Genomic DNA, 115,343 nt, shown 5'->3' with positions numbered 1-115,343 from the left:
ACCTGCCGAAGGAACGGGAACGACGGATACTTCATCGAGATGATAGGCTTCGAGTGTTTCTTTTTCCATAACTAAAGCCCTGTTCAAATGCTCACAGCACTGAAAGACGAGATGAACATCTTTTTTCAGTTGCAGCTTTTTTAATGCATTAAAAATGATGGCAGCAACATCCATACTGCCGGAGGTTCCGATGTTTTCCCCAGCAACCTCACTAGTAGAACAACCTAGTACAAAGAGATCGCCTTTTTTTAAAAAATCATTCGTGACCCATTCTGTTACGACAGCTTCCATATCCTGTTGTACTTTCTCCTTAAAGTCTACCATAAAACATTCACCTGCCATAATAGAATCTAAGGCAGACTCGTTTATAATTGCCTGCCCTGCTGCTTGTTACTGATCTTCATATGAAGTAATTTTCCCTATACGGTTCGCATGACGGCCTCCATCAAATTCTGTTTCCAGCCATACTTTTGCTACTTCACGAGCCAATCCTGGACCAACAACCCGCTCTCCCATAGCCAGTACATTTGAATCGTTATGCTGTCTTGTCAGTTTTGCACTGTATACATCATGTGTTAAGGCACAACGGATTCCTTTTACTTTATTCGCAGCAATTGACATACCAATGCCCGTCCCGCAAATAAATATTCCACGGTCAAATTCACCGCTCGCAATACGCTTAGCAGCTGGCAGTGCGTAATCCGGATAATCCACGGATGTCTCGCAGCTGCACCCCGCGTCTTCGTGTTCAATGCCCATTTCTTCTAATAAATTCTTTACTTCATTTCGGACAGTCATGCCCGCATGGTCTCCTGTAATTAAAACTCTCATCATGTATTGCTCCTTTCTAAGATGGTTTTATGAAACATTAAATTGATTGATTTGTTTATTTAAGCTTTTTGCTTGTTCCTCCAGCCCGTGTGCCAGAATATCGACTCTTTCAATTGTAGCTGCCTGTTCTTGGATTGAGGCGTTAACCTCTTCTGAACCAGCAGATGTTTCCTCTGCAATGGCTGCAACCTCTTGTGATTGTCTCACCGTATCCTGGATCGATTTCAACTGCTTATTAACTAAGTTCTCTATCGTACCAATTCCAGCAGCAACCTCCATTACTGTACCCGACATTTGCTCAATTGCAATATTCGTATTGGCGCCATGTTCTGCTTCCTTTTTGGCATAGACAACATTTTCATTTATTTTCTCAACAACTCGTGCTACATCCTCTTGAATTGCTGTGATTAAACCAGAGATTCGCTGAACTGCCTGAGCACTCTGATCAGCCAATTTACGGATTTCCTCTGCAACCACGGCGAACCCTCTGCCATGTTCTCCAGCACGAGCTGCTTCAATGGATGCATTTAGTGCAAGCAGATTTGTCTGTTCAGCAATATCCCCAACCATAGAAATAATTGTCTCGACCTGCTGTGCGTTCTGCTTTAAATGATCGACATCCTTTAAGGATATCTCTTGTTCATCTGCCAGCTTTTGAATACCCTTTACTAATTGGTTTACCACATTCTTGCTGTTCGTTAACGTAACGAGCATCTTTGTGGACATCTCTTTTGATTGCACTGCTTTTTCCTGCACTTCACCAGCAAGCCCTGTTGCTATTTCAACAGATTCAGCGGTATGCTGCACTGCCTCTGACGAGCTTTCTGCGCCTTTTGAGATTTCATCGATTGACGCACCGATTAAGACGGAATGCTGGGCAGCCTGGCTTGATGCTTCTTTCATTTGAATGACCGAGTTATTTGTATTATCGAAGTGCTTGTCTATATTATGCACCATATTCGTTAAATTTTTAAGCATGGTATCGAACCCAATGGATAAAGAACGAATTTCATCATCGGATTTAGGGATTTCAATGGTTTGATTTAAATTACCATTCGCTGCTTGTGAAGCAACATATTCTAACTTCTCCAGTGGTTTGGTAATCATACGTGCTGCAAAAAAAGCCAACGCTCCAGTCCAGGAAATTCCCAGAAATAATGTGACAATCGTAAAGGCTTGCTCGGAAACCTGCCAAAAAGACTGAATATAATTAAAAATAAAGTAGAGAAAAAACGCACTAACAGAATATGTAATTATTGCTAAAATTGTAACAAATAGCACTAACTTTACCCGCAGACTAAAACGGTACTTCTTCTTCCCCATTCCCTTTCCTCCGATTATTCATTTATTTTACTTTGTAATAAATCAACGTACTTTTCCATTTCATCAAGCGTTTCCTTGTATATTCTCAGGTCACCACCAAATGGATCTGATATATCATAGTTAATCAGATTTGCCTCCAGTCGCTTAATCTTTTCCAGGTCCTCCTTCATATATTCTTTGAGTTCCTTGTCCAGACGGTTACTATCAAGCTTGTGTTGGTTCTCCTGGATAAATAGTGATCTTTTTTCTTCATAATTGGCATAGGTCTGTTTTAATTCATCCCATACCTTTTTATCAGCGTCGGAAACATATTCCTTCAGCGTGAAGTATTTCTCCTGAAAATTCGGGTATTCCATAATCAGCGATTGTTTATGCTGTGTAGTCATGGTTAAAACGATATCTGCCCAATGCAACAATGTATCAGTCACCGGCTGAGACTTGTGATTCATTCGAATCTGGCGCTGCTTTAATACCTCTATAGTATGTTTATTAGCCCGCTGATTTTCTCCAGCAAATATCCCTGCGGACTTCACCTCCACATCAGGTATTTTATTTACAACTAATGCTTCAGCCATTGGGCTTCGACACGTATTTCCCGTACAGATAAACAAAATCTTCATCGGTGTACCTCCAATATTAATCTCTACTCAAATATATCATATAATGCAGAACATTGTCAGATTAATTAGTCTGATTTAACGGCACTCTTCTCTAACAAAAGTGCGGGGCGCCTGTTTATCACCGTATGCACTGCCCTCACACATCGCGGGTGGGTCGACGTTGCCACTTTGTAGCGGCGTAGTTTGTAGTTCTTCCACTGTGACATGAGAATCTTATCTTTTATAAAATACTTCGAGTCTTCTCGTTCCCCTGAATAAAGGTTGTTTTCGAAATAAAATAAGGCTGCCTTCCAGCATAAAAAAAAGTGATTTTCTCTGTGAAAGGGAAATCACTTTTCATGTGAAGCTGCCTTATCATCCAAATACAATTGTCAGACCAAAGGCTATTAAAATGCTGCCACCCAGAATTTCACTGTATGCCCCTAATAAGCCATGTACTTTTCTTCCGATAAACATACCAGCCCATGCCAGAAGGGTACTTACTACAGCAAACAAAAATAAAGCAAGGGCTGTTTTTACCCCGGAGATTCCTAATCCCAAGCCAACAGAGAACCCATCGATACTTACACTGAAAGCCAATAAGAATAACCCGGCTCCGATTGGCTGAATTATTTTCATGGATTTGTAATTAAACGAGGAAAAGAGCATTTGGGATCCAATTCCAATTAATAGCATGCCACCTACTAATGTTGTGAGATGACCAATCTTGCCTGAAATGACCTGTCCTAAAACTATCCCAATAAACGGCATAATTAAATGAAATAAGCCAATGGTAAGACCGATAATCGCAACGCGCTTCAAGCGCATTCGTTGCATCCCTAACCCAAGACTTACAGAAAAGGCATCCAGCCCAAGAGCAATTGCCAAAAATAATAATGATATAAATTCACCAACATAACCAGACATCCATCACCCTCCCCGGACATGCTTATAGAATATATGCCTGTCCGGGAATGAATATGAATACCTGTTTTCAGCTTTATTAAATTAAAGTGTCAAATGGGTGCTTGCAGCTTTTTTCAGTCGATTCATTACAGCTTGTCCGATACCTTCTTCTGGGAATGCTTCACATATAATAATATCTACTTCACCTTGCTTGAAGGTTCGTAATGCTTCGTACAGATTGGCAGCTATTTCCCTCATTGTTTCTCCAAGCGGTATGATTTCATCTGCTTTAAGAACCCGCGCTGTTTTCACACTTGCCAGGATACCAATACGGAGGCCGCGCTTCTGTTCTTGATTAATCATTTCCTGAATTCCTTGAGCTGAACCGTCCACCAACCACAAGGGTACTTCCGGTGAATAATGTGTATATTTCATCCCTGGGGATTTCGGTTGTTCCTTCTGGTCGGCCAAGGCTGGATCCATCATTACAGTTCCAACCACCTCTTCCAACTGTTCTTTGGTTACACCGCCCGGGCGGAGAATAACTGGGATTTCCTGTGTACAATCTATTACAGTTGATTCCAGTCCAACACCAGTAGGACCGCCGTCCAATATGCCCGCAATTCTTCCATTTAAATCATTCCATACGTGACCTGCTACTGTTGGGCTTGGTTTTCCAGAGATATTAGCGCTCGGTGCAGCTATCGGAATAGCACAATTTGTTAATAACTGCTGCGCAACTGGATGATCAGGGATTCTAACTGCTATAGTTGATAATCCAGCTGTAACATTTCGTGCACAAGTTCCATTACTTGGAAGGACGAATGTTAATGGTCCTGGTGTAAAGGCATCAATTAAGTTTTCCACATATGGGGATAACTCCATTACCAGCTGTATCAGCTGCTGTTTATTGGCTACATGGGCGATTAGTGGATTATCCTGTGGACGACCTTTTGCTTGAAAAATTCCAGCAACTGCTGCTTCATTTGTTGCATCAGCTCCCAAACCGTAAACAGTTTCTGTTGGGAAGGCTACAGTATACCCATTCTTTAACAGCTCTGCTGCTTCTTGCATTGCCTGCTTACTATATGTCTTATCCGTATTCGTTAGATTCCAGTGTTTTGTATCCATCATTGCAGTACCTCTTTTCTACCTTATATAATTATAGTAGTAGAATGGTGCGTATTTCGCAAAAATTGCGTACAAGAACAAAGGCGCAAGTGCCCGTTTAGGGACGTACGGACTGCGCCCACGCATCGCGGGTGAATTCAGCCAAAAAATTTCTTTTCTCTGCACAAAGTCCCTGTGGATAACCTTATCCACAGGGACTTATTGATTTAACGTAATTAACAAGACAGAACAAAAGACTTACACACAGGAAAATTATTTTATTAACAATTCCCCAACAAGTTACTAACAATCGATTGTGGATAATGTGCATATCTACTATGAAACGCTGTAAGACCACCAACTACCTTCGTTCACATCGTACTTATCCACGAAAACTCTTTCTTTCTGTGGATGAAATTGCAGCGCTTCCAATAAAATATCCACTACGGGTTGATGACTGTGCACATAGATTAGTTTAGCTTGCTGCTGTTTGGCTAAGGTCAGTATTGATTCTAATAAAATTGGCAGCTTAGCCGCTTCTGATTTTGTGATATAAAGCTGCTTTAACCAGTACACTCCTTCTTCCATTGCTTCTAAAATAAAACAACCCTCTATCTTTTGATTAATTTCAACTACGTATCCTTTTTCAATCAGGCTATGTTTATTAACATTATCGTTGTTCTTTAAGAAAGAATTGATCTGTTCTTCTGTAGCTTGGATTGCCGGAATCAGCTTCATTTTATTCACCTCTATTATTATTTTAGTAGGTTACCTTCTATTACTTTATTCTATGCATTTATTTAAGAGTTTATGACCAACCAAACCATTCAAAAAGAAAAAACTTCACCTCTGCTGATTCCTCTTCTTCAACTTCTTCTGTATCTACAGCAGCTACACTTGTTCCGTTGGAGAAATCCAGGAAACATAAAGGCGGGAACAATACACACCACCAATTGGCGCCTTTGCCTTCACCAATTGTAATTAAGACTGCCTCGTACTCTCCAGCCGGGTATAAAAATGAGCCATACAGCTTGGTTGGAAATGCGACATTACGGTCATATTCAATTCCAACCTCATTATCATTTCCTTCTTCTTTAATCACAGCTTCCACAATAGCTTCGATCTCTGGTATACGTAACTCTATTAATCTACGAGCCTCTTCAATATCAGTAATGTGCTCGACCCAGTCTGTTATTTCCTCGTTCACACGATCCCGGACCAAGCGCTTAAGGTCCTGATCAGCCTCATTGTCACTGTTTGCAAGGATTCGCAATCGAATCGCATCATCCGGTATTACCTGATATTCTTCAAAAGAATCAGTCGTCTGACTAATTCCCTGTTTAGGAAATGTAATAAAAATAATTATAAATATAAATGCAAAAAATACTAGTTTCTTCATCATGACTTCCCCCTCAAACTGATTTATCAACAGTATAGTCAGGCGGTTCTGATTTTAAACTAGTATTCTATAAAAATAGTTTTAAGTTAGCCACAATTAATTGGATGGGTTACATTATAGTCCAATACGTTAGAACTTTTACGGGGGAAAAAACGCAAGGCTTTTCCAGCCCGATAGCTCAAGAAATCGGTTATTCCTTTAAAGCTCTGCTGCTACAATTCGGTCTTTACCGTTAATATCCTGAATTGTTTTCACCCTGCTGTTTGGAAAGGCAGTCTTGATTAATGAAGTGACTGACTCACTTTGCTGATGACCAATTTCAAAAGCTAAGATGGTGTTCGGTTTTACTACTTTTTGTGATTGGATTATGATTTTCTTATATGCTGCTAATCCATCATCATCGGCAAAAAGGGCAAGCTCCGGATCGAAATTTTTCACTGTATCTGATAACGCTATTTCTTCTGTTCTTGGAATATATGGAGGGTTTGAGACAACGACATCTGCTTGAATATTTTTGTCGATCAATGGCTGTAAAAAATCCCCTTGGTGAAAATTGATATCGGCTTGAAGGTCTGCTGCATTATTTTTAGCGACACTCAATGCCTGCACGGAGATGTCAGTAGCATAAACCGTGGCGTTCGGCAGTTCAAGTGCCAGACTTATGGCTATCACACCGCTTCCTGTACCAATATCCACCAGGCTCACAGGTTCGCTTGGCTTTGATTGCTGGACAGCCTGGATAACATACTGAACAAGTTCTTCGGTTTCCGGTCTTGGGACAAGTACATGTTCATTGACGGAAAATTCACGGCCGTAAAACGATTCCTTCCCAATGAGATGTTGTACTGGCACCCCTGTCTCCGCATGTTTTCTAATTGCTTCTTTATACGGAATAATAATCCTTTCCGGGATCACCTCCCGCATTCCCATGTAATAGTTAGTACGGGACACCCCCAAAAAGTGCTGAAGGAGAATTTCAGCTACTCGTGCTTCCCGATTATGTTTTTCTAAAAAAAGAGAAGCCCATTGAAGGACTTCGTATTGTTTTGTAGTTGTCATATTATTCACCTATTTGTTCAAGCTTCTTCGTTTGTTCTTCTATACTCAGGGCATCCACAAAATCATCCATTTTCCCCTGAAGAATTTGATCCAGCTTCTGAATCGTTAACCCAATACGGTGATCTGTTACCCGGTTTTGCGGGAAATTATAAGTGCGGATCCGTTCTGAACGGTCCCCTGTACCAACTGCAGACTTTCTATCTGCATCAATTTCAGCTTGTGTCTCCTGCTGGATTTTATCATAAATACGCGCACGGAGAATCTTCATCGCTTTTTCCTTGTTTTTAATTTGAGATTTTTCATCCTGAATAGATACAACAACACCTGTTGGTTCATGCGTTAGGCGAACCGCCGACATAGTTGTATTAACACTTTGTCCACCAGGACCACTGGATGCAAAAGTATCTACACGGATATCTTTTTCATGAATATCGATTTCTACCTCTTCTGCTTCGGCCAGTACTGCCACTGTAGCGGTAGACGTATGGATTCTACCACCTGATTCTGTTTCAGGTACACGCTGCACACGATGGGCCCCATTTTCATATTTCAATTTCGAATAGGCTCCATTCCCATTTATCATAAAAATGATTTCTTTATAACCACCAACTCCAGTAGAGTGTGCTTCCATTACCTCCGTTTTCCAGCCATGCGCTTCAGCAAAACGGGTGTACATACGGTATAAATCACCAGCAAATAATGCTGCCTCATCACCACCAGCAGCTCCACGGATCTCCATAAATACGTTCTTATCATCATTCGGATCTTTTGGAAGAAGAAGAACCTTCATTTTCTCTTCCAGATCAGTCTTGTTTCCTACAAGCTCAGCAATTTCTGCTTTTACCATCTCATGCATCTCATCATCCAGACTATCTTCAAGCATTTCTTTAGCATCTTTCAACTGAGAACTTACTTCTTTATATTCACGGTAAGCCTGCACAACATCTTCCAGGCCAGACTGTTCCTTTGAATAATCACGTAATTTAGTTGTATCATTTATAATTTCAGGGTCACTGAGCATTTCATTCAATTTATTATATCGATTTTCCAATGATTGTAAACGATCTAACATCACGGCCACCTCTTTCTGATTAACAGTATAATTATAATATACTCACGGGGTGAGGTCAAAGTTATTTCGGTTGTGTGGGATTGAGGGGCGCCGCGGGGGAGCGCCATCTTGCGAAGATGTCGCCACCTTTCAAGGGGAGCACGGCCTCTTCGATTTCAGCAGTCAGCCTCATTTATTCCGCGTCCGATAGATTAATTCAGCGTTTGGGATTGTTCAACCTACGGTAACCGGTGCTCATTCAGCGCTTTAGCTCGTTTATTCCGCGTTCACCTGGTAATTGCTGAAATGCAGCTTATACAACTTGCCTTTTGTGTTACCAACGGATTGGAACTTTTCCATTTTTAATAGTCTTCGCGCAACATCTGGGGAGTTTACCTGCAAAAATTCTCGAGTTTCCCGATTGGATATCATATCTCCTACAAGCAATTTATATTCATTTAGAGCCCCTGCGTGTGCAGTTACTGACGTGTAATTACATGTTTTACATAGCCACTTCCTCTTCTCTCTTACCATACGAGTTGAAGAGCATTTCGGACAAATAACACCTTTAATTAGGTCACTTTTACTTATACTATACTTTTTCAATATATCTGCTTTAGGGGGTGTATGTGAGTCAATTAAGTTTTTAGCTAAATTCATCAGTACTGTCTTTTTTAAAATTGATTGTGTATATATTTGATCTAAATCCTGAATTCTAAAGAACAAATGATTGTTATGAATAACTTCTTTGGGGATTTTATTGTTTGGATTGAGGGGTTTAATAATAGTACTGGGGAAGCTGATTACTACGAAGAAATCAATGGGGACGATGGGTATATCGCATTTTCTTAACCACTTTTGGAGACGATATTGTTGTATTCTTGCCTGAACGACGGGGTCTGGAAAACCTTCTTCCTTTTGATCGTCACCAATGCGAATCACTTGTCCATCCTCAGAAAACAACAGTGTACCGTACCAATTTTTAACCTCCAGGATCAGTATGAAATTTTTTGTGAGGATCAATGTATCTATTTGAAAATATCCACTTTCGTCGGTCAGCCTTAAGTTATGAAGAATGATATAGTGCTGATCATCTAAAAAATGAAGGGGATAATCTACCTCTTTCTCACCTCTAACTTCCGTCTTTTTTATTTTAAAAGCATGTTGCACAAGTTCCTTTTTGGGATGGAAGATCTCTAATCTATTATCCAGAGCTTCCAATTGTAATACTTCTAACAATTTGTCATGTTGTTTAAGAATCATAGTACCTATCACAACCTTCATTTTATTTTATACGTATAGTAATTCAACAGAAATGGCAGTTTCCCCTTTATTTTATATTATTTATTTAAGTTTGCTGTGGGCGGATTCAGCGTTGGAAGAGGTTTTTCCAGCATTGAGGAGGTTATTTCAGCGTTCCCATACGTTTATCCCGCGTTCACCCTCGGGATTCAGCGATAATTGCAATTTATTCCGCGTTCAGCTATTTTCAAGCGGGTTATCCCCTCGCGTCACAACTCAACCACGCAAAAAGTTCGACATCAGTGTTACTGGTACTAGCCTAGGTAGCTTCCCAATGATGATTTTTCAATATTTATATACCTTTGCTGTGGAAGGATTCAGCGATGGAAGAGGTTTTTCCAGCGTTGGGGAAGATTATTTCAGCGTTCCCATACGTTTATCCCGCGTTCAACCATCGGGATTCAGCGATAATTGCAGTTTATTCCGCGTTCAGCTATTTACAAGCGGTTTCACCCCTCGCGTTCCAACACGATCACGCAAAAAGTTCGGCATCTGCTCTGGTACTACGCCTAGGTAGCTTCCCAATGATGATATACCTTTGCTGTGGAAGGATTCAGCGATGGGAGAGGTTTATCCAGCGTTGAGGAGGTTATTTCAGCGTTCCCATACGTTTATCCCGCGTTCAACCCTCGGGATTCAGCGATAATTGCAGTTTATTCCGCGTTCAGCTATTTACAAGCGGTTTCACCCCTCGCGCCACAACTCGATCACAACTCAACCACACAAAAAAGAGCACCATAGGCGCTCTTTTTAAATGCTATTGGATAACCCTTTAACTGATTGGCTGTTGGGTTTGTTTGGTACCTCATGGTGATGCCGGCATCTTGGTTCATAGGACTCGGAGGCACCGACAAGTATGATGGGATCATCATAGGATGCTGGCTTGCCGTTAATCAGACGTTGTGTTCTGCTGGCTGGCGAGCCGCAGACGGGACAGATAGCGTTGAGTTTGGTTACAGATTCACTGAGCGCCATCAGCTCAGGAACTGGTCCGAATGGCTCCCCGCGGAAGTCTGTATCCAGACCAGCTGCAATTACACGGATTCCCTGATTTGCCAAATCGTCCGCAACATCAACAATATTTCCATCGAAAAATTGCACTTCATCTATTCCGATGATATCTATATTTTTTTCGATATGTTCGAGGATTTCATTTGAACTTGCTACAGGGCGGGCAATTGTTGAACTCCCGTTATGGGATACAACGGATTCTTTATCATATCTATTATCGATTGCCGGTTTAAAAACACGTACAGATAAATTGCCATAGGTTGCTCTGCGAACACGGCGGATCAGTTCTTCTGATTTCCCGGAGAACATGCTGCCGCAAATCACTTCTACCCAACCACTTTGCTTCATTACATACATGAACAGGGTGCTCCCTTCCACATTGTTTTCTATGTATATAGGTTAGTTTACCACTAAAACTACAATTATTAACCTGATTTATTACTATTTTAAAAATAAAAAAACAGGCAAAGTATAGACAATTTGCCTGTTTTTTCTAATAGGTTTATTCGACTACTTCAAGCAGTCGCTTCAGCCTTTTATAATCCAGCTTCAGCTCCTAAAAGCTGCCGTCATAAGCAATTGACACTTCAAACGCCAAAAACAGGCGTTCTGCGGTCCCTTGCTTATGCGTCCGCTTCTTAACAGTCGCTTCAGCCTTTTATTTCATATCGTATTTTTTCTTGAATCGGTCTACACGTCCGCCAACTTTGTCAGCTTTTTGTTTACCTGTGTAGAAAGGGTGAGAATCTGAGCTGATCTCAACACGGATTAATGGGTACGAGTTACCATCTTTCCACTCAATTGTTTCTTCTGAGTTTTGTGTTGAACCACTCAAGAATTTAAAGTCTGAGCTTGTATCAAGAAATACTACTTTTCTGTAACTTGGATGAATATCCTTTTTCATGTTCTTTCCACTCCTTTTTGCCCTGAGTCCTTTAGAAACAGAGTTTATTACAAGAGCCGTCATAGGTGCAATACCTTATTAAAACTCACATAGAAAGATTATAACAGTCTCATGTTTCGAATGCAATAGCCTCGATTTAAAAAATATTGCTATGAATTAACTCTTTGTACCACGGCGCTTCATTTCCTCATCCATTAATTGGAAAAACTCACTGTTATTTTTGGATGCCTTCAAGCGTTTCATAAAGCGCTCAAGGAAATTATTGGAATCCTGCATTGTTTTACGAATGGCCCAAATTTTATCAAGATGATTTTTTTCCACCAACAATTCTTCTTTACGAGTCCCGGAGCGTAAAATATCAATTGCCGGGAAGATTCGACGTTCTGCCAGATTACGATCCAGATGCAGTTCCATGTTACCAGTACCTTTGAATTCCTCATAAATAACATCATCCATGCGGGATCCTGTATCAACAAGTGCAGTGGCCAAAATTGTAAAACTGCCACCTTCCTCGATGTTTCTAGCTGCACCAAAGAAACGTTTTGGCCGATGGAATGCTGCTGGGTCAATACCACCTGATAATGTACGGCCACTTGGAGGTATAACCAAGTTATAGGCACGTGCTAACCTTGTAATACTGTCCATCAGAATGATGACATCCCGTTTATGTTCAACTAAACGCATCGCTCTTTCCAGTACTAACTCTGAAACTTTAATATGGCTTTCCGGTACCTCGTCGAACGTTGAACTTACAACGTCAACATCGGGATGTACAGATCGTTCAATATCTGTAACTTCCTCTGGACGTTCATCAACCAGCAGAATGATTAATTTTGCTTCTGGATGGTTTTTCGAAATACTGTTAGCAATATCTTTTAACAGCATTGTTTTACCAGCCTTGGGCGGGGCAACAATTAATCCACGCTGCCCAAAGCCAACTGGTGTCATCAAATCTATAATTCTTGTTGATAATGTATTTGTTTCACTTTCGTCTTCTAGCTTCATTAGTCTGTCTGGATATAGTGCTGTTAATGCTGGAAAATGAACACGCTCTTTAGCGGTCTCCGGGTCATCCCCATTGACTGCATCTACGTGCAGCAGACCATAATATCGTTCATTTTCTTTAGGCGGACGAACTTTTCCAGACACCTTGTCTCCATTTCGCAGATCAAATCGGCGAATTTGGGATGCGGAAATATAAATATCTTCCGCGCTTGGGGAGTAGTTAATCGGACGTAAAAAACCAAAACCTTCCGAAGGGATTATTTCTAAGACTCCATCCATGAATAAATAGCCATCTTTTTCTGCTTGTGCTTTTAAAATTGAAAAAATAAGTTCTCTTTTTGTCAGTTTTGCATAATAAGAAACTTTGTACTCTCTCGCTAAAGTATAGATTTCCTTCAATGTTAATGTTTCCAAATGAGAGATTGTTAATGCTGCCAATAGAATCACCACGCTTATTTGTTTTTACATCTTAAAGATCAGCTAGCTTATCGCTAATATGATCATTATTATGATAAGTTATTTCACTTCTTAATGGAAGGTCTGTCCTTGTAGAAATGAAGATATGTTAGAAGCTAGAATAGAAGTTGTGTTAATCATTCTGTGTTAAGCATATACCATATTACTCTTTTGATTAGTAATATTCAACTCTATTTTTACTTTTTATATACTTTTATATAAATGTTTAATAGAAAAGGAAGCCAAGTTTGTAAATGGCTTCCCTTCTTCTTTTCTTTAGGAAAGTAAGTATATATTTTATACTGTTTATTTATAAGCTACACTGTCAGCTGCGCCCAGCCCCGACGGACAGGACAGGGAAAGCTACATCAACAGATACATCGCAGGAAGAAAAAGCTGATCTCCCTTTTCAATAATGTGATGTTTCCATCGACCAGCGACCAACGACTAGTGGACTTCCTTCTGCTCTTACGATAAATCAACATCGAATCGCTTTTGTTTTTTAGGAAAGCAATTATTTTCATCTTTAACCAATTATGACCTTTTCATACGCTGTTATGGTTTAAATACGAGGTTTGGCTTTAACTTGAGACTGTGCTCTCCATCGATAAAACGGACGGTGCCGCTTTTAGCACGCATAACTACAGTTTGGGTTGTCGCCTTATGACCTTTAAACTGAACCCCTTTGAGAAGTTCACCATCAGTTACGCCGGATGCAGCAAATATCGCATCATCGCCACTGCAAAAGTCATCCATGTAAAATACCTTATTCATATCAGCTATACCCATTTTTTTACAACGTTTTATTTCTTCGTCATTTGATGGAATCAGCTTGCCTTGGATTTCTCCGCCCAGGCATTTTAGAGCAACCGCTGAGATAACTCCCTCAGGAGCGCCCCCGATGCCAAACAATATGTCCACACCTGTATCATCAAATGCAGTATTAATTGCACCAGCTACGTCGCCATCAGGAATCAATTTAATACGTGCACCGGCTTCACGGATTTCTTCAATTAATGTTGTGTGACGTGGACGATCCAGTACAACTGCCACTACGTCTTCTATCGCTTTATTTTTTGCTTTTGCTACAGCCTGCAAATTCTCAAGTGTTGTAGCATTGATATCAATCTTACCTACCGCTTCAGGTCCAACAGCAATTTTCTGCATATACATATCTGGTGCATGCAAAAGGGTCTTTTCATCAGCAATGGCAATAACGGCTAATGCATTCCATGTGCCTTGAGCAACGATGCTGGTACCTTCCAGCGGATCAACGGCTACGTCTACCCCTGGTCCATTACCTGTACCAAGCTTCTCACCTATGTATAACATGGGTGCTTCGTCCATTTCACCTTCGCCAATAACTACTGTTCCTTGCATTGGAATTGTATCAAAAACATCACGCATTGCTGATGTTGCAGCTTCATCTGCTTCTTCTTTATTCCCTCTACCCATCCAGCGGGCTGATGATAATGCTGCTGCCTCAGTTACGCGAACTAATTCCATTGTTAGACTTCTTTCCATGTAAATCTCTCCCTTTTTTTATAAAATATCCTCATCCCAAAAGGAGTATTTATTTTTTGAAAGGAGGAGCGGGATATAGAGCCAACCCGCTCATGGACTAAGAATTCTGAAATTGACTTATTTCGTTCTCTGTCATCTCTTCTCGCCAGACGTTCGCACCGAGGTTGGTTAATTTCTCTGTAATTTTTTCATAACCTCTGTCGATATGTTCAAGTCCAGTTATTTCTGTAATTCCTTTAGCCATTAAACCAGCTATAATAAGTGATGCTCCTGCTCGAAGGTCGCTTGCCTTTACTCGTGCTCCCTCCAGTTGAACAGGGCCGGATACAATTACTGATCCGCCTTCCACTTTTATTATAGCATTCATACGCCTTAGTTCGTCAATATGCTTTAATCTAGCAGCATAAATTGTATCTGATACCACTCCTGTATTTACAGCTTTTGTTAAAAGAGTAGTGAAAGGCTGTTGGAGATCTGTTGGAAAGCCTGGATATACCAGTGTCTTAATATCTACACTTTTCAACGGATTTTTAGGTATGATCAGTAACTGTTCATCGCTTTCCTCAATAAAAACACCCATTTCACGCATTTTGGCCAGTAGTGACTCCAGATGCTGTGAAATCACATTATCAATTATTACTTCTTTTCCTTGTGCGGCAGCTGCAATTGCATACGTACCAGCCTCAATTCGATCCGGAATAATTGTGTGTGTACAGCCATGCAGGGAAGTGACTCCTTCAATTCGGATAACATCTGTCCCCACGCCTTTTATTTTAGCGCCCATATTTGTAAGTAATGTTGCTACATCAATGATCTCTGGCTCTTTAGCAGCATTTTCAATGACAGTTTTCCCTTTGGCCTTTACTGCTGCGAGCATAATATTAATGGTTGCACCTACACTCACAACATCTAAATAGATCCTTGCACCTCTAAGCTCTTTGGCCCGCAGATAAATCGCACCTTGTTCGTTCGTAACCTCGGCACCAAGTGCTTCAAAACCTTTAATATGCTGATCAATTGGGCGAGGACCCAGAAAACAACCTCCAGGAAGGCCGATAACAGCTTTGTTGAACTTTCCTAACATTGCACCCATAAAGTAATAAGATGCACGAAGCTTCTTCACTTTTCCATTAGGTAATGGCATGGAGATCATTTCTTCTGGGTTAATATGGACTGTTTGCCCATCCCAGGAAACATTTCCGCCAATTTCTTCCAGCAGGTCACCCAGTGTATATACATCCGAAATTTCTGGAAGCCCCTCAATCGTTACTTCAGAATCAGCCAATATTGCCGCTGGTAATAAGGCTACAGCGCTGTTTTTGGCTCCACTGATCCGTACTTTACCTTGTAATAAATGACCGCCTTCAACTAACATTTTTTGCATTTGGAAAACCCCACTTTTTAACGTACTGGTCGTACTAATGCCGGCGCCTGTGAAAAGCATGTCCTCATCTGTTTCCCCTGCCTATGCTTCTCGTTGCTGAATAGCCCTATCGCCTTTGGCTTAGTTTATACATTTCTTCCAAATTCATGTAATTATTTTTGTTTATTCCAGTCAGCCAGGAACTTTTCAATTCCTTGATCAGTTAATGGATGCTTCACAAGCTGCTCAATTACCTTCATTGGAATTGTTGCAATGTGAGCACCATTTAATGCTGCATCAATTACATGCAAAGGATGTCTGATAGATGCAGCTATAATTTCTGAGTGGATATCATGACGGTCGAAGATTTCTGCAATGGTAGCAATTAAATTCATTCCGTCGTGCCCAATATCATCCAACCTGCCTAAGAACGGCGATACATAGGATGCACCCGCACGCGCTGCAAGCAATGCTTGGTTAGCATTAAAAATTAACGTAACATTTGTTTTAATGTTAAGATCACTTAATTCTTTTACTGCCTTTAAACCTTCCAGTGTCATGGGAACTTTTACTGTAATGTTAGGAGCTATTGCAGCAAGTTCTTTTCCTTCACTGATCATACCTTCTGCATCTTCAGCAATAACCTCAGCACTCACAGAACCTGATACTTCTTCTGTTATTTCACGCAGGCGGTCATGAAAAGATACGCCTTCTTTTGCAACTAAGCTTGGATTTGTGGTTACTCCAGCTAATATTCCAAGTGCATTAGCCGTACGAATCTCTTCAATGTTTGCAGTATCAATAAAAAACTTCATTAATGTAAACTTCCTTTCTTTGTTAAAATATCCATATTGAATTACGCTTGTTGGGAAGAACCAAATTCTTTCATTTTCCCCTTGACAGTAGCCTTAATTGCCTCTGTACCAGGTCCTAAGTATTTACGTGGATCATAAATGTCCGGTTTTTCATTGAGCACTTCCCGAACTGCTTTTGCCTGTGCAATTTGACTCTCTGTATTCACATTGATTTTGGAAGTACCCAAAGAGATCGCACGTTGAATATCCTTTGTAGGAATCCCTGTACCACCATGCAATACTAAAGGAACATCAACAAGGTTCATTACTTCTTCCATACGATCAAAACCAAGATTTGGTTCACCTTTATATGGACCGTGAACAGATCCTAGTGCAGGTGCAAAACAATCCACATTTGTTTCATTAACCAGCTTTTCACATTCAGATGGGATAGCATATGCTGCTTCTGCATCGTCAACAATTAAATCATCCTCTTGCCCACCGATGCGGCCCAGTTCTGCTTCAACAGAAACACCGTGAAGATGTGCCAGTTCCACTACTTTTTGAGTAAGGGATATGTTTTGCTCCAGAGGGAAATGTGATCCATCAATCATAACTGATGTAAATCCAGCATGAATTGCTTCTGCACACTTCGCAAAGCTTGAACCATGATCTAAATGAATCGCTACGGGTACCGTAGTTCCGTATTCTTCCATCAATGCTTTAACCATTGCCACGACTACTTTAAAGCCGCCCATATATTTTCCTGCACCTTCAGAAACACCAAGAATAACCGGAGACTTTTCCTCTTCCGCTGCCTGGAGAATAGCCTGTGCATATTCCATATTGTTTAAATTGAATTGACCAACTGCATAACCATTTTCTTTTCCTTTTTCGAGCATTTCCTTCATAGATACTAATGGCATTCGATATCCTCCTCTAGATGAAACGTTCATCTGTTTAAAAAATTTAACTACAGTATAAGAATACCAACTACAGCTTAAAGTCGCAACAATGGTGTTAGTTAAGTAAAGATTTGACACTTATACAAATGTCCTGAATATTAAATGGCTTAGCTAGTACCTCTTTTACCATAGTATACTCTTCTGCTTCGGTAATAATATCTTCTGCCAAACCGCTCATTAGTATTGCAGGAGTTCGTATATTATCTGTTTCCATTTGTTGTAAAACTTGGATGCCATTAATTATCGGTAAATTATAATCAATTATTAATAAATCAAAAGATCTAGAATATATTTTATCTAATGCTTCTTTTCCTGTATTTGCTGTAGAAACCTGAAAACCCTCACTTATAAGTATGTCTGTCAGCAGTAGACGGATGCCCGGTTGATCATCGACTACCAGTATTTTCTTTTTTCCCATAAACTGAGCTCTACCCCCTTCATACAACCACACGTTTCTACCCTATTACCTATATTAATTCTCTATTCATCCACTAAAGTCCTTCTATCTCTGCCAAAAATATCGCTTTTAGGATGAAAAAAGCCAAATAAAGAACCTCCGTTCTTCATTTGGACAATTTTTTTTAATCAAACGTTTATTTACTTGTAGATTGATTCTCGACTGATGCCCCGATAAAACCAAGGAAAAGGGATTGGGCATTTGTAGGGCGCGACGTAAATTCTGGGTGAAATTGGCAGGCAACAAACCATGGATGATCTTCAAGTTCGATCGTTTCCACTAATCGTCCATCAGGACTTGTTCCTGAGAAAATAAAACCACTAGCTGCCATTTGTTCACGATATTCATTGTTAAACTCATACCTGTGACGGTGTCTTTCTTGAATTAAATCAGCACCGTTATAGGCTGCCTTTGCTTTCGTATTATCCTGCAGTTTACAAGGATATAAGCCTAATCGCAGTGTACCGCCCAAATCTGAGATATGTTTTTGTTCTGGTAAAAGATCAATGATAGGATGCGGTGTATCAGGATCTATCTCTGCTGAATGCGCACCTTCCAGACCTAGAACATTACGTGCATACTCAACGGTTGCCAGCTGCATACCTAAACAAATTCCAAAGAAAGGGATGTTATTTTCCCGGGCGTAGCGAATCGCCTCAATCTTCCCTTCAATTCCTCGATCACCAAATCCACCAGGTACGATAACACCGTCAACATGGGAAAGTTCTTCTTGAATCGTATCTTTATCTAATTTTTCGGAGTTAATCCAGTGAACTGTAATGTCTGTATCATACGTAAATCCTGCATGCTTCAAGGATTCTACTACGGATATATAGGCATCAGGCAACTCCACATACTTCCCGACGAGTCCAATATCGATTTTTTTAGAAAGATTGCGCACTTTGTTTACAAGTGATTTCCACTCATCCATATCTGCCACATTACAATCCAGCCCAAAATGATCACATGTTAATTGATCCAGGTTTTGTTCTTGTAATGAAATCGGCACCTGGTAAAGGGTATCTGCATCTCGCATTTCTATAACTGCTTTTTCATTAATATCACAAAACAATCCAATCTTCTCTTTCATTTCTTTACTGATTGGATGCTCTGTACGTAAAACAATAACATCAGGCTGAATGCCCAGTGAACGTAATTCCTTTACACTATGCTGGGTAGGCTTTGTTTTCATTTCACCAGCAGCTTTTATATATGGAACAAGTGTGCAGTGTAGATACATAACACGGTCTCTTCCAACATCGTTCTTAATTTGACGGATTGCTTCCAGGAACGGCAATGATTCGATGTCACCGACAGTACCACCAATCTCAGTAATAACCACATCTGCGTTGGTTGCTTCTCCTGCACGGAATACCTGTTCTTTTATTTCATTTGTAATGTGGGGAATAACCTGAACCGTCCCACCTAAATAATCTCCCCGTCGTTCTTTTCTAATAACACTTGAGTACACTTTACCTGTTGTAATATTACTGTATTTATTTAAATTAATATCAATGAATCGTTCATAATGCCCTAAATCCAGATCAGTTTCTGCGCCATCCTCTGTTACAAAAACTTCCCCGTGCTGATAGGGACTCATCGTCCCGGGATCAACATTAATGTAAGGGTCGAACTTTTGAATCGTTACTTTTAAACCACGATTTTTTAATAAACGCCCTAACGAAGCAGCCGTTATTCCTTTACCTAATGATGATACTACCCCACCTGTAACAAAAATATAATTGGTCATTATACATCCTTCTTTCTTCAATAATTCTATCTTTCTTTCGATAGCTTCGACTAACGCACAGGACAAGGGATTCTTCTCTAAGAAACACCTTACACGAGCACGATATTTTCTCTTAAGACTATCCGGATCTTACCGGATTCCCCTGTATCCAGCCTTACAGCCTATGTTTCGTTTATTGTGTACCAATTTGCTGAAAAAATAATAAAAGCGCTTCCCCATGGTATAGGGGAAACGCTTTGATAGTCTAAATTTAAAGAGCCCAATAAGAATTGTACTCATTCAACTTAAAAAAGTCAAGCCAGCTTTATTTCTTCTTTTTTCCTTTGCTTTCTTCTTCCTCTTCATCTTCGTCTTCATCTTCTTCTAAGTCTTCGTCCAAGTCCTCATCCAGGTCTTCATCCAGATCGTCTTCGAACTCGTCTTCATCACTTTCATCGAAAAGCTCTTCAATATCCTCATCCACGATATCAAGCTCTTCTTTTTTCTTTTTCTTCGCTTTCTTTACAGGCTTCTTCTTTTTTGGTGGCGCTTTTACTTCGTCATCCATCGTTTCAACAGGGTACCAGCGTTTTAACCCCCACATATTAGAACCAATAGTTATGAAACGGCCATCCATGTTCAAATCCGTGTAACATTGAGAGATATTTTCCCTCTTGTCTTTAGCTGTAAATTCTTTCAGCTTAGCAATTGTTTCAAAGATATCTTTGAAATTAATAGCTTTTTTTTCATCCAGTAAGATTAAATGAGCCAATTCAATCATTGACATTTTTTTTGTATCTTCGTGGCTGTAATTCTTCAAGCTCACGTAACGCACTCCCTTTACTTATATAATAAGGCTTGAGTGTATAGTTTCTGTTTGTTAGTCAAGCCAGCCTCTTAAGTTACTGTCTATATTATACCTTTTTCCTGCAGGTTAAACCATACCATACATTATAAACAAATAGATATCGATTATGCTAGAGATAATATAAAAAAGTTGAGAAAAGCCTTTTAATTTCTCAACTTTTTTATTATCCAACCCTTTAAGTTCGCCGCTGATCAGTCGCCTACGCTTTTCTTCCTGGCTAGCTTCAGTGCCTAGCCCCTCGAGGTCTTAAGTCAAGCCCTTTTTGTAGCACAAATCACTACAACAGGGCTTGGCTTAAGCTTGTCGGGGCTGAGCAGGCACTTCAGCCTTTCTCTCTGGCTAGCTCCGGCTCCTAGCGGCTAGTGGACTTCCTTCTCCTCCTTACGATAAGTCAACATCTTTATCTCATGCGGAGAAGTCCACTCCATACGCCGCTGAACAGTCGCCTATGCTTTTCTTACTGGCTAGCTTCAGTGCCTAGCCCCTCGAGGTCTTAAGTCAATCCCTTTTTGTAGCACAAATCGCTACAACAGGGCTTGCTTAAGCTTGTCGGGGCTGAGCAGGCACTTCAGCCTTTCGTCACTACATATTTCTTCTGTATTGGCCGCCTACTTCGTAAAGGGCGTTTGTTATTTGACCTAAGCTTGCTACTTTTACCGTTTCGATCAGTTCTTCAAAAATATTTCCGCCGGAGGATGCTACTTCTTTTAATCGGGTGAGTGCAGCATCGGCATAGTCTTCATTAGCATTCTGAAATTGATTCATTTCATTAATTTGATGTTCTTTTTCTTCTGTTGTTGCACGTGCCAATTCCATAGAGTCAATATCATCCTCAGATGGTGGATTCGGGTTTAAGTACGTATTCACCCCAACCAGCGGTAATTCTCCGGAATGTTTCTTTCCTTCATAGTAGAGTGATTCCTCTTGTATTTTACCTCGTTGATACTGGCGCTCCATTGCTCCAAGTACGCCACCACGATCATTCATTTTTTCAAATTCCTTAAGTACTGCTTCCTCCACTAAATCGGTTAATTCCTCGATTATAAATGAACCTTGCATGGAGTTTTCATTTTTAGTTAATCCGAATTCCTTGTTAATAATCATCTGGATTGCCATGGCCCGACGAACGGAGTCCTCTGTCGGCGTCGTAATTGCCTCATCATACGCATTCGTGTGCAGGGAGTTCGTATTATCCTGAATGGCCAGCAACGCCTGCAGTGTTGTACGGATATCGTTAAAGTCAATTTCCTGTGCATGCAGAGAGCGTCCGGATGTTTGAATGTGATACTTCAGTTTCTGACTGCGTTCATTGGCACCATACTTATCCCGCATGGTAATTGCCCATATACGTCTAGCTACACGACCGATAACCGCATATTCAGGATCTAATCCATTGGAGAAAAAGAACGATAGATTTGGTGCAAATTTATTAATATCCATTCCTCTGCTCAAATAATACTCTACATACGTAAACCCATTGGCTAATGTAAACGCAAGCTGTGTTATCGGATTTGCGCCAGCTTCAGCGATATGATAACCAGAAATCGACACCGAATAGTAATTACGTACATTTTTATCAATAAAATATTGTTGAATATCACCCATCATGCGCAAGGCGAATTCTGTCGAGAAGATACAAGTATTTTGTCCTTGGTCTTCTTTTAAAATATCTGCTTGAACAGTACCACGAACAACAGCTAGTGTGGCTGTTTTAATCTCGTCATACTCCTCCTCGTTTGGCTCACGTTGGTTTTCTTCTTTAAACTTAGTAATTTGCTGGTCAATGGCCGTATTGAAAAACATAGCCAATATTATTGGTGCAGGCCCATTTATCGTCATCGACACGGAAGTTAATGGGTTGGTTAAATCGAAACCAGCATACAACTTCTTCATATCTTCTACGGTACAGATGTTTACTCCACTCTCTCCAACCTTTCCGTATATATCCGGACGATGTGCAGGGTCTTCCCCGTACAGTGTCACGGAATCGAAAGCGGTTGATAATCGTTTGGCTTCATCATTTTTTGATAAATAGTGAAAACGACGATTCGTGCGTTCTGGTGTACCTTCTCCCGCAAATTGCCTGGTTGGGTCCTCCCCTTTTCGTTTGAATGGAAATACGCCGGCTGTAAATGGAAATGCACCAGGTACGTTTTCCTTTAGAATCCAGGTGAGACGCTCTCCCCAATCCTTAAATTTAGGAAATGCTACTTTAGGGATTTTTAATCCTGCAAGTGATTCTGTGACGATATCCATCTTAATCTCTTTATCCCGTACAGAGAAGGTTAAGGTTCCCTGATTATAACTTTCCTTTGTCTCATCCCACGCTGCAAGTAGTTTTCCTGCCTTTGGATCAAGCTGCTCTTCGTATTGTTCAATCGTTTGATTAATAACCGCAGTCGATTCTTTATCTTGAATTATTTCTTTCGTGCCCTCCAGCTGATAAAGTCTACGGGCAATCTCGCTCTGTTTTTCCGTGTGCTGATGATAGTTCCGGATATGTGTCGCAATTTCAAGTAAATAATGGCGACGATCATTCGTAATAATCATGTTTTGCTTCTCAGCAATAATATTGCGTTCAAAATCAATTTTCTCATCCCACTTGTATCTTTCATTCAGCGTATCAATTAGTGAGGCGAATAGTGCGTTCGTTCCTGCATCATTAAATTGACTTGCAATTGTCCCGAATACAGGAAATTTTGATTTATCCTGATGGAAAAGCATATGACTGCGCTCATATTGTTTACGGACCTGGTTTAACGCATCCTCTGAGCCCTTTTGTTCGAATTTATTTATAACTATAAAATCCGCATAGTCGATCATATCAATTTTTTCCAGCTGGGATGGAGCACCGAACTCTGCTGTCATAACATACATGGATAAGTCTGTTATATCAGTAACCGCTGCATCTCCCTGACCGATTCCGCTTGTTTCAATAATAATAAAATCGAATCCAGATGCCCGAACAACATCGATCACATCCTGGATGGATTTTGACAGCTCGCTTCTGGAGTCCCTTGTCGCCAGGGAACGCATATAGACACGTTCCGTGAAAATGGCATTCATACGAATTCGGTCTCCAAGTAGTGCTCCACCTGTTTTCTTTTTCGTTGGATCAATGGAAATTATCGCTATTTTCTTGTCAGGAATTTCATTTATGAATCGACGAATCAACTCATCTGTCAGTGAACTCTTCCCGGCTCCGCCAGTTCCGGTTATACCAAGTACCGGCGTATTTTCATTTCCCTTTTCACGTAAAGAAGTTAGAACGTTTTGCTTTTCAGTTTCGTCGACTTCATTATTTTCCATATATGTTATGAAGCGTGCTATAGCCTGCCTGTCACCTTTAACGAGTTGATCCTGATCTTTCACTACATCTACCGGCGGAATAAAATCACATTCTTCCAGCATCAGGTTTATCATTCCCTGAAGCCCTAACTCCCGTCCGTTCTCTGGTGAAAAAATATGCGAAACCCCATAATTATGAAGTTCTTTTATTTCACGCGGTATAATAACACCGCCGCCACCACCATATACTTTAATATGGTCTGCACCGTGCTCTTTCAATAAATCTACCATATATTTAAAATACTCAACATGCCCTCCTTGGTAAGAGGATATTGCAATTCCCTGTACGTCCTCCTGGATTGCAGCATGCACCACATCTTCTACAGCACGGTTATGGCCTAAGTGAATAACTTCCGCTCCACTTGCCTGCAGGATTCTTCTCATAATATTAATTGACGCATCATGACCATCAAATAAACTCGATGCTGTCACAAAACGAACCGGGTTTGTCGGTTTATAAAGCTGTGCTTGTTCCATCCTGTAACCTCCCAACATTATAAAACATTTTCACTTTTCACTTCTCCTATCAGTTTTTATCTGATGTAGTTTCTATTGCTAATCCCCGCAAAAGGAAGTGAATTTGTCTGTTTACATATTCTTCCAGCGTAAATTGCTTTTGAAGCATCCAGCGCCTGAATCCCCACATTTGTCCTTGGATAAAAATATTATTTGCTAAAAGCTCCGCATCCTGTTTTGTTATTTCTCCTGGCAAACAGGTAACAATCAAACGTTCCAGCATGCCAACCATGTCTCTTTCCTTTTGGAGAACGTAGTCCTGTGTATCCTTGTTCAGGGATTTAACCTCCTGATACATAATGAGAACTTCTTCTTGCATTTCATCCATCAAAAAGAAATAAGACCGAACAACTTCTGTAAAGTTATCGATCGATGGATTTCTCAGATCAATCTTGGCTTCCAAGCGATCGCGAACTTGATGGTAGATGGAATCACATACAAGAAACAGGACGTCCTCCTTTGTGCGGATATATTCATAAAGGGTACCAATACTAAAGCCGGACTCCTTAGCTATCTCTCGTGTTGTAGTCCGATGAAAGCCCTTTTCCTTGAAAAGGGTGATTGCACCCTTAATCATTTGATTGCGTCTTTTTTCAATTAGTTCACGGTCTTTTACGGAAGAAAGGATCTGGTCTTGTTCCATTTAGCATCCCCCTTCTTTTTTCCACTTTTCAAGCCAGTTACTTGCTAATTCGTATGGATCGCTGTCAGCTTGAATTGGCTGCAGTGTATCATTCGTTTCAATGAAATCTCTTACATCACGCCATATCTCTTCGCGGATCAGCTCATATACTTCAAGTTCCTGCTGTGCCTCTCGGCGTTTCATACCTTCCTTGGTGCTGTATAAGTAGTCGTGATGTTGCTTAATCTTTTCCCAGAGCTTATCGATTCCTTTGTTTTCCGTTGTAATCGTTTTGACAATAGATGTTTCGTATTCATCGGTTGCGGACATCATAACGAGCTCTTTCAATAATGCTTTAAGCTTACCTACCCCATGCAGATCAGCTTTATTAATAATAAATAAATCGGCAATCTCCATAATTCCCGCTTTAAATATCTGTAGCACATCTCCACTGTTTGGTGTTAATACAACTGCGGTGGTGTCGACAATTTTCATAATATCGAGTTCGGATTGTCCCACACCGACGGTTTCGACAATAATCACATCAAATCCGTATGCGTCACATATTCGGATGGCATCTTTCGTAGCTCTTGCCAGACCACCGAGACTGCCCCGTGTTGCCATACTGCGGATGTAAACACCATCATCGGTAAAATGCTGATTCATTCGCACACGATCACCCAACAGTGCACCTCCGCTGAACGGGCTAGTCGGATCAACAGCTATAACCGCAACCGTTTTACCTTCATCACGTATGTATGTGATTAGACGGTTTACAAGCGAGCTTTTCCCCGCTCCTGGGGATCCTGTTATTCCGACATAAAGCGCATGCTTTTTAAGTGAGAACACATCACTCATCAGATCGAGTTTCTCCGGGTGGTCGTTCTCCACCATCGTGATCGCTCTGGCCAGTGCGCGTACGTCCTTTTTTTTCATCCGTTCAACCATTTCGTGCATGTGGGTACATCCTTTCTTGTGATGCTGTCTCCCGGCTTGGCGGTGCGCTCTCCCGTTTGAGGGATGCTGTCTCCTGATTTCCTGGGTCATCTGTCTTTAGTTTCTATTTCGTCAACATACGTCCGATAACAAGCCGCTGTATTTCGTTTGTTCCTTCGTAAATTTGCGTTATTTTTGCATCACGCATGTAGCGTTCTACTGGATAATCCTTCGTATACCCATACCCACCGAATACCTGAACTGCTTCTACTGTAATTCGCATTGCTGCGTCCCCAGCGAACAGTTTTGACATAGCGGATGCTTTTCCATATGGAAGACCTTCTGATTCCAGCCAAGCAGCTTGATAGGTTAATAGACGGGCTGCTTCAATATCTGTTGCCATGTCTGCCAGTTTAAAAGAGATACCCTGGTTATTTGCGATTGGCTTACCGAATTGCTCGCGGCTTTTTGCATAGTCTACAGATGTATCCAATGCACCTTGCGCAATACCTAATGCCTGAGCTGCAATACCATTACGGCCGCCATCCAGTGTAGACATGGCAATTTTAAAGCCTTCACCTTCTGCACCCAGCATGTTTGCTTTTGGTATACGGCAGTTTTCAAAAATCAACTCGGTTGTAGGTGAAGAACGGATGCCGAGCTTCCTTTCTTTTTTACCAAATGTGAAGCCTTCCGTTCCTTTTTCAACAATAAATGCACTGATTCCTTTATGTTTTGCATCTGCATCCGTTTTAGCAAACACAATATAAATGTCTCCTACGCCGCCATTTGTAATCCATACTTTACTGCCATTCAATACGTAGTAGTCTCCAACTTCTTTGGCTGTAGTTTTCATTGACACGACATCACTGCCTGCCCCTGGTTCAGACAATGCGTAGGCACCTAATGCTTCCCCAGTTGCCAAGCGGTAAAGAAATGTCTTCTTCTGTTCTTCATTACCATAGGTGTAAATAGGCCAGCTCGCTAATGAAAGATGTGCTGACAGCGTAACTCCTGTAGAGGCACAAACACGTGAAAGCTCTTCAACTGCAATAACATAGCTTACATAATCCGATCCAATTCCGCCATATTCTTCTGGCCATGGAATACCAGTCAAACCGAGTTCTGCCATTTTATCAAAAATTTCACGGTCAAAGCGTTCTTCCTCATCCCGTTCTGCTGCTGTCGGTTCTACATCTTTTTTTGCGAAATCCCGCACCATTTTACGCAGCATTTCCTGTTCGTCTGTTAATTGAAAATCCATTTGTGTTTTCCCCCTTAGGCGTTCAGTAGCTGTTTAGCAATTACAATATGCTGTATCTCATTCGAACCTTCATAGATCTCAGTAATTTTTGCATCCCGGAAAAATCGTTCTACTGGATAATCTTCTGTGTAGCCATAACCACCATATATTTGTACTGCTTCAATAGCATTATTCATTGCTGTTTTTGATGCAAACATTTTTGCAATTGATGCCTCTTTAACACATGGAATACCACGTTCTACAAGTGAGGCTGCGTGATACACAAGCAGTCGCGCTGACTCTGAAGCTGTTGCCATATCGGCGAGCTTGAAAGAAATTCCCTGGTTTACTGCAATCGGCTTGCCAAACTGCTCACGCTCTTTCGCATAAGCTACGGCATGCTCCATAGCCGCTTCGCCAATACCGAGTGCCTGTGCTGCAATACCGATTCGTCCAACATTCAGGTTAGCCATCGCTATTTTAAATCCATCGCCTTCTTTTCCTAATAACTGCTCCTTGGGCACAATACACTGGTCAAATGTTAAAGGAACTGTATTTGATCCGTGAAGCCCCATCTTCTTTTCTTTCTTTCCAACAATGAAACCTGGCGCATCTTTTTCAATGATGAAAGCGCTCAGACCTTCAGTGCCTTCCCCAGTCCGTGCAAACGTAATGTATGTGTCTGCAGCGCCACCGTTTGTAATAAACACTTTGGAACCATTTAAAATATAATTGTCTCCATCTTTAGTAGCTCTTGTTTTTAAACTTGCAACATCTGATCCTGCACCTGGCTCAGTTAAGGCAAATGCACCGAGATATTCCCCACTTGCAAGTTTGGGCAGGTAGCGCTTCTTCTGTTCTTCATTTCCAAAATAGAGAATTGGATTTGTACCCACAGAAGTGTGCACAGACAGAATAACACCTACTGTTGCGCTTACCTTTGAGATTTCATGAATTGCGCTAATATAGGACGGGTAATCCATCCCACTCCCACCATATTCCTCCGGGATTGGGATTCCCATTAATCCAAGCTCCCCCATTTTTTTAATAATCTCTTGTGGAAAGCGGTCTTCTTTTTCCATTCGCTCGATATCCTTCGTGATTTCCTTCTGAGCAAAGTCACGAACCATCTTACGCATCATGTTCTGTTCTTCCGTAAAATGCATGTTCATCTTTTTACCCCCTCTCTGCTGATTCATGATGTCTTAAATTAACTGTATTGGTAAAACCCACGGCCTGACTTCTTACCTAACCAGCCTGCTTTGACATATTTACGAAGCAGTGGGCATGGTCGGTATTTACTGTCTGCAAACCCTTCATGAAGGACTTCCATAATGGAAAGACATGTGTCCAGGCCAATAAAATCAGCTAATTGCAGAGGCCCCATAGGGTGATTCATACCTAGTTTCATTACTGTGTCGATATCTTCAGGTGATGCTACACCTTCATAAACAGTATAGATTGCTTCGTTAATCATAGGCATGAGTATACGATTGGATACAAAACCAGGGAAGTCATTTACTTCTACAGGTGTTTTGCTTAATTCCTCCGTCATCGTTTTAATAGCTTGATAGGTTTCATCACTTGTCTGCAAGCCACGAATTATTTCCACAAGCTTCATTACTGGTACCGGGTTCATAAAATGCATCCCAATAACCTGTTCCGGGCGTTTTGTTACAGCAGCAATTTCTGTAATTGGAAGTGATGATGTATTTGACGCCAAGATCGCATGTTTTGGTGCAAAGGCATCCAAATCACTAAATACTTTTGTTTTTACTTCCATATTTTCTACAACAGCCTCAATGATAAGATCACAAGACTGCGCATCCTGTAAATGAGTTGATGGAGATAGTCTGTTTAATGTATCTTTTTTATCTTTTTCTGATATTCTTTCTTTTTCTACTGCTCGCGTGAGCAATTTCTCAATATTTTTCAGACCTTTTTCGATCGCTTCTTCATTCATGTCGTTCAATAGAACCTCGAAACCGGATTGGGCACAGCTCTGAGCAATTCCAGCCCCCATTTGACCTGCTCCGATTACCATAACTTTTTTTATTGACATTGATGGGTCCTCCTTTGAATTGCGTTTTCGATCGCTCGTGTGGTGGCGCTGATCGCTCGGAACGTTTTGTCGATCGCTTTGAACGTGTTCTCGATCGCTCGTGCGGTGTTGCCGATCGCTCGCATGCTGGCGATGATCGTTCATGCTATGTTGCTGATCGCTCGGAACGTGTTCTCGATCGCTCATGCGGTGGCGCTGATCGCTCGTGTGGTGTTGTCGATCGCTCACGCTGTGGTGCTGATTGGTTAGCCTTTTGGAACTTCGATCAATACGGCGTCACCTTGGCCGCCACCACTGCAGATTGCAGCAATCCCCAGTCCTCCACCACGTCGTTTTAATTCGTGAATTAATGTAAGAATGATACGAGCACCACTGGCACCTATAGGATGACCTAATGCAACTGCTCCACCGTTTACATTTACTTTTTCATTATCAATTCCAGCAATTTTTCCACTTGCCAATGATACGGCTGCAAATGCTTCGTTTATCTCAAATAAATCAATATCATCTTTCGAATGGCCTGTTTTCTCCAGTAATTTATTGATTACCAGTCCAGGAGTTTCCGGGAAATCTTTTGCTTCTACCGCAACTTCCGCATGACCTAAGACAGTAGCTAAAGGTGTTTTACCCAATGCTTCCGCTTTTTCATCTGACATTACTACAAATGCACATGCCCCATCATTGATTCCAGGAGCATTACCTGCCGTAATTGTTCCATCTTTTCCAAAAGCAGGGCGGAGTTTAGCAAGCTTTTCTACACTTGTGTCCATGCGCGGTGCCTCATCGGTATCAACTACTACCGGATCCCCTTTGCGTTGGGGTACTTCTACTGCTACAATTTCTTCTTTGAATTTGCCTTCTTGGATGGCCTGGCCAGCACGCTGATGGCTGCGGTACGACCATTCATCCTGTGCCTCTCTGGTCAACTCATGCTTTTCTGCAGTGGAGTTGCCATACGTCCCCATGTGTACACCTTCAAAGGAACAGGTTAATCCATCATGAACCATCATATCCTTTACACTTTTATCACCCATACGGTTACCCCAACGCGCATCAGGCAGGAAATACGGTGCATTGCTCATACTTTCCATTCCACCCGCAATGATTACCTCTTCCTCTCCCAGACGAATAAGCTCATCTGCTAGTGTTACACTGCGTAAGCCGGAAGCACAGACTTTGTTAATTGTTTCCGTTTTTACGGCCCATGGAAGTCCCGCTTCTCTGGCTGCCTGCCGGGAAGGAAGCTGTCCTTGCCCACCCTGTAAAACAGTACCCATAATCACTTCATCAATTTGCGATCCTTCTAGTCCAGCACGTTCCAGTGCTGCTCCAATTGCTCTTCCTCCTAGCTGTGATGCAGTGAATGGCTTTAAAGCTCCTCCAAATTTACCAAATGGTGTTCTTGCTCCTGAAACAATAACAGTTTTCCTCATACGTAAAACATCCCTTCTTTTTTATGTGTATTTATTTAATAATGCTCTTTTCCTGCAAATTGGTGCTATTAATTGTCGCAGTTGATATAAAGTGCGACGTAACTTGTTACCGGAATAGCTAAACGCTCAGGAAATATACTTCGCTTTCCGCGGGCTCGCGCTGAGCCTCCTCACTCGCAAAGAACGCTCACTGTGGGGTCTCATCGTCATCGCTATTCCCGCAGGAGTCTTCATTTATTTCCTGGGCTGATATTGTGTTTTGCAACAATACTATATAGCTGCTTTCACTATTACGATGGTTTTTTGGAGCTACGACTGTTGACTCCTGCTCAGAATAGCACGTGTCTGAAGACCCCACTGAGTGGGTTTCTTGAGGAGACTGAAGCCGTGCTCTGCAAAGAAAACACCGCAAAGCAAACTAAGTAAAGGCTGAACAGATGTGCACTTGTACCCGGAGTAGTGAAAGCGACTGCCCGAAGTAGTAACCAATATTGCATTTTAAGTCATCTTTTATAGATATTGTGTCAAATACAACAATAAATTTCGGTGGGGACGAGTAGTCGCAGTTTCATTCTATTAGAAAAAAGTCGTCATTAACAATTGAATTAGAACTTCCAATTTCCCCTGTGTCTCCTTTTTCAAGTTCTGCGTATTGGACAACCACAAATTGACAGCGCTTTCTTTATAACGATTGAACGCTCGCTCAATATCACTTTAGAATAAGAGGGGTACATGTGTACATGAATACCCCTCTATTATTCTACCATATTTTTCCGTTTTTTCTAACTTTATTTTATTTTAGGCTGTCTTTGCTTCTTCTTCTGTAAATACAGATAATGCCAGAATTTCCGCTACATCCAATGTGCTGATATCTTCTTCGACTTCTTTCGCTTTTGTCCCATCACTTAACATGGTTAGACAATATGGACAAGCACTTGATATCATCGTTGGTTTTACTTCCATTGCCTGCTCTGTACGGGCAACGTTAATGCGGTTACCTGTTGTTTCTTCGGACCACATTAGTCCACCACCAGCACCACAGCACATGCCATTTTCTTTGCTGCGTGTCATTTCAACTAACTCAATTCCTGGGATAGAAGTAAGAATCTCTCTTGGCGGATCATAAACGCCATTATATCTTCCCAGATAACAAGAATCGTGATAGGTCAAGCGCTGATTAATTTCACCCTGTGGTTTCAGTTTTCCATTCATCACGAGGTCATAGAGCATCTGTGTATGATGATAAACTTCTGCCTCATAACCGAAGTCAGGGTATTCATTTTTGAAAATATTGTATGCATGCGGATCAATAGTGACGATCTTTGTTACATTATTTTTCTCAAATTCTTTTATATTTTTTTCAGCGATTTCCTGGAATAAAAATTCATTTCCGATTCGGCGTGCTGTATCTCCAGAGTTCGCTTCCTTATTTCCAAGAATCGCAAAGCTGATACCTGCTTGATTCATAAGCTTTGCAAAAGCTATAGCGATTTTTTGACTGCGGCTGTCATAAGCACCCATTGAACTTACCCAGAACAGATACTCAAATTCTTTATCTTCCTTTTTCAGTTCCTTAATTGTTGGGATAGATACCGACTCGTCAACCTCACGCCATTTAATGCGATCTTTTTTAGATAGACCCCAAGGGTTACCCTGACGCTCAATGTTCATTACCGCACGCTGAGCATCCGGATCCATCTTACCTTCTGTCATTACTAAGTAACGGCGCATATCAATAATTGTTCCAACATGCTCGTTATTTACTGGACATGCATCTTCACAATTACGGCACGTTGTACAGCCTGCAAGTTCCTCTTGGGTAATAACATCCCCGATCAGACTTGCTGTTTGGATAGTTGCTGCAGCCTCATTTCCAGCACTTGCCTGGTTTCCTTGTGTTCCTGAGAATGCATAGGAAGGTACCCATGGTGATTTTCCAGTTATAGCTGCACCTCTTTCCGTAAGATGATCCCGAACTTTGATCATAATATCCATTGGTGACAGCATTTTACCAGTGCCCGAAGCTGGGCAGACATCTGTACAGCGACCGCATTCCACACATGCGTAGAAATCGATCATCTGATGCTGCTCAAAGTCTTCTACTTTTCCGACACCAAACGATATATCTTCCTCATTTTCTTCCGCATCTTCATCTATATCAAAATCTATCTTTTTTAATTTACCAGGTACACGTTTACTTAAGAAAACGTTAATTGGTGCTGCAATTAAGTGAGCATGTTTGGATTGCGGAACATAGACCAGAAAAGTGAAAAGCGTAATGGTATGTATCCACCATGCGATAAAGAATGTAACCATAGCAGCAGTTGGTGACATCCACCCAAATCCACCAGCTATAAAACTGGCAACAGGCTCTGTCCATGTTGCTGTATGACCGTGCCATATTTGTGCCATTCCATTACCAACTAATACGGAAACCATCAAGGTTCCAATGAATATAAGTACTAATCCTGCTTTGAAGCCGCGCTTTAAGCGTACAAGCTTTTCCATATAACGGCGATAGAACGCCCAAACCACTGCAACAAGGATCATCAGTGTTACTAGTTCCTGGAAAAACACAAAGCCTGGATAGAAAATACCAAAAGGCAAATGATGATCCGGTGCTAATCCCTTTACAATGAAGTCAATAGCCCCGAATTGGACAAGGATAAAACCGTAAAACATCATCACATGGATAATTCCTGATTTTTTATCCTTTAAGAGCTTTGATTGGCCAAAGACAATCGTTCCAACCCGACGGAATCTTTCTTTAAATTCTCCGTCAAATTCAGACTTTTTCCCAAGTCTGATATATGCTATTCGGGTTGCCACTACTTTAGCGAATAAGTATAGTGCATATAGTGTGATTGCTATAAATGCTAGTAAGTTAATTAGCAAAAATGTTTCCATTATCTGCTCTCCTCCTCTTGATTGTGTGATTAACAGCTCTTAAACATTTAAACTAGTATACCAGTTTAATAGTGTACATTTAAATGATAACGATTTCATTTTTCCGAAAAGTAAGTTATCAAAGAGTGTAGAATCTTCATAAAATTACTTACGTTTACTTTAAATGATGAATGATCGTTCAGTCAACATGTAATTTGCGAAAGTGGTAATTGATAACCATCGCATTCCCTCTGATAAAAGCTATCCCCCCACCACTATGGTAAGGGGAATACTTCATTTTATTACATTTTTTCCGGTGCATTAACTGCGATCAATGATAAGGCATTGGCCAGTGTAATGCGTACAGCTTTCATTAGCGCAAGACGAGCATAAGTTTGTTCCTTATTTTCAGTATCAAGTACTTTTTCTGCGTTATAGAAACTATGCAGCAGTGTCGCTAAATCAAATACATATTGTGTCACCTTATGCGGTGTATGCTTTTCCGCAGCTTCTGCGACCGTTTGTGGGAATTCACCCAGCTTCTTGAGAAGATCGACTTCCTTTTCAGCTGTTAACAGCGCTGCATCATATTCGTCAACTGCAGTAAATCCTTTGGTTTCAGCTTGTTGCAGCATCGTGCATATTCTAGCATGCGCATATTGTACGTAGAAAACAGGATTGTCGTTTGACTGTGATCGAGCCAAGTCCATATCAAAGTCAAGCTGCGAATCATTGGAGCGTGTAACGAAGTAATAACGTACTGCGTCTACGCCCACCTCTTCCATCAGTTCACGTAATGCGACGGCTTTCCCTGTACGCTTGCTCATCTTTACTTTTTCGCCATGCTCGAACAGGTTAACCATTTGGATAATTTTCACACCCAGCTTCTCTTTTTCATAGCCAAGCGCCTGAATTGCAGCTCCCATTCGTGCAATATAGCCATGGTGGTCGGCTCCCCACACATTAATGATTTTATCAAAACCACGTTCAAGCTTATTCTGATGATAGGCAATATCCGGTGTTAAATAGGTATAGCTGCCGTCCTGTTTAATTAACACGCGGTCTTTATCATCCCCGAAGTCAGTCGTGCGGAACCACGTCGCGCCGTCCTTTTCATAGGTGTGGCCGCCAGCTTCCAATGTTTTAAGTGCGTTCGTTATCTTATCACTTGTATAGAGAGAACGTTCAGAGAACCAGTGGTCAAACTGCACGCGGAACGCTCTTAAATCCTCTTCGATCTTACCTAGTTCATATTTAAGTCCATATTCTTTAAAAAATGCAAGGCGTTCGTCGCGTTCTTTAACCGCCCACGTATCCCCGTACTCGACGCCTAATGTTTTGCCTATTTCAATGATATCCTCGCCATGGTAGCCATCTTCCGGCATTTCTGCATCGTTGCCTAGTGCTTGCAGATAACGCGCTTCAACAGATATAGCCAGCTTATCTATTTGATTTCCGGCATCATTAATATAATACTCCCGCTCTACCTCGTAGCCGGCAGCTGCGAGCACATTGCATAGCACATCACCAAAAGCAGCTCCTCGAGCGTGTCCCAGATGCAAATCACCAGTCGGGTTTACAGATACAAATTCTACTTGAACCTTTTCGCCTTGACCTGCGTTTGTTTCACCGTATGTCTGGCCAGCTTCTAAGATGGTTGGAATAATCCCGCCCAGGAAATCGTTTTTCATAAAAAAGTTGATAAAGCCTGGTCCTGCGATCTCAACCTTTTTAATCGATGCCTTTGATTGATCCAGATTTCCGACAATGTCCTCTGCAATTTGGCGAGGTGATTTTTTTGCTATACGTGCAAGCTGCATGGCAATATTCGTCGCAAAATCCCCATGTGATTTATCCTTGGGCTTTTCTAAAATTATACCAGGCAGCTCTTCGTTGGTTGCAAGCTTGGCCTGTATAACTGATGTGGCAATTTCCTGTTTCAATATCTCTTCCGTTTGTGCCAAGACGTTCATTGAGAAACCTCCTCTTTATATACAAGCTCCATATCGTGTCTCCGTGCTTCTTGTCCGTTCAATTTCACTGTGTATGAAATGGTTAAGCGTCCTTCTTTTGTTTTACTGACCGATTGGTAATTTATTAAATCTGTGAAGGTTTCCATATGTATAATTCCATGCGGGTGCTGGAGTACATTTTCAGTCTTATGATTTGCGCGGAACTGTTGATTCATTGTAACATTACCCGACCGTTTAATGCTCACCTTATCTGGCTGGATCGTGATTAAATTCTTAACAATTGATTTATCTTCCGCCTCTTCTTCAAATGTTAATACATCCAAGTTATTTTTCTTGTAGAAATTTCCTGAATGCTTCATATTGTTGTACTCCATCTGACCATTGTCATCAATCGTCGTAGAGAGTTCAATTCTGATTTTTATTTGTTCTGAACCCATGACATCGCCTCAACTTTTTATTTATATCTATAGTATATTATAGCGATAAATGAGGGGGTTTATCAATATAAATCTGTAAATGATAGTCTATTGGTGCACCTATTGTTATAACGCAGGGGAATTTCGTCCTTATCCAGACACTGCTTTGAAAAATCTGTTAGGTGGCTTCTTAAAAATACATCTATTTTCCGATATTTTGTTTAGTACTCTCTTTCTTTTCCCATAATGTGAGTAAGTACACATATTGGAGCTACTAATTATGAAGCCTATACGTATAAAGAACCGTTTTATTATAAAAGTTATAATTGCCGCCTCTGGGATGATGATCGCCCTTTTAATAGGGGTTTATTTGATCAGTTTTCTTTTGGGCCCTCCTACATTACTAAATGACCAAAATACGATTTACTATAGCAGCTCTGGGGAGGTCATTGGGAATGAACGCGGGTTGCAAAACCGCTACTGGAAAAATTTAAAGGACATGTCCCCCCATATTGTTAATGCCACGTTAATAATTGAGGACCAGAACTTCTTTGATCATAATGGATTTGACTTCAAACGAATTGCCGGTGCTGTTATAAAAGATCTAAGGAGTCTTTCTTTAAAAGAAGGGGCAAGTACATTAACCCAGCAATATGCCAGGAACCTATACTTAAACCATGAAAAAACATGGAGCCGAAAAATAAAGGAAGCATTTTACACGGTACGGTTAGAAATGTTCTACACAAAAGAAGAGATTCTCGAGGGTTATTTAAATACGATCTATTATGGCCATGGTGCTTATGGCATTGAAGCTGCCAGCAACTATTTTTTCTCAAATTCTTCTGCTGAATTGACGTTGGCTGAAGCCTCCATGCTCGCAGGGGTTCCAAAGGGTCCTACCTACTATTCTCCTGTGAATGATTTGGAAAGAAGCAGATTAAGGCAAAGCCAGATTCTCAGCATCATGTTAACTAACGATGTAATAACAGAGCAAGAACAATTCCTGGCAACAAGAGAGCATTTGATTTATTCGGCAGAGAACGATTCGGAAAAAGGAAATACCGGTCCACATTTTCAATACATTGCTTTGAAGGAAGCGTCTGAAATTCTTGAACTAGAAATGGAAGAGATACGTGCCGGCGGATTTGAAATTTATACTACATTGAATAAAACCTATCAGCAACAGCTGGAAGAAAAAATAAATCAGGTGATAAATCCAACAAGCGATATTGAAGTTGGCGCCTTATCCATCGACCCTCATACAGGGGGAATCCTTGCTATGGTCGGCGGGAGAGATTATCACACGAGCCCATTTAACCGGACTACTTCTGCAAAGAGAATGGCTGGGTCGGCCTTTAAGCCTTTTCTATATTACGCTGCGTTAGATAATGGATATAATGCCGGAACGATGCTAATGAGCAAGCCGACCGTGTTTGAGCTAGATGAGGGAGAATTATATCAGCCCAGTAATTTCAATGGGTACTATGCGCATGATACCATCACCCTTGCACAGGCAATTGCCTTATCTGACAACATCTATGCAGTGAAGACAAATCTGTTTCTCGGCTCAGAAACGCTTGTAGAAACAGCAGGCGAGTTTGGTATAGGCAGTAAACTGCCGGCCGTACCTTCTCTTGCGTTAGGGACAGCTTCTGTATCCGTTGTAGAGATGGTACGAGGTTATGCGATGCTAGCAAACGGCGGTCATGAACTCACCAGTTATACTATTGAGAAAATTATTGATCGTAACGGAAAGAACGTGTTTGAAAAAGAAAATAAAAAAAGCAAACCCGTTTTAGATCCCAAGAAAGCATTTATTTTAACCCATATGATGACAGGTATGTTTGACCGCGAGTTGGATGGCTATATGGCTGTGACCGGGTCAACCATTGCGAATGAGCTCACGCGGCTCTATGCTGGCAAATCCGGTACAACGAAGTCCGATAGCTGGATGATCGGGTACAGTCCCAGTCTTGTCACAGGGATCTGGACAGGGTATGACGACAACCGCAATATGGAGATTGTCGCAGAATCAGCCTATGCAAAACAAATATGGGCCCGCTTTATGGAGGAGGCACATAAAGGCTCCCCGCAGGAAAGTTTTCCTGTGCCGGCCGGCGTAGTCGGGGTACCTATTGACCCCTCAACTGGTGATCGTGCCACACCCTATTGCAATACAAGTCGTGTGATGTATTTTGAAAAGGGTACAGAACCTCAAGCCTATTGTACGGATCATTTTCACGATACGGATGATGAAAATGAAAAAAGTATGGTGGAGAAGCTATTTGATTTGTTTAATTGAATGGATGGTGGTCTTAAGGGAAGAACAAAGGCGCAGGGCGCTCGTTTATCACCGTATGCGCTGGACGGAATCGTATAAGATAAAGGAAACACAATGAGTGTAACGAATTGGTTTATGTTGAGTTAGATTAAGAAGAGTCCGGAAGGGCACTAGGTGATGGGCGCCCTGCGCTGGACGTGGCTAGATAGCTTAGTTTGCTATCCACAGGCCTCAAATTTTATATTTTTCTAGACAATAAAAAAGCCGACTCCAGCAGGTTACTGCCTGCTTTAGAGTCGGCTTCTTTTTTGTCCTAGTAATACATGAGTGCCCATGTATTCATATTTTACAAACTTCTATTACAAAGTACAAGACATTCGGTAACTTTCATGATGAAGTCACAAAATGTTCATAATTTGCTTTTCCCTTTTTTAATCAGAAAGTGCGTTTTTTAGCTCTTCGGTGGAATTGTTCCACATTTCCTCATTAAATTCCTCAAGAAACTCTTTTAATAATTTTTTGGACTGGTCATCCATATTATCGACAATAATTTTCCCTTTTAGTGACTTTTCCATATGTGTAACATGTTCCGCCATGGACTTGTAAGCACGTTTAATGGAACGGTCGACACGAATTTCACTTCCTGCTACGCCTGCGTAGTATGGCCCATTCTCCCCGCGTTCCACATTTACCCACACAATCCAATACAACAGCCCGTTTGGAACCTCATCGCGGTTTGGCAGGAACTTCACACGACGTTCAATTTCACTGCGTGCATGCATCGCGCCCATATCGACATACGCTTTATTTCCATTGGGGTCCACAATGACCGGTGACATATTTTCCAAGCTGATCGTACCTGCCCCGTAACCGCCATGTCCATCTGTAGAATCATCTTTTATTATTGTAAATGCATTATTCTTCTTTTTATTTGAAGATTGATCTGAACTCATTATGATCCTCCTTCTTTCTCAGTTGGTTCTTATTGTAGCATAGGTGGTTGTCTGTTTTCATGCATCTGATTCGGCTTCATTTTTTCTATAAAATCAACAGCTTCCCGAATTTCTTCCATCGTGTAATTTTGTTTTGGTTTTAGTAAATGAACCTTTTCAACCACTTCTTGAAGTCGCAAGTCTTCAAAGAACAGCATTGTTGCCACCAGCTCCAGAAATCGGGAGTTTTTCCCTTTCATTAATTCAACCTGCTGAGAAAAATCGGGCAGATTTAGTGGGAATTGATTTAAAAATTCCTGTCCATCTGCTGTAATTGTATAATTATATTGATAATAATTGCTTTTTTCTTCTTTCATTTCTTCAATGAAACCTAGATTACACAGCTCTTCCACCCGTAGTGTCAACTCTTCTGAGTATGGTCCATAAAAATGAAATTGATACTTTTCTTCAAATGGAACACGGCATTTTTGCAATATATAAATCATCTTTTGCAGCTTCTTGCGACCAGTAACTTCCTTCGCTACTGAAAAAAACTGCATCAATTTAGCATGATTAGTTAACATCCTTTACCTCTCCTTGACCATATAGTATCTCTTTAATCCGCTGTTTTACCTGTGTGTCGGGGAGCTCTTCCAACAGATCCTTTGGAAAATATAATTTATGATCTGTTCGTTTTTTACCAGAGATAGCTTCCACAATGTCCGAATGTCTGGAAAGCTCTTTTAATTCACCATTCGGCATCAGAAGATGGATCGGGAGCCGCTCTTCCTCTTCCCCAGGGCGATAGAAATCATAGGGTAGGTCGGAAGACGAATCGACAACAAGATAATATTCCGGATCAATGTCTGCCTCCTGAAACAATCGGTGAAGCTCCATCCACTCTTTCATCTGCTGGTTTGGGTTGAATTCGATATATTTAAACAGACGGCGATTCGTGAACCGTTCACAGAGGTCGCTTAGAATCTCGTCATCTTCATCCTGCCACAATTGAAAATAATAGGAAACGATTCCTTCATCAAGCTTTAAATAGTCTTCCAGCTTTACATCCCCTGAGAAAAATGAAAGAAAGTGTGTAGGCTCAAGTTTAAAGGTATAGTCCCCTGCTTGGTATAAATGCTTGGCACGATGAAGAATCTTGGATAATATCACCTCTGCACTTCTAGTCACTGGATGGAAGTATACCTGCCAGTACATTTGGTAGCGGCTCATAATATAATCCTCGACCGCATGCATACCCGTAGATTTAATAACTACCTGATCCTCAATTGGGCGCATTACACGTAAAATACGTTCCATATCAAAATGTCCATAACTGACACCTGTAAAATAGGCATCGCGCTGCAGGTAGTCCATACGATCCGCATCAATCTGGCTTGAGATCAAGCTGACTACGAGTTTATCTTCGTAGGTTTTTGCTATTACGTCAGCCACCTTTTGAGCAAATCCCTCTTCAACGCGCTCCAATATTTTATTAATAAAGGTGTCTCCTAATATGATTTGCTGGGTAAAATATTCATGATCCAGCTTAAATACTTTCTCAAAGGAATGCGAAAATGGGCCGTGTCCCAGGTCATGCAACAACGCAGCACATAGACACAGCAGGCGTTCATCATCATTCCAATGAGGCCTTCCCTGGAAATTGTAAATAATTCTTCGGACTATTTCATATACCCCAAGCGAGTGATTAAATCGGCTGTGTTCTGCTCCATGAAACGTATAATTTGTTGTACCAAGCTGTTTTATTCTGCGCAGCCGCTGAAATTCCGGTGCTGCTATCAAATCCCAAATAACCTGATCTTTTACATGAACATACCTATGCACTGGATCTTTGAATACCTTCTCCTCAGATAATTGCTCATCCTTATATCCCATTGATTTCACATCTCGTTTCTTTTCGACGATTTTCATTTATTATATAATAGATAGTAGAAGTAAAAAAGGGATACAAAGGAGTTACTTATGAAAAACTGGAAAGAAATCATCCGTCATACGACTTTTCGATATATCGATCATTCAACACACACACATATTAATGGTGAAATGAATACGGCATTAACCTCATTCGCTATAGATGACGCACTTGCCATATCGGTGAGTGACGAGGTCTCCCCACCCGTAGTCCGTTTATGGGTACATGCAGATACAATAGTTCTCGGAATACCCGATGCCAAACTCCCCTACATTGAAGAGGGTGTTCAGCTTCTGAGTTCGCAGGGCTATCGTGCAATTGTCCGTAATTCTGGTGGACTTGCTGTAGCGCTGGATGAAGGGGTGTTAAACCTTTCCCTTATACTGCCTGGCGTCAAACGGATATCTATCCATGATTGCTATGAAGCGATGGTTAGTCTTGTGCAATATATGCTCCGTGATTTAACAGATGATATTAAAGCCTATGAAATCGTAAATTCCTATTGCCCAGGCGATTATGATTTAAGCATTAATGGGAGAAAGTTTGCCGGGATATCGCAGCGACGTGTAAAGGATGGTGCTGCGATTCAGATATACTTGGATGTGGAAGGAAATAGTTTGGAACGCGCTTCTTTAATCCGACGTTTTTATGAGGTCAGTAAAAAAGATGAGGAAACAAAATTTAACTTCCCTGTCGTCGATCCAGCTGTTATGGGATCACTGTCTGAGCTGCTGAATACATCATTAACGGTAACGGATATGAAAAAGCGTGTTCAGTCAGCTTTGAGCGATTTTAGCAATGATGTCGTCTTCCATGACTTTTCCAAGCGTGAACTTGATTTATTCGAAAGAAGGCTTGAACAAATGAAGAAAAGAAACGAAAATATTTCAAAGATGCATTGATAGAGCAAAAATGCACTTCGTCCCATCGAAAACATTTGTCCGTCGAAGCCCGGACATGGCTGTTTAATTATAAGAATTAATTCAGCCAAAATTTATACTTTCCTATTTCTCGAAGAAAAAAAGATTGCAATAGAGCTACCGGCTCCATTGCAATCTTTCTTTTACACTTCCGATTGTGCTGCTGTAATTAACGCTAATTTATATACATCATCTGCACTGCAACCACGCGACAGGTCATTTACTGGCTTATTCAAGCCTTGCAAAACAGGACCAACTGCCTCGAATCCACCAAGGCGCTGCGCGATCTTATAGCCGATATTCCCTGCTTCCAGGCTAGGAAATATAAATACAGTTGCATCACCTTGCAGCGCTGAATCAGGTGCTTTCTTCTTTGCAACACTCGGTACGAAAGCAGCATCAAACTGGAATTCCCCATCAATAACGAGCGACGGATTCTTTTCTTTCGCAATGCGCATTGCTTCTACCACTTTTTCCGTTTCCTCTGATTTTGCGGAACCCTTTGTAGAGAAGCTAAGCATGGCTATACGCGGATCGACGTCAAATAACTGCCCTGTGACAGCACTTTCAACAGCTATTTCCGCCAGATCCTGGCTATCAGGAGAAATATTAATTGCACAATCAGCGAACACGTATTTCTCCTCATCACGCACCATTATGAATACTCCAGAGGTTTTCTTGGTACCTTCTTTTGTCTTAATAATCTGCAGTGCCGGACGTACCGTGTCTGCTGTAGAATGTGCAGCACCACTTACCAGCCCATCTGCTTGATTCATATAGACAAGCATGGTGCCAAAATAGTTCTCATCAAGAAGAACATCCACGGCATCTTCCTTTGATACTTTTCCTTTACGTCGATCAACAAATGTTTCTACCATTAAATCAAATTCCGTAAAATCACGAGGATCTATTAATTTACAGGAAGAGATATCTACTCCAACCTCTTCTGCCCTCTGCTTCAATTCAGCTTTACTACCAATTAAAATGGGTGTAAGTATTCCAGCAGCTCCCAGCTGACTTGCCGCAGTTAAGATTCTCTCATCCATTCCTTCAGGAAAGACGATCGATTTATTTTTAGATGCTATCTTTTCTCTTAATTGATTAAATAATTGACTCATTTTTATAAACCTCCCATTTTAACTACACTATACTTAAATAGTAGATGATTTTATAACTTAGATAAAGTAATAGGATCTGTATATAAAGGTATTCTTGACAGACCTATGACATTATTTAGTAATTTTTGTTTTTAAGTCTTTCTGTCAACAAGCTCATGTATGATTATCCTACCCCAATTATGATATAGTAAAAACATATTAGGATACTTTATTTAAAAAAGGAGAGATATATATGGTAGAAGCAGTAGAAACCATGGATGGCTGGTACAGCCTGCATGATCTGCGCAGCATTGATTGGAATGCATGGAAGTTAGCATCTGAGGAAGAGCGTCAGGAAGCAATAGTCGGATTTGAGAAGTTACTGACAAAGTGGGAAGCGGTGGAAGAAAAGAAAAATGGCAGCCACGTACTCTATAAAGTTGTAGGGCAAAAAGCCGATTTAATCTTTATGTTCCTGCGCCCGACAATGGATGAACTGACGGATATCGAAACGGAGTTGAATAAATCCAAATTTGCAGAGTTCTTACTACCTGCACACTCGTATGTATCTGTCGTTGAACTTTCAAAATACCAACCACAAAAAGATGGAATCGATCCAGAAACATTACCAGAAACACAGGCTCGTTTAAAGCCAATTCTTCCTAAATGGGAGCATATCTGTTTTTACCCTATGGACAGACGTCGTGAGGGTGAGGAAAACTGGTACACATTAGAGAAAAATATAAGAGGTAAGTTGCTTTATGAACACAGTAAAACAGGCCGTAAATATGCAGGAAAAATTAAACAAATTATTACCGGATCCATTGGTTTAGACGATTGGGAGTGGGGTGTGACCTTATTTGCCCACAATCCATTAGAATTCAAGAAAATTGTTTATGAAATGCGCTTTGATGAAGTAAGTTCACGCTATGGTGAGTTTGGCGAGTTTTTCATTGGAAATAACCTGCCGAAAGAAGCTGTCGCAGCATATTTAGCCGTATAATTGATATATAGAAGGTCTTCTATTCCGATCGAGTAGAAGGCCTTCTTTTTATTTGTCATAAACCCACTTTTGGAAACATACACATAATTAGTGAGTTATGCATCACGATTGTACAGAAACGAGGTAAGGTTATGTCAGTTGTAGCACACAACGAAAGATGTTGATGTGCTAGCAAAGCTAATGCGCGCTGAAGCTGAAAGTAATGGAGATTTGGGCATGCTGATGGTCGGTAATACTGGTGTTGATCGGTTTATTGCTAATTGTCTCGATTTCACGGAGATAAGATCTAGTAATTCAAGGTGAACGGCAGCACCCCGCCTCAGATTCATTGTAGTTTTTCATGCCACCAGGGAAGCTGTCCGGGCTAATGGTTTAATCAATGGAATGTGGGCAGGTATAAATCACATTGTTTTTATGCACCCACTGTAGCTGACTATCCAAGGGTATGCCTATAAATTACGGGCAAAGCACGCTGTTCAATTAAGAAGAATTAAACAAGAGGAGGTTTTTCAATGAGTGAAAAAAAGGAAGGTACCAATCAGACTAACCCTAATCAATATCAGCAAGCTGCTTATCCATACTACTATTATCCACAGGCATCCCAAGCTTATTATCCATATTTAACTAATACGAGACAACAATTTCCTCAGCAGACACCACAAGCACCATCCCAGCAACAAACCCCTGTCTCTGCCTTGGATCATGGTATGCTGCCGGCAGAACAATCCTATATAGAGAATATTTTACGGCTGAATAGAGGTAAGCGTGCAACTGTTTATATGACTTTCGAAAACAACCCCCAGTGGACGGCAAAAATATTCAAAGGGATTATTGAAGCAGCGGGAAGAGATCATATCATATTGAGCGATCCACAAACAGGTAAACGCTTCCTGCTACTAATGGTATATCTTGACTATGTAACATTTGATGAGGAAATAGTTTACACCTATCCATTTGCCGGTACCGGAAATGGGCAGATTGCAGCATATCCGCCGAGATAGTTCTTATAGCAAAAGGATGACACCCTAAAATCTGTGTCATCCTTTTTCACCTGTTAAGCACTTCAGTTACTTTCGTTATGGCTAATCATTAAACCAATTCAGCGTTTGGGCTTTTATTGATAAAGGAGCAATCATATGCGACATCCCTATGAAAAGTTCATTCGAATTGAACTCCTGTCTCTTGCCAGTGCTATATTGATCGGTATAATAGCACTCGCACAAGGATACACACTACTTATTTTCCTGTGCCTTTATCTGCTGGCACTGAGCTTAGCATGTAATGCACTAATTGAATTGCATAGGCACGAAGCAGATCAGGCCGGAAAACAAATTCTGCGTGCGATCATGTTGTTCATCCTTGCGTCATTTATGCTTTTTCAATTATAGGTATTTTACTACTGCAGTTCCCAGAATTACCCAACCAATCAAAAACGCTACTCCGCCAAGAGGAGTTATCATGGCAAAGGTCTTAATTGCAGTTGTTGAATAAATATATAAACTCCCCGAAAATAAGAGAATACCGATAAAGAACATCCAGCCAGCCCACACCATGCCACCACTATGAAATTTAGCGAGCAATAAGCCCGTTACGAGTAATGCAACGGTATGAAACATTTGATAACTGACAGCCTTCTCCCAGGTTTTCAACGCTTTCTCAGATACTTTTCCTTCTAGCCCATGAGCACCAAATGCCCCCAGTGCTACTGCTATAAATCCATTCACAATACCAATCAGTATAAATAACTTCATATCCTGTACACCTCTTTGTTAAAAATCAAAAATTGAATCGCCATTTGCGTCATCTTGCATAATGGAAGATCCGCTGTGTGTTTTAGTAACGCTTTTTTGTTCACCAATCATAGCCTTCATTTCTTCTTTTGTGATATTTAATTCCGGCTCTTTTTTCACTGCAGAATCTTCCTCTAAAAATAAATCACAAAGTAAACGAACATTCGCTATATGATTTACCACTTTCTGCTGATCCGATTTTTCTTTTGCTTCTTTTAACTCATTGATCATTTTTTCAATGATCGTACTGTTTGCAACTGCCATTACTGACGCTCCTTATTTACCTTCTAAATTATGTACAAGTATAACATGATCATATTAACTTTTGACTTGAAAAGCTTCAGAAAATTGATGTTGATTTATCATAAGAAGAGTCTGAAAAAGGCAGTGCGTTATGGACACTTGACTTGGCCCTTGCTTTCGGAGAATTTTATAAAGCCAGATTTATATACTTCTTATCACAAAAAAGACTTGGAGACTCCAAGACTCAAGTGATTACTATAAATAAATGTATATCAACTAAAAATTCAACAGGTTACCTGCTTATATTCTGAAGTACCCCGCCTTTTTGTTCATCAACATAGCGTTCATACATCCACTGCAAAAATGCAACTTCTCTATCCTGCAACTGTCTGCCAAGCTCCTCTTTTGTATCCTCACATATCTGTAATAAGCTTTCCATAACGCTATTAATCCCCCTATTGCAATAATTAACGATAGTTTATTTTCCTATTATATAGTTAATTCCCTTTGGAAACAATATATAATTTTAAATTTGCAGAATATACAGTTAAATACTTTTTTTCCGACATATAGTACATTTTAAATACGACAATTACCTATTTTAACAGGGGATTTGAGAAGTAGAAGTATTTCAAGGGAGACTCCAGTGGGAGGAAAGACATGAAAACCGTCAATCTGGTCTGCACACGATTCGAACGTTCTAGCATGACCGCTGCCCCTGCCTTCATTCAGCGATCGCTACACTTTTTCCAGCGGTCAGCTTGCTTAATCCCGCGTTCGATCCAATTTATCCAGCGCTTGTTCAGCTTAATCCCGCGTTCAACCCGGTTTATTCAGCGGTCAACCCTCTACATCGTCCGATCTGATACGTGTGCAGTACGAAATTTTTGGCATGACCGGTGTATCGGTGAGACCCCGCAGTGTGATAGCCTGACCACTGAAAAAATCCGTGATGATATTACAAGAGTGTATACGGTAGCCATTGCTTTCGAGTTGAAAACTTAAGTTTTTCAGTGGCCTCGTGATAGCACAAGGTGGCTCACCAGCCGACATCAGCAAAGAAAACACTGCAAAGTGAAGCTGAGCAGATGTTGCACTTGTACCTGGAGTGGTGAAAGCGACTGCCCGCAGTGGAAATCACCCCTGCTAATGTCGCTTTTGTTAAAAGGTAAGAAAGTATAAATTTTTGGCTGCAATTAATTCTTACACTTAAAGAGCCACGTCCAGCTCCAGCGCCCAGGGACTAGCGAGACTTCCTTCACCTCCGTACGATAAGTCAACATCGGCTTCCTCCGGTCACCGTGTTTCCTTTTAGATGAACTTGACTTATCGCCAGGAATGGCGAAAGTCTAAGTGAATCTTATACTTTGGAGTGAATCTCCTGCGGCTCAGTCCAGTCCGTACGTCCCTACCCGGGCGCCCTGCGCTTTTGTTCTATCAAATGCAATAATAAAAAGGATAGGTTAAGCGGCATGTTGCCGTTTAACCTATCCTTCATTTCTATTCATCTACCGTTTTCTTGCATCAATTCTCATTTAATCTTTCTTCCAGCTCAGTAATCCGAGCACGTAATTCATTAATATCTTCCTTCGTTGCTAAACCTAACTCTTTTGCCATTTGTTGGGTTTGTCCCATTTGCTTGGCATTCCATTCATCCTTCTTCATTTCCCCTTTATCAACAAAGTTTTGCATAACTGTTCTTGCCTGTTCTTGGGTCAATTCATTCTTTTCTACAAGCTCCTTCAGCTTCTGGTCAAATTTTTCCTTACTGCTTACTGCAGCTCCAAGTCCCAAAAGGAAACCCCTTCTTAATAATTCATTCATTTATAACATCCTCCCTACGTTTTTTTTCGAATCATACGGTAATGCTTCAGTAAGATTGTATTCATAATTAGAATAAAGAAAACAGTTACCGCTATGGCACTGATTGTCAGAATAGACATTCCCAGATTGAATCCGTAAAAACTAAAAGCAATCCCAACTATTACCATAATAAAGCTCACTGCCTCGAGTAATAAATAAAAGTTTTGTTTCCATTGCTTTTCCTGCTTTTCTTTATCCCATTGTCTATCTCTTTCCCCACTTTCCAGCCAGTTTAACATCGCTTTGGGTAAAGATAAGATTGGCTCGGCTGCATCCTTAGCGTATTGCTTATAAATAGATTCTACTAAAGATCGGTCACCAAACATCTTCTTGATCTTTGGTTTTGCCCATCTTTCAATATCTATATCAGGGTAAATGGCAAATAATATACCAAACACAATAGATATTGCCCTTCCCAAGTAGGCATATTCAGCCGATAATTGAATCGGTTGATCCTTTATAAAAATTCGAATATCGTTTCTTAACTGATCCATTACATGCGCATCTATATTTTTAAATGAACCGTTTCGGTATAATTCAATGGTTTGTTTAATCATCCGATTTAATTTGCTCTTGTCTGCATTAGGCAAGATGAAATTCATTTCGTCCAGCGTTTCGACTATACGGTCATAATCATCCATAATTAGACTCTTGATAATCCGCTTAAAATAATGTGTGTCCTGTTTTCCTACTTCACCGATCATCCCAAAATCAATGATGGATATCATGCCGTCCTTTTGAATGATAATATTTCCTGCATGTGGATCAGCATGGAATTTACCCTGATTCAGAAATTGATCAATATAAAAATCAAACAGGGTCTTCGCTGTCTGTTGTATGTTAATCTGATGACGATTCATGAATTCCAGGTCGGTTATTTTAGCCCCATCTACCCAATCCATCACGAGAACTTTTTTTGTGCTCAGTTTTTCATAGTAATTGGGAATATGTATGGAGCTATTATCTTTATAGCGTTCCTTGAAATAAGTTCCATACTCAAGTTCTTTATGAAAATTTAATTCTCTGTCCATGACAGTTATAAGTTCTCGGTATAATGCTTTTAAATCCGCTTTCTTCCCAAAGCCAGTAAATACAGATAAAATCCAAAACACCATACGCAATGCTTTAAAATCCATTTGGAAAATCTGCTGAACCCTGTAGCGCTGTACTTTAATTGCTACTTCAGTACCACCTGATAATTTTGCCCGATATACTTCACCAATGGATGCAGATGCTATGGACGTTTCATTAATTTCCGCGACATAGTCACCTATTTCGCCTCCCCATTCTTCTTCCAGCAGCCGCTTCGCATAATCGAATGTCATCGGCGGTACTCGATCAACAAGACCAGTAAGCTCTCTGATGAAAACGTCAGGCATAAAATCCGTTCTGGTACTCAGAAATTGCCCTACCTTAATGAGAACTCCCCCAAGTTCCACTGCTTTTATGCGATATTCTTTTGCCTGCTTTACTAATAGCGCATTCCATTTCTGCTGTGTTTTCTCATCCCAAACACTATGTCTCATAGTAAAGAAATAGATTTGGAAAATAAATTTCACCGTCATCCAGACGATAATTGTGCAGCGGTAAATAATGTTATATTTCAACGACTCTCTCACGATAAACACCTCGATAAACTTTACCCGCCAGGTCCCATGAACTAAACAATTTATTACCCTTTATTTAATTCTATTTTATTTCTCTTGGCGTTATACCTATATTCACTTATAATGATTAATGATAGATACACTAGGGGGAATTTATTTGAATAAAAATTCTAATAGTCTGAATAATCACTTAAAATTTATCCTTCCTTCTTTAATAGGTATAGTCTTATTTATGACTCCTGTTAAAACTGAGGATGGGTTTTCCATCCCAATAGCTGTCCTGGCAGATCTCGTTCAGGAGTTGTTGGCCAATCAATTGTCAGCAATCATGATGGTTATAATTATTATTACTGCATTTATGACTGTTCTGGCAAAAATCCTGGGAACGGGTGTTTTTGCCAGTACACCTTTTTTTCAAAAGCTTTTTGATGTTAGTATTTTTTGGACAGTTACCAGGGTCGTTGCTGCTGTCTTTGCAACTATGGTATTTTTCCAGATCGGACCTGAAGCAGTAATCGGGCCCGGTACCGGCCAGTTATTATTGGATGACCTCTTACATGTTCTGTTTGCAGTCTTCCTCTTTGCCGGGTTATTTTTACCCTTATTAATGAACTTTGGACTACTAGAACTGTTCGGTACATTAATGACAAAAATTATGCGGCCTTTATTCAAGTTGCCCGGCCGTGGTTCAATTGACTCCTTAGCTTCTTGGATTGGTGATGGAACCATTGGTGTTCTATTAACGAGTAAACAATATGAGGGTGGCTATTATACTAAAAGGGAAGCTGCAGTTATTGGAACGACATTCTCTGTTGTTTCTATTACATTTACACTAGTGGTAATCTCTTATGTTGACCTTCAGCATATGTTTGTACCCTTTTATGCAACAGTGCTTATAGCAGGATTTGTTGCTGCATTAATCATGCCGAGAATCCCGCCATTATCCAGAAAAGCAGATACGTATATAAGTGAGTCTGCAACTGGTATTGATGAAGAAATTCCTGAAGGATACAATACCCTTACATTTGGGTATCAAAAAGCACTTGACCGAAGCAAGAAGGAAACAAGTGTTGGTAAGTTCTTTAAAGAAGGCGGCCAAAACATACTGGATATGTGGATGGGTGTAGCTCCGATTGTTATGGCGTTCGGATTAGTCGCATTAGTCATTGCTGAGAACACACCATTATTCCAGTGGCTTGGAATGCCTTTTATCCCATTACTGGAGCTGATGCAGGTTCCACACGCAGCCGCAGCTTCTGAGACGATATTGATCGGCTTTGCTGACATGTTCCTGCCTGCTATATTTGCAGCAGATATTGAAGCAGAGATCACCAGATTTATAATCGCAGCTTTATCGGTAACTCAATTGATCTATATGTCTGAGGTCGGTGGCTTGCTGCTTGGTTCCAAAGTGCCTGTTTCCTTTAAGGATCTGGCGATTATCTTCCTATTACGTACGTTAATCACGTTGCCTATTATTACATTGATCGCACATATTATTTTTTAAGGCTCTATTCTTCTAGTTTGTTGCTTATTGAAATTTATACTGGTTAATAGTAAAACAGACGACCAAATCTTGGCCGTCTGTTTTATTATTTTAAAGGGGGTCATTTATTAGTACGTTCTAACCGGACTTTCGTTTCATTAATTCTGCAATTTTATCTGTAATTAATGAAGTGTTCTTTGGTATTTCACAATCTGCCTCTTCGTACTCGGACTCTTTTTCCACATGATCCGGATTGTAGCCCAATTTCTTTGCTGTTGCTCTCATGAATTCATAGTAACTTTGATTGTCTTCAGACCCTGTATTGAAAACACCTGTTACGTCATTTCGCACCATCTCTGCAATGATTCCTGCCAATTCCTCTACATGCACAAAAGTTCTGATTAAATCATCCCGAAAGGCAATCGTTCTCCCGGAGCGCAAATGATAAGACAATTTATCGGTCTGCTCATCCAGTGCACCAATCTGATTTTCTCCATATACTGGGCCGGCTCTTAAAATCACGTAGTTAGACAATTCATTTGTTATAAACCGTTCTGCTTTTACTTTGGCATTCACGTAATTACTGATCAAATGATCGTCTGCCAGCGTAGACAAAGGGTCCTCTTCCTTATATGGACCATTTCCGGCACTGTAAACAAAATCAGAGGAAATATAAATCAGTTTCGTCTGTGGTGTCAAATGTGTTATCAGATGCATTAAACCTCTATCTGTTAATTCATGTTCCTGAGGTCCGTCCATCACAGACCAGACCACTACGTCAGGCTGTTCCCTTTTATAGTATTCAGAAAAAGACTCTGCCTCATTAATATCCAGCTTTTCTAAATCATCATACAGTGGCGGATCATTTAAAAATGTTCCACTAACCTCAATTGCAGAATCCTCTTGTAATAGTTTATAAACAGATGTTCCTACATAACCACTAGCGCCAAATACACAAACCTTCATACATACACCTTCCCTTTTTAAATAATGAATTCTAGGCGTGTTGATTCTTGTTTGTCTTCTGGCTGTATGCCTCTTTCATAATGGAAGCTTTTCCCTCTATTAATGGCTGCCATATGCCAAGAATAGGTCTACTTGATAAAACAAGTACAATAACTGCAGATAAGGCAGCAAGACCAACTAAATCAAACAGATTGTTAATAACAAACATGTCAGCCTGGCGGAAGAATTGAATGATAAATCCGTGCAGTAAATAAACATATAACGTACGTGTACCCAGACTGGTCAGCCTATATTCGGTTTTAGGGATCCACGTCAGTACACTAACCACCATAATGGCAGCAGTCAGGTAAACTAAAAGACGGGCAAACATTCCATATTCTGCCATCCCCAAATCGCCGTATGACTTAGAGGCAAGTAACCAACCAGTATTAATTTCCGGTAAATAATAAATGGCTGCAGCTAAAGCAGTCATTACGGCAACAGAACCAATCCTGACAGATTTGCTTCTAATTGACATCATTTGTTTTTCTGTAATTAAATAGCCAATCAGGAAAAACGGGAAGAAAACAAATGTGCGTGACAGGCTGAATGTGTGTCCTATTTCGCCAAAATAACCAACCACTAATCCTATGACTACAGCCAGACTGACACTGGCCCCAGCCGGTATCTTTTTAAACCAATATAAAAGCAGATGCCAGCTGAATAAACTAAATAAAAACCACAGCGACCAATGCGGATGAAACAGTCCTGTTTGCCAACCTGATTTTCCAATCATCAAATAATAGCCTGAATATAGTAACTGGAAAATAATATATGGCAGTAACAACTTTTTCATTAAATTGAGGATATAATTTATGTTCCCTGATCCTTTAGCAAAAAAACCTGCCAGTAGTATAAACGCCGGCATATGAAATGTGTAAATCCATGTGTAAAGTGTATTCATGCCTCTGGATCCGTCAACAAAAGGCTGGATCATATGACCAAAAACGACCAAAAATATCAGTAGTACCTTAGCGTTATCAAAAAATGCATTTCTCTCCATGCTTCTCATCCCTTTAATCTTGTTGTGATTTATCACTATACCCGTTTCATGAGAGAAATACGTAGGCAATCCGTAAATTTCATAGTGTTGTAACTGCATTGTAAGAGGAATGAAATGGTTGGGGCAGAAATATGGAATGGGTAGAGCAATAAAAATAGCCTCCAGGGAGGCCATTTATGTTGCTGTTTTCTTTTTTTGTGCAGTTGTTTTCGTTTTTCGCTTTGCGGGCTGCTTTGGTTTTGGTTTGGCTTTTTTTGCTCGTTCCAGTGATTCCTGAAGTGCGTCCATTAAGTTATCTGCAGATTTTGGTGCAGGTTTATCTTTTGCCGTAGTTATTTCTTCATTATTTTTCTTTGCTTCGATCAGATCAAGGAGAGCTATCCGGTAGTCATCTTTATATTTTTCCGGGTTGAATTCAGTAGTCAATTGATCAATCAGCATTTTAGCAGTATCCAGTTCTTTTTTTGCAGTAGCTGTTTCCTCTGGCACATTCGGTACGTCCCGTACATTGCGTACTTCATCCGGGTAATGAATGGTCTCTGCAACCAATGTATTTTCATAAACACGAATGACTGCCAATTGTTCTTTTGAACGGATTATCATTTTTGCTACACCTATTTTACCTGTGTCCTTTAATGCATTTAAAAGTAATACATAAGCCTTGCTGCCACCTTCATTTGGCGATAGATAATAACTTTTTTCAAAATATATCGGATCAATTTCTTCCAGCTTTACAAAGTCAACAATCTCCACTGCTTTATCAGCCTGTTCTTTCTGTAAAGCTTCCAGATCCTCTTCATCCAACATGACAAATTTATTTTTGGCATATTCATATGCCTTTACGATCTCTTCTGATTGAATTTCTCGGTCACAAACTGGACAGACCTTTTCATATTTAACAGGCGACTGACATTCTTTATGCAGCTGCCTTAATTTCACATCTTTATTTTCCGTTGCAGCATGCATTTTGACAGGAATATTTACAAGCCCAAAACTGATGGTACCTTTCCACATTGTATGCATTATAACAACCTCCCTTGCTATGTAGTTTGTCAGTCTCAATTATTTTTATCCTGATAAGCATAATAAAACTGTGCCACTATGGAAAGATAACTTGCGAAGGAGTTGTGTGGAATGGACATCATGAAACCAATAGCTAGTGAAGAAATACCTTATGGCAAGGAGTGGTTATATGAGGTAAAGTACGATGGTTTTCGTTGTGTTTTACATTGGGAAAAAGACAGCATACAGCTTATGAGCAGAAACAAAAAGGATTTAACTGCTAGCTTTCCGGAAATAGTGACCTACTGCCAAGCACAATATCCACATGTCAGCAGCTTTCTTCCGCTCAAATTTGATGGTGAATTAGTCGTTTTAAATAACGCTTTTCAGGCAAATTTCTCGTGGATTCAAAAAAGAGGACGATTGAAAAAGACAGAATCCATTATGAAAGCAGCTGAAGCAAGACCTGCCAGCTTTATGGCATTTGATATTCTGCAACAGGCTGGTATTAGTTATGTAAATAAAAGCTATGAAAACCGCAAGTCTGTGTTAACTAGCCTTTTTTATAAATTTCATTGGGACAAGCAATTACAACTAGTTCAAGCATCTGAGAATCCAAATGAATTATGGGAAACTATTTTTAACTATATGGGAGAAGGGATGATTGCGAAGCGTAAGCAAAGTCTTTACAATTCAGGGAAGTCTCATCATGATTGGTTTAAAATAAAAAACTGGCGAACAATTCAAGGCTTCCTTACAGATTTCCATGTAAAGAATGAGTATTTTACGTTCCACGTTTATAACAAGGAGGAATCAGTTGAAATTGGTAAATGCAAGCACGGACTCCCACCTGAAGATTTCCAGACATTAAAGAATCTCTTTTTGGAAAAAGGCGATTACCGTGATGGTGTCCATAAACTTCCCCCTGCTATTTGTGCTGCAGTAAACACATTGGATTTATATAAAAGTGAACTCCGTGAACCTGAGTTTGTTTCCTTATTGCCACATGTGTCTCCAAGTGAATGCACGATTGAAAAGCTTGGTATAGATATGGCTATGTTTCCGGAAAATGTAGACCTTACCAATACGGAAAAAGTCTTTTGGCCAGAGAGTGGCCTTACTAAAGGAGATTTACTTGTATACATAAGGGAAATGGCCCCATATATGATTCCTTTCATGAATGAACGGGTGCTGACCATTATCCGGTCCCCGGACGGTGTAGAGGGTGAATACTTTTTTCAGAAGCACCTTCCCGATTATGCACCTTCCTTTATCAACAGTGTGCTATCTGAAGATAAAGAGAAGCTTATAATTTGCGATGAGCTTAACGCGTTAATCTGGTTTGCTAATCATGGAGCAGTTGAATATCATCTTCCATTTCAACGCGCAGGTAGTATTCATCCAATTGAAGTCGTCTTTGACTTAGACCCCCCAGACAGGGAACGTTTTGGTCTGGCTATTGATGCAGCTATCTTAATCAAACGTTTGCTTGATGACCTGGAGCTCCTTTCTTTTGTAAAAACCTCTGGTAATAAAGGCTTGCAGATTCACATTCCATTAGTGGAAGGCTCCCTGACCTATGATGATACCGCCCTTTTTACTCAAGCAATAGCTTATACGGTAGAGGGAGCACATCCTGATTTATTTACAACAGAGCGGATGAAGAAAAAAAGAAAGGAACGATTATATATTGATTATGTACAGCATGGGAAAGATAAAACAATAATAGCACCCTATTCCACCAGAAAAACAAGAGAAGCAACCGTTGCCGCACCGCTGTATTGGGAAGAGGTTACCCATGCACTGAGACCGGAACAATTTACGATAGAAAATGTTGCGGAACGTGTGAAAACTGCAGGCTGTCCCTTTACTAATTATTTTGCTGCTGGCAAAGAACAGAATTTAAAAGAGGTATTAAGGCTGATCAGGAGCTGAATTAGTTTTGGTGAGTCGCATATAAATCAAAGAGGTTGGGACAAAGGAGGAATTATTCAGGAAAATCCGAACAATTAACGCCTGGGCAAATGTACCGCTTCGGCAAAATACTTCGCTTTCCGTGGGCACGGCCTCTTGCTCTGCGGCTGAAAGTCTTTATTCCCGATCTTGGCCTAAAAGGCCCACCGAATGGGTCTGCAAAGCACAAGCCCTGTTTTAGTCGGCCTTCCTTTATTTTCTCGATTCGATGTTGACTTCGATTAAGGAGGTTTCCGGAAGGGTGCTAGGCAATGTGCGTTGAAGCCGGCCGAGGCTGATTCGGATGTTAATTTATCCACAATCTCAAAATTTTATAGTTTCGCTAGACAATAAAAAAACCGCTCCATCAAGGAACGGCTTCATTTTTTAAAGTGACGTGCTTTCTTCTATTTTGTTTTTATCATTAAATGTTTCGACATTCAACTTCTTTAAAATTCTGGATGTCAGTGTACCTGAAACCATCGAGCCATTTACATTCAGTGCTGTACGTCCCATATCAATCAGAGCTTCAATGGAGATCAACAGACCTGCTAATGCAACTGGAAGGTTCATTGAGGACAACACAATGATTGCTGCGAACGTTGCTCCCCCACCGACACCGGCTACACCAAATGAACTAATACCAATAATTAGCACCAATTGAATTAGGAAACCTGGCGAGAGTGGATCAATGCCTACAGACGGCGCAATCATTACGGCCAGCATTGCCGGATAAATCCCTGCACAGCCGTTTTGGCCCATTGTAGCCCCAAAGGAAGCTGACATGTTGGCAATTCCCTGGTCAACACCAAGTGACTTCCTTTGTGCTTGAATATTTAATGGAATGGTACCAGCACTTGAACGGGATGTGAAGGCAAACCCCAATACTGGCAAAGCCTTTCTTAAATATGTCATTGGATTTAATCCAAACACACCCACCATAACTAAATGCACAATGAACATGATGAACAATGCCACATAAGAAGCTAGCACAAATTTACCTAGTTCTAATACTCCTCCAACATCAGTATTTGCTACAGTGTTCGCCATGAGGGCCAGTATACCAAATGGCGCCAAGCGTAATACGATCGTTACGATGCGCATAACGACACCATAAAAAGCATTAACAATTTTAGTGAACATTTCTGCCTGTTCCGGATTTTTTCTGCGCAGACCAAGAACTGCAACCCCTACAATCATCGAAAAAATAACAACCGCAATGACTGATGTAGGTCTGTCCCCTGTCATATCCAAAAATATGTTAGACGGAATAAAGTTAAGAATTCGTTGAGGTGTTGATTGATCCTGCACATCACCTAAACGTGTTTCCAGCATCGTTCCTCTTTCACTTTCCGCTTGACCAGCCTGAATCTGCTCTGCATTTAAATCAAATAACGTAGCTGTTCCAATTCCAATTAGAGCTGCCACCATAGTAGTACTGATTAATATGCCGATGATCCATGCTGACATTTTTCCCAGCTCAGCTGTTTTTTCCAGATTAATAATCGACTGGATAATTGAAACCATAACTAAAGGTACGACAATCATCATAAGTAAACGGATATACCCACTACCTACAATACTGTACCACTCTGTAGTTTGAACCAAGACTTCTGAACCTGCTCCGTAAATAGCCTGCAATAAGCCACCTAATACAATACCAAGACCCAGCCCTGTAAATACACGTTTTGTAAATGAGACGCGCTTCCTTTGCATGTAAATAAGTAGTCCGATGATAGCTAGCAAGACTGCGATATTAGCTAAAATAAATAATAAATCCATAATTTTTCTTCCTCCCAATATTTATTGCTGTTGTTTTTTTCCTATTATATGCAGGATTTCCAGCTATGGTTCTCTCTTAATATCAATAATTCCGATGAATTTAGTATGACTTATATAAGATACAATGATTTAGATGACGTGTCAAGAATAATTCCTGTTTTATTTATGCACAGTTTTCCGCAAAATAAACGTCAGGCTGGCTATGTTAATCCTTTTAAAAAAGATGCTGAACCATTAATGGTCAGCACCTTTTTCACTTGCTATTTGCTTGAACTACTATTTCAACATTGCCTTGGACAGCTCGTGAAATCATGCAGCTCTTTTCTGCTTTTTCAACTAATTTATTTAATTTATTATAATCCTCTTCTACACCCTCATCTGTTAAGACTACAGTTGGTTTATGAATGATTTTCTCATATGTGAAAACACCATTCGTAACATCTACAATTCCTTCTGATTCAAGTGACATACTTAAAAGAGGCAAAGCAGCCCGTTCAATCATCGCAGCTAACGTTATAATATAGCACGTAGATGCAGCTCCCAACAGCATTTCATCTGGATTGGTCCCAATACCAGGTCCTCCCATTTCAGGTGGGATGGAAATTTTGGTCTTCAGGTTACCTGTTTCCAGATACCCATCACTGTTTCGGCCACCAGGCCAATCTGCTCTTAAATAAAAATGATGTGCTGTCATGTAATAACCTCCACTAAGTATTTCTTATGTTATACAAAATCAAAAAAATAAGCTATCCCCTCACCTGCTACAATACCGATTATGACAATCATCCAGGCTGGTAATTTCCAAAAATGCAATAAGGCGAACAGCAGGAGGGCCAACCCAAAATGAGCGCCGTTATTAATAGATGTTGTAAATACAGGATTATAAAAAGCTGCCAATAATATACCTACAACACTCGCATTTACTCCTGTTAATATCCCTTGAAAGCTTGATCGTTTACGTAATTCACTCAGAAATGGAAGTGCTGCAACAATCAGAAGAAAGGAAGGCAGAAAGATAGCAATTGTCGCGACTACCGCTCCTGTAATCCCACTGATCATGGTGCCTAAGTATCCTGCAAATGTGAACAACGGTCCAGGTACAGCCTGGGCCATTCCGTAACCAGCCAGAAAGTCATCTCCTGTCAGGAGTCCGATTGGAACAAGCTCTTGTTCCAAGAGAGGCAACACTACATGACCTCCTCCAAATACAATAGAGCCTACTCGAAAGAATATATCGAAAATGGTTATGTAGCTATTCGATAGAGTCTGCGACAGAATCGGCAGTATGACTAGTAATAATCCTAATACAGATAAAGAGATCAGTCCTTGTTTTTTTGTAACAGAAACGGAGAACGACTTTACATCCGTCTTCCCTTGTTTAGAGAACATAAAATATCCAAGCAGCGCAGCACCTGCAATAATCGAGATCTGTACAATTGCTGATGGAAAAAGAAGCATGATCAAAGCCGCTGCTATGGCTATAGCAATCCGTGGTCTGTCTGGAGTAAGCTTTTTGCCTAAACCGATAACAGCATGTGCTACTACCGCCACTGCTACAATTTTTAAACTGACGATCCATGCAGCACCACCTAAGGTAAACGATTGGTAGGCAAGTGCAAACAATACGAGTACCAGTACAGATGGAATCGTGAATCCGAACCAGGATACAAAACCACCCAGAAATCCACCCCGCAACATACCGATTGCGATTCCAACCTGACTACTGGCTGGACCGGGAAGAAATTGACACAATGCAATAATATCTGCATAGGTCTTATCATCAAGCCACTTTTTCTTATCTACGTACTCATCTTTAAAATAACCCAAGTGTGCCACAGGACCACCAAAGGAAGTTAATCCAAGCTTCAATGAAGTTAGTAAGATTTCCATTCGCGAATGATTCTTAACTATAACCACCTCCAGCATATTCTCATTAATACAAAAATAACATAGAAATGCTTAGAGATAGTGAAATTTACATAATTAAAATAAAAAAAGTTTGTTTTCCTTATATGAGTGGAAATGCTATACTATCAACAGGGATTGTAAAATAATGTACAATCCTTCTATGTAAAGGATGTAATAGATGGATAAAAAGACTGTCGAATCTGCTATAGCGAGTTCCACAGGAAGACTGTTGCGTGATAACTTCGGCAAGGGGCCGGGCTCTATTTACGTAACTGTTGTGAAACCGTTTATAACCATATATTTAAAGAGCTTTCTGGCACCAATGGAAAGAGTGCTTCTAAACCAGGATAATACTTTGCGGGTTCAAGAAACACGGGACATATTAATGAACGAATTACTTCCAGAGATTAAGCTGATTTTCTCTTCAGAGACAGGAACAAAGGTTTCACGTGTATTTTATGACTGGTCACTGGAGAATAAAACTGGAATGATTTTTGCTGAAATGGATTCCATTGAAAATGAAACGGATGAAGAGTTTCTTAGTTATCAGGCAAAAGACGAAGTCCATAATGAAATAGATCGCTTTACAAAAAAGGCACAGAAATCGCCAAGAGAGCTTCGGTCATTTAAGCTTAATTCCCGAACCATTATATCAAAGCGTGAGGATATACTCGTGCGTATTGAGCAGGAATTAATTGAATCCGGGTTCGAAAAGCAACTGAGGATTTCCAAACGACGTCTTGAAAAGAACCTTATTAATCGAGGCTTTTTGGAGTCTGTTTTAAATCAGGAAATACAAGACATTTTCGTTGATTGGGATTTTCACAACGATATAGGTTATGTGATATTTGTACTTCTCCCAGATAAAGTAAAGCTTAAAGAAGAAGATTAACATTAACATCACTGCTTGCGAAGCAGTTACTAACATAGATAGGTGGGAATGTCTGGACGATTGTGCCAAGACATAAGCCGAAAAGGTATTAATCCTTTTCGGCTTTTTTTATTGAATAGTTTTAGGGGGGGAAGTAACCGTGTATAAAGTAGTTGCAATTGGAACAAATAAAGTACGTGCATTCTTAGCTATGGAAGAAAAACAAATGACATTCAAAACATATCGTGAAGCAGAAGACTTTCTAATAAAAACGAATGAAGCTGGGATTTTACCAAATAATTATAGCTTAACTATTGAAAAAACGATCAAGGAATTATAATTTAAGAATACCCTTTCTTATTGGTGGTCATGATTTTTCTTTAATACAATCCATTATGCTTTATCTCAAAAAAAATGAAGCAACCACTTCCCTCGTGGCTGCTTGCAGAAATTAGTTATTCACATTATCCTTCATTTTTTTAACCGTACGGCCTGACAGGAACCAGCCGAAAACCGCAATACCGATTAGCACTGTATAAAACAGTACCTTCCATAATGTTGAATGCGGGAAATCATGCGGGATCCAGGCAACGTCTTCATGTGCTAAAACGATTAAGGCTAATTTCACTCCAACCCAGCCGACAATTACAAAGGCTGCTATTTCCAGACCCGGGCGCTTATTAAGCATTTCAACAAATATATTAGCCGCAAAGCGCATGATTATTAGTCCAATCATACCACCAGCAAACACAACTAAGAATTGACCTGTATCCAAGCTGCCTACTGTCCCAAGTCCAGAAGGCGGAAGTGCCACGGCTAAAGCTACTGCTGCTAAAATGGAGTCAACAGCAAATGCTAAGTCAGCGAATTCCACTTTTACAACCGTCATCCAAAAGCCACTACCTTCAGCACCTGCAGGTTTGTCCTTTTCCTGCACTTCTCTCACTGGTTTAAGTTTGTCATATAAATGCTTAATTGACATAAATAATAAGTAGGCTGCTCCCAGTGCTTGTACCTGCCATACATCAACGAGAAATGATATGACAAATAACGAACCGAAGCGTAATACAAATGCCCCAGCCAGCCCATAAAACAACGCTTTTTTACGTTGTTTTTCCGGAAGATGTTTAACCATAATTGCCAAAACCAATGCATTATCTGCTGCCAGCAAGCCTTCAAGACCTATTAAAATAACTAATACCCATAAATACTCGATAAGTAATTGTACTTCCAATTTAAGCTCTCCCTATAAACAAAATGGTCCTGCATACAGATAAGAACCATCAAAAAAAGACCCTTACCTGTTCAGTGGTAAAGGTCTCGCAAACAACGTCCGTTGCCAACCAAGCCGGAGATATTATCTCGTAATGACGACTTAAGCTGTACAGCTACTCCCCTTTAGGAATATTATATTACTTTATTAAAACTCTTTAAGAAAAAAATGTCAACTGCTATCTTACTTAGTTATAGTTTAACCACCCATGTTTCCAACTATTCATTTTGCATAAATAAGTTGATCAATCATCTTGTCCATTGTTTCTTTTATAGAGGCCAGTTTCTGTTTACTGTCTTCCGGACTTTCTCCACAAACACCGTAATAGCATTTAATCTTCGGTTCTGTACCTGAAGGACGCAAACAAACCCAGCAGTTTTTTTCCAGGACGAATTTCAGCATATTTTCTTTCGGCAGTCCAATAGTTTCTTTTACATGCAAATTGCCATGTAACACGCGCTCACTTGTTAAATAATCCTCCGCTTTCTCTACTTGAAAATCTGCTATTTCAGTTAATGGATTTTGACGGATCCCGTCCATTATTGCAGCTATTTGATCGGATCCTTCTTTTCCTTTCAGTGTTAACGAAGACATACCTTCTAGGTAGTAGCCATGTTTCTCATACAGAACATCTAGTGCTTCAATAAGTGTCTTCCCTTGTTTCTCCCAGTAATATGCCATTTCACAGGCCATCATAGCTGCTTGTACAGCGTCTTTATCACGGGCGAAACTACTGATCAAATACCCATAGCTTTCTTCATAGCCAAATATAAAGGTTTCTCCAGTTGAGTCAAATTGGCGTATTTTTTCTCCAATGTACTTGAATCCTGTTAATGTATCAATTGTTTTTACTCCATATGAATCAGCAATAGCCCGACCAAGTTCAGAGGTAACAACTGTTTTTAACATACGTGCGTTCAGTCTTATAATGCTATCACTGTGTGAAAGAATGTAATCGAGCAGCAGAGAGCCCAATTGGTTCCCTGTAAGTACTTGATAGTTCCCTGTTTTATCCTTTACAGCAACACCTAAACGATCGCCATCAGGATCCGTACCGAGCAGAATGGACGCATTTGTTTGCTTGCCCTGTTCTATTGCCAGCTTAAACGCCTGATGTTCCTCTGGATTTGGTGATTCTACCGTAGAGAACTCAGGGTCTGGTTTCGCTTGCTCTTTTACAACCTCAACATTTACAAAGTTTAATTGCTGCAATCCTCTTGTGACAAGATCGTTTGCTGTCCCGTGGAGAGGGGTGAAAACAATTTGCGTACCCTTCTCTTTTCCATGTTCGGCTGGATCAAGTTTTGAAATCAAAATCAATTGTTCCAGGTAAGCATTATCAACTTCTTTTCCTATCCAATTAATTAACTCGTCTTCTTCCAGTTTTTCTTTCTCCATAACAGGCACTGTAAACTCGTCCTCTGTTTCTTTAATCGACGCAATAATTTCTTTCGCTTCATCGGGGGTAATTTGCCCACCATCTTCATTATATACTTTTAAACCATTGTATTCAGGTGGGTTGTGGCTTGCTGTAATCATTATTCCTGCCACTGTACCTAAATAGCGTACTGCAAACGAAAGAAGTGGAGTTGGGCGTAACGCGTCAAAAACGTGAGTCTTTATCCCATACGCGCCAAAAACTTTGGCTGTTTCCACCGCAAACTCCTGTGACATGTATCTGGAGTCATAGGCTACAACCACACCTCGATCCTTTACATTTACTGTATTTTTTAATAAGTAACTTGCAAGGCCATTAACTGCTTTTCTTATCGTATATATATTCATCCGATTGGTTCCAGGTCCAAGAACACCCCTGATGCCCCCGGTTCCAAAAGTAAGCTCTTTATAGAATGCATCCTCTAACGCCTTGTTATCCCCTTTTAACTTATCCAGATCGAGTTTCAAAGATGATTCCAGATTTTGAAATGTCTTCCACTTTTGATAGGCCTTTCCCCAATTGCTGCTCATATAAATTTCCTCCACTATGTATAGGTATAATATGCTCAAATTTTAGCATACTTCTAGTGAATATTCTATCTGTTAGAAAAACTTGACGTTTATGTCATCCATATTGAGGAAAGAATTAATAAAAAAGTCAGGCATTTACTTCCTATTAGTTGATTTTACAGTTAGAATAGAATGTATATAAATTGGATAAAGGTTGTGGTGTTCCATGTTAAACAAACGCTGGTTTCAAGTGCTAGTATTTTTTATTTTAGTCTTTCTATTAATCTTGCTGATTTCTAATACAGGATTCATATTTAATCCGTTTTTACAATACATTGGGGCAGTAGCACTTCCTATTATTGGAGCTGGCATCCTTTATTACTTAACAAAACCGCTCATGCATTTCTTTGAACGTTTTAAAATCCCGAGGATCGCCTCCATTGGGCTGGTCTTTCTTGTACTGATTTTACTTCTATTCCTATTTATAATATATATTGCGCCTATTACCCAGAGGCAGTTTAACAACCTCCTCGATAATATTCCAACATGGGTAAAAGGTGTAGAGATTTTCATTGATTATTGGCAGGCGAATTATACTACCCTTCCAGATCAGGTTCTTAGCGCAATTAATAACTTTACAGAAAATCTCGAATCCTATCTTGAAAATATATTAAACTCTTTATTTGGGTTTATCGGCCAGCTTATCAGTATCGTTGCTGGTATTGTATTGGTTCCTTTCTTCCTCTTTTTCATGCTTAAGGATGGGGAAAAGCTGGTTCCATTTATTACCCAGATTTTTGAAAAGAAAAAAGCTGAAAACATCCGCAGCCTACTGGGGAAAATGGATGAAGTGCTAACTGCTTTTATCCAAGGTCAGCTTATTGTTAGTTTCTTTGTCGGTGTATTATTATTTATTGGGTACTTAATCATTGGATTGGAATATTCTTTAACACTTGCTTTATTCGGTTTGATTATGAACGTTATTCCTTTCATAGGGCCGTTCTTATCTGTTATCCCTGCAATAATTGTTGGTGCATTTCAAGATCCGATGATGATGGTGTGGGTAGCTCTGGTTATGATTGTTGCCCAGCAGATTGAAAGTAATCTGATTTCGCCTAATGTTATGGGTAGGGCATTGGAGTTACACCCACTAACCATTATTACCGTTATTTTAGCCGCAGGCAGCATTGCCGGATTCCTTGGCATTCTGTTCGCCGTACCGTTCTATGCTGTGCTTAAAACGGTAATTGTTCATTTTTATAAAACCTATGAGAATTCTAAAAAAGAAAAAGATGATGCTTTAATTTAAATGCACTTTTCGTAAGTTTTGTTGCTTTTCATTCTATGTAAGAGTCAATTTCAAAAAAGGCACCCAGTACTCATTTCACAGTACTTGGGTGCCTTTTTTCAGTCTTCAAAATGATAGACAATGGATGAACCTACTTCATAATATCCAATTTTTTTATAGATATTATTTGAAGTTGAATTTAGCTTATCTGTATATAAACTGCAAAATTGAAAACCTTCATCCAGCAGTTTTTGACTTAATGCCGCTACACTATTTGTTGCATAACCATTTCTTTTATGCACATCTGGTGTGAATACCGCATTAATTGTTGCTCCGTTTCTCGTTTCCCTTGATCTATTCACCATAGAAACAATCCGCCCATTAATTTTCCATAGATAGGCAGAACCATTTTTGATAAAATTCGATGCAAGGGTTTGCGCTTGCGGGATAGAAATTATTTCATTAGCTTCTTCTCCAAATTGATACAACCAGCCAGCTAATAGATTGTTATCTTTATCAGTGGCTTGAATTAATTTTCCCTTTGTTGATGGTGATACTTTAACTGCATCTAATTGATATATTAATTGGTTCATATGAACTGTGGATTTTTCATTTCCCCACATACCAATAAACGCATCAACATCTTTAACAGGACCTAAAACTCCGGGCACTTTATATTTTCCCTCTTTAAGGAAATTTACTACTGCTTGTATCGCGCGAAGATCAACGTTCTCTACATCAGATAGAATCCAATTATTCGGAGGTGTTTGCATAAATGCGTAGATAACCCTCCCATTATCTTCAACATAACCTAGAATACTGTCGACTTTACTTTTCGCAAGTCGACCCATTAACCCAAGCATTAAGTTGTTGCACGCTTCTTTTTTTAGTAGCATGTATTCCACTTTCTCACTATAGCATTTCACAGTCGGAGCAATGTTCACTATCATCTGTCTGCCTCCCTTTTCTACTAATACTAAAGAATTCTCTTGTTTTGTAAAGCCAAAATCAGCTACACTAATATCAGAGGTGAAGTTAATGAGTAAACAAGCGTTACAAGCTAAACTGGATGAATTAAAATCAGATTATGTCCGTATTCAAAGTGATATGGATAAGTTAGAATATGTCCGGGGAAGGGTTTCTTCTGCTGAAGGACAACTAATCCGGTTAGAAAAAGAAATCGCTGAGGTCAATCAAAAGCTTGATGAATTGGATTAACGGAACAAAGGCGCAAGCGCCCGATTAGGGACGTACGGACTGCGCCCGCGCATCGCGGGTGGGTCGACGTTGCCGCGCAAAGCGGCGTAGTTAGTCGATCTTCCACTGCCGCAGGAGATAAAGGAAACACGGCGACCGGAGGGAGCGATGTTGACTTATCGTACGGAGGTGCAGGAAGTCTCGCTAGTCCCTTGGCGCTGGCCGATGAATACGCCACGTCCTGTGGCTTCATCGGCACTAGGACGTCCTGTCCGTCGAAGCTGGACGTGGCTGTTTAAGAGTAAGAATTAATTGCAGCCAAAATTTTATACTTTCCTACTTTGTTAGAAAACTTGGTATCCGCCAAGTCTTTGGGCGATGCCTTAGTTGCACTTATGCAGAAAGAAATATGGTTATACTTTCTTTACTGCCGAGAAATTAAAAGAGTGAAGCCAGCGGGCTTCACTCTTTTAACTTTTTATCAGGTTGCATTGCCATTACCTGTAGTGTTACGCTGATTCTCAAGTTTTGCTTCAATCTTAGCTTTTTCTTTACTAGGTGGTGTTAAGCTTACAATTGTATCACCGATTACAGGGACAGTCCGCATCTCTTCTGAGTAGAACTTAATCTGTCCTGAGCGTTTAATCAAATAGAGGAAAACTGTCGAGTCTTCTCTTTCTGCTACATATTGTTTGTAATTATATTGAGAAGTAAGGGTTGTTTGTCTAAAGACAAACCCGTTGTTCAACTTATCATTCAAGTCATCCATTGAAAATTTCTTATCAAATAAAATCCTTCCGCCTACTTTAGAGACAATTTCAGTAGAGCTGCCTCCCTTTAATTGCTGATGCGGACTAATCTTAAATACATTCGTTCGACCATATTCAGGCATAAACGTCGTGCATACTAATGAATTAAAAGCATGATCGTCAGTTAAAGTAATCAGATATTCATATGGAATGGTGTCAAGGTTATACTCTGTCTGCTCAGACAGCATATTTCCATGATAAAAGGCAACTCCACCTTCACGTGCTTTACGCAGCCTTTCCCATGAATGATCGACAATAATTACAGGCACCTTTGCCTTAGATAAGGATTTTGCAAGTTCAACCGTAAACGGATTGCTTCCTACAATCAAGGTACCAGGTCTTCCTTCCATGGATAAGTTCAGCTTCTTCGCCAACCAGCCGATAGAGAAACCATGTGCAAGAACAGTAAAGAACACAAGCCCAAACGTTAAGGTAGTAAGAATATTTGCATCTTCATACCCGGCTTCCAATAATACATTTGCAAAGTAACCAGATACTGTTAGTGCAACAATACCTCTTGGTGCAATCCAACCAACCAATGCTTTTTCATTCAAGGACAATCCAGTTCCTATTGTTGACAGGAAAATGGATAAAGGACGAACGATAAACATCATTAACAGCACATAGCCTATAATACTCGGGCTGAAAATCTGCATTAATATTTCCAGTTGCAAGGATGCCGTCAGCATAATAAATATTGCTGATATTAATAAGAGTGAAATATTTTCTTTAAAGTGACGCATATCTGAAATGGAACTGATTCCCATATTAGCAAGCGTAATTCCCATTGCTGTAACAGACAGCAATCCTGTTTCATGCATAATTTCGTCAGCTACTGTGAAACACATAATAACTACAATAATAACCGCCGGAGATTTTAGGAATTCCGGGATGTGGCCTGTTTCAAACATCCAGCCAATTCCTTTACCACAAGCCCAACCAAATACAGCAGCAAAAATGGATGCAGCAAAGAACAACGTAAGCGCCGCACCATCTGGGTCACTAGCAGTTATATAAGTTATAATTTCAAAAGCAAATACAGCTAGAAGTGCACCTATTGGGTCAACAATGATACCTTCCCATTTCAAAATCTTAGCCGGTCTTGGCTTCAGTTTTGACTGTCTTAGTAAAGGCATTATTACAGTCGGGCCTGTAACTATAAACAAACCACCGATAACAAATGCCACAGCCCATGACAAGCCTGCTACATAATGTGCAGCCAGAGAGCCAAGTATCCAAGCAATAAATGCGCCGACGGTCGAAATACGAAAAATCGGTTTACCTAATCCACGTAGCTCTTTAAAACTTAAGTTTAAGCTACCTTCGAATAAAATAATTGCAACAGCAACAGAAATAATCGGACTATATAAACTGCCAAAGTCTTCTTCCGGATTAATCAAACCTAAAATTGGACCGACCAGCAAACCTGTAATGGCCATTACTACAATAGCAGGCATTCGATATCGCCAAGCCACCCATTGCGAACCAATCCCTAAGAGACCAATCAGCATTACTTCAAATAAAAGAGATGGTACCATCAGTTACCTCCTAACGAGAAATATAGGAACATTCTATAGGTGAATGGATGGAATGTAAACAATGTAACTCATTTTCTTCAAAAAAGTAATTAATCAGACTTTAAAGAACAGTCACAGAATGTTCAATATTTGCCTTTTTGTTACATTGACAACCCCTAACAGGATTGTTAAGATTAATTTTGCTTTTTGTTTTGTATAAAATATCAGTCGAATTATCTGATAATATTGAAAATAATTTGTTCTTTATTGGACATATTATTAACTAGCTTTTTATTTTTTAATGGTTTTTATTTTGGGATTAATTTCCTACAAACATCTAGGAGGACTACTTTATGAATAAAGACACCTTTATCATAGGCTTTATGCTTTTTGCATTATTTTTTGGTGCTGGAAACTTAATCTATCCACCAATACTGGGAATCGAATCGGGAACTTCTTATTGGGCCGCATTTGCCGGATTTGTTATCACCGGAGTTGGCTTACCAATTCTAGCGGTTACAGCTATTTCTTTTGTTAAAAATGATGCTAGAGAGCTGGCTGACCGGGTACATCCATTATTTGGACTTGTTTTCACTTCCATGGTTTACCTGACAATAGGACCAATATTTGCTATTCCGCGTGCAGCTACTGTCGGATACGAAATGAGTATAGAGCCATTTATGGGCGGTGCTTCCTCCCTTGCTCTATTAGTCTTTACAACCATCTTCTTTATATTAGTATTTATTGTCAGCTTAAATCCTTCTAAAATGGTGAATCAAATAGGTCGTTATTTGACACCTATATTACTAATCGCTATTCTAGCTTTAGTAATTGGCGGATTATTATTATTGGACAGTCCCCTGGCTGAACCACTCGAGCGATACGCTACTGCTCCATTTTTTACTGGCTTTGTTGAAGGCTATTTAACAATGGATGCCATTGCAGCATTAGCATTTGGAATTATTGTAGTAAATGCGTTAAAAGAGCGTGGTCTTACTACGAAACAAGAGCTAGTAAGAGCTACATTAAAAGCGGGGGCAGTAACAGGAGTTGCTCTAACTACCGTTTATGCGAGTATTGGATGGATTGGTGCAAAAATGGCTGCAAATGGTCCATACACAAATGGTGGTGCACTCTTATCCGATGCAGCGAATAACATGTTTGGCACATTTGGAACCCTGTTACTTGGAGTAATTGTTACACTTGCCTGTTTTACTACTTCCGTCGGTTTAGTGGTTGCATGCGGGCAATTCTTCAATCGAGTAACATCTATTCCATATAAATGGATTATTTTAATCACAACGTTAGCAAGTTATTTAATTGCAAATCAGGGACTAGCTACCATTATTAATTTCTCTGTACCTGTACTTGTATTTATTTATCCAATTGCAATTGTTCTAATTATACTTACATTCATGCATAGGCTATTTAACGGGGCAACTGGAGTCTACCGGGGAGCGATTGCAGTTACTGCTGTCATCAGTTTATATGACGGCCTAACCGCGTTCGGATTTGATTTTCCAACCATCTCCCCAATAATGGAAAGTCTTCCGTTTTTCGCTCTTGGATTAGGCTGGCTTGTCCCAGCAATCATTGGTGGTTTGATCGGATTACTATTTAAACAAGGTAATCAGCGTGTACAAAATAGTTAAGACAATAGCATATATCATGTACAAGGGCCATATCTTTTCCAGATACGGCCCTTGTTCTATCTAAAGGATAGGTAGGAATGTAACATTTATTAACGATCTTAACCAATTTATCCCGCGCTTGTTCAGCTTTATCCCGCGATCAACCCTTTGAGCGTCAAAAGGGTCCAATCTTGTACGTGTGCCGACTCGACCGTTCTGGCATGACCGCTGCCCCTGCCTTCATTCAGCGGTCGCTTCGCTTAATCCCGCGTTCAATCTGGTTTATTCAGCGATCAAGCCTTTGGGCGAAGTGTATTTTTCCGTAGTGGTAGCTAACAATCTATTCCAGAGTTACGTCACCTTTTATATATTTTGTGTCAAAATCAATAGCAGGACGAGTAATCAATGTCTCCCCTGGAATACTGCTATGCTTTTGTACCGAGTAATCGCTTGTACAGATAAGGGTACAGTCTCAATCTTTTAGAAACCAGTCTTTATATAAACTACCATTTCAATAATAAACACGCGGTTTTCAAAAAAATATGTTAGGATTATTTTTAGAGGAGGATCGTTATGACTGTGAAAGAAGAAAAAATCCTGCAAACCTATTTTGGCTATGAGTCGTTTCGCCCTGGACAACAAGAAACGATTGATCATATACTAAATTTAAATAACACGCTTGCCGTCATGCCAACAGGCGGAGGTAAATCCCTTTGTTACCAAATACCCGGTCTATCCATGGATGGTACAGCAATTATAATTTCTCCGTTAATATCGCTGATGAAGGATCAGGTTGATGCACTTCATTCATTAGGAATTCCAGCTACCTATATTAACAGCTCGCTAACCCCAGCTGAGCAGCAGACAAGACTTCAGGATGTTGCTGCAAAGCGGTATAAATTCGTGTATGTTGCACCAGAACGATTTGAATCGTCCTACTTTATAAACGTCATAAAAAGCATTCCCCTGTCTTTAGTAGCCTTTGATGAGGCTCATTGTATTTCTCAATGGGGGCATGATTTCCGTCCCAGTTATCGTTCCATCGTTCCTAATTTAAAGAAACTATCCAACATCCCTGTGTTCGTTGCTTTAACAGCAACTGCTACAGAAGAAGTGATTACAGATATTCAGAATTTATTACATATTGACCATTTAATAAATACTGGTTTTAAACGTGAAAATCTTTCTTTCCATATTGTGAAAGGAAAAGACAAGGCTTCTTATATCCGCTCTTTTTTAGAAGAACATCGAGACGAGTCAGGAATTATTTATACAGCAACACGGAAACAAGCTGATGCCTTACATGACCAGCTGAGTAAACGGGGTGTAACGGTTGCTAAATACCATGCCGGATTGTCCGAAAACGAACGTAAGGAGTCACAATCCGCATTTATCCATGATGAAAAAGCTGTGATGATTGCTACGAATGCATTTGGTATGGGAATTGATAAATCAAATGTCCGTTACGTCATACACTATGCTATGCCAATGAATATCGAATCCTATTATCAGGAAGCTGGCAGAGCAGGGCGTGACGGGGAGCCAAGTGATTGCATTCTGCTCTTTTCGCCACAGGATATTCAATTACAGAAATTTTTAATTGAACAATCTTTAATGGATGATGCCTCGAAACAGGGAGAATACCGGAAACTGCAAGCAATGATTAATTATTGCCACACACATAGCTGTTTAACGACATTTATACTAGACTATTTTAATAACACTATATCCAAGGATATATGCAAACAATGCAGTAATTGCGTTGAACGTCAGGAAAAAGCCGATATAACGGAAGAAGCACAAATGATACTATCCTGCGTAAAACGAATGGGAGAACGCTTTGGCGTTGGTATGACGGCGAAGGTTTTAAAGGGATCCAAGGACAAAAAAGTGAAGGAGTTTCGTTTAGACAGGGTTTCCACATACGGCATATTATCTGCTTACACGGAAAAAGAATTAACCGAATGGATTCACTTTCTTATCGCAGAACAGCTGCTTGCTACGGAAGAAGGGAAATTTCCAACCCTTAAACTAAATCAGAAATCCATTGAAGTACTAAAGGGAAAACTGCCCGTGTGGATGTATACTGCTCCCATGCCGGCAAGTGAGGATGCTGATTATCACGAAAGTCTATTTTCAGCACTGAGAGCATTACGAAAACAAATAGCTGATGAAAAAAACGTCCCACCATACGTATTATTCTCAGATGCTACATTAAAAGAACTCAGTCGTTACTTTCCAGTAACACGGGAAGATATGCTTGAAATAAAAGGTGTTGGTGAAAGGAAATACGAACAGTACGGGGAAGCCTTCCTTGCTGTGGTTCAGGAATGGCGTGCAGATAATCCCAATGTGAATGAAAAAATAAGAATTTCCGATATACCTAAGCCTAAGGAGAAAAAGACTGCCGATGACCGTCCAAGTCATTTAATCAGCTACCAACTGTTTCAATCTGGAAAGTCGTTAAAAGATATTGCAGTAATCCGGGATATGTCACAGCAAACAATTGAAAGCCATATCTTTAAAGCGTTTAAGGATGGTCACCCAATTGCCTGGCAGATATTTTTTACAGAAGAGGAAGAAGCCGCAGTACTGGCTGTTCGTGAAACAATTGATGAACCAAAACTGAAACCTCTGAAGGAAGCGCTGCCTGAAGGGTATAATTATACGAAGATTAAGGCTGTTTTAGTAAAACACGAATTAATGTAGCTTTTGCCAATTTTCCGACAGACAAAATAATAGCCATGCTCCCACGGGTGCATGGCTATTTTCACTTATACTAGTTACCTGTTACATCCAGCGCCCATGTTCCGTTACGGAATACAGCTTCTGTTGTACCGTCTTCTTTCACTCCATCGATGTCCAATTCCTCAGAGCCGATCATGAAATCAACATGTGTGAGGCTATCGTTTACACCGTGTTTGTCCAGCTGTTCTTCATCCATTGCAGATCCACCCTTTAAATTTGTAGGGTAGGCTTTACCCAAGGCAATGTGGCAGGATGCATTTTCATCAAATAATGTATTGTAAAAAATCAAACCTGATTGGGAGACAGGAGATTCGTGCGGCACAAGAGCTACTTCCCCTAAGCGTGTTGCACCTTCATCTGTATCCAGTAAATGCTTCAACGTACCTTCTCCTTGTTCTGCTTTGAAATCAACTACTTTGCCATCTTTAAATGTCAGGGAGAAATTGTCAATTAAACTTCCACCATAATTAAGTGGTTTTGTACTTGAAACAGTTCCGTTTACACCATACTTATGTGGCATAGAAAATACTTCTTCTGTCGGCATATTCGGGTTAAACGTTACGTCTCCCTCCGTTTGTGCAGACCCACCTTTCCAAATATGTCCTTCTGGCAATTCCATTTCAAGATTTGTCCCTGGTGCTTTAAAAATCAATTTTTTATAATTTTTCACATTTAGAATTTCACGTGCAGTTTTTAGTGTTTCGTTATGTGCATCCCATGCTGCATTTGGATCTTCCTGATCTACCCTTACTATTTTCACAATTGCATCCCATAAGTTCTCAATCGCTTCTTCTTTAGATTTATCCGGGAAGATTTTTTGTGCCCAATCTCCTGTTGGTATAGAAATAATAGACCACGCTATTTTGTCGTTCATCGTGTATTTCCTGAAATTTGTCATTGCCTGTGCTGCTGCTTTGTTTGCTTTGGCGACTCGGGAAGGGTCAATATCTTTTAAGAGATCAGGATTTGTTGAACGGATATTTAATACCGCTCCACCATCTTCTGCAAAGCTGTCATGCAGCTGTACTTTCCAGTCAGGGTACGTAGCAAGGACTTCATCCGAAGCATTTTCATATTTTAACAAAGTCAATTCATCATCAACCCAATTAATATGTACGTCCTTAGCTCCTAACTCGTAAGCTTTTCGGGCAACTATTTTCGTAAACTCTGCCCCCTCAATAGGTGCATTAATCATTAATGCCTGGTTCTTCTGTAAATTAACCCCTGTACGTAATGCAAGGTCTGCATACTTTTCCTTTGTTTGTTGGCTTACCACCATAAAATTTACCTCCACTTATTATATTTATTTCGTATACCGTTATTATTTCATAAAATCACTTAAATTACCAAATAACTTTTTTCACTAGTGTGAAAACAGTTCATATCCTGCCTTTCCCTCCTTTTGTATCTATTTACGCAATAGCTTGTCTGTGTTATCATGTCAAAAGGTTACTTTTTGTAATTACTGTTACTTGTTTTGTTTTATGTTTTTATTTTGACGGATGATATAGAGTTAGTCATTGGATATTTTTCCTCCGGTTGATTTGCGATAAAATAGAGTGAGGTGATAATCATGGAGAAATTGTGTCCACGTTTTGAAAAAGCTATGGGTCTTCTTAGCAAACGCTGGGTCGGCCTTATAATATTTGAACTTTTAAAAGAGAAAAAACGTTTCTCCGAAATGGAAGCTGATTTACCAATCAGCGGGCGATTACTCTCTGATCGATTAAAAATGCTCGAAAAGGAAGGTATCGTTGAACGAAATATATATTCTGAATTCCCCGTCCGCATTGAATATGCATTATCCGATAAAGGAAAAGCTTTGGAACCCGTAATTAGAGAAATTCAAACATGGGCTGATGGTTTTGTTACAAATGAATCTGACCAGCAAAATGTTTAATATATGTGCTGTTATCTAAAGTAAGTCAATATACAGCTGAGCTATGTGTAGAGAAGGCGGAAATCTTTAATTATATGGTAGACCTATTTTTAAATTAATAACAGTAAGTGCAACACCCTAAACTATCCGCCATAATATACAGACATAATTAGCATAGCCAGCATCACTTTTATCCTATCAATTCACAAGATGACAGAATCAATTGCTGCCTTGTAAATTGATAGTTTTTTTGCTATTTTATTTTTTTCACCGATAATGAAACTACTAATGGCCCATTTTTACTTTTCCCACGTTTATGCTCAGACCGTTTGAAAGAGACGCTTATTCTTTCTTGTTTTTCCCTTTCATAAACTGCAGTATTACATAGGCAGCCACCCTGCTTGTCATGTTACGAATATCAATCGTTGGATCGATTTCTACGATGTCCATAGCTTTTACTTTTTCATGCATACCTGCAAGTAATACGCCATTTAACAAAGTTCTACTGTCCATTCCACCAGGTCCAATTGCAGGGCAGCCTGGAGCAAATGCCTGATCAAGAACATCCATATCTACAGATAAGTAAATCACATCAACTTTTTCGGCTAATCTCTGTAGCTCCTGTTCAAGTATTTTTGTAATGGATAGCTGCTCTACCTCACCCATTGTATAAACAGCCACCCCTTTCTCTTTTGCATAATCATCGTATACCTTCGCATTGGTAAAGTCCCGAATTCCTATTTGTACCAAATGTTCACCTCTGATTATCTGATCTTCCAGCAAACGGCGAAAAGGTGTCCCGTTCGTCGGTCCGCCATCATCCGTATTCCGCAGGTCATGATGGGCATCAAATTGAATAACTCCAACAGACTTATTTTCTGCAAAGGCTTTAATGGAAGAGTAACTGATCGAATGATCGCCACCCAGCAGCATCCAGTTTTTTGCAGCATTTGTTTTAAAAACATCAGAAAGTCCTTCTTCGATACGGTGCTGATTTCCGGTTATATCTATTGGGTCCATATAAATATCGCCGAAATCTATGATAGGTTCCATGAAATCCAATTCTGCCTCCGCAGAATAGGTTGTATAACTCTGCATTGCATCCCGAATAGTACCCGGTGCAAATGAGGCACCGGAATGGCTAATGGATGGTTTTGATAGAGGTAATCCGACAACAGCAAACTCGCTCTTTACGCCAGGAGAATAAGGTTGCAGTAACTCTTTTGCTTTCGTTGTATACCTATCTTTAAAAATTGCTTCGCCGGCTGGCTTTAGATGCCGTAACTCTTTCATCGTATCTCCTGCCTTTCGTATAGAACGGCTCCTTCTTTAATTACTGTGTTAACATGGTTAACTCCATAGTGGTATGGAATGTACATATAATTCGGCGCATCCCAAATCACGATATCTGCTTTGCGGCCAACTTTAATGGATCCCGCTTCCTTTCCTCTTCCTATTGCGTGGGCGGCATTAACAGTAACTGCATGCCATATCTCAGCAGGTGACATCTTTAATTTTAATGCAGCAATTGACATAATTAACTGTAGGTTTTCCGTAACAGAACTACCTGGATTAAAATCTGTTGATATTGCAACTGCTGCACCAGCATCGATCATTTCTCTTGCTCTTGCATACGTATCTTTTCCGAGATAAAAGCTAGTACCCGGTAAAATGACACCAATCGTAGAAGAAGCAGCAAGTTGACTAATGCCATCATCTGAAGCGACAGCAAGATGATCTCCACTAATAGCACCCATTTCTACTGCAAGTTTTGTTCCGCCCAGTGGATCAATCTCATCGGCATGTAGTTTAACAGCAAAGCCTTTATCTTTAGCTCTTTGTAAATAACGTCTTGATTGATCAACCGTAAATACGCCTGTTTCGGTAAAGATATCGACAAACTCTGCCAGATCCTCTTCTTTTATCTGATCGAAAAGCTCGCTCATGCTATCAAGAAAGGCTTCCGGATCCTTCTTGTATTCAGGAGGGATTGCGTGTGCGCCCAAATAAGTGGAGACCAGATCCAAAGGATGATTCTCACCAGCCGCTTTCGCTACTTTTAATTGTTTTAACTCTGTTTCTTTATCCAGACCATACCCGCTTTTTGCTTCTACTGTTGTAATTCCATGCATTGCCATTCGATCCAGATGAAATAAAGCCTTATCCAATAAATCATTATAGGACGCCTGTTTCGTGGCATTCACAGTAGCTAGAATTCCTCCACCATTTTTTAGTATTTCTAAATAGGGCACACCTTGCTGCTTAAGTGCCATTTCATGCTCGCGTGAGCCTCCAAATACCAGATGTGTATGTGGCTCAACAAGGCCTGGCGTTACTAATTTTCCCTTTGCATCAATCGTACGATCCGCATTCAAATCATTTGCTTCTTCTGCCGTTCCAATCCACTCCACTTTTCCATCCTTCATTCCAATCGCTGCATTTTCTAATATAGCTAAATCATTCATGTCTCTGCCTTTTACCGGTCCTGTATTATCCATTGGTAATAGCTGACCAATATTTGTTAACAGTGTATCTACTCGCATTTATTCTATCATCCTTTCTACTTTTTCATTGGGACAGTTATTTCATTTTCTTCAGCAAAGTTAATTGCAGTTTCATAGCCGGCATCTGCGTGACGGATTACTCCCATACCTGGGTCAGTCGTTAATACCCGTTTCAGGCGCTCTTCTGCCAGGTCCGTTCCATCTGCAACAATTACCATTCCTGCATGGAGAGAATAACCCATGCCTACCCCTCCACCATGATGGAAGGATATCCATGAACCTCCTGCAGCCGTGTTGATTAATGCATTTAATATTGCCCAATCCGCTACAGCATCACTGCCATCCTTCATTCCTTCTGTTTCACGATTAGGCGATGCAACAGACCCACTATCCAGGTGGTCACGTCCAATGACAATCGGTGCTTTTAATTCTCCATTACGAACTAATTCATTTATAGCCAACCCCATTTTCATGCGTTCCCCATAGCCCAGCCAACAGATTCGGGCTGGTAAACCTTGAAATTCAATTTGTTCCTGTGCCATATCAATCCAGCGAATTAATGCTTTATTTTCTGGGAAAAGCTCTTTAATCAATTGGTCTGTCCGATAAATATCTTCCGGATCACCTGAAAGAGCTACCCAGCGGAATGGCCCTTTTCCCTCAGTGAACAATGGGCGAATATATGCAGGGACAAATCCTGGAAAATCAAATGCGTTCTCAACCCCTTCATCCTTTGCTACCTGACGAATATTATTTCCATAGTCAAACACAATGGATCCGTTCTGTTTATGCAGCAGCATGGCTTCCACGTGGTCAGCCATACTTCTCTTGGAATACTTTGTATAGATATCCGGGTCATTTCTACGTAATTCAGCGGCTTCTTCAATAGAATATCCGACAGGTACATAACCATTTAATGGATCATGCGCTGACGTCTGATCTGTGACTATATCTAGTTGAATATCTTTTCTTAAAAGCTCATGGTGAATTTCGGCAGCATTCCCGAGTAATGCAATTGATAATGACCTTCCTTCTTGTTTTGCTTTATTTGCCAGATTAATAGCTTCTTCAATATCACCAGCCATTACATCACAGTATTTTGTTTTAATCCGCTTATCAATCCGGCTCTGATCTACTTCAACAGCGATCACCACACCATCGTTCATAGTGACAGCAAGTGGCTGGGCACCTCCCATACCGCCAAGCCCTGCTGTTAAGGTGATTGTGTGCTTTAACGAGCCATTGAAATGTTTCTTGGCAAGTGCAGAGAAAGTCTCATAGGTACCTTGAAGGATCCCTTGTGTACCAATATAAATCCAACTTCCCGCTGTCATTTGCCCGTACATCATAAGCCCTTTTTGATCCAGTTCATGGAAATGCTCCCATGTAGCCCACTTTGGAACCAGCATAGAATTTGATAAAAGCACACGTGGAGAATGTTTATGTGTCTTAAAGACGCCAACAGGCTTGCCTGATTGAATTAGCATCGTCTCATCATTTTCCAAGTTGCGTAATGTTTCGACAATCTTATGAAATGATTCCCAATTTCGTGCTGCTTTCCCTATTCCGCCGTATACGACAAGCTCTTCCGGATTTTCTGCTACTTCCGGATCGAGATTGTTATACAGCATTCGCAATACAGCTTCCTGCTCCCAGCCTTTACATTCCAATTCAAGTCCTGTTTTTGCTTTAACGATATCCTTACTCATACGCAACCCCACCTTTTACAGTATTTTTTCTTACATCACTTGCATCACTTTTCTCTAACCAGTCTGCAATTTTTTCAATATCTGCAGAAAAAATACGATCCTTTATAATACTCGGTACTATCTTGCGTGCTTTGTCATATAATTCCTTTGTTGCTGTCGACATACCTGTAACCCCGCGATATTCCACTGCCTGCATGGCACATATCAACTCAATTGCAACGACGTTTCTTGTGTTTGCCAGCATCTGCAGAGCATGCCGGGCTGCAATGGTGCCCATACTTACATGATCTTCCTGATTTGCAGAAGACGGAATTGAGTCAACACTTGCCGGATGTGCAAGGGTTTTATTTTCCGAAACAAGGGAGGCAGCGGTATACTGCATAATCATCGCACCTGACTCCAATCCTGGATTAGGACTCAGAAATGCTGGTAAATCATTGAGCTGGGGGTTCACCAGCCGTTCAATCCTCCGTTCCGATATATTCGCTGTCTCTGCAATTCCCAGCTTTATAAAATCCATTGCAAAAGCAATCGGCTGTCCGTGGAAATTCCCTCCGGATATTACTTTATTTTTCTCTGAAAATAGTAACGGGTTATCTGTCACAGCATTAATCTCTGTTTCAAGCCTCTCCTTTGCATATAAGGCAGTTTGCCAGCATGCTCCCAGCACTTGCGGAATACATCTTATCGAATAGGCATCCTGAACACGAAGCTCCCCTTGCTTCGTTGTCAGCTTACTGTCATTTAAAATTACACGAATTCTTTCCGCCACATCCATTTGTTCCTGATGGCCCCTTACTTGATGAAGATCCGAATCAAACGCATCCATTATTCCTTGGAGACCTTCCATAGTCATCGCAGCTATATGCTCACTTTGATGCAGCAGCTTCTCTATTTCCAGATAGGTGATCACACCTGTAGCAGTCATTGCCTGTGTTCCATTTATTAAAGCTAATCCTTCTTTTGCTTTTAACTCTATTGGCATAAGACCGGCCTTATTTATCCCAATCATTGCCTCCACTCGTTTGCCTTGATAAAATACATCGCCCTCTCCCATTAGCCCCAATGCTAAATGAGACAAGGGTGCTAAATCACCACTAGCACCAAGCGAACCCTGTTGGGGGATCACTGGATGAATCCCTTTATTAATAAAATCTATTAATTGATTAATCAGTTCAGGGCGAATTCCAGAATACCCTTGTGCTAAGGCGTTTGCCCGCAGCAACAGCATAGTTCGACTGATCTTTTCAGAGAAAGGTTCTCCTACTCCACATGCATGAGAATGTATCAGGTTCGTCTGAAGGTCATCTAAATCCTTATCTTCGATGATGACATCACTAAATTTCCCGAAACCTGTATTTATCCCATACATGGTCTTCTTTTCTTCAAGCATTGCTTCCAATGTGCATCTGTTTGCTTGTATATTTCTTATTGCAGCATCATCTATTGCAGCATATTCTTTTTTCTCAACTACTCTGTATATTTCATTCAATGTTAACGTTCTACCTGTTAATATAACCATCCTGCACCTCCGTAGCACCGCTTTACCATAATAAAGCGAACAAAGTAAAAGGAGGCATTGGTTTGATAAACCATGCCTCCTAAATCAGCTTCATATAAAAATTTCTTAGGTCGTTGCTTAGATAAAGACATCTGACCACCCTCAACAGTAAAAATATTCTTAAATTATATTGTAAGCGCTTACTTTACTTTTAGCAACTAAAAAGACTGCCCAATCTCCTGAGAGGTTAGACAGTCTTAAGTAAAACTTTGATCTGCCGGGCGACTATTCGTCCATTAAATCAGTATTCTTTTTCAGAAGTCTGCTCCCTGCCCCAGAATTCTATCCCATCCTGATTATCCAATGTATCGCGATAAAAGACGGGGTCTTTCCCTGCTTTACGCTGTTCCATGTAATCCTGTAAAACACGATTGGCAATTTTGAAAAGTTTCGTAATCGCATACAGGTTAATCAGCGCCATGATACCCATAGTCAGGTCCGCAAGTGCCCAAACGAGATCAAATGTAGCCACTGCACCAAACACAACCATTCCAAGGACAGCAATTCGATAGATAAATAAAGCCACTTTACTCTCTTTTATATAAGCAATATTATTTTCTCCGTAAAAATAATTCCCCAAAATTGAGCTGTAGGCAAACAGGAAAATAGCAATCGCTATAAATATACCAGCCCAATCTCCTATGTGAAACGCAAAAGCATTCTGTGTTAATTGAATTCCATCTGCTTCACTTCCTTCGTATCCACCTGCAGAAATAAGAATAAATGCCGTTGCACTACATATGAGGATCGTATCAAAGAACACTCCCAGCGCCTGAATAAAACCCTGTTTAACTGGATGTGATACTTCGGCTGTAGCGGCCGCATTCGGTGCACTACCCATACCAGCTTCATTGGAAAATAGACCGCGCTTAATTCCCATCATAATCGCGGCACCAAACCCACCACCAGCAACTTCTCTTATTCCAAATGCATTTGCAACGATCAACGATACCATGGCAGGGACAGCAGTGATATTGATCAGTAATACATAGATAGCGATTCCTAAGTATAAAACCGCAACTATCGGAATGATAATTTGAGTTACATTTGCAATGCTTCTTAATCCTCCAAAAATTACGATTGCAGTTAAAAATACTAAAATAACAGCCATGATATTTGGGTTAAAATCAAATTGTCCAGCAAAAGCTAAACTGATTGTATTGGATTGGACTGAGTTAAATACGAGCCCATATGTAAATGTAATGGTAATTGCAAATACCACTGCAAGCCAGCGTTTTTTTAACCCTTTTTCCATGTAATACGCAGGTCCACCGCGATATTGGTTTTTTTCAGGAACCTTATAAACTTGAGCCAATGTACTTTCCACAAAACCTGTCGCCGCTCCCAGCAGCGCAATAATCCACATCCAAAAAACAGCTCCCGGTCCACCTATAGCCACTGCCGATGCCACTCCGGCAAGATTTCCCGTCCCGACTCTGGAAGCGGCACTAATGGCAAATGCCTGAAAGGACGAGGTCCCCTTTTTCCCTGCAGCACTAATTGTGCGCTTATCGAACAGGACGCGCACCATCTCCGGGAGATACCTGAATTGCACAAATCCAGTCTTTACCGTGAACCATAAACCCAAACCAATTAAAATAATAATTAATAAATAGGACCATAATACCTCATTAATTTCCCCAACCAAGTTCTCCAAAATAGCCAATTTGCCAATTCTCCTCCCGATAAAAATAAATTGAATTATTACATATACCCCATACCGCTCATTTTAACCAAAGAGGCGATTATAATGCAAAAGAAGCCTTAACATGCAAGGCCTCTCCATTAGGACAGTTTATCACAGACCCCTGTTCCAAGGAAAACTTGTACCAAAGTTTACGGCTAACTCTTTAGATTGCTTTCTGCGCTCTTTACGATGCTTTGCCCTTATCGATGCACCTTCATGAAGCATCTTTTCTAATTCCGTTTCAGGATATATTGATGGAACCGGCACAGGTTTACCAGCATCATCAACCGCCACAAATGTCAGGAAGGCAGTCGTACATACTCTCCGATTTCCAGTAAGTAAATCCTCTGCAACTGCTTTAACAAAAACCTCCATCGATGTGCTATGTGTCCATGTTACAAATGCCTCTACACAAATGGAGTGCCCTTCTTTTACGGGAGCCAGGAAATCTACTGAATCCGTTGATGCTGTAACTACAGGCTTCCTCGCATGCCTCACAGCAGCAATTGCAGCTACATCATCAATATGGGCCATTAATTTACCACCAAACAATGTACCATGAGTGTTTGTGTCAGGTGGCAGGACATGAGAAGTTTTGACTGCCAGTGAATTCGCACACGATTTTTCTTTCATGTTAAATTTCCTCCTATTTGTGTACTGTTGCATTATTTATAATACAGGTGCAATCAGTCTGGCTATTGACTCTTTGAATCGAATACCCAACGAACGCTGTTCATATAATTTTTTAGTCATTTGTGTTGATAACATTATATCATCATTGAAAGCTTCTACCAGTTGTTGTGTAAGATCTTTACTGTATAAGAAAGCATTCACCTCAAAATTCAAACGGAAACTTCGTACATCAATATTAGCTGTTCCTACTGAAGCGATTTTCCCGTCTACGATCAGTGTTTTTGCATGCAGAAATCCATTCTGATAAATGTAAACCTCGGCTCCTGCATTCATTAAATCACCAACCGAAGACAGGGTTGCCCAATAGACAAAGGGGTGATCAGGTTTATTTGGTATCATCAATTTCACTTTGACACCTGACAATGTGGCAATACGCAACGCATCCCGAAGACTTTCATCTGGAATAAAATAAGGTGTTTGAATATAGACAAATTCTTTTGCTGACAGAATCATTTTTATATAGCCGTTTTTAATTTGCTCCCATTCCGAATCGGGACCACTTGAGACTATTTGAACCCCAACATCGCCAGCTGGAATTGCAGCATAATACCTCTCCTCATAAAAGATATCATTTCGAGAAGCCTGGTTCCAATCCAGGATAAACCGTGTCTGCATATTACGAACGGCATCCCCATAAATACGCAGATGGGTATCCCGCCAGTAGCCAAATTTCTTATCTTTTCCAAGGTATTCATCACCTATATTAAACCCACCAATATACCCTATTTTCCCATCAATAATTGCCAGTTTTCGATGGTTTCGAAAATTGATCTTAAAGTTAATTTTCGGGATTTTCGGTGGAAAAAACGCTTCAACCAACGCTCCTGCATTACGAAGCCGTCTTATATACTTCCGGCCTAATGAACGCGAGCCCATATCATCAAACAATACACGGACTTCCACGCCTTCGTTTGCTTTTTTTATTAGCACTTCTGCCAGCCGCTTCCCTAATTCATCATCACGAATAATATAATATAATAAATGAATATGGTCCTTCGCTTTTTCCATGTCCATAAATAAGGCATCAAATTTTTTAACCCCATCGGTATACAGATCAACTTTATTATCCTGTGTAAAGATAGCATCATCATTTCGTAAATGAAAATAGAATAAGTCTTCGTATTCCTTCCATTCTTTATGTTTAAATGTAAAGTTTTTCTCTTCAAGTGAGCGCAGTTGGGATTGAACCGCGGTTTTAACCCCTAATCTGCTTTTTGTATCCCAAGTAAAAATACGCCGATTACTTATCGGTTTTCCAAAAATTAAGTACAGAAAGAAACCTGCTATCGGGATAAAAAGCAATACCATCAGCCATGCCCAAGTGGCACTGGCATCTTTTCGCTCAAGAAAAATAATAGAAATACCTAAGGCAACATTAAAAATCATGATGAATCCAAGCAAGTATGAAAGTATTTCCATTACCCGTATCCTCCTCTAAAATTGTAAGTAAAATTTCCCAACTAATTAAGCACCAATACTAATATAGCACAAAACCTCTCTTTTTCGTTAATCAACCAAACCGGACAGACTGTACATAACAAAGGAGCGAAGGGCTATAAGTCATTCACAGTGGACTATACAAACTACCCCTTCCTTGTGTTCAGCAACTATCCTAATCAGCTGGATTCATGACAATGTGTCTAAGGATATATATCAATTATTAAATAAACAATATACTATTAAGCCTACTGCAAATCGCTTCCGATTATTCCATATACAGGGAGCGTCCTTAATATCAAAAAAGAAAACACATCTGTACCTGAAATTGCCAGTACAGACGTGTCTTCTATTAATAGATTATAACAGTAGAGAAAAGGCATATTCTCTAAACTTTATTTAATGCCTGTTCTAAATCGGACCAGATATCCTCCCACGCTTCCAAGCCTACTGATAAACGGATGAGCTGATCTGTTATTCCCATTTTTTCACGGGATTCTTCCGGAATGACTGCATGTGTCATCGTTGCAGGATGCTCAATAAGTGTTTCCGTATCTCCAAGACTGACTGCAATTTTTAAGAATCCTAAGTTGTTTAGCAGTTTTTGGGCATCTTGCCTGGTTCCCTCAATATCAAAGGAGATAACTCCGCCGCCACGCTTCATTTGCTTCTGTCTGATTGCAAAATCCGGATGGCTTTCATCGTTTGGATAGTAGACATTAGCTACTTTCGGATGATTACGCAGTTTCTCAAATACTTTTTCAGCGTTATCACAGTGTCGGTCCAACCGCACCGGCAACGTTTTCAATCCTCTGATCAACAGCCATGCATCAAAAGGCGCAATAACTCCACCAATATCTTTTTGGGTTGTCATTGCAACAGAGTCCATGAAATCCTTTTTTCCTACTGCGAGTCCTGCAACTACATCACCATGACCACCAATATACTTTGTAGCACTGTGAAGTACTACATCGCAACCAAGATCCAGCGGGCGCTGTAAATAGGGAGAAGAAAATGTATTGTCAACCACAACCGGAATATCGTATTCCTTTGCAACCTCAGCAACCATTTTCAAGTCAATCAACTTCATTGTTGGGTTAATTGGGGTCTCTACATAAATACACGTTGTTTCAGGTCTGATCAATGAACGTATTGCTTCTTTCGAATGCATAGCAGATAAATCATGTGAGATATTATACTTTTCCTTCATCATCGTTAATAATCCAAAGGTACATCCGTACAGGCCAGAAGAGCACAGTACATGGTCATTTGCTTTTGTTAATGCAATTAAGACAGCGGAGACCGCAGCCATTCCTGAGGCGAATGCCAGCCCGCGTTCCCCATTTTCCAATGCTGCAATACGTTCTTCCAATACAGTTACCGTTGGATTACCCAAACGCGAGTAGATATACCCTTCTTCTTCACCCGCAAAGCGTCTTTCTCCCTGTTCTGCAGATTCAAACGAATAGGTTGATGTTTGGAATAATGGTGCAGATAAGCTTCCAAGCATGTCTTTAGAGTCATAGCCTTCATGTATAACAGCCGTTTCAAAATGTTTATGTTTTTCACTCATAAATAGTCCCCCTTATACCAAAAATTATTGAAATCATAATCTTCTTTATAACTATCATAATCTATAACACTTCCTATTGAAAGAGTTTTCCTATTTCTCTTAAAAGCATTTAAATTGCTTTTTATAATTTTAACTCCTAAAATTAGCTTAATTTACTTGAGAAATGAGGCTCATAGGATGGAACAAAGGCAGGAAAAGCTGGGAATTCTATATACATCAGGTGCTTACTTTTTGTGGGGCTTTCTGGCAATCTATTGGAAACAAGTCGATCATGTTCCTGCAGGTGAAATCCTGTCCCATCGAATCGTCTGGTCGTTTGTCTTCATGATAATTGTTGTGCTGCTAGTTCAAAAGTGGTCCTTATTTATACAAGAATGCAAAGCGATCCTTAAAAGCAGGAAAAAACTGCTTGGAATTTCTGCAGCGTCTATCTTCATAAGTATTAATTGGCTGCTCTTTATCTGGGCAGTAAACACTGATCATGTCATTCAGGCCAGCCTGGGATACTATATTAACCCACTTGTAAGTATTATGCTAGGCATCGTTATTTTAAAAGAAAAACTAACAAGGAGACAGCTTCTTTCCTTCATACTTGCTGGAATAGGCGTTACATATCTTACTGTCAGTTACGGTGTTTTCCCATGGATTTCACTACTGCTGGCTGCGAGCTTTGGATTTTATGGATTACTAAAAAAAACAGTAGATATTACTGCAATGAATGGTTTAACGATCGAGACCATGATTGTTGCACCGGTTGCACTGATCTACCTCGTTAGCATACCAGATAGCTCATTTTCAACAGATAGTCTATTTTCTGTTACTAATTTATTGTTAGCAGGCGCTGGTGCTGTTACTGCGGTCCCTTTGTTACTTTTTGCTGTCGGGGCGAAGAAGATTCCACTGGCAATGGTAGGCTTTATACAATATATTGCACCGACAATTATGCTGGCCCTTGGCGTGTTTCTGTTCCATGAAACATTTACCCGTGCACATCTTATCTCTTTCGCTTTCATTTGGACAGCATTAATTATTTATTTAGGATCTGTATATCGGTTGCCAATCCGCAGGTTGAAGGATAAAGCGCTAACTAAATAACCTCACTCTTATAGGCTACTTTCTAAAATATTGGGCTGTCCCTGTACTTGCGATTACTCGTTACAAAAGCATAGCAGTATTTCATTGAGCATTTTCGGTTACTCAAAACACCGAATAAAAATTGTTGCTTTCCGTAAGAGTCGGCTGTCCACAGCGAAATTTATAAAGCATTAAGTGAATTTTTTATAACATTGCACAATGCTTAGCGGAGGAAAAACACGAAGACTCCTGCGGGAGGAAAGGCATCGGTGAGACCCCACAGTGCGATAGCACGAGGAGGCTCACCAGCCGCCCAGCGGCAAAGAAAACACTGCAAAGTGAACGAAGTGAAGCTGAGCAGATGTTGCACTTGTACCCGGAGTGGTGAAAGCGAAGTGTATTTCCGTAGCGAAGTTACGTCAGTAACAAGTTACTTCTCCTTTTATATCAAATGCGAGATTTTAAAGAAACAAAAATTGCGATATATTACTTTTTTTAAAAATACCATTGACAAACAAGTGGTAAAGGTTATATAATTTAGAATAATTTAATAAAGATAATAAATCTCTTATCTAGAGTGGCGGAGGGAATAGGCCCTGTGAAGCCCGGCAACCTTAAAGTAAGCTATATTTGCTTTTTACGGTGCTAAATCCTACAGATCTATGGTGGATCTGGAAGATAAGAGGAGGACCGTTAAATATACGCCCTCTTCTTAGGAAGAGGGCTTTTTGATTTCCCTCCTCTTCCACAGTTAAGAAAAAAATACAAAACATTTTAAGGAGGAATTATTTATGTCTCAATTTAATTTTCACAATCCAGAAACTGTATTACTACACGGTGGTCAAGAACCAGATCCGGCAACAGGATCGCGAGCTGTACCTATTTATCAAACAACTTCTTATGTGTTCCGTGACACGGAACACGCACAAAATCTTTTTGGTTTAGCAGAAGCAGGAAATATTTACTCACGTATTGGAAATCCCACAGTCGACGCTTTCGAACAGCGCATTGCTCAACTGGAAGATGGGGTAGCTGCGGTAGCAACTTCTTCAGGAATGGCTGCTATTTCATTTGCAATCTTAAACTTAGCTAGTGCGGGTGATGAAATTATCGCTGACAGCAATCTGTATGGTGGAACATATAACTTATTTGCATCAACCCTCCCACGTTATGGAATTAACGTTAAATTTGTTGACGGCACTGACCCGGACGCCGTTGAAGCTGCAATTACTACCAAAACTAAGGCCGTTTTTGGTGAAATCATTACCAATCCTAGCCTTAACGTTTTTGATGTCGAGGCAATCGCTGCAGTGGCACATGCTCATAACATCCCTTTAATTATTGACAATACATTTGCAACACCTTATCTTACAAAGCCATTAACATGGGGCGCCGATATTGTTGTTCACTCAGCCACAAAGTGGATTGGTGGTCATGGTACTACTATTGGAGGAATTGTAGTTGATGGGGGACGTTTTAATTGGGATAACGGTAAATTCCCGGGCTTTACAGAACCAGACGCGAGCTATAATGGACTTCGTTATGTTGATGTTGGTCCAGCCGCCTTTGCGACGAAGCTGCGAGTGCAGTTATTACGTGATATTGGTGCATGCTTAAGTCCACAAAGCGCCTTTTTATTGCTGCAGGGCTTAGAAACATTGCATTTACGTATCGAGCGTCATACCAAGAATGCGGAAGTGGTGGCGGATTATTTAACTAAACATCCCGCCGTAGAATGGGTGAACTATCCCGGTCTTGAGCAGCATCCTTCTCACCAGCTAGCAAAAAAATACTTGCGTAATGGCTATGGTTCCATTATAACGTTTGGCATTCAAGGTGGACGCGAATCTGGAAGAGCTTTAATTGATAACGTGAAATTATGGTCTCATGTAGCAAATGTAGGAGATGCAAAATCATTAATCATTCACCCGGCTTCAACAACCCACCAGCAGTTGGGTGAAGAAGACTTACTGAAAAGCGGAGTTTTCGAAGAGCTTATCCGCCTATCCATTGGCATTGAGTCTACAGAAGATATTTTACTTGATTTAGATCAGGCAATAGCTGCCGCTGTGAATCAGCCAGCTCTTTTTCAAAACACAGAGGAAGATGCCATCAAGTGGTTAGTGTCATCTCCATTTGATCGCTCCAATGGAGATGTTCGCCAAAAGGCCATCGTTGTTATTGGTTCTGAAGATAACAATGATGCCAAACAACTAAAATCTTTAGGATTTAATATCATAGTGGTAAATGAATCGTCTGAACTTGCAGATGTTCCTTACGAAATAGATGCTGTTTGGGTAAAACAACAGACTATCTCTTCACCGATTATTGAACAGTTTATTACTAAACAAGGGAAAGTTCTTTGGGTAGAAGAACCAGGTGAGAATAGCAATGCCCTGGAAAAAGCGCAATCTGCCGGCGTTACAGTGATTACTAATAAATACCTTTATGAGGAAGTACTGCGCTGGAGAGGAAATCTCTCAGAAACGGTTAGCATTTAAAAAAGTTTTGCGAGAAGATTTTAACAGGCTTGGAAATAATGGGCATTCACGGTCAGTGAATGCCTGGAGGTGAAGTAAATGAAGGCCATAAATGTAGCTTTATTAGGTCTTGGTACAGTAGGGAAAGGTGTTTATCAAACCATTAACACACATCAAGAACGCCTGCGGGACATAACTGGTTGCTCCGTTCATGTTTCTACGTTTTTAATTGAACACCCAGAAAAGCATGCAACTGTGAACGGTACTACGGTAACAGATATCCGCACAATTACCGAGAACCCCGACATCGATATCGTATTTGAAGCAATTGTTGGAAAAGAGCCTGCGTTTTCCTATCTCAAAAAATGCATTCAAGCAGGAAAACATGTCATAACTGCAAACAAAGAAATGTTCGCAGTTCATGGAAAAGAGCTGAGAGAACTGGCAAGGCAGCATCATGTATCTATTGGCTACGATGCTACAACGGCTGGAGGAATACCAATCATACAGATGATCCAGCACGTACTCCAGGCTAATAACGTTCTAAAGGTCCAAGCTATATTGAATGGAACAACTAATTACATTCTAACAGAAATGAGAGATCAGAATGCGGCCTTTGAAGATGCCCTGCAACAAGCTCAACAGCTTGGCTATGCAGAAGCAGATCCTACCAATGATGTTGAAGGATTTGACGCATTTTATAAATTAATGATATTGAGTGAATTGATTTATAACGAACAGCCCAACTGGAATGATGTAAAACGAATTGGAATTACCTCGATATCGGAAAAAGATATTGCGGAAAATCAGTTAACAAATAAAAGGATAAAACACATCGCGTCCATTTGGAAGGAGGATGGCAGGATCTTGGCTAAGGTCGAGCCGGTAAGCCTTCCCAGGGATCACCCTCTTTACGCTATCGAAGGAGTGGACAATGCGATCAACATAGAAACAGATATTCTAGGTGAACTTACTTTAAAAGGTCCCGGGGCAGGAGCCCTTCCTACTGCAAGTGCAATGATTGAGGATTTCTGCCTCATCTATTCCGGTAAATCCCAAAAAGAAAAATCAACTGTAGTAGTATCTTAGGTTTATTTTTCAGCAATAGGGGGAAAATAATAAATAGTGTATCATGTACCCCATGAATTTCAAATCGCCTTTAATTAAAAGGCGATTTTTTTATCTCTTTACTGTACGGAAAAAAGTATACTATTTTCAATTAAATACTTTCGGATTTTTACTATACATGAGACAATTCATTATATCGTATATATAACATAACAGCATGGGTGTGGTAAGCATGAAAAAGGTTAGTTTGATCATTACTGGTATCGCATTACTACTGATTGTCACAGGGATCTTTGTGCTAATGAATAAACCTGCCTCCACTTTTGATAATGTCACCATTCCAGAAGAGGATGAAATAGACGAAGAGACACCGGAAGAGCAGCCACAGGAAGATGAGGAAGACCAAGAACAGGCAGAGGACAATGAAAATGAAGAATCGGATCCAAGGCAGTTTACTACGGTAATTGCAGAAGCTGTTCAAAGCACCATTGACTTCTTTTCAACGCGGGAAACACATGTAGTGGCGATTGGCGATTCACTGACACAAGGTGTGGGTGGAAACCAGGAACAGGGTGGATATGTTGGGATTTTGGACCGAACAATAAATGAAAATGAACAACTCGTTACTTTTGATAACTTTGGCGTACGCGGGAACCGTTCTGGTCAATTATTAGACCGTCTGGATAATCCCGAGATTGAGTCAGCCGTTGCAGACTCAGATATCGTACTAATTACTATTGGCGCGAATGACATCATGCAAGTTGTTAAAGAAAATTTCGCTAATATAAACTTGGGTGATTTTGTTGAAGAACGAGCAAGATATGAAGAGAGACTCGAACAAATCCTGACTAAAATCAGGAACATCAATCCAAATACAGAAATCTATTTAGTAGGGTTTTACAATCCTTTTGAACAATATTTTGGGGATATTGAAGAACTTGGTATTATTGTTGAAGATTGGAATAGAACTGGAAGAACAATGGCTGGAAATCGTGATAATGTAACGTTTATTCCCACTGCTGATCTATTTGAAGGTTCTGATGAAGTTTTATTTGCAGAGGATAATTTCCATCCAAACGATCTCGGCTATAAACGTATAGCTCGGCGTGTGTTGGAATATTTAACTAATTAAAGGGTGAGAGCTATGTCCATAAGAAAAAAGCATCATACTAGTAAAAGTAAGTGGAAACGGTTGTTTTATAGCTTGCTAGCTTTCAATTTCGTTTTTTTCCTTACCCTTGTTGCACTTATTTTCTGGCCAGTTTCTGATGCGGACTATTCATCCTACCAAGAACGTGAACCCGATGAGAGCTCCGAGTTTATTGTTCGAACAACGAAGCAGAATTTAAATGAATTAATAAATGCTTATATCAGTCAGTTGCTGGGTGACACAAGACATCAATACAGCATTGAACTGGAAGAGGACGTCCACTTACTAGGCGAGTTGCCGGTTTTCTCCAGCACCGTCCCGTTATCCGTCCATTTTGAACCAATCGTCCAGGACAATGGGGATATAATATTACAGCAAAAATCGATCTCTGTCGGATTGTTGGAGCTGCCTAATAAAAAAATAATGGAGTATATGGGTCGCTATTTACCTATGCCCGAATGGGTGACTGTTAACCCATCTGATGAAGAAATATATGTAGCTTTATCAGAGATGGACATAAAAAGTAACTTTGAAGTCGGTGTGGAGTATATTGATCTGGAGGCAAACAACATTGCCTTTAAAATCAGAGTACCTTATCGAACGTTGGGTATCGAGTATAGAGAACAGTAGAAATTGGGGAGGAACTAATCACCATGCGCGTGGGTTTATGTAGTTCTACCTCTCCCCTATCGTCCTGCTTTCTTATTCATATACTTCCGTCATTTGCTTTATTTTATCTTTCACACTTTTCACAAGATGATCTGGCTCTAATACCTTTGCCTGATTTCCCCACGTAAGAATCCAATTCACCAGCCCATCTGACAGCTTAGCTTTGGTCTTTAAAATGAAATGTTCTTCACCAATGTTTTTAATATCCGCATCATGTCCGAAACGATCTAGCACGACATTGACCAAATTATGATGAAACCTGATTTTAATCCAAATTTCTTGCCCGGCAAACATATGAAAGGTTTGATTGACGTAATTCTTTAAATTAAAGTCACCTTTTGAAAATGTTTCTTCATTAATTCCCACATTACGTATCCGGTCAAGACGATAGTGTCGCATCTCATTATTTTTCTTAAATCTGCCTATAAGATAATAATAGTCATTTTGCCAAATTAGTGCGTAAGGCTCCACACTGTACTGCTCACCTTCGCGGTTGTATTCAAACTGTTTATCGACATTAAATTTTCCGTACTGATACGTTAAAACCCTGCGTTCAGAAATAGCCCGATGCACAAAGTCAATATTCAATTTTACCAGCTCATAATCGATATTAGCAGATTGACTGAAAAGGACTGGTTCGGGCAAGGTGCTGCCAATTGCTTTACTTGTTAGCTGTTTTACTTTTTTAATTAACTTTTTCTTTTCATTCGTCGTGATAAATTTCGCTGATAAAATAGCATCAATAATCAAACGGAGCTGATAGGTTTCAAATAATCGTGTTTGATGGCTATATAATATTTTCCCGAACTTCCCTTTGTTGCGAACAATCTCGAAATCCATATCATCCAAAATTTCCAGGTCCCGTTTAATTGTACGATTATCAAATGATTTATCTGGTATCATATTACGAAGTTTTTCACTTAATTCGTCAATGCCCAGCTCATTAATGTCATCGGTTTGATCAAATAAAATATCTCTGATTTTAAGTAGTCGGTAACTGCTCCCGCGTTCCATTAAATCCACTCCCAATAATTTATAGTAAAAAAAGAACCATCTACAATTTGTATATGGCTCTTCCTATCTGATGACAAATCGTTTTACTTTTGAAGATAATAATATTATAAATGATTGCTTTGGTAAGATTTGTTCACCTTTAACTAATTTTCTGCCACTATTTACAATGTGAAGGCAATAATCTTCTAGCTTTCCTTCAAAAAGTAAATTCATACCTTCATGCGAACGAATGTCTGATGGTGTAATAAAACATGCCTTTTTTGTTAATCTAATCGTCTCTGCATCTTTTAATACAGTCGCTACAAACTGCGAGCAAAACATTGCGTCTTTACGTTTAATTTCCACCCCGAGCAATACACCAAATAAACCAATGAAATTGTATTTATAATTACTCTTCTGTGCTTCAATAGTTTTAATATTCCTCACGATACTTTCATATTCGGCTTCTGAAGTTGAATAACTGTATATTGCACACTTGGCACTTTTTAGAAAATCACTGTTTACATCCTCTTCCACAAAGCCGCCGATGAATGGGTTCCTTGAGCGTTTGCGGCCAAAGCTGTATACTTTCCTCAATTCATTATCAAACCCAATTGAGACATGATTTAAAGACTTCTTGGTACAATAATTAATAGCTTTAGCTAAATATGTTCCTGTATCGGTAAAGAGAAAGTATATCGTCTTTTCCCCCATTTGATTCCCCCTTCCCAATCTGTTCTTTTTATAGAATGGGTAATGTCTAATTGTGACATATTTCCAATTATAAATACAGTCTTATTTCTACTATTACAAAATTTTCGCAATTATACAAGCTAATTTTTACTATTTTCTTTAAAAAACACTTTCTCTTATATATATATGATTGTTTTGCATTGACGAAACCCCCTAAATACCGTAAGCTAACGATGATTGCTATTTATTTTAATGGAGGATATTCTACGTATGATAAATGTAAATAATGTTAGTTTACGATATGGTGACAAAAAGTTATTTGAGGAAGTAAACTTGAAGTTCACTCCCGGTAACTGTTATGGATTAATTGGTGCAAACGGCGCAGGTAAATCCACTTTTTTAAAAGTTTTATCTGGTGAAGTAGAGCCCCAATCCGGAAATGTTTCTTTCTCACCTGGTGAGAGACTTACGGTTTTAAAACAGGATCACTTTGCATATGAAGAACATCAGGTTCTTGATACTGTTTTAATGGGTCATGAGACTTTATATAAAGTAAAACAGGAAAAAGATGCGATCTACATGAAAGCTGATTTTTCAGAAGAAGATGGTATGCGTGCAGCAGAACTTGAAGGTGAATTTGCAGAAATGAATGGGTGGGAAGCTGAATCTGATGCTGCCGTCCTGTTAAAAGGTCTAGGCATTGACGAATCACTCCACATGATGCAGATGGCTGATTTGGCTGGAGATCAAAAGGTAAAAGTACTACTTGCGCAAGCATTATTTGGTACGCCTGATATTTTACTTTTGGATGAGCCTACAAACGGCTTGGACATTCAGGCAATTCAGTGGCTTGAAGAGTTCCTAATTAACTTTGAGAATACAGTAATTGTCGTTTCCCACGACCGTCACTTCTTAAATAAAGTTTGTACACACATTGCAGATGTAGATTACGGTAAAATCCAAATTTACATTGGCAACTATGACTTCTGGTACGAATCAAGTCAGTTGGCTACCCAGTTGGCTCAGGAAGCAAATAAGAAAAAAGAAGAAAAAATAAAAGACTTACAGGCCTTTGTTGCACGATTTAGCGCAAATGCTTCGAAGTCAAAGCAAGCAACATCCCGAAAAAAATTGTTGGATAATATTACACTCGATGATATCAAGCCTTCCTCACGTAAATACCCGTATATTGCCTTCACGCCTGAACGTGAAATTGGTAATGACCTATTACGTGTAGATGGATTGACAAAATCAATCGGTGGCAAAAAAGTACTCGACAATCTCAGCTTTACAATGAGTGCAGATGACAAAATTGCACTTGTAGGGAAAAATGACATTTCCAAAACAACATTATTTAAAATTTTAATGGGTGAAATGGAGCCTGACGCAGGAACATATAAATGGGGCGTGACCACTTCCCAATCCTATTTTCCAAAAGATAATGCAGCATACTTTGAAAATAACGACATGCCTCTTGTGGACTGGCTGCGTCAGTACTCACCGGAGGATCAGACAGAAACATTCCTGCGCGGCTTCTTAGGAAGAATGTTATTTTCTGGTGAAGAAGCATTAAAGAAAGCAAATGTGTTATCCGGTGGAGAAAAAGTTCGCTGCATGCTATCGAAAATGATGCTAAGCAATGCAAATGTATTATTATTGGATGAACCAACAAACCATTTGGATCTGGAGTCGATTACTTCGTTGAATAATGGTCTAATCAAATTCAAGGGTTCCATGCTATTTACATCGCATGATCATCAGTTTGTTAACAGTATTGCAAACCGTCTAATCGAAATAACACCAAATGGAATTGTCGATAAAGAAATGACCTATGATGAATATGTACGGGATAGTAAATTACAGAAGCAAATTGCTGAAATGTACGCTAGTTAATGATCAAAGGCGCAAGCGCCCGATTAGGGACGTACGGACTGGACTGAGCCGCAGGAGATAAAGGAAACACGGCGACCGGAGGGAGCCGATGTTGACTTATCGTACGGAGGTGAAGGAAGTCTAGCTAGTCCCTGGGCGCTGGAGCCGGACGTGGCTGTTTAATTGTAAGAATAATTGCAGCCAAAATTTTATACCTTCCTATTAATGAACAAATGATTGAGCGCTTTCCCCTGTGGAGAGTGCTCTTTTTGTGTTGCTTTTTGGTTATGCGATGTCCGGTTGGTTGAGCCGGTTTTCGGTTTGTTGATTCCAGCGGTCGTAGCTCTTTATACAGCAGTTACTGCAATTTATCACGCGGTTGTAGTGCTTTATCCCGCGTATTTGGAGGATTATCAGTGCTCCACTCTCATTATCCAGCGTTAGCGGTATTTACCGCCGTTCATGACCGCTTATCCAGCAGCCACATGCTACTAGCATCTCTCAGTCAGCACGCCAAATTAAAAAACGTCCCCTGCTTTGCAGCAAGAGAACGCCCAGCAACAAACTATTTATTTTTTTCTGTGAGTCTATCCAGCATTTCTTTAGTCATCTTATCAAGATCATATTCTACTTTAAAGCCCCACTCTTTTGCTGCAGCAGATGAATCTATGCTGTTTGGCCAGCTCTCAGCAATTGTTTGCCTAATGGGATCCACTTCATAAGACAACTTGAATTCCGGAATATACTTCTGGATCGCTTTACCAAAATCCTCTGGTGCTGCCGCAATTGCTGATATGTTAAATGCATTGCGATGCTCCAGCTTGCCTGGGTCTGCCTCCATTAACTGAATGATTGCATTCAGTGCATCTGGCATGTACATCATATCCATAGAAGTGCCTTCACCAATGTACGATGTATAAGCCTTGTTTTTAACTGCCTCATAATAAATCTCCACCGCATAGTCCGTAGTACCTCCACCAGGCGGAGTTACATGTGAAATCAGTCCCGGGTAACGAACGCCACGTGTATCCACTCCGTAACGACTATAATAGTAATCGCATAACAGCTCACCTGCAACCTTGTTAACTCCATACATAGTAGTTGGACGTTGCAATGTGTCTTGTGGTGTATTATCTTTCGGAGTAGAAGGACCGAATGCCCCAATAGAGCTTGGTGTAAAGAATTGCAAGTCCAGTTCACGTGCTACTTCAAGTGCATTAATTAAACCACCCATATTTAGATCCCAGGCTACTTTTGGCATTGCCTCTGCAGTTGCTGATAGTAACGCTGCTAAATGCATAATTGTATCCACGTTATGCTCTTTTGCTACCGTAAACAGTCGATCGCTATCAGTAACATCAACAACCTCAAAAGGCCCCTCTTTATGGTCGTCGTCCATTTTTCTTATATCTGTAGCAATTATATTTGACGCTCCATACGTTTCACGTAATTTTCTTACTAGCTCTGATCCAATTTGCCCCCGAGATCCTGTAACTAGAATTTTTTTCATTTTCAATACCCCTCTTTATCCCAACAAGAATACTTTTTGAAAGTTACCGCACACATAACTAACATTCAATAGAGAGCCTCTAATGAATGTTAGTTTTTGGTTTTTATAGTAAGCCCATTTCCTTGCCAACTTTTTCATAAACAGCGATTGCCTCATCAAGCATTTCCTTTGTGTGGGCTGCACTTGGCATATTTCTTACACGTCCAGTCCCTCTTGGTACAGTTGGGAATACAATGGATTTAGCATATACGCCTTCTTCATACAATCGTTTACTGAATTTTTGTGTATCGCTTTCTCCACCAATCATACATGGCGTAATCGGTGTATCGCTATTTCCTATATCAAAGCCTAATTTTTTTAGTCCTTCTTTTAAATAATTTCCATTTTCCCATAGTTTTTCATTTAAATCTGTGCTTTCCATTAATATTTCAATTGCTTTCGTACTCGCTATGGCGTCTGCAGGAGAAACCGCAGTAGAAAATAAAAATGGACGGGAACGTACTTTTAACCAGTCAATCAAATTTTCTTTACCAGCGACGTATCCTCCGATTACCCCAATTGCTTTTGATAGGGTTCCCATTTGGAAGTCCACCTTATCCTGCAAACCAAAGTGTTTCACTGTTCCTGCGCCTTTACCAAACACACCAGATCCATGGGCATCATCCACATAGGTTATAAGGTCAAATTCTTCAGCGATTTCAACGATTTCAGGAAGTTTAGCTACATCGCCATCCATAGAAAATACGCCATCTGTGATAACCATAATTTTATTATACTGACCAGACTCAACAGCTTCTTTAGCTTTACTGCGAAGGTCTTCCATATCAGAATGATTTACGCGGATTATTTTAGCTTTTGATAATCGACAGCCATCAATAATAGATGCATGATTTAACTCATCAGATAGAATAGCGTCATTTTTATCCATTACAGCTGAAATAGCTGCCATATTACAGTTAAACCCAGATTGATAAGAGATTGCTGCTTCTGTTCCTTTAAATTCTGCAAGCTTCTTCTCAAGGTCTATGTGAAGATCCAATGTGCCGTTTATTGTACGGACTGCACCCGCTCCTACACCATGGGAGTCTACTGCTTGCTTGGCTGCTTCCTTTAAACGATCATCTGTTGCAAGGCCTAAATAATTATTTGATGACAAATTAATTAACGTCTTTCCGTCAATTTTAATTTTCGGTCCATTTGGTCCTTGAACAGGATCAATTTCGTTGTATAACCCGCGTTCTTTTAAATCCTTTATATTTTCATTTAAGAATGTATCTAATGTTTTACTAGCCATTAGTTAATTCCTCCTTCTAATAAGTACACTTTATCCGTTTATTTACTGCTTCACTTAAATTAAGTTTAACATAAACATTTTCAAAAGTTTACCTGCAGCCAAGGGAATGAAAATAGTAAAATAATTTTGTGATTAGTGATTAGAACTACAGTAGTTAAAAACTAGTCTGCCTAGAGTTCGGTTATTCGAATTCATCTTACAATAACGTAAGATTTACCTAATCAAATGTCACTAAAAAGATAGTTATTTATTCTACTATTTATTATACTTATAGTAGATACGAATAGTTTTGGAGGCGTTAAAATTAAAATGAAGAAAGTATTAATCGCTCTTTTCGCGGTACTCATCATCAGCTTCGGTATATTTGGTTATACCAAGGCAGACGAAACAAATGAAATCATAAATGAAAATGGCCACTCTACCACAATAACATCCTAGTTTTTTACTAGATTTTATTTCTATATATGTTTAGAGTAAATAAAAAAAAGGAAAGCATCTACTATAGATAGCTTTCCTTTTCATTATTGGTTTTAAAATTAATCTACTATAGTTACTTCAACTGTACGTACGCCCCAGCTGTAAGCTTCGTCTTTAGTTGGGACATGAAGATCGATTTTGTTTCCTTTAATCGCACTACCAATATCGCCAGCTACTGCATGACCATAGCCTTCAACATAGACTTTTGAGCCTAATGGAATAACTGTAGGGTCAACTGCAATAACTTTTGCGTTCGGGTCCTCGTTTAAGTTTATTCCTGTTGATGTAATTCCTGAACATCCATCACAACCCGCAGTATAAGCTGTAGCTGTTACAGATATTGTTTTTCCTTCTGCTTTTTCTTGCTCTTGATCAGCTGTTACTACTTCACTGTTAACTGTATTATCTTCATTCGTCTCCGTGTTTTCAGTAGATGCTGTTGTTGCAGCTGGTGCAGCTTCCTGTTCAACATTAACACCTTTTATTTTTAATACTTGTCCTATTGTAATGATATCAGAAGATAGGTCGTTCCATTCTTTTATGTCCTCTACCTTAACATCATATTCATTTCCGATACCAATTAAGGTATCACCTTTTTTTACTATATATTCTTCGTTGATAAATAGCGTTTGTTTAGGGTGAATCGTTGTGGATTTCAATTCATTTATATCTACTAATTCTTCAACCGAAGTGTTATATTCTTTTGCAATATTCCAAAGGCTGTCACCTTTTTGGACTTCGTATTCCTCCGCGGAAACATTTGATACAGCTGCGCCAGCAATGATAATTCCTGCAGTGATTGATACTACTAATTTTTTCAAAAGTAGTCCCTCCTTTAATTTCTGACAATGCCTATCGTATCACACACACATAAGCAATGCAGTTACAAGACTTTTAAGAGTCTATTACAAGGATTACCAAAAAAGCAGAGAAATATTACAATTATAATAGATTCGTGACAAAAGTATTAGTTATCGCTCGTTTGTATTACTATAGTCACAGTATAGTAGTATTGCAACAAATCAAGCACACCCCTATTCCATGGATGTGCTTGATTCTTACTATTTTTGTTTTTTATAGAGATATATTCCTGTCAACATGACCAATATGGATAAGATCATTGCTGTAATAAACATTTGCGAGAACCCGCTTCGGATTATTTCTGTTGCTGCCTCTAACATGTTCGTTTGGACTAACGGATCTTCAAATTGACTAATGCTTTCTATTAAATCACCATAATTTCCATTTACCGCTTCTATAGTTTCCCCCGTACTCTCCTTTATAGCGGGCTCTACTTTAGTAAATGCACCAGTCATAAATCCAGCGTAGATTGTTGGAAAGAGAGTCAATCCTATTTGACGAATCAGCGATAATGTACCTAATGCAGATCCTTGCTCGCCTTCTTTTGCACTTTCTCCCACTAACACATTCAGTGGCGCACCTAGTAGAATACCTAATCCTATCCCTGATAGAATACTTGCTATCAAGAAGGTGAAAAAGCCTTCTACTATCAGTGGGAATAATGCGAACCCGATTATTCCCATAATTCCAGAAAGAATAACCGTTCTAGTCGCTCCATGCTTATCCGTCAACATTCCTCCAAGCCCTGCCCCAATACCAGATGCAATTGCAAGCGGCGTAAGCCAATATCCGGCATGTTCTACAGGAACGTGTAATGCTTGCTGCACGAAGGCTGGAATAAAGATAATACCAGCCAGGAAACCACCGGATAATAACCCAAGTAGCAATGTTGTTTGAAACTTTCGCTGTCTCATTAAGGAGTATGCCAGGATTGGGTCTCCACCTAATTGTTCAACTCGCCGTTCATGAACAATTAAAATTATAAATATTATTATAGCACCTGCTAGAAATGGCAATACATTTGGCTGCATGAGGCTAGTCAGAAATGCAGTACTGTTTAGTTGCGTTATTCCATACATAAAACCTAGTATACCTAATGCAAGCAATAGTGTTCCTTTTATATCCAGTGGCTTTGCAGTCCCTGGATTTGACTCCTCAATCTTTTTAAATCCAAAAATAATAAGAAAAAGTGCAATTGGTATGTTGATCAGAAACATCCAGTGCCATGACCCAGTTAAACTCAATATTACAGCACCCATGTTTGGTCCGATTACTGCTGCCAGTCCGTGCATTCCACCTAGCATACCGAGCGCCTTTCCTTGTTTTTCCTTCGGCAGGGTAGAGAGGATGTAGGAGCTGCCAATAATAAATATTCCCCCTCCACCAATTGCTTGAATAAATCGCGCAGTAAGAAGGAAAGCAAAAGTAGGGCTCAATGCTACCAGCAGGGAGCCAACTCCAAATAGTGCGATTTCCACTATAAAAAGGCGCCTTCTGCCATAACGGTCTGACAGTTTACCTATTATAGGGACACTGATTGCTATACCAAGAGTATAGAGAGTTATACTCCAGGCTCCCCATGATGGAGAGACATTAAAGGAATCATTAATTGTAGTTAAGGCAGTACTTATAATCCCATTGTCCAGCCCAGCCATAAAAACACCTATTGTAAAAAGGGCCAGTGCCCACCTATGAGAGGTTTGTTTTTGCTTTTCCATTAGATCACTCCATACTTTTACAAGAAGAAAAGGACCCATTTACGAGTCCTTTTTCTTCAGTTAATACCTACTAATTAAAAAGTCCTTTTAGAAGACCACTTAACGATTCGAAAATCTCACTGAAGAAGTTTGCTACCTTCTCCCAGAACCCTGGATCTAAACCCAGGTCATCAATTTTATCTTTAATTGTAGTAGCAATATCTTCTAATTGATTTTTCACTTTATCAAAATCGATATTCAAGTCACGCATTTTCTCAAAAAGATTGACCAGCATTTCTCGATCCGCTTCATTTAAGGATATTTCAAGCTTATCTAATTGTTCTTTTACAATCCGCTCAACATCCTCTTTTGTTGCAGGGTCCTGATCAGCGATGGCTTTCTTGATCTCGGTCAAAAGTTCACTGACCTTTTCCTGACTCATTCCATCTTTTTCAGCAAGATCTGTTGCTACATCCAATTCCTCATTGGCTAATTCCATTCGTTCCTTATCCAGCCCTTCACCTTCAACATCGTAGGCTTTGTAAATCCCTGTCAGTGCTGAATGACCACTTACTTTAACAGGAGATGCAACATCTACGGTAGCATTTTCTACCCCGGCAGTCAGCAGAGCATTAGCATACATTTCCTTTGTAACCGCCGTTATATTATCGGGTGTTACGATATTAATTGTTAAGCCATTTCCTTCTTCCTGTCTAACAATTTTAGCAGAAGAATACATGTTTGAATTTGGATTGCCATCGATATAATTCGCAATATCCTGACCAGTTACATCATATTCCTGTACCGCATCAGCCTCCGCCACTCTTAGTAGATCACGGACTTCAGCCTTCTGTGCATCTGTTAGCGTATCTCCATAAACAACAATCGGTACGCCAAGTTTTTCATTAATACTGTCAGAATCACTCGCACCACCATCATCCGCCATTACAGGTAGTGATAACCCTGTAACTAAACCTGCAACCAATAGTAAGATTGTCATTAACTTAAAGATATAGTTCATAATTTTACTATCCCCTTTTATATTATTCCAGTATGTTTGCTTTTATTTTCACTTCCATCTTATGCTTGTACAATGGCAAATATCATTGTTAGTTTATTATAACGTTTTATCTGTAAAATGAATATAAGTTCAAGCAATTTTAATTAAAACAACATTTGAGCAGAATGCTTTATTTTTTTATCTACATCTAATATATTTAGAGTAACGAAATACTTTTTTAGAAAGAAGGGCATTTCAATCACTGATAATAAATCTATAGTTAAGCGAAATTTAGTGATCATGTGGTTCGCTAACTTTTTTATTGCTGGCAGTATCACCATGGTACTTCCATTCATATCTTTATATATCGATTCCATGGGGAACTTTTCGGCGGCCTATGTACAAAAATGGTCAGGGTTTATTTTTGGAATCACATTTGTCACCGCCTTTATCTTTTCTCCGATTTGGGGACGGATTGGTGATAAATTTGGCAGAAAGAATATATTAATCTTTTCTGCTATAGGGCTTGGTTTATCTGTTTTTCTAATGGGGTTTGCCACATCCGTATGGCAGCTTTTTTTATTGCGTATGTTAATGGGTATTGTAACAGGATTTATCCCAATGTCACAAGCGCTTATTGCCACACAAACACCCAAAAATATTGCTGGTCGTGTTCTGGGTACACTGCAAACAGGAAGTATTACCGGGGCACTCATGGGTCCCCTTTTAGGTGGAGTTCTAGCAGATGTCTTTGGCTATGCGAGTACATTTAAGTGGGTGTCTATTACCGTGTTCATCTCCGCGCTTATCGTCTATTTCGGGATAAAAGAATTGCGCATTAATTACCAGGATGATACAGAGAACCAATCTTATTCCAGTAGGGAAGTATTGTTGCACATCATCAGGAAACCGGTATTGTTAATCGTTATGTTAATTTCCATCCTGGTGCAAATAGCTCACTTTAGTATCCAGCCAATCTTATCATTATTCGTATTAGAAATTCACGGCCCCGCGAGCATTGCTCTATTTTCCGGCATGGCTTTTTCAGCTGCTGGTTTAGGCAATCTCTTAATGGCAAGAAAATGGGGCAGCTTAGGTGACAGGCATGGCTATATAAAAATATTAATAGTCCTTTTATTTATGGCAGGGATCGTTTACTTGCCAGGGGCATTCGTAACAAATATCTGGCAGCTGATAATCCTGCGGTTCATTCTGGGTATGGCTATTGGTGGAATTATTCCGGTACGAATGGCTTATATACGACAGGAGGCTCCTTTATCCATGCAAGGCGAAGTTCTCGGTTATAATACCAGTTTGCGTTTCTTGGGCAATATTATCGGTCCAGCGCTTGGCGGAACGCTCGCAGGATTCTTTGGCTTCTCATCCGTGTTCTTCGTAACTAGTGGTCTGTTAATACTGAGTGGCTTCATCATGCTGATCGCTTGGTACAAATATGAATACGAAGGGAAACAATCACCTTCTTTATCGCCGCATAGAGGATAGGATGTCCGGGAAGCTCTTAGTTCCCGGTCTTTTTTTATACACTTTCTACTAATCCCTACTACATGTTACTCAAAAACAGCTTTGTCTTTCAACCAAAAATAGGTAGACTGGGCTGGGGCGGGCTTTTGGGTTGTTGACCTTCACCAATTTAAACGCCAACTATTGATTTGTATCGTAATATATGCTAAAACTAACAGAGTCTTAGTAATTAAATTAGTTCAAAATTTGAAAGTAAATTTTGACATCCTATAAATAGAAAGAAAGTGATTCTCATGGGTATAGTCGTAGTAGAAGTCTGTGACGGAAATGCAATCACTACTGTTAATATAGAAGAAATAATTGAATCTGAATTTCCAGAAGTAGCTGTACTAATGAATGAGTGCTTATCTTTTTGCGGACTATGTCGTGTAAAACCATATGCACTCGTTAATAATAGACGCATTTTCGGTAACACCCCCGAAGAATGTTTAGATAAAATCAGAGTTGCAATAAAAGAAGAACTGGCTGTTTATAAATAGCAGCCAGTTCTTCTTTATTTTCGTCTATTAAACAAATGAGCTGTTGAAAAGACACAATAATTGTCATATTTCCCGGGAAATATATTGTCGAATTTTGAGTTAACTCAACTACAAGCTTGCTGTAAAAATTTCGACAGAATCCTGCTTCGTCAGCTTTTTAAAGTTACCATATTCAGCACGGGCAATAACCGTTTTATCGGCCATTTCAACTATGGAACTCTCATCAATTGAATAATCTGCCAACGTGGACGGTGCTTCTATGCTGTCCCAGAAATCACGGAGTTTCGTAATCCCTTCTTCAGCTGCAATCAAATCTGACTTTCCATCAGCGTCTACATCAAACACACGTACAGCCAGCTGTTTAAAGCGCGCTGCGTTGTCATTATCCAAAACGTGTTTCATCCAGTTAGGAAATAATATTGCAAGACCGCCACCATGTGGTATATCATGTACCGCAGATACAGCATGTTCCAAATTATGGGTTGCCCAGTCTCCCCGGAACCCCATGTTCAGCATATCATTTAATGCTAATGTGCCACTAAGCATCATGGTTTCCCGGTATTCAAAATTATCCATGTCATCCAATAGCTTAGGAGCAGTTTCAATAACTGTCTTTAAAATTGATTCACAAAATCGATCCTGAATTGGTGTATTTGGTGCTTGATGAAAGTAATGTTCAAGCACGTGTGACATAATATCTACAATGCCATAAACAGTTTGATCACGTGGAACCGAAAATGTATGAGCTGGATCAAGGATTGAAAATGCAGGGCTTGTATAAGGTGATCCCCACCCATGCTTCTCATTTGTTTCCCAGTTGGTAATAACAGAGCCTCTATTCATTTCGGATCCTGTAGCAGCATGTGTAAGAACTGTACCGAAAGGCAATGCATCGTTTGCTTGGACCTTTTTTGTTACAATATCCCACATATCTGCATCCGTCTTCGCACCTGTGGCTATTGCCTTCGTACAATCAATTGTGCTTCCGCCACCAACTGCCAGCACAAACTCGATACCTTCATTTTTACAAATTTCAACACCTTTACGCACTGTAGTAATTCGCGGATTTGGCTCTACACCGGATAGTTCAAAAACCTCTGCGTCAATCTCATCTAGTTTAGCTATCACATTATCATATATTCCGTTACGCTTAATGCTTCCCCCGCCGTAAACAATAAGTACTTTCTTGCCGTATTGCTGAACTTCTTCGGGAAGCAATTTCAACTGGCCTCTGCCAAACAGTAATTTTGTTGGATTATGATACGTAAACTTTTCCAAGTTTGTATACCTCCTTATTTAAGGTAGACTACAGCATCCATTTCAACCAGCACATCTTTCGGTAAGCGGCTTACTTCAACTGTGGCTCGAGCCGGATATGGCTCTGATAAATAGCCGCTGTAAATCTCATTGACAGTAGCAAAGTCGTTCATTGAACTCAGGAATATAGTGAACTTCACTACATTTGAGAATCCAGCCCCCACCTCAGTCAAAATAGCTTCTAAGTTTTGCATAACCTGCTTTGTCTGTGCTTCAATTCCGTCAACTACTTCACTTGTTGCAGGATCAATTGGAATTTGTCCGGAAACATAAACAAAGTCACCTGCTTGAATAGCTTGCGAATATGGTCCAATTGCTGCTGGTGAATTTTCTGTATGTACTGCTTTAATCATATGATACTTCCTCCTTTTATTCTTTTTTTTATCATAACATATACGCTTACTTATTTGCTCCCAATACGTCTCTATATTCCATTACGGAACGAACATAATAAATGTCACCGTAACATGCATCAATCTGTTTCGCTTCTTTACGTGGACATCGATACTTTTCCTTTTCAGGATCTTTTTCATACATTTCCCGCGAGAAATTAATCGCCACATCCTGTGTGTATTCTCCTGTTTCATTATGCACATAGTCAATAAATCCACTGCCAAAATTATAGGATTGGACCGCCAATTCAAGGTCACCCTCTGCTTTATCCAAGGTCCGGGAAAAATAGTAGACTCCCTGTTTAATAGAAAGTTCCGGATCATCGATACAATTTCTATCTCCACAGTAGCTTTCTGAAGATTGCATTGGGTCATTTCCTCTTCCCCCGGACTCCTGCATCATCATTGCTAAAATGACATCCACATAGCCGGAAACTTCGTATTCAGCGGCATACTTTTCTACAACAGATCGATAGTTCTGGACTTCCTCACTAATTAACAAGTTTGATATAGCAAATTGCTGCATTGGTTTTTCATAGGCTAAGAGAGAAACGCCTAAAAGGGTTCCTCCTATAAACAATGCAAGTGTCAAAGCTTTAGCTATTGCTTTTTTCGTCCTTTTCTTTATTTTCATGGGCAATCTATTCCTTCTTTTTAATAGATAGCAAGCAGCCGACAATCACTCCATAAATAAGATGTCCTACCATCCAATAAATAAATGCTGCACTATCTGTAAGTACTGGTGTCCGATCAGAAAAAGCTGTCGTCAGATATAAAAGACCTCCAACAAATATACTTCCTACAATATACGCAGATATTTTTTTGTGAATATTCCTTTGTTTAAACAGGAAATACAAAACTGCAGCGAACAGGACAGACACAATTATATGTAGAGTAAATTCTACAGTTTCACTTAGCTTCCAATATTGTATAATCGGGAAGTAATCTATATTCAATAACAGTGTATATACGGTTTTTTCCGATACTTCTTCCACCACTTTTAAAAAAACTCCAAGAACAAGTCCTGATAAAATACCAGACGTTACTAACTTAAATACTATTTTCATAGATAAACTCCTAAATATTTTTGCTTTTTTCAACAAACAATTCCTTTTCCCGCCACTTACCAAACCGGTAATACAAGTAAGCAAAAATGCTGCTGATTATAAAACTGCTGCCCATGCCAATTGCTATTCCACTATCACCAAACCAGCTTGATAAAAGCGCGGTCAAGGGGTAACGTAAAATCCAAAAGGATATTATATTAAGGGCAAGTATCTGATACATCGCCCCTGCCGCCCGGACGATTCCATTTAATATAAAATTAATTACCAGAAAAGGGTAACACAATGCAATTATTTGTAAGTACCTTGTTCCAAACTGAATCGCTTCTTCTCCCTGGATAAATAGTCTGACTCCGTGCTCTGCAAAAAAAACAACGAGTATACCTACAAGTAGCATAACAGAAAAATTATACAAAACGCCATACTTAGCAATCCTCTTTACTCTCGACCAATCTCCTATTCCTATATTTTGTCCTGCCATACTGCTAACCGCTATGCCTAGTGCATGAGCTGGAAGCATTAACAGGCTATCTAAGCGTTGTGCTGCACTAAACCCAGCTACAACGTCATCACCATATCCTGTTACAACACTCATAATTGCTGCAACCCCTGCAGAGATTACTGCCATTTGTAAACCGGAGGGTATGCCTAAATGAAAGATTAAGCTTACTTCCTGTCTGGCCGGGAGAGCTGGAAAGCTAAATGGCACCAGCTTGCGACGTAACACGTAAATTACCCCAAAGAAAAAAGCTCCTCCTTGTGAAATTACTGTGGCATATGCTGCTCCTTCTACCCCCATATTGAAACCAGCAATAAATAAAGGGTCAAGAACAACATTTAACCCAACAGCGATCATAACAAAACGAAGTGGTGTTTTACTATCCCCTAACGCTCGCAGGACGGTACTAATAAAATTATAGCCAAATAAAAATAGTATTCCTAAAAAGTTAATCTGCAAATAGGCTTGTGCTGATGCCATCATTGAGTGTGGTGTGCCCAGTAAATTCAAAAATTGTTCTGCAAAAATAAAACCAGCCAATCCCAGAACGAGGGAAATAAGGGTCAGTAAGACGACAAATGCATTTATATAACGTTTTAGACCAGTCTCATTTTCTTTTCCTTTTTGCTGTGACAAAATGGTTAGCGCGGCATTATTTACTCCAATAACAAAAGATAGAACAGTAAAGATTATAGTACTCGAAACAGCAACAGCCCCTAATGCGTTACCTCCAAGCAAGTTACCTATCCACAAACTATCTATAAACTGATAAGAGGTTTGCAATAAGTTTGCGAGCATTATTGGTCCAGAAAAAATTATTAATTGTTTAAGTATACTTCCCTGGGTAAAGTCATGCTGTTTCTTCATCCTCAAGCCATCCCCCTCTTCTGTTCTCTCATCAAGCTTAGCATGAGTTATTGCTGAAATCAGCATTTAGAATTTAAAAAAAGTGGCCAGGTATCCCTGACCACTTTTAAATTCCATTATATACTTTTTTCAGCTGCTTCTACTTTTTCAGAAGAACCTTTACTTCCTTTAATCACAAACTGAAGTGATAGCAATATACCAAAAGCTACAAAACCAATTATATCTGAATTTCCTCCTGGATATATTAAGAATAAACCAGTCGCTACTGTTAATATTCTTTCTATCCAGTGAACTTTTCGATACCAGAAACCGATCATACCCGCTCCAATTGCCATCATACCGGCAATAGCTGTTACCAGAATCCAGCTCACTTCCAAGGCTGTAGTATCAATCATTAACAACTGCGGCTGTAATACAAACATATATGGAATGATGAATGCTGCAATCGCCAGTTTAGAAGCATTTACACCTGTCCGGATCGGCTCTCCCCCTGATATACCAGTTGCTGCAAATGCTGCCAGTGCAACCGGTGGTGTAATATCTGCTACTATACCAAAATAGAAAACAAACATATGACCAGCCAGTACAGGAATTGCTACTTCTAATTGATCATTTAATGCCAGAATCGCCGGCAAAGCGATTGTTGATGTAATAATATAGTTAGCTGTTGTTGGTGAGCCCATTCCCAAAATAATGGATGCGACCATTGTAAAGAACAATGTTAATAAGACTTGCGCTTCTAATGAGTTTGCAAGTGCTCCAGCCATACTTACGAGGCCATTACCCATCTTAAGACCCAGACCAGTCTTCGTGACCACCCCAACAATAATACCCGCACAGGCTGTTGCAGCTGCAACACCCAGGGCAGTTCTGGCACCTGAAGTTAAGGCCAAAACAAACTTGCTAGGCGTTATCCTTGTATCTTTTCTGAATAAACTTACGAGTATGGTTATCCCTATACCGTATAAAGCAGTTCGTTCAATACTAAAACCCTGGAATAGTAAGAAGACAATTGCCAGGATAGGCAGTAAAAGATGTATCTTCTTTAATACTGATTTTTTACTTGGTATATCTTCCTTTGGCAACCCATGGAGTCCCAACCTTTTTGCTTCCAGATGGGTCATAATCCATATACCTGAAAAATATAAAATTGCAGGAATAGTTGCTGCTTTTGCTATTTCCCAATAACCAACTCCAGCAAATTCAATCATTAAGAAAGCTGCAGCCCCCATAATCGGCGGCATAATTTGTCCACCCGTAGATGAGGCCGCCTCTACAGCGCCTGCAAAGTTTGGTTTATAACCAAGTCTCTTCATCATTGGTATTGTATACGATCCGGTCGTTACCGTGTTTGCTACAGAACTTCCAGAGATAGTACCATTCAATGCACTTGAAAAAATAGCAACTTTCGCCGGCCCGCCAGTTCGTCTTCCCGCCAGCGATATTGCTAAATCGTTAAAATAGTTACCAACACCTGTCTGTACGAGAAATGCTCCAAATAGCAGGAACAGGAAAATATATGTAGAAGATACTTGTAAGGGGGTACCAAGAATCCCTTCTGTTGTAAAGAACATGGAACCTATCAGTTGTTGCAAACTGAGACCTCGGTGTGCTAACATACCCGGCATGTACGGACCGAATAACGCATACACCATAAAGATTATAGCGATAATGGTAATTGGAAGTCCAACCGCCCTTCTGGTAGCTTCTAAAACCAGCAATATAGCCAAACCACCAATTATCATTTGTATATCACTAATGCCACCAATATTTCGCACTAATGAATCATAAAATACCGGCCAATAACCACATACAATAATTGATAGCAAAACAAGTATATAATCATACCAAGCTACTTTTCTCTTATTTCCTTTTTTCCTCGCTGGGAATAATAAGAAAATGAGACTCATCGCAAAACCTAAGTGAACCGTTCGTTGAATATACGCTGTATATTGGCCAAATGCCCCTGTGTATAGTTGAAATAATGAAAAGGCAAGTAATCCAAAAAAGACAACTTTTGCAGCAATGCCACCAAGACTGCGTGTATTTGATTCAGTATCGTATTTTTGCAATAATTTCTCCTGTTCACTTTCTGTTAATTGGTTTTTTGAATCACTCATGGATTCTCACTCCTTTCAAGTATTGCCATAATGATAGATTCTTAATTTCGACTCTAAACCACGCACCCGGCTCAAAGTAATCATTGAAATAAACCATATGGTTCCCTTGCTCACCCCAAAAAAGGCGATTTTCAGAAACAGTTTTCCCGTTTCGTATATTAATCGATGAAAAAACGTTATTTAAATCCTTTATATGATATTTGCCGTCTATATATTCAAATTCCTGGTCTACTTCCGCATTAGATGGCATTCCTATGCCAAATTCTTCGTAAATAATTTCATATTGTTTTATATCTTTATTAGCAGTAACAATGTATTTTTCCACAACATCAGTCAGGTGGATCGAATGTTTGAAAACGATCTGGAAGGTATCTTCCTCTTTTATCGGTAAAAATGCTTCAATACTAGCTGTATTTTCTTCATAAAATACTAAAGCTGTCCGGAAAGGAACATATAATAGTAAGAGTAGAGTAACTAACAAGAGAAGGGTACTAAAGAATAGTGTTTTTATTGAAAGATTTTTCATAATTATCCACCTGGAATGCCATTAAGATTTTTATTAGGATAAATCTCCCGCATGAATAGGGCCTAATTTAAAATGGAATGGCCGGCAGCAAATTCCTCCAAAAAAGGATTACCAGCCGGCCCTCTCATTAATTATCTTTTACGATTACTCTGCAGTTACGCCCACTTCATCGAAATATTTTTTCGCTCCAGGGTGTAAATCAATCCCAATACCATTTAAAGCTGCATCCGTACTGATGAATTTAGCCTTCTCATGGGCCATTTTCTCTGCATTTTCGTAAATAGCTTTTGTAATATTGTAAACTAAATCCTCTGAAAGACTTTCTGTTACAGCTAGCATTGCAAGAACAGCAACTGTCGTAACATCTTCTTCTAACCCATAAGTTCCAGCTTCAATTGTATCAGCTGCATAATAAGGATGTAGTTCAATTAATTCATCAATTTTCTCTTGTGACACCGGAAGGACATTCACATCAGTTGTGGCAGATAATCCTTCAACCGCACCAGTTGGCGTACCAGCAGTTATAAAAGCTGCGTCAATATTACCATCCTGAATTCCACCGGTAGATTCGCCAAAATCAAGATTTTGTGCATCAATGTCATCCATTGTTAATCCGTGTACTTCAAGAATCTGTTCAGCGTTTACATACGTTCCAGAACCTGGTGCTCCTACAGAAACTGTTTTTCCTGCTAAATCTTCAACGGAAGAAATATCGGAATCTCCGGATGTTACAATCTGAATCGTTTCCGGATAAAGTGAACCTATTGCAAGTACATTATCAACAGGATTTCCGTCAAAAGAATTAATTCCTTCAACAGCATTTGCTACTATGTCTGTTTGAACAAACGCAAGTTCTGAATTTTCTTCTTGTAAAGCGATTACATTATCAGCAGAAGCGTTAGATGATACCGCGTCTGTTTGAATATCTGTTTCATTCGTAATTATTGTCGCCATTTCCCCACCTAACGGGTAATATGTACCACTAGTTCCCCCAGTAAGCATCTGCAGAAAATCCGGGTCACTATTACCATCTCCGCTACTATCATCGTTATTCCCGCCACAAGCAGCTAAAAACAAAGAAAGTATCAGCAACATGGTGAACGGTACTATGTACCTTTTGTTATTCATATAAACTCCCCCTTATAATACTCTAGCAGTCTATATTTTACCCTTATATTTATACTATTGTCAATCTATTCCTAACAATTTAAAATTAACATTATTTTCTACAAATGTAAGTATGCATGAAATACATTTGCAGTTTATAAAAATAAGCAAGTAAACATGATAGATAAGCCCTAAAATCACAATTTATTACCCGTGTTTTTTATTTATTTATAATAATTGAAATAATATGATATTACAAAGATAGGTTATCACGCTTATGGTGCAACAGAAACTACGCCACTCGTAACCATATCCCGCTTAAAGAGCTACCAGCAGGATTTAACAGGTGATGAGAAGTTAGAGGAGCGCTCGAGACAAGGAATCTTAGTTCCAGGGCTTCAGATGAAGATTATGGGTAGTGATGGTGAAGTAGAGTGGAATGATACAGATATGGGTGAATTACTCGTGCGGGGTCACTGGATTGCGAATGAATATTACAAGGACGAACGCAGTGAGAATGCTTTTGTTGATGGATGGTTCCATACAGGTGGTGTTGTAACGGTTGACGTGGAAGGAACAATTAAGATAGTCGACCGGACAAAGGATCTAATTAAAAGCGGCGGTGAATGGATATCTTCCGTCGATCTCGAAAACGCCCTCATGGCACATGATTCCGTTTTTGAAGCAAGTGTGGTGGCTATTCCTGATGCAGAATGGCAGGAAAGACCAATCGCATGTGTTGTGCTTCATGAAGATGTTTCAGAAACCGGGAAGAAAGAAGAATTGCTGGAGTTTTTGAAGCCACAGTTCGCTAAGTTCTGGCTACCTGACGATGTTCTCTTTTTCAATGAGATCCCTAAAACATCTGTAGGCAAATTCCTGAAACGCCAACTAAGAGAGCAAGTAAAGGAACATTTTAATTTGCAAGGTTAATCTGCGATAGGAAACGTCAGCAGCTGCACATAGGATAGCTGCTGACTTTCTTATTGATCAATGAGTTGAGCAGGTGCGTTATTTTCACTCTGACCAAGCATCCCATTACCAAGATCTACGAGAGACTTGATTATTTCTCCAGCCGTTTCTTCACTTTTAATTTCCCCAACCCCCTGCCCTGCCCAAAGGGATTGTAAATCTGCAATGGCAAATTCTTTACCGGCGGCACGAATATCTTTCGTTAGTTCATTTTGGATAGGAAATGGCAATGTATCAATTTTACTTCCTTCTACCTCTTCGATAAATCGATTCGCAACAGCTCTTGCCGGACGCCCCGAAAAGGCCCTGGTAATAACAGTGTCCCCACTTTTTGCTTTCATTAAAGCACGTCTATAGGCATCATTGGTTCCAGCTTCTTTCGCTATTAAAAATCTGGTTCCTAATTGAACACCAGCTGCACCCATTGCTAAAAACCCGTTAACTTGTGCTTTCGTATGTATTCCTCCAGCTGCAATAATCGGTACAGAAAGATTTTCCTTGAAGGTCTGTACAAGTACAGATAAGCCTATGTCACTTCCGTTGGGCAGCATTTTGACATCGAATGTACCACGGTGTCCCCCTGCTTCATATCCCTGTGCAACAATACAATCATATCCCGCTTCCACCAGCTGTTTTGCCTCATCAAGATTAGTTGCCATACCAATCAATGTTACATTATGTTGTTTCAACCGTTCTATTAAAACGGAAGATAATACACCAAATGCCGTACTGACGATCGGTATCTTTTCCTGGATAATCACATAGACTTTTTCTTGCAAATAATCATTCGTTTTAACTATTTCATCTCCTGAATTGATTCCCAGCTCGACCCTGAACTTGTTTAAAAAACCTTGCATGCCAGCAATATCAGCAGAGAAATTTTCCAGATTAGTTGCAAAAAGATTCACAGCAAAGGGTTTATCTGTCAGGTTTTTAACACGTTGTATCTGCTGTTTCAAATGCGTTGCACCCATATATCCCGCACCTATCGTACCTAGTGCGCCTGCATTTGTTACAGCAGCAACGAGTTCAGGCGTTGAGATTCCACCTGCCATCCCTGCTTGGATAACGGGAACATTAATTTCTAGATCTTTAAAAAAATCCATCAACAACCCTCCATTCCGTTTAATTCCTATATTAAGAATACCATAAGTTACAATCCCTTTCTCTATTTATATTGTGTTTTTGAACAAAAGCACGGGGCCCATTTAGGAAGTACGGACTGCGCCCGCGCATCGCAGTGTGGGTCGACGTTGCGCTCAGGAGCGGCGTAGTTAGTCGATCTTCCACTGTCATATGAGATAAAGCCAAATTCATATACTTTCTTTTCATTACACAAAAACGAGGCTGGGACATAACTAGCCGAAACAACTTAAAAATGGTTCCAATCATCGGTCTTT

General features: G+C 39.9%; 99 protein-coding genes, 2 pseudogenes and 1 riboswitch (1 of these 102 running past the window's edge). Of the genes and pseudogenes, 26 read left to right on the top strand and 75 right to left on the bottom strand.

All coding sequences use genetic code 11. The features are described from left to right. The 27 genes from QGM71_RS13185 to QGM71_RS13055 form a co-directional block, all read right to left on the bottom strand. Positions 1 to 324, bottom strand: the 5' portion of a protein-coding gene (locus tag QGM71_RS13185; protein WP_327608028.1) for a TIGR01440 family protein. It extends 252 nt beyond the left edge of the window; 324 of the gene's 576 nt are visible here — the first part of the coding sequence; the start codon lies at positions 322 to 324; its stop codon lies off the left edge, out of view. 66 nt (positions 325 to 390) lie between these two features. Beyond that, entirely contained in the window at positions 391 to 831 is a 441-nt protein-coding gene (rpiB, locus tag QGM71_RS13180; RefSeq protein ID WP_327608027.1) for a ribose 5-phosphate isomerase B, read from the bottom strand. A 27-nt stretch (positions 832 to 858) separates the two neighbouring features. Further along, on the bottom strand, positions 859 to 2,154 hold the full coding sequence (locus tag QGM71_RS13175) for a methyl-accepting chemotaxis protein (protein ID WP_327608026.1): 1,296 nt from the start codon (positions 2,152 to 2,154) through the stop codon (positions 859 to 861). Positions 2,155 to 2,168: 14 nt separating this feature from the next. Next, positions 2,169 to 2,774 carry a low molecular weight protein arginine phosphatase gene (locus QGM71_RS13170; protein WP_327608025.1) on the bottom strand — a complete coding sequence of 202 codons (606 nt, stop codon included), beginning with the start codon at positions 2,772 to 2,774 and terminating at the stop codon, positions 2,169 to 2,171. A 354-nt stretch (positions 2,775 to 3,128) separates the two neighbouring features. Then, positions 3,129 to 3,680: a manganese efflux pump MntP gene (locus QGM71_RS13165; protein ID WP_327608024.1), complete on the bottom strand. Its 552-nt coding sequence runs from the start codon at positions 3,678 to 3,680 to the stop codon at positions 3,129 to 3,131. Positions 3,681 to 3,761: 81 nt separating this feature from the next. Then, complete coding sequence (locus QGM71_RS13160; RefSeq protein WP_407703032.1) at positions 3,762 to 4,790, bottom strand: L-threonylcarbamoyladenylate synthase; 1,029 nt, start codon at positions 4,788 to 4,790, stop codon at positions 3,762 to 3,764. A 315-nt stretch (positions 4,791 to 5,105) separates the two neighbouring features. Beyond that, entirely contained in the window at positions 5,106 to 5,507 is a 402-nt protein-coding gene (locus tag QGM71_RS13155; protein WP_327608022.1) for a GNAT family N-acetyltransferase, read from the bottom strand. Positions 5,508 to 5,577: 70 nt separating this feature from the next. Further along, positions 5,578 to 6,168 (bottom strand): stage II sporulation protein R, encoded by a 591-nt coding sequence (gene spoIIR / locus QGM71_RS13150; RefSeq protein ID WP_327608021.1) that lies wholly within the window; start codon positions 6,166 to 6,168, stop codon positions 5,578 to 5,580. 198 nt (positions 6,169 to 6,366) lie between these two features. After that, positions 6,367 to 7,227 carry a peptide chain release factor N(5)-glutamine methyltransferase gene (gene prmC, locus QGM71_RS13145; protein ID WP_327608020.1) on the bottom strand — a complete coding sequence of 287 codons (861 nt, stop codon included), beginning with the start codon at positions 7,225 to 7,227 and terminating at the stop codon, positions 6,367 to 6,369. A 1-nt stretch (position 7,228) separates the two neighbouring features. Further along, entirely contained in the window at positions 7,229 to 8,299 is a 1,071-nt protein-coding gene (gene prfA, locus QGM71_RS13140; protein ID WP_327608019.1) for a peptide chain release factor 1, read from the bottom strand. Positions 8,300 to 8,554: 255 nt separating this feature from the next. After that, complete coding sequence (locus tag QGM71_RS13135) at positions 8,555 to 9,541, bottom strand: nuclease-related domain-containing protein (protein WP_327608018.1); 987 nt, start codon at positions 9,539 to 9,541, stop codon at positions 8,555 to 8,557. A gap of 789 nt (positions 9,542 to 10,330) precedes the next feature. Further along, on the bottom strand, positions 10,331 to 10,948 hold the full coding sequence (locus tag QGM71_RS13130) for a thymidine kinase (protein ID WP_327608017.1): 618 nt from the start codon (positions 10,946 to 10,948) through the stop codon (positions 10,331 to 10,333). A gap of 301 nt (positions 10,949 to 11,249) precedes the next feature. Continuing rightward, positions 11,250 to 11,495, bottom strand: coding sequence for a type B 50S ribosomal protein L31 (locus QGM71_RS13125; RefSeq protein WP_327608016.1), 246 nt, complete (start codon positions 11,493 to 11,495; stop codon positions 11,250 to 11,252). Positions 11,496 to 11,651: 156 nt separating this feature from the next. After that, the gene (rho, locus tag QGM71_RS13120; RefSeq protein WP_327608015.1) at positions 11,652 to 12,938 is read right to left on the bottom strand and encodes a transcription termination factor Rho; all 1,287 of its coding nucleotides are present in this window, start codon (positions 12,936 to 12,938) and stop codon (positions 11,652 to 11,654) included. A gap of 573 nt (positions 12,939 to 13,511) precedes the next feature. Beyond that, positions 13,512 to 14,480: a class II fructose-bisphosphatase gene (gene glpX, locus QGM71_RS13115; protein ID WP_327608014.1), complete on the bottom strand. Its 969-nt coding sequence runs from the start codon at positions 14,478 to 14,480 to the stop codon at positions 13,512 to 13,514. A gap of 97 nt (positions 14,481 to 14,577) precedes the next feature. After that, a complete protein-coding gene (locus QGM71_RS13110) occupies positions 14,578 to 15,864 on the bottom strand; it encodes a UDP-N-acetylglucosamine 1-carboxyvinyltransferase (protein ID WP_327608013.1) in 1,287 nt (428 codons plus the stop codon). A 152-nt stretch (positions 15,865 to 16,016) separates the two neighbouring features. Next, complete coding sequence (gene fsa, locus QGM71_RS13105; RefSeq protein ID WP_327608012.1) at positions 16,017 to 16,658, bottom strand: fructose-6-phosphate aldolase; 642 nt, start codon at positions 16,656 to 16,658, stop codon at positions 16,017 to 16,019. Positions 16,659 to 16,699: 41 nt separating this feature from the next. Then, a complete protein-coding gene (fba, locus tag QGM71_RS13100) occupies positions 16,700 to 17,563 on the bottom strand; it encodes a class II fructose-1,6-bisphosphate aldolase (RefSeq protein ID WP_327608011.1) in 864 nt (287 codons plus the stop codon). Positions 17,564 to 17,657: 94 nt separating this feature from the next. Further along, entirely contained in the window at positions 17,658 to 18,020 is a 363-nt protein-coding gene (locus QGM71_RS13095; RefSeq protein ID WP_327608010.1) for a response regulator, read from the bottom strand. 175 nt (positions 18,021 to 18,195) lie between these two features. Then, a complete protein-coding gene (locus QGM71_RS13090) occupies positions 18,196 to 19,809 on the bottom strand; it encodes a CTP synthase (RefSeq protein WP_327608009.1) in 1,614 nt (537 codons plus the stop codon). Between the two features lie 304 nt (positions 19,810 to 20,113). Next, positions 20,114 to 20,614: a DNA-directed RNA polymerase subunit delta gene (gene rpoE / locus QGM71_RS13085; RefSeq protein WP_327608008.1), complete on the bottom strand. Its 501-nt coding sequence runs from the start codon at positions 20,612 to 20,614 to the stop codon at positions 20,114 to 20,116. 624 nt (positions 20,615 to 21,238) lie between these two features. Further along, on the bottom strand, positions 21,239 to 24,481 hold the full coding sequence (gene icmF / locus QGM71_RS13080) for a fused isobutyryl-CoA mutase/GTPase IcmF (RefSeq protein WP_327608007.1): 3,243 nt from the start codon (positions 24,479 to 24,481) through the stop codon (positions 21,239 to 21,241). A gap of 49 nt (positions 24,482 to 24,530) precedes the next feature. Beyond that, entirely contained in the window at positions 24,531 to 25,163 is a 633-nt protein-coding gene (locus QGM71_RS13075) for a TetR/AcrR family transcriptional regulator (protein WP_327608006.1), read from the bottom strand. After that, positions 25,164 to 26,099: a methylmalonyl Co-A mutase-associated GTPase MeaB gene (gene meaB / locus QGM71_RS13070; RefSeq protein ID WP_327608005.1), complete on the bottom strand. Its 936-nt coding sequence runs from the start codon at positions 26,097 to 26,099 to the stop codon at positions 25,164 to 25,166. 103 nt (positions 26,100 to 26,202) lie between these two features. Beyond that, positions 26,203 to 27,342, bottom strand: a complete 1,140-nt coding sequence (locus QGM71_RS13065; RefSeq protein ID WP_327608004.1) for an acyl-CoA dehydrogenase — start codon at positions 27,340 to 27,342, stop codon at positions 26,203 to 26,205. A gap of 14 nt (positions 27,343 to 27,356) precedes the next feature. Further along, positions 27,357 to 28,493, bottom strand: coding sequence for an acyl-CoA dehydrogenase (locus QGM71_RS13060; RefSeq protein WP_327608003.1), 1,137 nt, complete (start codon positions 28,491 to 28,493; stop codon positions 27,357 to 27,359). A 38-nt stretch (positions 28,494 to 28,531) separates the two neighbouring features. Then, complete coding sequence (locus QGM71_RS13055) at positions 28,532 to 29,383, bottom strand: 3-hydroxybutyryl-CoA dehydrogenase (protein WP_327608002.1); 852 nt, start codon at positions 29,381 to 29,383, stop codon at positions 28,532 to 28,534. 39 nt (positions 29,384 to 29,422) lie between these two features. On the opposite strand from QGM71_RS13055, the gene QGM71_RS13050 reads away from it, so the two are divergent. After that, positions 29,423 to 29,632 (top strand): hypothetical protein, encoded by a 210-nt coding sequence (locus tag QGM71_RS13050; protein ID WP_327608001.1) that lies wholly within the window; start codon positions 29,423 to 29,425, stop codon positions 29,630 to 29,632. Here the strand turns inward: QGM71_RS13050 and QGM71_RS13045 are convergent. The 4 genes from QGM71_RS13045 to QGM71_RS13030 form a co-directional block, all read right to left on the bottom strand. Then, positions 29,629 to 30,816, bottom strand: a complete 1,188-nt coding sequence (locus QGM71_RS13045; protein ID WP_327608000.1) for an acetyl-CoA C-acetyltransferase — start codon at positions 30,814 to 30,816, stop codon at positions 29,629 to 29,631. The genes QGM71_RS13050 and QGM71_RS13045 overlap by 4 nt on opposite strands. 798 nt (positions 30,817 to 31,614) lie before the next feature. Beyond that, complete coding sequence (locus QGM71_RS13040; RefSeq protein ID WP_327607999.1) at positions 31,615 to 33,723, bottom strand: (Fe-S)-binding protein; 2,109 nt, start codon at positions 33,721 to 33,723, stop codon at positions 31,615 to 31,617. Between the two features lie 281 nt (positions 33,724 to 34,004). Further along, a complete protein-coding gene (gene argS, locus QGM71_RS13035) occupies positions 34,005 to 35,675 on the bottom strand; it encodes an arginine--tRNA ligase (protein WP_327607998.1) in 1,671 nt (556 codons plus the stop codon). Then, positions 35,672 to 36,112: a DUF1934 domain-containing protein gene (locus tag QGM71_RS13030; RefSeq protein WP_327607997.1), complete on the bottom strand. Its 441-nt coding sequence runs from the start codon at positions 36,110 to 36,112 to the stop codon at positions 35,672 to 35,674. Before QGM71_RS13030 ends, argS begins: the two co-directional genes overlap by 4 nt. 259 nt (positions 36,113 to 36,371) lie before the next feature. Between QGM71_RS13030 and QGM71_RS13025 the strand changes: the two genes are divergently transcribed. After that, entirely contained in the window at positions 36,372 to 38,393 is a 2,022-nt protein-coding gene (locus QGM71_RS13025) for a transglycosylase domain-containing protein (RefSeq protein ID WP_327607996.1), read from the top strand. 410 nt (positions 38,394 to 38,803) lie between these two features. Here QGM71_RS13025 and QGM71_RS13020 read toward each other — a convergent pair whose 3' ends face one another. The 3 genes from QGM71_RS13020 to QGM71_RS13010 are packed head-to-tail and all read right to left on the bottom strand — an operon-like array spanning position 38,804 to position 41,197. Beyond that, the gene (locus QGM71_RS13020; protein ID WP_327607995.1) at positions 38,804 to 39,325 is read right to left on the bottom strand and encodes a YwhD family protein; all 522 of its coding nucleotides are present in this window, start codon (positions 39,323 to 39,325) and stop codon (positions 38,804 to 38,806) included. Between the two features lie 29 nt (positions 39,326 to 39,354). Then, positions 39,355 to 39,888: a YwgA family protein gene (locus QGM71_RS13015; RefSeq protein WP_327607994.1), complete on the bottom strand. Its 534-nt coding sequence runs from the start codon at positions 39,886 to 39,888 to the stop codon at positions 39,355 to 39,357. Beyond that, positions 39,878 to 41,197 carry an HD domain-containing protein gene (locus QGM71_RS13010; RefSeq protein WP_327607993.1) on the bottom strand — a complete coding sequence of 440 codons (1,320 nt, stop codon included), beginning with the start codon at positions 41,195 to 41,197 and terminating at the stop codon, positions 39,878 to 39,880. Before QGM71_RS13010 ends, QGM71_RS13015 begins: the two co-directional genes overlap by 11 nt. 87 nt (positions 41,198 to 41,284) lie before the next feature. On the opposite strand from QGM71_RS13010, the gene QGM71_RS13005 reads away from it, so the two are divergent. Further along, positions 41,285 to 42,136, top strand: coding sequence for a lipoate--protein ligase family protein (locus QGM71_RS13005; protein ID WP_327607992.1), 852 nt, complete (start codon positions 41,285 to 41,287; stop codon positions 42,134 to 42,136). 161 nt (positions 42,137 to 42,297) lie between these two features. Here QGM71_RS13005 and pta read toward each other — a convergent pair whose 3' ends face one another. Further along, a complete protein-coding gene (pta, locus tag QGM71_RS13000; protein ID WP_327607991.1) occupies positions 42,298 to 43,272 on the bottom strand; it encodes a phosphate acetyltransferase in 975 nt (324 codons plus the stop codon). Between the two features lie 232 nt (positions 43,273 to 43,504). Here pta and hemQ point away from each other — a divergent pair, with 232 nt between their 5' ends. The 4 genes and pseudogenes from hemQ (at position 43,505) to QGM71_RS12980 (ending at position 45,642) form a co-directional block, all read left to right on the top strand. Then, positions 43,505 to 44,254: a hydrogen peroxide-dependent heme synthase gene (gene hemQ / locus QGM71_RS12995; RefSeq protein ID WP_327607990.1), complete on the top strand. Its 750-nt coding sequence runs from the start codon at positions 43,505 to 43,507 to the stop codon at positions 44,252 to 44,254. Positions 44,255 to 44,434: 180 nt separating this feature from the next. Further along, a pseudogene (locus QGM71_RS12990) lies at positions 44,435 to 44,709 on the top strand (hypothetical protein). A 57-nt stretch (positions 44,710 to 44,766) separates the two neighbouring features. Next, complete coding sequence (gene gerQ / locus QGM71_RS12985) at positions 44,767 to 45,255, top strand: spore coat protein GerQ (RefSeq protein WP_327607989.1); 489 nt, start codon at positions 44,767 to 44,769, stop codon at positions 45,253 to 45,255. A 135-nt stretch (positions 45,256 to 45,390) separates the two neighbouring features. Beyond that, complete coding sequence (locus QGM71_RS12980; protein WP_327607988.1) at positions 45,391 to 45,642, top strand: hypothetical protein; 252 nt, start codon at positions 45,391 to 45,393, stop codon at positions 45,640 to 45,642. On the opposite strand, the gene QGM71_RS12975 is transcribed toward QGM71_RS12980, so the two are convergent. The 5 genes from QGM71_RS12975 to QGM71_RS12955 form a co-directional block, all read right to left on the bottom strand. Next, complete coding sequence (locus QGM71_RS12975; RefSeq protein ID WP_327607987.1) at positions 45,637 to 46,005, bottom strand: DUF423 domain-containing protein; 369 nt, start codon at positions 46,003 to 46,005, stop codon at positions 45,637 to 45,639. The two genes, QGM71_RS12980 and QGM71_RS12975, sit on opposite strands and share 6 nt — an antisense overlap. An 18-nt stretch (positions 46,006 to 46,023) precedes the next feature. After that, positions 46,024 to 46,308 (bottom strand): YwdI family protein, encoded by a 285-nt coding sequence (locus tag QGM71_RS12970; protein ID WP_327607986.1) that lies wholly within the window; start codon positions 46,306 to 46,308, stop codon positions 46,024 to 46,026. A 271-nt stretch (positions 46,309 to 46,579) separates the two neighbouring features. Next, the gene (locus tag QGM71_RS12965) at positions 46,580 to 46,726 is read right to left on the bottom strand and encodes a hypothetical protein (RefSeq protein ID WP_327607985.1); all 147 of its coding nucleotides are present in this window, start codon (positions 46,724 to 46,726) and stop codon (positions 46,580 to 46,582) included. A gap of 1,085 nt (positions 46,727 to 47,811) precedes the next feature. Further along, complete coding sequence (locus tag QGM71_RS12960) at positions 47,812 to 48,111, bottom strand: phasin family protein (protein ID WP_327607984.1); 300 nt, start codon at positions 48,109 to 48,111, stop codon at positions 47,812 to 47,814. A gap of 14 nt (positions 48,112 to 48,125) precedes the next feature. After that, a complete protein-coding gene (locus QGM71_RS12955; RefSeq protein ID WP_327607983.1) occupies positions 48,126 to 49,757 on the bottom strand; it encodes an ABC1 kinase family protein in 1,632 nt (543 codons plus the stop codon). Between the two features lie 157 nt (positions 49,758 to 49,914). Between QGM71_RS12955 and QGM71_RS12950 the strand changes: the two genes are divergently transcribed. Continuing rightward, complete coding sequence (locus QGM71_RS12950; RefSeq protein ID WP_327607982.1) at positions 49,915 to 51,264, top strand: YjiH family protein; 1,350 nt, start codon at positions 49,915 to 49,917, stop codon at positions 51,262 to 51,264. Positions 51,265 to 51,381: 117 nt separating this feature from the next. Here the strand turns inward: QGM71_RS12950 and QGM71_RS12945 are convergent, their stop codons facing one another. The 3 genes from QGM71_RS12945 to ku all read right to left on the bottom strand — a co-directional run bounded on the left by QGM71_RS12945 (position 51,382) and on the right by ku (position 54,274). Further along, a complete protein-coding gene (locus tag QGM71_RS12945) occupies positions 51,382 to 52,209 on the bottom strand; it encodes a sugar nucleotide-binding protein (RefSeq protein WP_327607981.1) in 828 nt (275 codons plus the stop codon). 31 nt (positions 52,210 to 52,240) lie between these two features. Beyond that, entirely contained in the window at positions 52,241 to 53,251 is a 1,011-nt protein-coding gene (locus tag QGM71_RS12940; protein WP_327607980.1) for an acyltransferase family protein, read from the bottom strand. Between the two features lie 174 nt (positions 53,252 to 53,425). Further along, the gene (gene ku / locus QGM71_RS12935) at positions 53,426 to 54,274 is read right to left on the bottom strand and encodes a non-homologous end joining protein Ku (protein WP_327607979.1); all 849 of its coding nucleotides are present in this window, start codon (positions 54,272 to 54,274) and stop codon (positions 53,426 to 53,428) included. A gap of 111 nt (positions 54,275 to 54,385) precedes the next feature. Here ku and QGM71_RS12930 point away from each other — a divergent pair, with 111 nt between their 5' ends. Next, on the top strand, positions 54,386 to 56,188 hold the full coding sequence (locus QGM71_RS12930) for a DNA ligase D (RefSeq protein WP_327607978.1): 1,803 nt from the start codon (positions 54,386 to 54,388) through the stop codon (positions 56,186 to 56,188). A gap of 405 nt (positions 56,189 to 56,593) precedes the next feature. Here QGM71_RS12930 and QGM71_RS12925 read toward each other — a convergent pair whose 3' ends face one another. The 3 genes from QGM71_RS12925 to chrA all read right to left on the bottom strand — a co-directional run bounded on the left by QGM71_RS12925 (position 56,594) and on the right by chrA (position 59,878). Further along, complete coding sequence (locus tag QGM71_RS12925) at positions 56,594 to 57,988, bottom strand: L-cystine transporter (RefSeq protein ID WP_327607977.1); 1,395 nt, start codon at positions 57,986 to 57,988, stop codon at positions 56,594 to 56,596. A gap of 253 nt (positions 57,989 to 58,241) precedes the next feature. Continuing rightward, positions 58,242 to 58,682, bottom strand: a complete 441-nt coding sequence (locus QGM71_RS12920; RefSeq protein ID WP_327607976.1) for an OsmC family protein — start codon at positions 58,680 to 58,682, stop codon at positions 58,242 to 58,244. A 29-nt stretch (positions 58,683 to 58,711) separates the two neighbouring features. Further along, entirely contained in the window at positions 58,712 to 59,878 is a 1,167-nt protein-coding gene (gene chrA / locus QGM71_RS12915) for a chromate efflux transporter (RefSeq protein ID WP_327607975.1), read from the bottom strand. Positions 59,879 to 60,074: 196 nt separating this feature from the next. Here chrA and QGM71_RS12910 point away from each other — a divergent pair, with 196 nt between their 5' ends. Together QGM71_RS12910 and QGM71_RS12905 are read left to right on the top strand one after the other, a co-directional pair. Next, complete coding sequence (locus QGM71_RS12910; RefSeq protein ID WP_327607974.1) at positions 60,075 to 60,788, top strand: DUF2294 domain-containing protein; 714 nt, start codon at positions 60,075 to 60,077, stop codon at positions 60,786 to 60,788. A 139-nt stretch (positions 60,789 to 60,927) separates the two neighbouring features. Next, positions 60,928 to 61,107, top strand: a complete 180-nt coding sequence (locus QGM71_RS12905; protein WP_327607973.1) for a hypothetical protein — start codon at positions 60,928 to 60,930, stop codon at positions 61,105 to 61,107. A 111-nt stretch (positions 61,108 to 61,218) separates the two neighbouring features. Here QGM71_RS12905 and QGM71_RS12900 read toward each other — a convergent pair whose 3' ends face one another. Next, complete coding sequence (locus tag QGM71_RS12900) at positions 61,219 to 62,001, bottom strand: TerC family protein (RefSeq protein WP_327607972.1); 783 nt, start codon at positions 61,999 to 62,001, stop codon at positions 61,219 to 61,221. Between the two features lie 261 nt (positions 62,002 to 62,262). Beyond that, positions 62,263 to 64,008, bottom strand: coding sequence for a phospho-sugar mutase (locus QGM71_RS12895; RefSeq protein ID WP_327607971.1), 1,746 nt, complete (start codon positions 64,006 to 64,008; stop codon positions 62,263 to 62,265). Between the two features lie 205 nt (positions 64,009 to 64,213). Here QGM71_RS12895 and QGM71_RS12890 point away from each other — a divergent pair, with 205 nt between their 5' ends. Next, positions 64,214 to 65,296, top strand: coding sequence for an AI-2E family transporter (locus tag QGM71_RS12890; RefSeq protein ID WP_327607970.1), 1,083 nt, complete (start codon positions 64,214 to 64,216; stop codon positions 65,294 to 65,296). A gap of 98 nt (positions 65,297 to 65,394) precedes the next feature. Here QGM71_RS12890 and QGM71_RS12885 read toward each other — a convergent pair whose 3' ends face one another. Beyond that, entirely contained in the window at positions 65,395 to 66,225 is an 831-nt protein-coding gene (locus QGM71_RS12885; RefSeq protein ID WP_327607969.1) for a GNAT family N-acetyltransferase, read from the bottom strand. A gap of 88 nt (positions 66,226 to 66,313) precedes the next feature. Here QGM71_RS12885 and QGM71_RS12880 point away from each other — a divergent pair, with 88 nt between their 5' ends. Further along, positions 66,314 to 66,493 carry an SE1832 family protein gene (locus tag QGM71_RS12880; protein WP_327607968.1) on the top strand — a complete coding sequence of 60 codons (180 nt, stop codon included), beginning with the start codon at positions 66,314 to 66,316 and terminating at the stop codon, positions 66,491 to 66,493. A gap of 460 nt (positions 66,494 to 66,953) precedes the next feature. Here the strand turns inward: QGM71_RS12880 and QGM71_RS12875 are convergent, their stop codons facing one another. Then, entirely contained in the window at positions 66,954 to 68,819 is a 1,866-nt protein-coding gene (locus QGM71_RS12875) for a cation:proton antiporter (protein WP_327607967.1), read from the bottom strand. 332 nt (positions 68,820 to 69,151) lie between these two features. Between QGM71_RS12875 and brnQ the strand changes: the two genes are divergently transcribed. Both brnQ and recQ read left to right on the top strand, forming a co-directional pair. Continuing rightward, complete coding sequence (brnQ, locus tag QGM71_RS12870) at positions 69,152 to 70,450, top strand: branched-chain amino acid transport system II carrier protein (protein ID WP_327607966.1); 1,299 nt, start codon at positions 69,152 to 69,154, stop codon at positions 70,448 to 70,450. Positions 70,451 to 71,002: 552 nt separating this feature from the next. Next, positions 71,003 to 73,138 carry a DNA helicase RecQ gene (recQ, locus tag QGM71_RS12865; protein ID WP_327607965.1) on the top strand — a complete coding sequence of 712 codons (2,136 nt, stop codon included), beginning with the start codon at positions 71,003 to 71,005 and terminating at the stop codon, positions 73,136 to 73,138. Between the two features lie 70 nt (positions 73,139 to 73,208). Here recQ and QGM71_RS12860 read toward each other — a convergent pair whose 3' ends face one another. After that, positions 73,209 to 74,456 (bottom strand): aminopeptidase, encoded by a 1,248-nt coding sequence (locus QGM71_RS12860; RefSeq protein WP_407703031.1) that lies wholly within the window; start codon positions 74,454 to 74,456, stop codon positions 73,209 to 73,211. 294 nt (positions 74,457 to 74,750) lie between these two features. Here QGM71_RS12860 and QGM71_RS12855 point away from each other — a divergent pair, with 294 nt between their 5' ends. Further along, positions 74,751 to 75,077, top strand: a complete 327-nt coding sequence (locus QGM71_RS12855; protein WP_327607964.1) for a winged helix-turn-helix transcriptional regulator — start codon at positions 74,751 to 74,753, stop codon at positions 75,075 to 75,077. A 321-nt stretch (positions 75,078 to 75,398) separates the two neighbouring features. Here the strand turns inward: QGM71_RS12855 and hutG are convergent, their stop codons facing one another. From hutG to megL, 8 genes are all read right to left on the bottom strand, one after another. After that, positions 75,399 to 76,349: a formimidoylglutamase gene (gene hutG, locus QGM71_RS12850; protein ID WP_327607963.1), complete on the bottom strand. Its 951-nt coding sequence runs from the start codon at positions 76,347 to 76,349 to the stop codon at positions 75,399 to 75,401. Then, positions 76,346 to 77,599 carry an imidazolonepropionase gene (hutI, locus tag QGM71_RS12845; RefSeq protein ID WP_327607962.1) on the bottom strand — a complete coding sequence of 418 codons (1,254 nt, stop codon included), beginning with the start codon at positions 77,597 to 77,599 and terminating at the stop codon, positions 76,346 to 76,348. The genes hutG and hutI overlap by 4 nt, the downstream gene beginning before the upstream one ends. 17 nt (positions 77,600 to 77,616) lie before the next feature. Beyond that, positions 77,617 to 79,269 carry a urocanate hydratase gene (gene hutU / locus QGM71_RS12840; RefSeq protein WP_327607961.1) on the bottom strand — a complete coding sequence of 551 codons (1,653 nt, stop codon included), beginning with the start codon at positions 79,267 to 79,269 and terminating at the stop codon, positions 77,617 to 77,619. Beyond that, positions 79,262 to 80,791 carry a histidine ammonia-lyase gene (gene hutH, locus QGM71_RS12835; RefSeq protein ID WP_327607960.1) on the bottom strand — a complete coding sequence of 510 codons (1,530 nt, stop codon included), beginning with the start codon at positions 80,789 to 80,791 and terminating at the stop codon, positions 79,262 to 79,264. Before hutH ends, hutU begins: the two co-directional genes overlap by 8 nt. A gap of 280 nt (positions 80,792 to 81,071) precedes the next feature. Further along, positions 81,072 to 82,496, bottom strand: coding sequence for an alanine/glycine:cation symporter family protein (locus tag QGM71_RS12830; RefSeq protein ID WP_327607959.1), 1,425 nt, complete (start codon positions 82,494 to 82,496; stop codon positions 81,072 to 81,074). Between the two features lie 132 nt (positions 82,497 to 82,628). Further along, positions 82,629 to 83,150: an acyl-CoA thioesterase gene (locus QGM71_RS12825; protein ID WP_327607958.1), complete on the bottom strand. Its 522-nt coding sequence runs from the start codon at positions 83,148 to 83,150 to the stop codon at positions 82,629 to 82,631. Between the two features lie 36 nt (positions 83,151 to 83,186). Beyond that, a complete protein-coding gene (gene cls, locus QGM71_RS12820; RefSeq protein WP_327607957.1) occupies positions 83,187 to 84,629 on the bottom strand; it encodes a cardiolipin synthase in 1,443 nt (480 codons plus the stop codon). A gap of 406 nt (positions 84,630 to 85,035) precedes the next feature. Continuing rightward, a complete protein-coding gene (gene megL, locus QGM71_RS12815) occupies positions 85,036 to 86,220 on the bottom strand; it encodes a methionine gamma-lyase (RefSeq protein ID WP_327607956.1) in 1,185 nt (394 codons plus the stop codon). A 177-nt stretch (positions 86,221 to 86,397) separates the two neighbouring features. Between megL and rarD the strand changes: the two genes are divergently transcribed. The 5 genes from rarD (at position 86,398) to QGM71_RS12790 (ending at position 92,622) form a co-directional block, all read left to right on the top strand. Continuing rightward, positions 86,398 to 87,315 carry an EamA family transporter RarD gene (rarD, locus tag QGM71_RS12810; RefSeq protein ID WP_327607955.1) on the top strand — a complete coding sequence of 306 codons (918 nt, stop codon included), beginning with the start codon at positions 86,398 to 86,400 and terminating at the stop codon, positions 87,313 to 87,315. Positions 87,316 to 87,859: 544 nt separating this feature from the next. Beyond that, a riboswitch (SAM riboswitch) is annotated at positions 87,860 to 87,979 on the top strand. A gap of 106 nt (positions 87,980 to 88,085) precedes the next feature. Further along, on the top strand, positions 88,086 to 89,795 hold the full coding sequence (locus QGM71_RS12805) for a PLP-dependent aspartate aminotransferase family protein (RefSeq protein WP_327607954.1): 1,710 nt from the start codon (positions 88,086 to 88,088) through the stop codon (positions 89,793 to 89,795). Positions 89,796 to 89,873: 78 nt separating this feature from the next. After that, entirely contained in the window at positions 89,874 to 90,863 is a 990-nt protein-coding gene (locus QGM71_RS12800; RefSeq protein ID WP_327607953.1) for a homoserine dehydrogenase, read from the top strand. Positions 90,864 to 91,074: 211 nt separating this feature from the next. Beyond that, positions 91,075 to 91,974: an SGNH/GDSL hydrolase family protein gene (locus QGM71_RS12795; RefSeq protein WP_327607952.1), complete on the top strand. Its 900-nt coding sequence runs from the start codon at positions 91,075 to 91,077 to the stop codon at positions 91,972 to 91,974. Between the two features lie 12 nt (positions 91,975 to 91,986). Further along, positions 91,987 to 92,622 (top strand): YpmS family protein, encoded by a 636-nt coding sequence (locus tag QGM71_RS12790; protein ID WP_327607951.1) that lies wholly within the window; start codon positions 91,987 to 91,989, stop codon positions 92,620 to 92,622. Between the two features lie 72 nt (positions 92,623 to 92,694). Here the strand turns inward: QGM71_RS12790 and QGM71_RS12785 are convergent, their stop codons facing one another. Together QGM71_RS12785 and QGM71_RS12780 are read right to left on the bottom strand one after the other, a co-directional pair. Continuing rightward, complete coding sequence (locus QGM71_RS12785; protein ID WP_327607950.1) at positions 92,695 to 93,675, bottom strand: helix-turn-helix transcriptional regulator; 981 nt, start codon at positions 93,673 to 93,675, stop codon at positions 92,695 to 92,697. 63 nt (positions 93,676 to 93,738) lie between these two features. Further along, positions 93,739 to 94,368: a hypothetical protein gene (locus QGM71_RS12780; protein ID WP_327607949.1), complete on the bottom strand. Its 630-nt coding sequence runs from the start codon at positions 94,366 to 94,368 to the stop codon at positions 93,739 to 93,741. A 249-nt stretch (positions 94,369 to 94,617) separates the two neighbouring features. Here QGM71_RS12780 and QGM71_RS12775 point away from each other — a divergent pair, with 249 nt between their 5' ends. Further along, a complete protein-coding gene (locus QGM71_RS12775; protein ID WP_327607948.1) occupies positions 94,618 to 96,240 on the top strand; it encodes an ABC-F family ATP-binding cassette domain-containing protein in 1,623 nt (540 codons plus the stop codon). Between the two features lie 544 nt (positions 96,241 to 96,784). On the opposite strand, the gene QGM71_RS12770 is transcribed toward QGM71_RS12775, so the two are convergent. Then, entirely contained in the window at positions 96,785 to 97,729 is a 945-nt protein-coding gene (locus QGM71_RS12770; protein WP_327607947.1) for an L-threonine 3-dehydrogenase, read from the bottom strand. A 103-nt stretch (positions 97,730 to 97,832) separates the two neighbouring features. Continuing rightward, positions 97,833 to 99,023: a glycine C-acetyltransferase gene (locus QGM71_RS12765; RefSeq protein ID WP_327607946.1), complete on the bottom strand. Its 1,191-nt coding sequence runs from the start codon at positions 99,021 to 99,023 to the stop codon at positions 97,833 to 97,835. A 309-nt stretch (positions 99,024 to 99,332) separates the two neighbouring features. On the opposite strand from QGM71_RS12765, the gene QGM71_RS12760 reads away from it, so the two are divergent. Further along, on the top strand, positions 99,333 to 99,461 hold the full coding sequence (locus QGM71_RS12760; RefSeq protein ID WP_327607945.1) for a hypothetical protein: 129 nt from the start codon (positions 99,333 to 99,335) through the stop codon (positions 99,459 to 99,461). Between the two features lie 98 nt (positions 99,462 to 99,559). Here the strand turns inward: QGM71_RS12760 and QGM71_RS12755 are convergent, their stop codons facing one another. From QGM71_RS12755 to QGM71_RS12745, 3 genes are all read right to left on the bottom strand, one after another. Next, a complete protein-coding gene (locus QGM71_RS12755) occupies positions 99,560 to 100,321 on the bottom strand; it encodes a 3D domain-containing protein (protein WP_327607944.1) in 762 nt (253 codons plus the stop codon). Positions 100,322 to 100,561: 240 nt separating this feature from the next. Further along, on the bottom strand, positions 100,562 to 102,079 hold the full coding sequence (locus QGM71_RS12750) for an MFS transporter (RefSeq protein WP_327607943.1): 1,518 nt from the start codon (positions 102,077 to 102,079) through the stop codon (positions 100,562 to 100,564). A gap of 70 nt (positions 102,080 to 102,149) precedes the next feature. Beyond that, on the bottom strand, positions 102,150 to 103,079 hold the full coding sequence (locus QGM71_RS12745) for a DUF1002 domain-containing protein (RefSeq protein ID WP_327607942.1): 930 nt from the start codon (positions 103,077 to 103,079) through the stop codon (positions 102,150 to 102,152). Positions 103,080 to 103,358: 279 nt separating this feature from the next. On the opposite strand from QGM71_RS12745, the gene QGM71_RS12740 reads away from it, so the two are divergent. Then, a complete protein-coding gene (locus QGM71_RS12740; protein ID WP_327608105.1) occupies positions 103,359 to 104,561 on the top strand; it encodes an MFS transporter in 1,203 nt (400 codons plus the stop codon). Between the two features lie 272 nt (positions 104,562 to 104,833). After that, a complete protein-coding gene (locus QGM71_RS12735; RefSeq protein WP_327607941.1) occupies positions 104,834 to 105,079 on the top strand; it encodes a DUF1450 domain-containing protein in 246 nt (81 codons plus the stop codon). Positions 105,080 to 105,187: 108 nt separating this feature from the next. Here the strand turns inward: QGM71_RS12735 and QGM71_RS12730 are convergent, their stop codons facing one another. The 8 genes from QGM71_RS12730 to QGM71_RS12695 form a co-directional block, all read right to left on the bottom strand. Further along, positions 105,188 to 106,357 (bottom strand): iron-containing alcohol dehydrogenase, encoded by a 1,170-nt coding sequence (locus QGM71_RS12730; RefSeq protein ID WP_327607940.1) that lies wholly within the window; start codon positions 106,355 to 106,357, stop codon positions 105,188 to 105,190. Between the two features lie 14 nt (positions 106,358 to 106,371). Further along, positions 106,372 to 106,749 (bottom strand): RidA family protein, encoded by a 378-nt coding sequence (locus tag QGM71_RS12725; protein ID WP_327607939.1) that lies wholly within the window; start codon positions 106,747 to 106,749, stop codon positions 106,372 to 106,374. A 46-nt stretch (positions 106,750 to 106,795) separates the two neighbouring features. Continuing rightward, on the bottom strand, positions 106,796 to 107,422 hold the full coding sequence (locus tag QGM71_RS12720; protein WP_327607938.1) for a lysozyme family protein: 627 nt from the start codon (positions 107,420 to 107,422) through the stop codon (positions 106,796 to 106,798). A 7-nt stretch (positions 107,423 to 107,429) separates the two neighbouring features. After that, entirely contained in the window at positions 107,430 to 107,855 is a 426-nt protein-coding gene (locus tag QGM71_RS12715) for a hypothetical protein (protein ID WP_327607937.1), read from the bottom strand. Between the two features lie 10 nt (positions 107,856 to 107,865). Next, positions 107,866 to 109,218: an MATE family efflux transporter gene (locus tag QGM71_RS12710; RefSeq protein ID WP_327607936.1), complete on the bottom strand. Its 1,353-nt coding sequence runs from the start codon at positions 109,216 to 109,218 to the stop codon at positions 107,866 to 107,868. 116 nt (positions 109,219 to 109,334) lie between these two features. Then, positions 109,335 to 111,338: a TRAP transporter permease gene (locus QGM71_RS12705; protein WP_327607935.1), complete on the bottom strand. Its 2,004-nt coding sequence runs from the start codon at positions 111,336 to 111,338 to the stop codon at positions 109,335 to 109,337. Continuing rightward, positions 111,331 to 111,864: a DUF1850 domain-containing protein gene (locus QGM71_RS12700; protein ID WP_327607934.1), complete on the bottom strand. Its 534-nt coding sequence runs from the start codon at positions 111,862 to 111,864 to the stop codon at positions 111,331 to 111,333. The genes QGM71_RS12705 and QGM71_RS12700 overlap by 8 nt, the downstream gene beginning before the upstream one ends. A gap of 144 nt (positions 111,865 to 112,008) precedes the next feature. Then, positions 112,009 to 112,992, bottom strand: coding sequence for a TAXI family TRAP transporter solute-binding subunit (locus QGM71_RS12695; protein WP_327607933.1), 984 nt, complete (start codon positions 112,990 to 112,992; stop codon positions 112,009 to 112,011). 249 nt (positions 112,993 to 113,241) lie between these two features. On the opposite strand from QGM71_RS12695, the pseudogene QGM71_RS12690 reads away from it, so the two are divergent. Beyond that, positions 113,242 to 113,904: pseudogene (locus QGM71_RS12690) on the top strand (AMP-binding enzyme); the annotation flags it as partial. Positions 113,905 to 113,954: 50 nt separating this feature from the next. On the opposite strand, the gene QGM71_RS12685 reads toward QGM71_RS12690, so the two are convergent. After that, positions 113,955 to 115,049 carry an NAD(P)H-dependent flavin oxidoreductase gene (locus QGM71_RS12685; protein WP_327607932.1) on the bottom strand — a complete coding sequence of 365 codons (1,095 nt, stop codon included), beginning with the start codon at positions 115,047 to 115,049 and terminating at the stop codon, positions 113,955 to 113,957. Between the last annotated feature and the right edge of the window lie 294 nt (positions 115,050 to 115,343).

Origin of the sequence: Virgibacillus tibetensis (genome assembly GCF_036026595.1) — a bacterium.
Classification (GTDB): Bacteria; Bacillota; Bacilli; order Bacillales; family Amphibacillaceae; genus Virgibacillus_P; species Virgibacillus_P tibetensis.
This window is presented reverse-complemented; position numbering and strand designations above follow the sequence as displayed.

Coding starts and splice junctions, on each gene's coding strand:
- QGM71_RS12735 (WP_327607941.1), top strand. CDS start 104,834: ATGGGTATAGTCGTAGTAGAAGTCTGTGACGGAAATGCAATCACTACT.
- QGM71_RS12740 (WP_327608105.1), top strand. CDS start 103,359: ATGTGGTTCGCTAACTTTTTTATTGCTGGCAGTATCACCATGGTACTT.
- gerQ (WP_327607989.1), top strand. CDS start 44,767: ATGAGTGAAAAAAAGGAAGGTACCAATCAGACTAACCCTAATCAATAT.
- QGM71_RS13135 (WP_327608018.1), bottom strand. CDS start 9,541: ATGATTCTTAAACAACATGACAAATTGTTAGAAGTATTACAATTGGAA.
- QGM71_RS12785 (WP_327607950.1), bottom strand. CDS start 93,675: ATGGAACGCGGGAGCAGTTACCGACTACTTAAAATCAGAGATATTTTA.
- hutG (WP_327607963.1), bottom strand. CDS start 76,349: ATGAAAGAGTTACGGCATCTAAAGCCAGCCGGCGAAGCAATTTTTAAA.
- hutH (WP_327607960.1), bottom strand. CDS start 80,791: ATGGTTATATTAACAGGTAGAACGTTAACATTGAATGAAATATACAGA.
- QGM71_RS13025 (WP_327607996.1), top strand. CDS start 36,372: ATGAAGCCTATACGTATAAAGAACCGTTTTATTATAAAAGTTATAATT.
- QGM71_RS13015 (WP_327607994.1), bottom strand. CDS start 39,888: ATGTTAACTAATCATGCTAAATTGATGCAGTTTTTTTCAGTAGCGAAG.
- QGM71_RS13075 (WP_327608006.1), bottom strand. CDS start 25,163: ATGGAACAAGACCAGATCCTTTCTTCCGTAAAAGACCGTGAACTAATT.
- glpX (WP_327608014.1), bottom strand. CDS start 14,480: ATGGAAAGAAGTCTAACAATGGAATTAGTTCGCGTAACTGAGGCAGCA.
- prfA (WP_327608019.1), bottom strand. CDS start 8,299: ATGTTAGATCGTTTACAATCATTGGAAAATCGATATAATAAATTGAAT.
- QGM71_RS13160 (WP_407703032.1), bottom strand. CDS start 4,790: ATGGATACAAAACACTGGAATCTAACGAATACGGATAAGACATATAGT.
- rarD (WP_327607955.1), top strand. CDS start 86,398: ATGGAACAAAGGCAGGAAAAGCTGGGAATTCTATATACATCAGGTGCT.
- QGM71_RS12855 (WP_327607964.1), top strand. CDS start 74,751: ATGGAGAAATTGTGTCCACGTTTTGAAAAAGCTATGGGTCTTCTTAGC.
- QGM71_RS12775 (WP_327607948.1), top strand. CDS start 94,618: ATGATAAATGTAAATAATGTTAGTTTACGATATGGTGACAAAAAGTTA.
- QGM71_RS13060 (WP_327608003.1), bottom strand. CDS start 28,493: ATGAACATGCATTTTACGGAAGAACAGAACATGATGCGTAAGATGGTT.
- QGM71_RS13020 (WP_327607995.1), bottom strand. CDS start 39,325: ATGAGTTCAGATCAATCTTCAAATAAAAAGAAGAATAATGCATTTACA.
- QGM71_RS12930 (WP_327607978.1), top strand. CDS start 54,386: ATGGACATCATGAAACCAATAGCTAGTGAAGAAATACCTTATGGCAAG.
- QGM71_RS12920 (WP_327607976.1), bottom strand. CDS start 58,682: ATGACAGCACATCATTTTTATTTAAGAGCAGATTGGCCTGGTGGCCGA.
- QGM71_RS12745 (WP_327607942.1), bottom strand. CDS start 103,079: ATGAACTATATCTTTAAGTTAATGACAATCTTACTATTGGTTGCAGGT.
- QGM71_RS12860 (WP_407703031.1), bottom strand. CDS start 74,456: ATGGTGGTAAGCCAACAAACAAAGGAAAAGTATGCAGACCTTGCATTA.
- QGM71_RS13130 (WP_327608017.1), bottom strand. CDS start 10,948: ATGTATGTAATGAAGCAAAGTGGTTGGGTAGAAGTGATTTGCGGCAGC.
- fsa (WP_327608012.1), bottom strand. CDS start 16,658: ATGAAGTTTTTTATTGATACTGCAAACATTGAAGAGATTCGTACGGCT.
- QGM71_RS13110 (WP_327608013.1), bottom strand. CDS start 15,864: ATGCAAAAAATGTTAGTTGAAGGCGGTCATTTATTACAAGGTAAAGTA.
- QGM71_RS12760 (WP_327607945.1), top strand. CDS start 99,333: ATGAAGAAAGTATTAATCGCTCTTTTCGCGGTACTCATCATCAGCTTC.
- rpiB (WP_327608027.1), bottom strand. CDS start 831: ATGAGAGTTTTAATTACAGGAGACCATGCGGGCATGACTGTCCGAAAT.
- QGM71_RS12770 (WP_327607947.1), bottom strand. CDS start 97,729: ATGAAAAAAATTCTAGTTACAGGATCTCGGGGGCAAATTGGATCAGAG.
- QGM71_RS12685 (WP_327607932.1), bottom strand. CDS start 115,049: ATGGATTTTTTTAAAGATCTAGAAATTAATGTTCCCGTTATCCAAGCA.
- QGM71_RS12750 (WP_327607943.1), bottom strand. CDS start 102,079: ATGGAAAAGCAAAAACAAACCTCTCATAGGTGGGCACTGGCCCTTTTT.
- hutU (WP_327607961.1), bottom strand. CDS start 79,269: ATGAGTAAGGATATCGTTAAAGCAAAAACAGGACTTGAATTGGAATGT.
- fba (WP_327608011.1), bottom strand. CDS start 17,563: ATGCCATTAGTATCTATGAAGGAAATGCTCGAAAAAGGAAAAGAAAAT.
- QGM71_RS13095 (WP_327608010.1), bottom strand. CDS start 18,020: ATGGGAAAAAAGAAAATACTGGTAGTCGATGATCAACCGGGCATCCGT.
- QGM71_RS13175 (WP_327608026.1), bottom strand. CDS start 2,154: ATGGGGAAGAAGAAGTACCGTTTTAGTCTGCGGGTAAAGTTAGTGCTA.
- ku (WP_327607979.1), bottom strand. CDS start 54,274: ATGCATACAATGTGGAAAGGTACCATCAGTTTTGGGCTTGTAAATATT.
- cls (WP_327607957.1), bottom strand. CDS start 84,629: ATGGAAATACTTTCATACTTGCTTGGATTCATCATGATTTTTAATGTT.
- QGM71_RS13155 (WP_327608022.1), bottom strand. CDS start 5,507: ATGAAGCTGATTCCGGCAATCCAAGCTACAGAAGAACAGATCAATTCT.
- meaB (WP_327608005.1), bottom strand. CDS start 26,099: ATGCACGAAATGGTTGAACGGATGAAAAAAAAGGACGTACGCGCACTG.
- QGM71_RS13065 (WP_327608004.1), bottom strand. CDS start 27,342: ATGGATTTTCAATTAACAGACGAACAGGAAATGCTGCGTAAAATGGTG.
- QGM71_RS13030 (WP_327607997.1), bottom strand. CDS start 36,112: ATGGGTTCAGAACAAATAAAAATCAGAATTGAACTCTCTACGACGATT.
- QGM71_RS12875 (WP_327607967.1), bottom strand. CDS start 68,819: ATGGTACCATCTCTTTTATTTGAAGTAATGCTGATTGGTCTCTTAGGG.
- QGM71_RS13165 (WP_327608024.1), bottom strand. CDS start 3,680: ATGTCTGGTTATGTTGGTGAATTTATATCATTATTATTTTTGGCAATT.
- QGM71_RS12940 (WP_327607980.1), bottom strand. CDS start 53,251: ATGGAGAGAAATGCATTTTTTGATAACGCTAAGGTACTACTGATATTT.
- QGM71_RS12805 (WP_327607954.1), top strand. CDS start 88,086: ATGTCTCAATTTAATTTTCACAATCCAGAAACTGTATTACTACACGGT.
- QGM71_RS12705 (WP_327607935.1), bottom strand. CDS start 111,338: ATGAGTGATTCAAAAAACCAATTAACAGAAAGTGAACAGGAGAAATTA.
- megL (WP_327607956.1), bottom strand. CDS start 86,220: ATGAGTGAAAAACATAAACATTTTGAAACGGCTGTTATACATGAAGGC.
- QGM71_RS12790 (WP_327607951.1), top strand. CDS start 91,987: ATGTCCATAAGAAAAAAGCATCATACTAGTAAAAGTAAGTGGAAACGG.
- QGM71_RS13170 (WP_327608025.1), bottom strand. CDS start 2,774: ATGAAGATTTTGTTTATCTGTACGGGAAATACGTGTCGAAGCCCAATG.
- QGM71_RS12825 (WP_327607958.1), bottom strand. CDS start 83,150: ATGAAAGAAAAATCGTGTGCGAATTCACTGGCAGTCAAAACTTCTCAT.
- icmF (WP_327608007.1), bottom strand. CDS start 24,481: ATGGAACAAGCACAGCTTTATAAACCGACAAACCCGGTTCGTTTTGTG.
- QGM71_RS12800 (WP_327607953.1), top strand. CDS start 89,874: ATGAAGGCCATAAATGTAGCTTTATTAGGTCTTGGTACAGTAGGGAAA.
- QGM71_RS12700 (WP_327607934.1), bottom strand. CDS start 111,864: ATGAAAAATCTTTCAATAAAAACACTATTCTTTAGTACCCTTCTCTTG.
- QGM71_RS13045 (WP_327608000.1), bottom strand. CDS start 30,816: ATGAGGAAAACTGTTATTGTTTCAGGAGCAAGAACACCATTTGGTAAA.
- QGM71_RS12975 (WP_327607987.1), bottom strand. CDS start 46,005: ATGAAGTTATTTATACTGATTGGTATTGTGAATGGATTTATAGCAGTA.
- argS (WP_327607998.1), bottom strand. CDS start 35,675: ATGAACGTCTTGGCACAAACGGAAGAGATATTGAAACAGGAAATTGCC.
- QGM71_RS12910 (WP_327607974.1), top strand. CDS start 60,075: ATGGATAAAAAGACTGTCGAATCTGCTATAGCGAGTTCCACAGGAAGA.
- hemQ (WP_327607990.1), top strand. CDS start 43,505: ATGGTAGAAGCAGTAGAAACCATGGATGGCTGGTACAGCCTGCATGAT.
- spoIIR (WP_327608021.1), bottom strand. CDS start 6,168: ATGAAGAAACTAGTATTTTTTGCATTTATATTTATAATTATTTTTATT.
- QGM71_RS12765 (WP_327607946.1), bottom strand. CDS start 99,023: ATGGCTAGTAAAACATTAGATACATTCTTAAATGAAAATATAAAGGAT.
- recQ (WP_327607965.1), top strand. CDS start 71,003: ATGACTGTGAAAGAAGAAAAAATCCTGCAAACCTATTTTGGCTATGAG.
- brnQ (WP_327607966.1), top strand. CDS start 69,152: ATGAATAAAGACACCTTTATCATAGGCTTTATGCTTTTTGCATTATTT.
- QGM71_RS13010 (WP_327607993.1), bottom strand. CDS start 41,197: ATGGGATATAAGGATGAGCAATTATCTGAGGAGAAGGTATTCAAAGAT.
- hutI (WP_327607962.1), bottom strand. CDS start 77,599: ATGCGAGTAGATACACTGTTAACAAATATTGGTCAGCTATTACCAATG.
- QGM71_RS12885 (WP_327607969.1), bottom strand. CDS start 66,225: ATGATAGTGAACATTGCTCCGACTGTGAAATGCTATAGTGAGAAAGTG.
- QGM71_RS13125 (WP_327608016.1), bottom strand. CDS start 11,495: ATGAAAAAGGATATTCATCCAAGTTACAGAAAAGTAGTATTTCTTGAT.
- QGM71_RS12895 (WP_327607971.1), bottom strand. CDS start 64,008: ATGAGCAGCAATTGGGGAAAGGCCTATCAAAAGTGGAAGACATTTCAA.
- QGM71_RS12925 (WP_327607977.1), bottom strand. CDS start 57,988: ATGGATTTATTATTTATTTTAGCTAATATCGCAGTCTTGCTAGCTATC.
- QGM71_RS12710 (WP_327607936.1), bottom strand. CDS start 109,218: ATGAAGAAACAGCATGACTTTACCCAGGGAAGTATACTTAAACAATTA.
- pta (WP_327607991.1), bottom strand. CDS start 43,272: ATGAGTCAATTATTTAATCAATTAAGAGAAAAGATAGCATCTAAAAAT.
- QGM71_RS13090 (WP_327608009.1), bottom strand. CDS start 19,809: ATGACCAATTATATTTTTGTTACAGGTGGGGTAGTATCATCATTAGGT.
- QGM71_RS12960 (WP_327607984.1), bottom strand. CDS start 48,111: ATGAATGAATTATTAAGAAGGGGTTTCCTTTTGGGACTTGGAGCTGCA.
- QGM71_RS13055 (WP_327608002.1), bottom strand. CDS start 29,383: ATGTCAATAAAAAAAGTTATGGTAATCGGAGCAGGTCAAATGGGGGCT.
- QGM71_RS12880 (WP_327607968.1), top strand. CDS start 66,314: ATGAGTAAACAAGCGTTACAAGCTAAACTGGATGAATTAAAATCAGAT.
- prmC (WP_327608020.1), bottom strand. CDS start 7,227: ATGACAACTACAAAACAATACGAAGTCCTTCAATGGGCTTCTCTTTTT.
- QGM71_RS12890 (WP_327607970.1), top strand. CDS start 64,214: ATGTTAAACAAACGCTGGTTTCAAGTGCTAGTATTTTTTATTTTAGTC.
- QGM71_RS12780 (WP_327607949.1), bottom strand. CDS start 94,368: ATGGGGGAAAAGACGATATACTTTCTCTTTACCGATACAGGAACATAT.
- QGM71_RS12980 (WP_327607988.1), top strand. CDS start 45,391: ATGCGACATCCCTATGAAAAGTTCATTCGAATTGAACTCCTGTCTCTT.
- QGM71_RS12715 (WP_327607937.1), bottom strand. CDS start 107,855: ATGAAAATAGTATTTAAGTTAGTAACGTCTGGTATTTTATCAGGACTT.
- QGM71_RS12695 (WP_327607933.1), bottom strand. CDS start 112,992: ATGAATAACAAAAGGTACATAGTACCGTTCACCATGTTGCTGATACTT.
- QGM71_RS12970 (WP_327607986.1), bottom strand. CDS start 46,308: ATGGCAGTTGCAAACAGTACGATCATTGAAAAAATGATCAATGAGTTA.
- QGM71_RS12945 (WP_327607981.1), bottom strand. CDS start 52,209: ATGAAGGTTTGTGTATTTGGCGCTAGTGGTTATGTAGGAACATCTGTT.
- QGM71_RS13040 (WP_327607999.1), bottom strand. CDS start 33,723: ATGGAAACATTTTTGCTAATTAACTTACTAGCATTTATAGCAATCACA.
- chrA (WP_327607975.1), bottom strand. CDS start 59,878: ATGGAAATCTTACTAACTTCATTGAAGCTTGGATTAACTTCCTTTGGT.
- QGM71_RS12965 (WP_327607985.1), bottom strand. CDS start 46,726: ATGGAAAGCTTATTACAGATATGTGAGGATACAAAAGAGGAGCTTGGC.
- QGM71_RS13005 (WP_327607992.1), top strand. CDS start 41,285: ATGAAAAACTGGAAAGAAATCATCCGTCATACGACTTTTCGATATATC.
- QGM71_RS12725 (WP_327607939.1), bottom strand. CDS start 106,749: ATGATTAAAGCAGTACATACAGAAAATTCACCAGCAGCAATTGGACCA.
- QGM71_RS12720 (WP_327607938.1), bottom strand. CDS start 107,422: ATGAAAATAAAGAAAAGGACGAAAAAAGCAATAGCTAAAGCTTTGACA.
- QGM71_RS12795 (WP_327607952.1), top strand. CDS start 91,075: ATGAAAAAGGTTAGTTTGATCATTACTGGTATCGCATTACTACTGATT.